Source organism: Paenibacillus doosanensis, from assembly GCF_025060755.1.
Lineage (GTDB): Bacteria > Bacillota > Bacilli > Paenibacillales > NBRC-103111 > Paenibacillus_S > Paenibacillus_S doosanensis.
Genome location: NZ_JANYUY010000026.1, coordinates 1 through 104,631 on the forward strand (window position 1 = coordinate 1; position 104,631 = coordinate 104,631).

The window sequence follows — 104,631 nt, forward strand, 5'->3', positions numbered from 1 at the left end:
TATAATTTAAGAAAGCTTCATTCTGCCAAATATCCCAAACCATCCACGGTGTATAAACGGGAGAGGTCTGCCCAAAAACGTAAAAAAGCGGCGTAACTCCCACAAAGGCAAAGAAAGACACAGTGATCATACTCAAATCGTGATGAAAAATCATTTGAAAACCGAGTCTTACTCCGAAGGGACCTACAAAAGTAACTCCGTCGGACAGACTCTTAGAAGCCCGGTGAAAAACGAGCGTAGGGGCCATTTGAATCTGGAAAAGCGTAAGCGTTCGCCTTTGAAAACGGATTCTCTCCGCAGAAAAACGAGAAAATAATCCAAAGAATCCGTTTTCAACAGCGATTGGAGGATCAAATGGACGCCGCAGCGGACTTTTTCACCACACTTTTAGAGATTTCTAGAAAAAGAGGGCTTCCTATGAAACATGGGATTAAGCCCTCTTTTCCATACGATCTTAACAGCAATGGGAAAGATCAAATGGGTGCTGCAGCGAACTTTTTCACCATTTTTCTAGGCCGATCGGTCGGTTGTTTTGCGGGAACCGGCTCTATATACTTTGGATTAGGGCACGGCAGCATTCCAGCCGCCCGCAAATAGCGAATACTGCAGGTGAAGGAGTATGAAATATATTCAAGCGGTCGGAGTGGAAGAGGGAGAGCGGTACTATTTTGAAACCGACGGACAAGGTACGGCTTACCGGCAAATCACCGTCTTTGACGGGAACCGGTATCGGGTATCCGCTGCTCCGGATTTCTTTTTGACCGATCAGGAAGTTGAAATGATGGAGGGAGACTGCGAAATTCCCAAAGAGCAGTTTGAACGTCTGTGGCTTCAGGCGACCGAGCCTTACCGGGCGGACTGGCAGCGGGTCAAACGGCAATATTCGCCGGGGGACTTTGTTTCGGGCGTTATAGCGATGTTTTACCCGCACGGGACAATTATCCGCTTAAGCGGGGAGCAAGCCTATGCCGTTACCGGGGATGCCGGGTTGAGGGAAAGGACGCCTCCGCAATATTTGTACCCGGGTTATCGTATCGAGGGAGTCGTCGCCGGCTATGACGAGGAGCATCTCTGGCTCGTGCTCGAAGGCTGTGTCATTACGGGGGAGAACGTTTAGAAGCGCGGTGACAAACGGGAAGGAGAGATGATAGCGAGTGGAACACTTATCGACCGCAGGGCACGCTGAATCGCGGCCCGTTTAAAAGCCTGGTGAAAAACGAGCGTAGGGGCCATTTGAATCTGGAAAAGCGTAAGCGTTCGCCTTTGAAAACGGATTCTCTCCACAGAAAAATGAAAAAACAATCCGAAGAATCCGTTTTCAACAGCGATTGGAGGATCAAATGGACGCCGCAGCGGACTTTTTCACCACCCTTTTAAAAGCCAGGGGAAAAAGCGGACGAAGCAGCGAGAGCAATCTGTACAAGCGAAGCGTTCGCCTTTGTTCCCGGATTTCAACCGTTTCACGGGCTTAACCATTCAAGAAATCCGGGAACAAGAGCGATCGGAAGATGCTTTTGCATGTACAGTCGGTGAAGATCAAGGAAGGAGAAGTGTGCGATGGATGGTATGCTGGAAACGATAGATCAAATTCCATGGAGGAGGCTGACGACCGCGTACGGGCGAGGCACGGACATTCCCCGTTTGATTAGGAATCGGCAATACAAAGAGCTGGCCGGGTTGATCGAGCATCAGAGCACATTGTGGCAAGCAACGCCGTGGGCGCTTCTTATGCTGCTACGCGAGCTTGCCGGGCGGAAACCGGAAGAGGTTGACGCAGACGAAATCGAGCTGTACTTAAGCGTAACCTCCGCTTTCGCCGGTAGAAATTTGGGAGCGGAGCAGCCGCCCGGAACGATGGGCAGTCTGCTGGACGAAGCCTGCCTATGGCCGGTGGATGAAGAGGAAGACGAGCTGCTGTGGGAGGACGAGGAACCGCGTGGGTATGATCCGGATCATTTTTTCGGATATTATTATTTTAGCTACGCGCTGCTGAAGCGGGCGGAGCCGATGTTTGCCTCGATTAAGGACAATAACGCGCGGCTTGCTCCCGCTGTGCAGGAGCTGCTGCAGCTTCTTGCCGAAGAAGAAGGGTGACTTCATGGAGTGCGTCATATTGATCGGAATGCAAGCTGCAGCCTCCCAGCAGAGAAGAAGGCTTCGACGAAATTTATTCCGTCAAGACCCGTCCCGGGCTTGATTTCATCTGCGGATTGCGAACGCATAGCGGGCATCGCCCTGCGGCCATGTTCCCACCACTTCATAAATATACGTTCCCGGCTCGCGGGGCAGTAAGAGGCGGTTTCCGGAAACGGCCGCCGGCGCGGCAGTCTTGTTCTCCCATGTATACGCGGCGACGCGTTCCGGCTTCGACTCGGCTTCGAACTCGATCAGAAGCTCATCGCCGACAAGCTCGACGGCTGAAGTTTCGCTGTTGACCAGTTTATACGGCGGAGGCGCGTCGGCGATCGTGTTGTTCCAATGGTATGATCCCAAAATGAACGGAATTCTCTGCTCGCCGACCATGCCGTACGCTTGAGGCGGGGCCGACGCAGGAAGACTTTTATCCGCCGGCTTCGCGCAGGCCGCTGCGATACCAAAAATCAGAATGATCGTCATCATCGTCATCCATCGTTTCATATCGGCTTACTGGGCTCCTTCCATCGCTTTATATATCGGACCGGATTCTACGATGCCGATCATCAGCTTGGCAATCTCCGTGAACTTCTTATTGTCGGCGCTATCGCATTCGGACCATTGAAACTGCCGCTCCCCTCCGTTGATCCTTACCTTCAGCTCATATTTCGGCTGCGTGCCGCAAGCGGCAAACGACGGTTCCGTCAAATAACTCGCAAGCACCAGCTTCTTGTAAATCTGTTGGTTTTCCTCCCGGTTCAGCTGAAAATCGCTCACTGCCTGCATTTGCCCGTTATTCAGGTCTTTCACGAGCTTCATGTCAATCGTATCGATTTCATTGGTCAGCTTATCGCCGTATTTCAGATGAAAGGCGAAGTAATCCTGCTTGGACACGTCATAGGAGAGGTGCAGCACATCCCAATCGGGAGCTTCTCCCGAGCAGCCGTGCAGCGAGTATTTCATTTCGGTGTCCGTCTCCGACTTATCCATGGTTTGACAAGTATAAGAGATGATTTTGCCCGATCCGAATTTGTCCTGCGTCGTGTCGTATTCCACATTCATGGCACCGTTCCGGTACTCGATGCGATGGTAGATCGGATCTCCTTCTATCGTATAATGCGAGATGACGACGGACGCGTCTTGCCGCCGCTGCATCTGATCCATAAAAGCATCGAGCCTCTCAAGATGCTTCACGCTTCCGTGAATATTAATGACATCGGCATTATGGACCGGGTCCGTTGCGATCCCAGGGGAAGGCGTGATCAACGCGTTACCGGAGCAGTTTACCGTTAATAAGCCCAGGGAGATAATGGCGGCAACCAGTTTTGAAATGAGCATGGCGAGATGAAGCCTCCTTTATTTTCTATAATCATTCAAACGAGATGCGCTGGCTTTTTGTTCCATGCAAGGACGGCGGGCAGACCCGTAACCGATAAAAATTTTTTCGATCACATGGCCGATGAAGGCTTCCTTCATAAGGGAAGCCCGGTAACCGGGGAGAGGCCTTGTCCGGTAAGGAGCAGGTACAAATGCCGGTTTTACTAAAAGGAAAGTTTACGCTTATAATAGACACATCGACAAATACAGACAAAAAGGAGGGCAGCCCTTTTGAAAACAAGCCTCAGCCGGTCCCGCCTGTTCAAGCAGATCTTTTTGTCGCATGTGCTCATATTCGCGATTCCGTTCATCATTTTGAGCGCTGTCGTTTATTACAATGCGGTGGTCAAGTTCAAAAGCGAAATCGAGTCGTCCAATATGTACAAGCTCAACCAGGTCATGAACTCGTTTGACTTGGTCGCCAAAGGGCTGGACAATACGGCGTCTCGGTTATCGATCGATCCGAAGCTGACGCCGTTCATGGTGAAGAACGGCACATACAAAGAAATCGAAGCGATCGAGGAGCTTGCCAAATATAAGGCGAACAACGCGATCGTCGAGGAGCTGGCGTTATATTTCCACGGCGACTCGCAGCTTTATACGTCGATCGGACTGAACTCGCTCGATACGTTTACGCAGCGTACGTACCAATTCGCGGATATGGACTCGGCGGATCTTGCGAAGCAGATGAACGAGCTGCTGCTGCCGCGAATTCAGCGGGTGGACACCCGCCTATCCGGAAGCGACGGCGAGCAGACGCTGCTCGCCTTCATGTATCCGATCCCGCGCAATAGCCAGTCGCCTTACGGAACGATCGTTTTCCTTGTGCGCGAACGGGTGCTGGCCGATCTGGTCGGGCCGATTTTGGGCGATTTTAATGGAAGTGTTTACATTTCCGACGCGCAAAACAATATCATCGTGTCCAGCAACCGCGAATCGAAGCTGGCCGAGCCGGATGCGAAGCAGTTTCTCGCGCAAAACGGCGAGCAGGGCATTCACGATGTTTCGTTTCAGGGAGAGCCCTATTCGCTTATGAGCATGAAGTCCGAGATCACCGGCTGGTCTTACGTTGCAGCGATGCCGACCAGACAGTTTCTCGGCCGCGTTCTTGAGATGCGGACGTTTATTTTGCTTGTATGTCTCGCAGTCATCGTGGTCGGCATCGTTATCGCCATGCTGCTGTCGTCGCGCCAGTATCGGCCGATCCGCAGCATTGCGGATCAGGTCCGCTCGATGCAGGGCGGTAAAGCCGCAGCGGAAGGGCGCAAAGTGAGCGAGCTCGATCTGATCCGCGATTCGGTCCGGGCGACCGAACATTTGAAGGAGCAGATCGATCAGCAGCGGCCGATTATCCGCGAGCAGTTTTTCGTCAAGCTGCTGGCCGGAGCGTTCCAGAGCCGGCAGGAGCTTGACGCCTTTATTGCCCGGGAAAAGTTTGCGTTCGCGGGAGCGACATGGTTCGTGGCCGTCGCCTCTGTAGGAGGGGGAGAATATATATCCACACAAAGCCGGGAGGAACTGCTCGGAGTGCTGTCCACCGCAGCTTTGCCGCACGCGGAGCGATACGGGGTCGAGATGATCCAGGACAACGCGATCGTCATTCTCTTCGGCACGGAGACGGGCTGCGACTGCACCCGCGATTACCGGGAGAAGGCCGTTCAGGATATAGCGGACCTGTTCGAGCAGTGCAGCGGCATTCGTCCGACGATCGGAGTCGGCAATCCGGTAACGGAGCTGCTCTATGTCAACCGGTCGTATATCGAGGCGTCGGCGGCGATCGAATACAGCGTTCGGGGGCGAAGGGGCGACATTATTTTCTTCGACCAAATTTCGCAGCTTCAGGAAAGCAGCGACTGGTATTCCGTGGAGGAGCAGATCCGGCTTGTGCAGAGCATGAAGCAGGGAAACAAGGAGGCGGCGAAAGAGTCGCTGCAAGCTCTGCTCGGCGATTTGAAGGGCAAGGAAGTGTCGCTGTTCTATTTGCGATGCATGTGCTTCGATCTAATCAATACGTTTTTGCGGACGATGAAGGAGCTGCAGTTGACGATCCAGCCGGAGCACCGGCAAATGCTCACCGAATTTACGTCGCTCGAACAGCTAGGCCAAGGAATGCACGGCTTGATCGGCGATATTTGCGACCATGCGAACGCCAGCAAGGAAAATAAAAACAGCGAGCTCGGACGCGATATTTTGGCATATATCGGCGACAACTTCAAGCTGTACGATCTGAATCTGGAGAAAATATCGGATCATTTTCAAATGTCGTTGTCGTACTTCAGCCGTTTCATGAAGGAGCAGACCGGCTATACGTTTACCGAGTACGTCACCCATCTGAGGATGGAGGAAGTGAAGCGCCTCCTGCGGACTACGGATATGGCGATCAAAGATATTATCGCCAGCGTCGGCTATTCGGACGTGCCTAACTTTATGCGCAAATTCAAAAATTCGGAAGGGATTACGCTCGGACAATACCGCAAGCTTCATACGTAAGCTGCGGCACCCAATCGTCCAAGCGCGATCCGGTACTCAATTGCAGAAGTCGGCCTCCGCAGTTGCAATCTGCCGAGGGAGGTCCGATTCCGACAATTTAACGAATGACCTGTCTCAGGGGCCGTTCCAAACGGGAGCGCGGGCCGGGGCAGGTCTCTTTTTTACGGATTTTTTTTGTCAACAAAAAACAACAATTGCCGCAAGAAATACATATCGGAGCCTCGGATGCCTAGAGCCGTGCGGGATTGTCAAATACGACAAGTCCAAAACACGAACAACAAATTTACGAAAGCGCTAACACGAGATAACATAAACCCCATAAACCGCAAGTTGCTAGGGGGGGACGAAAGTCTATGACATTCAAGACGGGGGTGGCGGCTCCGGAGCTATCGAAACAAGCGGAGCGGCGAAGAGGATGGAAGTCGATACGCAAAAATTGGGAGCTATACTTGTTCGTTTTGCCGACGATGGCGTATTTTATTATTTTCCACTATTTTCCGATGTACGGCGTGCAGATCGCCTTTCGCGACTATACGCCCAGCCTCGGCATATGGGGCAGTCCGTGGGTCGGGCTGGAGCATTTGAAGCGGTTTTTCGATTCCTACTATTTTTGGACGCTGATCAAAAACACGATCGGCATCAGCCTGTACGAGCTGGTCGTCGGATTTCCCGTGCCGATCCTGCTGGCGCTGGCGCTGAACGAACTGCGCGACGGGGCATTTAAAAAATGGGTGCAAACCGTAACCTATGCGCCTCACTTCATCTCGGTCGTCGTTATGGCCGGTATGATCATCGCCTTCGCATCGCCGGGAACAGGGCTCATCAACTTGGCGATCAAGGCGTTCGGCGGAGAGCCCGTGCCGTTCCTGACCGAGCCGGGATGGTTCAAGTCGGTATTCGTCTTATCCGGCGTATGGCAAAGTATGGGCTGGGGAACGATCATTTATTTGGCCGCTTTGGCCGGTGTCGATCCGCAGCAGCATGAGGCGGCGATGATTGACGGCGCTACGCGGCTTCAACGGGTATGGCACGTCAATTTGCCGAGCATCGTACCGACCATGGTCATTTTGCTCATTCTCAACGTAGGCAACTTCATGTCCGTCGGCTTTGAGAAAGTATTTTTGCTGCAAAACCCGCTCAACCTGGAATCGTCCGACGTTATTTCCACTTACGTATACCGAAGCGGTCTCGTGCAAGGACAGTTCAGCTTCTCGGCGGCGATCGGCTTGTTCAACTCGGTCATCAACTTCATTTTGCTGCTCACGGTCAACCGGATTGCCAAAAGGTTGAACGAAACAAGCTTGTGGTAAGGGAAGGTGGTCAACCATGAATAGAGAAGCTTTGTCCGACCGGATATTCGGCGGCGTCAACAAACTGTTTTTGTTCGTCGTTTTCATTATCGTCCTGTATCCGATCGTTTATGTAATCAGCGCCTCCATCAGCGATCCGGTCTATGTCAATCAGGGCGAAATGTGGCTGTTTCCGAAAGGGATCACATTCGAAGGCTACCAGCGGGTGTTTCAAAATCCGGAAATTTGGAGCGGGTACCGCAATACGATTATGTACACGGTGCTCGGCACGTTGATCAACCTGTTGTTTACGCTTCCAGGGGCATACGCCCTGTCGCGCAAAGATTTGAAGGGGCGCGGCGTCATGATGGGACTGATCGTCTTTACGATGTTTTTCGGCGGCGGTCTGATCCCGACGTTTTTGCTCGTCAGCAATCTCGGCATGCTGAATACGGTTTGGGCGCTGATCATCCCGAATGCGGTCGCCGTTTACAATTTGATTATATGCCGCACCTTTTTCCAGATGAATATTCCGCAAGAACTGCAGGAGTCGGCCGAAATTGACGGGTGCTCGAATACGATGCTGTTTGTGAAAATCGTGCTGCCGCTATCCGCGCCCATCATCGCGGTCATGGCGCTGTATTACGGCGTCACCCACTGGAACAGCTACTTCAGCGCGATCATTTACTTGAAGGACAGAAGCCTGTACCCGCTGCAGCTCATCTTGCGCGAAATTCTCGTCCAGAACCAGATGAGCGACACGATGATGATGACCGGGGACGATATGGAAGCGATGGCGAAGCAGGCGAGAATCGCCGACATTATCAAGTATGCGGTCATGATCGTATCGAGCTTGCCGATTATTATCGTGTACCCGTTCATGCAGCGGTTTTTCATGAAAGGCGTGTTAATCGGTTCCGTCAAAGGCTAATGGGAACGGTTCACATAGACAAAGAATGATCTTATGAAATCATTTCGCCAAAAAGGGAAGGGGAAAACGAAGATGAAGAAATGGCTTCAAGTAAGCATGGTTACCGCAGTAAGCGGCGCCGTCCTGCTATCCGGCTGCTCCGGCAAATCGGCCGAGGCTCCGAAAACGGAAGGCAATGAAGCGCCGAAAAATTTCAATGCCGAAAATTATCCGATCGTCAACGACAAGATTACGCTGAACATGATGGGGGCGAAAGCGGCGATTCACGGACCTTGGAACGAAATGGCGCTGTTCAAGGAAATGGAGAAAATGACGAACATCCATTTCGAGTTCAACACGCCTCCGGCCGCGAATTACCAGGAAGCGAAAAACCTTGCTTTTGCCAGCCGCCAGCTGCCAGACGTTTTCTTCAATGCCGGACTGACTCCCGACGACGAAGTGACTTATGGAAGCCAGGGTTACCTGATTCCCCTCGAAGGACTGATCGACAAGTATGCGCCGAACTTCAAGAAGCGGATGGAAGCGAACCCGGATATTAAAAAATCGATTACGGCGATGGACGGGCACATCTATTCGCTGCCGCTGATCATCGACCAGCCGCGCGCCTTCGTGCCGAACCGGTTCTGGATCAACGGCGACTGGATGGAGAGCCTCGGCATCAAGAAGGTGCCTGAAACGACCGACGAGCTGTACGAGCTGCTCAAAGCGTTCAAGACCGGCGACCCGAACAAAAACGGCAAAGCCGACGAAATTCCGATGTCCAACGTCAAGCTGAACAACTTCGACGGCGTGCTGCTTCCGGCATTCGGTCTGCTTGGCCGCGAGGTAGAGGTGAAGGAAGGCAAAGTCCGCTACAATCCGGTTCAGCCGCAATATAAAGAATATTTGGCTTATTTGAACAAGCTGTTCTCGGAAAAGCTGCTCGACAATGAAATGTTCGTGCAAACGTCGCAGCAAATGGCCGCCAAAGGCAATAGCAACCAGCTCGGCGTATTCGCCGGCTCGGCTCCGGACCTCGTGCTGAAAGTGGCAAAACCGGAAGACAACCTGAAGCACCCGATGCTCGGGCCGCTCACAAGCCCGGTCAACAGCGAAAAGCTCGCATTGCGCGCATCGAATATTCGCCGCGGCACATTCGCGATCACGAACCAGAACAAATACCCGGAGGCAACAATTCGCTGGGTCGACTACTTGTATTCGGATGAAGGAAGCCGCCTCGGATTCCTCGGCAACAGCTACAAATGGCTCGACGACGCCAAAACGAAATGGACGTTCGTGGCCCCGGACGGCGTGAATGCGGAAGAATATCGCGGCAAGCTGACTCCGGACGTAGGCGGACAATTGCCGCTTATCAAGGAAAGAGATTTCGATTCGAAGCGCGATAACGGCAAGGCGCCGGACTATAACAAAATGGTGCTCGAGAAGCTCGATCCTTACGCAAAACGCGATTATCCGGACGTATACTTCAGCAACGAAGAGCAGAAGCGTCTGAACGTCGTCAAAACCGACATCAAAACGTACGTCGACCAAATGGAAGCGAAATTTATCGTCGGTCAAGAATCGCTGACAAAATGGGACGACTACGTGAATACGATTAAGAAAATGGGCCTCGACGAAATGCTGAAAATTTATCAGGACGCTTACGACCGCTGGAACCAAAACAAATAATCGTATAAAGGTGTGATCGCTGTGACGAAACCGAATGTCGTTATCATTTATTGCGACGATCTGGGGTATGGAGATTTGGGATGCTACGGGTCCGATGTCATTCGGACCCCCCATCTGGACGCGCTCGCGCAGGACGGGGTGCGATTTACCGACTGGTACTCCAATTCGCCCGTCTGCTCGCCGTCCCGGGCCGCCCTGCTCACCGGACTGTATCCGGCCAAAGCCGGGGTCAGCCATATTCTCGGCGGCAAGCGCGGAACCGGCGGGCTGAAGAAGGAAACGAAGACGCTTGCCGAGCGGCTGAAGGGGGCCGGCTACAGGACCGCCTTGTACGGCAAATGGCATCTCGGGTCCGCGGACGACGCCAAGCCGAACGCGCGCGGGTTCGACGATTACTTCGGCTTCCATGCCGGCTGTATCGATTACTACTCGCACATTTTTTACTGGGGCGTACCGAATGTGAACCCGGTGCACGATTTGTGGAGCAACCGCGAAGAGGTTTGGCGCGACGGCGAGTATATGACTCATATTATCACGGACAAGTCGGTCGATTTCATCGAACGGGGCAGCGAGCAGCCGTTCTTCCTGTACGCGGCCTACAACGCGCCGCACTATCCGATGCACGCTCCGGAAAAATATATGAAGCGCTATAGTCATTTGCCGACCGACCGCAAGCTGATGGCGGCGATGATCTCCGCCGTCGACGACGGCGTGGGCGACATCGTTGCGGCGCTGAAGCGGGCGGGCGTGTACGACAACACGATTATTTTCTTCTCCAGCGACAACGGGCCTTCATCGGAATCGCGCAACTTCCTGGACGGCACGGAGGATGTTTATTACGGCGGCAGCGCCGGCATTTTCCGCGGTCACAAGGCGTCCTTGTTCGAGGGCGGCATTCGCGAGCCGGCGATCCTCGTCTATCCGAAGGCGATACCGTCCGCTCAAGTATGCGGCGAAGCGGGTATGATGGCCGACATCCTGCCGACCGTGCTCGAATTTGCCGGACTTCCGGCGCCGGCGGCCGGCGAAATCGACGGCACCAGCGTTGTAAAGATGGCGACCGAAGGAGCAGCCACGCCGCATGGGCAAATATTTTGGGAGTACGGCAGCCAGCTTGCCGTGCGTGAAGGCAAATGGAAGCTTGTGCTGGGAGGCAAGCTCGATTTCAACCGGACGCAGCCGGACGAGATTCACTTGTCCGATCTGGAGGCCGATCCCGGCGAGCGTGTCAATCTGAAGGACCAGTATCCCGATATCGCTAGCCGCCTGGAGCAGGACGTTCGCCGGTGGTATGCGGAGCTAGGACAACAGGCGTGAGCCTGAGCCGTTTCGCCGGCGAAAATCGCCCGGCGACAAAAAAAGAGGGGGCCTCTCCTCTCTTTTCTGCTTCAAAGCGGACAAGGAAACAGAGGATCAATCAGGATACAAGGGAGGATACACACAAGTGAAAACGGCCCACATTATATCGCATACCCACTGGGACAGAGAATGGTATTTGCCGTTCGAGACGCACCGCCATCTGCTCGTCAAGCTGATGGATACGCTGATGGATACGCTGGAGCGCGATCCGGAGTTCAGAAGCTTCCACCTGGACGGACAGACGATCATATTGGACGACTATCTTGCCATACGGCCCGACCGGAAGGAACGGCTCGCCCGGCACATTGCCGAAGGGCGGATCGTCATCGGACCGTGGTATGTGCTTCAGGACGAATTTTTGACGAGCAGCGAGGCGAACGTCCGCAATTTGCAATACGGACACCGCGATGCGGCCAAGTACGGAGCGATTTGCAAAATCGGTTATTTCCCCGATTCGTTCGGCAATATGGGGCAAGCCCCGCAGCTGCTGCTTCAGGCCGGAATCGATACGGTCGTATTCGGCCGCGGCGTGACGCCGACCGGGTTCAACAATACGGTCGGAGAACCGGGCGAGTACGAGTCGCCATATTCGGAAATGATGTGGCAATCCCCGGACGGGTCCGGCGTGCTCGGCATTTTGTTCGCGAACTGGTATTGCAACGGCATGGAAGTGCCGACCGATCCGGAAGCGGCGAAAGCGTATTGGGATGCGAAGCTCAGCGGCGCAGGCAAGTACGCTTCCACGCCGCATTTGCTGTTCATGAACGGCTGCGACCATCAGCCGGTGCAAACCGATTTGTCCGAAGCGATCCGTACGGCGGAAAAACTGTACCCCGACGTGAGCTTCGTGCACTCGAATTTCGAGGACTACGTGAAGGCGGTCAAGGAATCTTTGCCTGCCGATCTGTCCGTCATTCGCGGGGAGCTGCGGAGCCAGCGGACGGCAGGCTGGTATACGCTCGTCAATACGGCATCGTCGCGCATTTATTTGAAGCAGATGAACCATCGCGTCCAGACGCTGCTTGAGAAGGTCGCGGAGCCGCTGGCGGCGTTCGCTTCCTCGCTCGGCCACCCGTACCCGGGCCATTGGCTGGAATACGGATGGAAGACGCTGATGCAAAATCATCCGCACGACAGCATATGCGGCTGCAGCGTAGACGAAGTACATCGCGAGATGGTCACCCGCTTCGAGAAAAGCGGCCAAGTGGCGGAAAATATCGTGGGAGACAGCTTACAGGCGATCGTCTCGCATGTGGATACGTCCAAGTTCGCCGAGTACGGCGACGGCGGGGCTCACCCGTTCGTCGTGTTCAATACGTCCGGCTGGGTACGGTCGGGCACCGTTTCCGTCGAGCTTACGATCGAGCGGAAATATTTCACCGCCGGAGCGCCGGAGCAGATCGCGCGCGAGCTGAAGGCGAAGCCGCTTCCCGCCGGTTCGCTCGTCGACGACCGGGGCGCGGCCGTTTCTCATACGCTCGAAGATTTGGGCGTGCAGTTCGGTTACGATTTGCCGGAAGACCGGTTTCGCCAGCCTTATATGGGACGCAAAATCCGGCTCACATTCCACGCAAGCGGCGTGCCGTCGCTCGGATACCGATCGTTCGCATGGGTAACGGGCGTCTCCGCCGCCGTCGCATCCGGCAGCGGCTGCCAGCCGGTGGCTGCAAGCGGCCGCGTGCTGGAAAACCGGTATTTGAAAGTGGAGATCGAGAACGACGGCTCGCTGACCGTAACGGAGAAGACGAGCGGCCTCGTGTTTGCCGGACTCGGCATCCTTGAGGATACGGGAGACGTCGGCAACGAATATATTTACAAGCAAACCGCCGACGGCGCGACGGTAACGACGAAAGGGCAAGCGGCGGACATTCGCTTGATCGAGGATGCCGGTTACAGGGCTTCGTTCGAGATCGTGCACAGGATGGATATTCCGGTTTCGGCCGACGAGCGGCTGCAGACGGAAATCGAAGAAATGACGCCTTTCACGATGCGGGAAGCGGGCCGCAGCCAAGAGACGGTGCGGATGGACATTCGCGTGACGGTCCGGCTCGAAGCGGAAGGACGCGGGGTGCTCGTCAGCGCGGCGTTCGATAACAAAGCGAAGGATCATAGGCTGCGGATGCTCGTTCCGACGGACGCGGTTACAGCCGTTCACCGGGCCGACTCGATTTTCGAGGTGGCGCAGCGGGATACCGAGCCTGCGGCGGAATGGAACAATCCGAGCAACTGCCAGCATCAGCATGCTTTTGCCGGCGTATACGACGATGCGCGCGGCATGACCGTGGCGAATCACGGCCTTCAGGAGTATGAGGTGCTCCGCGACGGACGTTCGACGATTGCCGTCACGCTGCTGCGTTCTACGGCCGAGCTGGGCGACTGGGGGGTATTCCCTACGCCGGAGGCGCAATGCTTGAGGGCTTGTACGGCCGAGCTGTGCCTTATCCCTCACGCCGGAGGCGGGGAGGAGCATGCGTACGCCGCCTATGAGGAAGCGTACCGGTACCAGATTCCGTGGCAAACGGTTCAAACCGAAGCTGCCGCCGGAACGCTGCCATCCGTACATTCATTTTTCGAATGGAGCGGCAAGGCGATGGCATTCTCCAGCTTGAAGCTGAGCGAAGAGTCGGGAGACTGGATGGTTCGCTGGTTCAATATGTCCGGAGGCGAGAGTAGTTTGAGGTGCCGGGCGTCCGGGGCCAATGGATTTTACAAGAGCGGCGTGCTTGAGGATCGCCGCGAGGCGATCGAAGAAGGCGGTTCGGAAGCGAGCCTTGCCGTTCGAGGCAGCGAAATCGTCACTTTGGGCGTCAGCATCGCTTGAGTCAACCGTACTAAGCAGAGTCAACCGTACTAAGCAGGAATCCTTGGCCATCAGGCCAAGCCGTTTGCACAAACGCACAAAGGAGACTATGACGATGCAACTCCCACACGCAGTCGAGAAGCTGTTTGAAGCAGCGGATCGCAAGCTGGCGCACCATCCGAAGCTGCTGCACATGTTCAAGCAATGCTATGTGAATACGCTCGAAACGACGACGAAGCGGATGCCGGACGGTACGACGTTCGTATTTACAGGCGATATCCCGGCCATGTGGCTGCGCGACTCGAGCGCGCAGGTCCGCCACTACGTGCCGCTGGCCAAAGACGACGAGACGCTGCAGAGCTTGATCGAAGGGCTGCTGCGCCGCCAGTTTTATTATATCGGCATCGATCCTTATGCCAATGCGTTTAACGAGGAGGCGAACGATCGCCGTTACGAGGAAGATTTGACGGAGCTGAACCCGTGGGTTTGGGAGCGCAAATACGAAATCGATTCGCTCTGTTACCCGATCGAGCTCGCCTATGCGTACTGGAAAGCGACGGGAAGAAAGCAAGCGCTGGACGAGTCGTTCCGCACGGCGGCCCGCTCCATTATCCGGCTGTGGGTCACGGAGCAGCGCCACTTTGAGCAGTCGACTTACCGGTTTACCCGCCTCACCGGTCCGAAATCGGACACGCTGCGCAATGGCGGTATGGGCATGCCGGTCCAGTATACGGGCATGACGTGGTCCGGCTTTCGTCCGAGCGACGATGCGTGCACGTTCGGCTATTTGATTCCGTCCAACATGTTCGCGGCCGTCGCGCTCGGCCATGTGGCGGAAATTGCCGAAGCCGTGTTTCAGGACAACTATTTGAAACGGGACGCGCTTACGCTGAAGGAAGAGATCGAATACGGCATCGAAACGTACGGAACCGTGCTGCATCCGGTCTTCGGCAAAATATACGCGTACGAGACGGACGGCTGCGGCAACCATAATCTGATGGACGACGCCAATGTGCCGAGTCTATTGTCGATCCCTTATCTCGGATACAAGGATAAGGACGACGAGATCGTGCGGAATACGCGGCGGTTTATTTTGAGCGAGCATAATCCGTACTACTACGAGGGCGGCAAGGCGAAAGGAATCGGCAGCCCGCATACGCCCCGCCGCTATATATGGCATATCGCCTTGTCGATGCAGGCGCTGACGTCTGACGATCCGGACGAGATGTGGTCGCTCATCGAAACATGTCTGGCAACCGACGCGGATACCGGTTATATGCACGAAGGCTTCGACGTGGACGATCCCGCCAGGTTTACGCGGTCGTGGTTCGCCTGGGCGAACAGCCTGTTCGCCGAATGCGTATACCATTGGATGAAGCGGGAGCGCCAGTGAGCCTTGCTGGCCAGGGCGCCCGCTGACACATAAAGAACTATCATTTTGGGAGGTAGATGATCGTATGACGCAGCAACAAGCCGGGAAAGAGCGGCGCAGACCGAATATATTGTTTATCCAGACCGACCAGCAGCGGGTCGATACGCTGAAAAGCTACGGCGGCGCCGTGTGCCGGACGCCGCATTTGAACCGCTTGGCGGAAGAAAGCGTCGTATTCTCGAACGCCTATGCGAGCTGCCCGGTATGTACGCCGGCCCGGGCGTCCATGCAAACCGGACTGTATCCGTTCAAGCACGGGATGCAGACGAACAGCTACGGCATGGGCAGCATGGTGCAGGAGCTGCCCGACACCCCGCGGCTGCTCAGCCGGCAATTGGAGCGGCAATCGTACAGCATCGGCTACACCGGCAAATGGCATCTCGGCTTCGGACCCGAGATGGGACAATGGCTGCGGGGCAACCTCGCACATGTCCGCTTTACCGATATTGCCGGAGGCTTCAAGTCGCTCCCGACCGACGTCGGCTACGAGGGCGACGATTTTGCCGGACACGGCGGCGGAGGGATGACGTACCCGCAGTTCCGTCAATATTTGCAGGACAACGGCCTGACATGGCAGGAGGAAAACAAAATAACCGGCCATTTCGAATGGCATTACGCCTCCGAGCTGACGTCCCCGATCGAGTCGACGGTCGAATATTTCTTGACGGAGCGCGCGATTCATTATATCGACGAGTTTCGCCGGAGAGACAAACCGTTCTTCTTCTCGCTCAACTTCTGGGGGCCGCACGAGCCTTATGTCGCGCCGACGCGTTTTCTGGACATGTATCGGGACGCGGAGCTGGAGCCGTGGCCGAACTTCTACGACGACGGGGCCGACAAACCGTCGATTCACCAAATCAAGAGAGGCAATACGAAGGAATGGGCCGACTTCGTCCCGTATATTAAACATTACTATGCGTTTATGAGCAGCATCGACGAGCAGATCGGCAGGCTGATCGCGTACTTGAAAAAGCACGATCTATACGATAACACGGTCATTATTTTCACCGCCGATCACGGCGAATCGCTCGGCATTCACGGAGGATTGTGCGACAAGTCGTTTTTCATGTACGAGGAAACTTGCCGCATCCCGCTTATCGTCAAGCCGGCCGCGGGGTTGGAGTCCGCAGTCTCGCGCACGGAGCCGAGCTTTGTCGGTACTTGCGACATTCACGCCACCATTCTTGATCTGGCGGGAGCCGGTGCGCCGCCTGAAGGAACGGACGGCCGTTCGTTCGCTCCGATGCTGGCCGGCGAAGCCGTGCAAGATTGGCCGGACTGCATCGTTACGGAGGGGGCCGGTCTTGAGGCGGCCATGTTCACCCAGCGCATGCTGCGCAAGGGGCATTACAAGTACGTGTTCAACTGCGGCGATCGGGACGAGCTTTACGATTTGTCCATCGATCCGCATGAGATGACGAACCTGATCGGCGATGCGCGTTACGCAGGCGCGTTGGCGGAAATGCGGCAATCGCTCGCCGACTGGATGGTGCTGCACGATGACGGCCTGCTGAGACAGTACAAGAGGCTGAGAATGGAATAAGATTTTCCCGAGGAGCGAGGCGATGCTTCGCAGGGGATACGCGAAGGAGATGGAATATGAACCGCATGATCGTTTTTTACGACCCGCAGTTCCCGATCGGCTCCGATCGGCCGGATGCCGCGCAAGTGGAACGTCTGGCCGCTTCGGCGGCGATCGCGGACGGCGAGCGGCTGGCCGAGCTGCTGCGGTCGGTGCAGGGCGGCTGCTTCGTCAATCTGCACGCGCCGTACTTCCCGAAGGACGCCTGGCCAGCGATACTGGAATATTTACAGCGGGGCGGCGGACTGATAAGCGCCGGAGGCGCCCCGTTCCGGATTCCGGTGTACCGGAGCGAAGACGGCTGGACCTGCGAATCGGAGCAGACGGCTTATCACCGGCAGCTGCTTATTCATGAAGCGATGCCGGTCGACCCGGCTCCGATCGGAGGCTTGGCCGCGCACGACGACATTCCGTTGCTTGCGCCCTATACCGGGCTGCTTACCGTGGAGCCGACATACAGCCTGATCATGCACGCAACGCGCTCCAGCGACATTCCGCATGAAAGCGGCTCTGCCGGGCCGATGGACGTACGCCTGTATCCGCTCGTCAAAGGCATATCCGCGGACAAGCGGGAAGTGGCTGCGCCTGTCGTCCTGATCGAGCACGCGAAGGGGATGTTCGCCGGAGCCCGCTGGCTGTTCGTCAATCAGCGGCTCACCTCGCTGTTCTGGTCGAAGGACGGAGAGGCCGCTGTTCTCGCTCTGGCGGATTTCTGCTCCCGCGGCGTCACCGAGATGTGGCTGCTGCCGCTCTATGCTTCGTACGATCCGGGGGACCGGGCAAAGTTCCGCTTCCAGCTTCAACAAATGGGCGGTGCGGCGTGGGAGGACGGGGCCGTCGAGACGAATCGCAGCTGGAGCTGCACGCTCAAGTTCGGCAAACAGACGGCGGACGGAAGCGAGCCGGAGTGGACGCATACGTTTGCGATCGCGGGCAGCAAGGAGCTGACCCTACTTCCCGTTACCGTACCCGACGAGCTGGAAGCGGGCTTGTATACGGCACAGCTCACGGCCGTCTCCGACAAGGGCGAAGTCCGCCTGCTGCGCCAAGCGGTATGGGGCTTCGATCGCGAGCTGCTCGCCCGGGGAGAGGCGCTCACTTGCGATCGCGACTATTTCCGCAAAAACGGCAAGCCGCTGCCGATCGTCGGCATGACGTACATGACCTCCGACGTGGCGCGCAAATTCATTTTTATTCCGAACGTATCCGTATGGGATCGGGATATGGCCGAGATGAAGCGGGCGGGGATCAATATGATTCGGACCGGCATCTGGACCGGCTACCGTCATGTCATGTACGAGGACGGCCATCCGTCGGAAGCGGCGCTTCGTGCGATCGACGCCTTCATTCTGACCTGCAAGCGGCATGAGCTTGAGGTGACGTTCAACTTTTTCGCGTTTACTCCGGAGCAGTGGGAAGGCTCGAATCCGTACCTCGATCCGCGCAGCGTGGAAGCGCAGAAACGGTTTATCGCGGCGATCGTGTCGAGGCACCGTGAAACGGCGAACGTGCATTGGGATTTGATCAACGAGCCGTCGATGTTCGATCCGAAGCGTATTTTCGAAGGGCCGCGCAGCAGCCGGGACCGCTTCGAGAAGAAGGCTTATATCGACTGGCTGAAAGCCCGCTACGGTTCAATTCGCGAGCTGCAGGAGAAGTGGGGGTATACGCCCGCGGAGCTGCCGAACTTCGAAGCCGTTTCGCCGCCGGAGCCGGGCGAAATCAACTTCGATATTCAAGATATGCATTCCGGGAAAAAAGGGACGCGCTGGCTCGATTACTCGCTGTTCGGCATGGACATGCTGAACCGGTGGGCGGCAGCGCTCAGCGAAACGATCCGTACGATTGCGCCGGGCCAGCTCATTACGGTCGGCCAGGACGAAGCGCTCGGAGCGCAGCGGCCGTCTCCGCTGCTGTACGAGAGCGCGGTCGACTATACGACGAACCATTCGTGGTGGCTTATGGATCAGCTCGTATGGGACGGCATTTTCGCGAAGACGCCGCGCAAGCCGAATTTGATCCAGGAAACGGGCATCATGTACGTAGAAACGCCGGACGGACGGGCGAAACGGTCGGAGACGGAGCTGCGCAGCATTTTGGAGCGCAAATACGCCTACGCGTTCTCAACCGGCGGCGCCGGAGCGGTGCAGTGGCTGTGGCATACGAATATGTATATGAATAATGTCAACGAATCGAATATCGGGGCGCTGCGGGCGGACGGCACCCAAAAGCCGGAGGCGGACGTATCTTACGATTTCGGCAAGTTTATGGGGAGCATCGGCCATTTGTTCGAGGACCGCGCGTTGGAGGACGTCGCCGTCGTTTTCCCGTATTCGAACGATTTGTCGAACCGCCGGCTGGCCGTAGAAGCGACAAGCGCCTTGACGCGCGTGCTCTGCTACGAGCTGAACGTCCATTTCCGCGCCATGAGCGAATACGAGCTGAGCGCGCTGGCGGATCACCCGCCGAAGCTTATCGTCGTGCCGAGCGCCCACAACTTCAGCGGCCAGGCTCTGGAGCTGCTGCTCGGCCACGTTCGAGACCATGGGGGCACGCTGCTGCTGACCGGTCCGGCCGGGCTTGACGAGCATTGGCGGCCTATAGAGCGGCTGACGGATCAGCTCGGGCCAAGGCGGCTTACGAACGTGCTGCGTGAGGAAGAGCTCATGATCGGCGGCCAGGCGCTGCCGCTCTCGTTCGGCGCGCGGAAAATAGCGCAGCTGTGGAAGGAAGTACGGGAGGCGGACGGAGACGAGCCGTACGGTCTGACGGAGGCGCGGATCGGAGAAGGGCAGCTGCTGTGGACGGGCTTGCCTGTCGAGCTGAACGACAGGGCGGAGTCGGTACGGGCGCTGTACGCGCACGTGCTCGCCGAGTGCGGCGTGACGACCGAGCTTGACTGGGAACAAGGCGGCGATCTGCCTGGCATATACGGACGCAAGCTGGCGTTTCGGGACGGTTCATTGTTCGTGTTCGTTTCGGAATACGCAAGAAACGCCGCCATCCGGGTGAAAGATCCGGTTACCGGACGCACATACGAGTTCTTGCTGCAGAGCGAACGGTCGGTGCTGTTCGCCGCAGACAGGGAGGGCAAGCTTGTAGCTGTATACCGGCCGGATGAAGTGGCCGTTGAAGTGCGATAGGGGATACAGACGACCATATGGCTTCCGCCGAATCCGTTCGGCGGGAGCCTTTTATCCCTTTTGGAACGGCAACTGACGGCTGGAACGGTTACAAACCGCTGAAGAATGCCGAAAGTTACGGATTAGACATGATAGCTTCCCGTAGGCGGGTTGATGACCCATTCCAGCAGTGTGATCTTGTCCTCCAATTGAGCGATCTCGCCGGTAATGCGGCGGATTGCGGCTTCATCCTCGGGCGAGGTCCGCTTGATTTCCGCCAGACGCTCTTCCGATGACTGTTTTTGCATTTGCAGCTCGATCATTTTTCGCTTGATTTGACTTTCGGTTCTCATTGCCTCTCTACCGTCCTTATAATGGGTTTGCTTGAAGCTGTTTTTATTTGCCGATACCGTAAGGATTAACGATGACCGAGCCGTTCAGCAGGTCGAATTCGTATTCGAAGCGGTCGGCCGGTATGGGATTGACGATAACATATTTTCGGTTAAACTGCATCATGCCGGTAATCGATACGGCCAGCAGGAGCATAACGACAAGCAGCCGGGTTCTTTTCAGAAATAGCTTCCTCATAAGCACATCAGCCTTTCGTTGTTTGGTTCGGACGGTTCTTTCATTGTAAGCGTCGACTGTCAATGGAATATTGATTGGGTATGTTTATTATGTAAAAATAGATGACGCCCTTTTCGATAAATGATAAAGTGAATACGTAGAAATCCTCGCGTCCACAGGTAATCCCCCTTGATTTTCAATGGTTTTTTGTTGTTCTTATACAACGTTTTATTTTGGGGCATATTTTAAACGGGGAGAATCAGAGACAAAGGATGGGATAGGGCAATGGTTCGAAAACATAAGAAAATGACGTTTGCAGACTTTTTGAAAAAATTTATTTTCATTTCAATAGGAGCGGTCATGATGGCCGTCGCTCTGGAAATATTCCTCGTACCGAACGATGTCATCGACGGCGGCATTACGGGGATTTCCATCGTATTATCGAAAGTAACGGCAGTTCCCTTAGGTCTTTTCATCTTTTTCATTAACGTGCCCTTCCTCATTATCGGCTACAAACAAATCGGCAAGACGTTCGCCATAACCACCCTGTACGCCATCGCACTCATGTCCGTAGTCACCGCGCTGCTGCATCACGTGGAACCCTTTACCAATGAAAAAATATTGGCCGTTTTATTCGGAGGCTTGATTCTCGGTCTCGGGGTCGGTCTGGTGCTCCGATTCGGCGGGTCGCTGGACGGAACGGAAATCGTCGCGATCTTGCTGTCCAAACGGTTCAGGCTTCCCGTCGGGCAAATCATTATGTTCATCAACGTCTTCATCTTTATAATTGCCGGTTTCGTCTTCGGCTGGGATTCCGCGATGTATTCGATCTTTACTTATTACATAGCCTCGAAGGTCATGGATATCGTCGTGCAAGGCTTGGACGAGTCCAAATCGGTTACGATCATCTCCTCGGAATACGAGGAAATTTCACAAGCGATTATGAGCCGTCTAGGCAGAAATACGACATACATATACGCCAAAGGCGGTTATTCCAAAGAGGATACGCAAATGATCTATTGCGTCGTCACCAGGCTGGAACTCTCCAAGCTCAAAAGCATCGTGCAGGAAATCGACGAGAAAGCGTTTATCTCGATTCAGCAAGTTTCCGATGTGCTGGGCGGCAATTTCGACAAAAACAGCATTCATTAGCAAGCTTTGTTCGTCATCGTCCGCTGACCTGACAGGCCGGCGGTTTTTTTATGGAAACTTAATGATAACTTCATGATATTTGGCAAATATTAAGGAATTATTAAGATTTATCGGTTATAATGGGGGATCAGTATCAAGAATATGTTGGATGGGGTGACGGCTTGAATTACGGCATTTTTCAACTGATTAATAATGCGGCCGGCAGCTGGGGTTGGCTTGACGGAATGATGGTTTTTTTCGCCCGCGATTTAGTGTATGTCATGATAGCGGTATTGGCCGTACTGTGGATTACCGGGAAAGCGGCCAATCAGAGGATGGTGTTCTACTCTTGCTTGTCCGTGGTGATAGCCATTGTCGCCGCAGGCTGGATCATCTCGCCGATCGTGGATCATCCGAGACCTTTTGTCGATCATGAGGTGCATCAACTGGTGTCCCATGACGCCGATCCGTCGTTCCCGAGCGACCATGCGACGTTTGCGTTTGCGCTCGCTTTCCCGATATGGTTCTTGAAGCGCCGCACGGGCGGCCTTCTGCTGATCCTCGCCTGCTTGATCGGAATTGCGCGCGTGTATGTCGGCGTTCATTATCCGGCGGATATTGCGGGCGGACTCGTGCTTGGCCTGCTAATCAGCATGCTGGTCGTCAAATATAGAAGATGGGCCGAGCCGGCGGCCAATTTCTGCATCGGCGTATATGGCAAGCTGACGGCCCGTCTAAGTTTTATCCCGCGGCCTACAGATTCCGGTACAACGGGCAAACGATCCTCCTTGTAGAGGAGTCGGCGGCGGCGCTGCGAACCTGAATAACCTGAGTGCTTCCATAAAGCTCTCAGGTTATTTGTTTTAATTTTGCTCCGGAGCCAGCTTCAACGGCATGCCGGTTACGGCATCGCATACTTCGTCGTGATCGACGAGCTTATAAGCAAGAACGGCGCGCTTGGGTCCCGTTAGACAATCGGAGGCTTTCAGCATATACTGCAGGCTTAGTTGAAAGCAGCCTCGCAGCTGCTCCCAAGCCTCGGCGGCTGTAATTCTGGGGGGAAGAAGGCCGGCGGTATCTATCCGCTCCTTGCCGGATTGAAACAGCTTCAACGCGTCCATGACGTTGGTCATTTCCCGGGTTTGGCGGTCGAGGAACAAATTCAATTTGCCGCCGATGATCGGAATGCCGTGACGCAGGCGGTGAATTTCCACCTTGATTTGGCCGCCCTGCATGCCTTCGATCGGGTGATGCCCGTCCTTTCGCAAGAAGGCGAACTGGCAAGGCTCATGGGCGTAGCATTGCTTCAAATAAGATACGGCCAGCTGACGGGCGGCGGCGATTTCCGAATTTTCGAGAAGCGGTGCAAAAGGATGCGGAGCTGTTAAATCCGCCTCTGTAACCGCGTCGTCCAGCTTAAGAACATCGTAATGGGCAGCGGAAAATACCGGTTTGCGATGTATTTGAATAAGCTGATTGTACTCCGGCTCGGGCCGGTCCAGACGGATAAGCTCAGTCACCTCCGCTTTATCGCTATACAGAATCTGCCCGGTTTCGGCGTCGAATATATCCTCCCGGTACATATAATGAGGGTGCGAGGACGGATGGAATAAGGTCAAATAGCAAAGGGACAGCTGATTTTCGCCGATCATCTGCCGGAATTGCTGCGCAGGTTTGGCCTGCCGGGGATCGGTAAACGAACATTCGTCCCATACGCAGAAGAGGTGGAGCAGCTCGAACCGGCTGTTAAGCTCGATATGGAAAGCCTGATGAGCGGCAAAGGAAATTCCTGCGTGCTGTCTTGCATATTCGAGCTTATAGCGATTTTTGCCGATCGCCTGTTTTTTCCTCAGCTGCAGTTCCTCTGGGGCAATCGGCAGCTGAAGCTTGTCAATCCATTCGATAACATGGGGATAGACGGCATTATACATCTCCGAATGAAGCTCCGTTCGCTGCTCCCGTTCCTCGCTTCGGCGATCATGTCTGTAATAAGCGGCCAGCCTTCCCGTCAGAGCGTCCAGCTCGGCCCGGATCGTATGCCGGTTGACCAGTCCTTCCTCGTCCAGCTCGGGTTCGCCGATTCGGTTCCATTCCAATTCAATCTTGTAAAAAGGTTGTTCTTGCGGCGACGAGTTGCGGTAAATTCCGCCGGTTGTCAATTCATGCGTCGCGGGAATCCCGATACGCTGCTCAATGATGGTTATGCCGTCTTGAACCGTAAGCAGCTTCATGAACGTTCACCTCCTTACAAATCATTAGTATGTACTACGCTGAAGGAGGGGGTTCGTTGCAGCTTCTTCCTGATTTGGGACGTTATTTCCGCGGATGTACGGCAGGCGGAAGCCGGATGCGTCGGCTGCGGAAGCGAATATTTACCCGTTCGAGCTGCAGGGGCGGGAAGCGTACGAAGCGCTGCTGGACGCAATTCGATCGCTGGTTCGCCGGAAATCCGATGAAGCGCAGCTTCGCGGCGGCTTGATCCGGTATCGCTGCTGCGGGCTCGTCTCGCCTGCGAGCCATTTGCCGCTGCCGGCCATCGGACAGTGCAACGGAGAACTGCTCGTCGATCTGGAAGTTACGGAGCCGCTGACTTAAGGGCACAGGTTCCGGCAAATGCTCACGAAGCATCTAATCGCCGGAGCGTACGCCTAGATCCCGTCCCAGTTGCAAAAGGCAAAGCCGCTATTCGCAAGTGGAGTAGCGGCTTTGACGCTTGTCTGGGCGTTTAAGGCTTGAACTGGCGGGATTGCCCGCGCGGGATGCTCAGCGTCTGCCAATGATTGCTCGCCAAATGCTTGGAGAGGAACACGATCTGGCCGACATGATAACCGTAATGGGATACTTGCCGCTGAATTGCCTTCACGACCGTATGCGCTTCGCCCCGGATCGTTACGTTCCGCGTCGTATCGCCGGGGGTCAGTCCCTCCAGCGCTCGGAACAGCGTACACCAGCCTTCCTCCCAAAGCTCCAGCAGCTTCTCGCGGCCGAGCCCCTTGGCTTCGAACTCGCCGTCTCTGTCGCGGCTTGGCTTTTCGCCGTCGGCGGTTAAGAAATCCGTCCAGCGCGACAGCATATTGCCGTGCATATGCAGGATCATAATTTCCAGCGAGTTGGATTCATCGTCGAGCGTTACGTGAAATTGCTCTTCGCCCAGCTGAGCCATCGCGCGGTCAGCCAGTTTTTTCATGCTGTGAAACGCCTGAATGCTCTCTTCCAAAAACAATGCGGATACCGAAGCTGCGGATTCCATATTCTTCCTCCTCATTCTCATCGTGTCACCCTTTTACGATAAGGGATCGTACGCAAAAAGTACATTCGAATGTTTTTATCGACGTCGATACACTTTTTATTCATCGGGAGAATAACCGACGTTTTCGAGGAGGCATCAGCTTCGCCTTAACTTTGCATCAAAGCCGCATCACAAGTCTTCGTTCATCGTATAATAATTCAGCATTACCGTAGTAATGCCGAGCGCGATATAGATGATATACTCTGCCAAGCCGGACAAATAGGCGAACGGAAAAATGACGAACCAGATTCCCGACAGCATCGACAGCCAGTTGAACCAGGAGTTCCAGCCCGGCTTCTTCAAATAAAAGGCGAACAAGGACGCAATAAACTGAATCGATCCGAAGACGACACTGGTTACGACAGCGCTTTCATGAGCGAATTGAATCCAATGCGGAGCAAAAACAAACAAGAGACCAATCAATGCAGCGAGCAAATTTTTAACCGCCATTTGATTACACCTCCCGAATGATGAAAAACGTTGAAGCGGCGCGCACCGGCTTGGCAACCCGCTTTTGTCGAGCCAGCGGCGGGAGGAAGCCTTATCATATGTATATGCAAGCGGTTTCAAAACGTTCGGGATTTTGCAAAAAAGAGGCTGCATAAAAGGAAAAACCTCCGATGCATGGCGCACCGGAGGCTGTGGCATACTACGTTATAAAAATTAGTTGGCGATAAATTCTTGAACCCATTCGCCGTTATAATAAGCAACGCCGATTTTCGTATAATTCGGGCTCAAAATATTCTCGCGATGCCCTTGGCTGTTCATCCAAGAGTTCATCACTTCTTGCGGATCGCGTTGACCTTTGGCAATGTTTTCGCCGGCGTAAGAGTAGCTGATGCCGAATTGCTTCATCATGTCGAACGGAGAACCGTAAGTCGGCGAGTTATGATCAAAGTAATTGTTCGTGTACATGTCTTTAGCTTTGACAAGAGCCATATTGGACAAGGAGCTGTCTTCCGTCAAGGCGCTCAGCCCGGCTTTTGCGCGTTCTTGGTTGACCAGGTTGATCACTTGCGCGGCATAGTCGGATTGCGAGCTGTTAGCCGTTCCTTGATCCGAGCCTGCGCTTCCGTTGTTATTCGTAGTGCCAGTGCCTGTATCTGCAGTACCGCTTCCGTTATCGGAAGTGTCCGTACCGTTATCTACAGTACCAGTTCCGTTATCGGAAGTGTCCGTACCGTTATCTACAGTGCCTGCGCCATTGCCTGTGCTGCCATTGTCGCATCCCCATCCGGGATTCGTTGTTTGAGCTGGAACTTGCTTCCACATGCCTGCCCACATATTGCCGTTGCTGTTACTGCCCGGCTTGAATACTTGCCAATTGCCTTGTTGGCCGTTCAGCAAGGAATTCAGGTCAATTCCGCTGCCTTGCTGTCCTTTAAGCAAGGAATTCAGATCAACGCCGTACTTTTGCGTCAAAGCGTTCAATGCATCGTTACCTGTAACCGTATTCGCTGGAGCAGCGGAAGCGGCGCTAACGCCGATAATTGGACTAAGGGCAAGTACACCTGTCAATAACACTTTTTGAAAACGATTCAAGAAAAATCTCTCCTTTTCGCGGCCTACGAGGTTAGCTGACGGATTCGGGTCAAAGAGCAATCACCCTGCCGCAAGAAGCGGCTTCACCCCATGGAATGGGTCCCCCGTGCTTTATATAGAAGCTTCGGCCTTTATAGTTTTTTTGAAACTTGTGCTCGTTGTTGCCCGACTCTAGTATCGGATCCCGGTGGGCTGTCCTTGAGCTATTACATTGTAGCACGTGTCCTGTCCGATTTCATGGGACAAAGTCTTCCAGCGGCGTTAAATCCGATATGTGAGCTAAAGATTATTGTGGATATCGGCACTCGTTGCTATGATAAACCCGTCAATGCAACGACATCCGGTCATACCCGGTAATTTTAAGGCAGGAGGAAATTGAAGTGAATCATACTGTGCACTCAGATGCAGCTTACGAGAGCAATCCGCCGTTCGACATGCCCGAGATTGAGCTTCCGAATATACCGGAATACAACGTTATAATTACCGATTTCGGGGCACGCGGCGATGGAATTACGAAAAATACGGAGGCTATCGCGAAGGCGATCGAGGCTTGCGCCGCAGCGGGCGGAGGAACGGTCGTTATTCCGTCCGGCGTCTGGCTGACCGGTCCCATCGTATTCAAAAGCCGCATTCGTTTACATACAGAGCCCGGCGCGGTCATTCGCTTTAGCAGCGACTATGCCGATTATCCGTTAATCGAATCGAATTTCGAAGGGCTTCCCGCCGTTCGCTGCATGTCCCCGCTGTTCGCCGAGCGGCTGGAGGATATCGCGATTACCGGCGGCGGTATTTTCGACGGAGCCGGGGATGCTTGGCGCCCGGTGAAAAAGTTCAAAATGACCGAGCTGCAATGGGGGAAATTAACCGCCTCGGGCGGCGTCGTCGATGCCGACGGCGAAATCTGGTGGCCTTCCGAGGCGGCGATGAACGGAGCCGCAACCGTTAACCGGCTGCGCAAGCAAAGCACGGCGGCGCTGGCTGACTACGAGCCGGTCAAAGCTTACTTGCGTCCGGTTCTGCTCAGCTTCCGCGAGTGCAGGCGCGTATTGCTGGACGGGCCCACCTTCCAGAACTCGCCGGGCTGGTGCCTGCATCATTGGGTGAGCGAGCATATTACGATTCGCGGCGTTACCGTGCGCAATCCGTGGTATTCCCAGAACGGAGACGGGCTGGATCTTGAATCATGCCGATATGCACAGGTGACGGATTCGGTATTCGATGTCGGAGACGACGCGATCTGCATCAAATCGGGCAAAGACGAAGCGGGACGCAAACTGGGCAAGCCTTGCGAATACGTCGTCGTCCGTCATTGCACCGTCTACCACGGCCACGGCGGCTTCGTAATCGGCAGCGAGATGTCGGGCGGCGTGCGCCATATGCTCGTATCGGATTGCTCGTTCGTCGGCACCGACGTCGGCTTGCGCTTCAAGAGCACCCGCGGCCGGGGAGGCGTCGTCGAGCAGGTGTATATCCGCAATATCCGAATGAAGGATATCGCGCGCGAAGCGATCACCTTCAATATGTATTACGAGGTGAAGGCCGATACGGACGCGGCGGCGGAAGTGAACGAAGGAACGCCCCGGTTCCGCGACATCTTCATTGAAGACGCCGTATGCGCGGGCGCCGAGACGGGCATTCAGCTCAAGGGCTTGCCGGAGATGCCGATTCGCGGCATTCATCTGCAGCGGGTTTGCATCGAGGCGCAGCGGGCGATCGAGTGCTCGAACGCGGAGAACATCTCGATGAGCGAGGTTACCGTCGTGCCGAAAGAGGAGGGACCTGTGGCGCGTATCCACAACAGCCGCGACATCTTGATAGAGAAGCTATCTTGCCCCGCGCGGCAGGAAGTATTGCTGCATGCGACCGGCGAACGCACTGCGGGCATCGACTTGCGGGCGGTATCCGCCGGAGCGCCGGCGGCCGTCATACTCGGCGAGGAAGTGACGGCCGGCGCGGTAAAACTGCAGCAGTCCTGCCATCTTCCTTCTGCTATGATGGGAGGGAAGAGTGCTGAAAGCGGCGTCAAGCCGTATAATTGCGCCAAAGGAGCTGACGCGCATGACATGGAAGACTGGAGAAATCTATATGGGCACGATATTGCTGGAGCAAAACCGCTGGACGGCGGATAAGGAGCCTTCTTACCGGGTCAGCGATTGGCTCCCGCGTTGGCGGCGGGACGGGTTTGACGGCGTTGAGCTGTGGGAGAATCATGCCGCCCGCTGCGAAGAGCAGGAGCTTGCTCGGCTGGAGCGATCCGAGCTGCCTATCGCCGTCTACAATTCCTACATATCGTTCGCCGACGGCGCGGAGGAGCAGCGGGCGGAAGCGGCCCGGCTGATCCGCCGGCTCGGAGCGCGGGCGGTGAAGTTTAACTTCGGCCGGGAGCCGGAGAAGCTGCAGACATATATCCGCAACTGGAACGAGTGGACGCGGCTCTTGCCGGCAGACTGCCGCCTGCTATGCGAATGCCATCCGGGCACGGTGATGGAGGAGCCGCAGGCGGCCGCAGCGGCGCTTTTGGCGATGGACCGCTGTGAGGCGATCGTGCATCCGTTTCACAGTCTCGGCCCGCTGGCCGATTGGTTTCGCCGCCTGGGTTCGTCGATTACCCACGCTCATGTGCAGTACCGATTGTCGGGCCAGACGTTTCAACGGCTGAACCGCAATCCCGCCCATATCGCCGGCATCCTTAAGGAGATGAGAGAAGCCGGCTTCCGCGGCTCGTTCACTCTCGAATTTGCCGAAGGAACCGGGCAGGGAGAGCAGCGGGAACAGCTGTACGAGGCGGCTCTGGACGATCTGAGTCTGCTCCGGCAGCAGCTGGAGCCGTAAGTCGATTTAAGCCGGCGTCAATCGGCCGTTTCTGTCCCTTGCGGGACGGGAACGGCTATTTGGCGCTGCCCCGGAACAAAAAGTTCCCGAATTTCATGTCGAAATTGACTTGCAAAGGTAGGATTCGACACAGGCTAAGAGTATAATAAAAAGGCCGGACGGCTAAGTTCGAGCTACATATAGGGTCCGTTCGGACCCGCTATTTAAGGGAGGGGCCGATGAGGGCGTCGCTGCGAGTGCGAATCAGTGTGTTGTTTTTACTAATAACGAGTATTTCACTGACTCTGGTAGGGACCAGCAATTACCGTGCGGCCAAGCTGACCATCCTCCAATCGCTTAAAGACAATGCCAGGGCCAAAGTGCAGACCCAGGCGCAGGATCTTTCGACATGGATTTCGACAAGGCTGGCCGAAGTCAAGGTGATCAGCCATACCGACTTGATCCGTTACGGAACGGATAACGAGCGGCTGGAATATTTATTAAGGGAGCGGAATCGGTCGTCGGGCAATTTTGCCTCCTTCGGCATTAGCGATACGCGGGGCATTCTGAAGCAGATCGACGGCTCCGTCACGCCGATTGCCGGGGAAGCGGGGTTCAGCGATGCGCTGCAGGGCGACGATGTCGTATCGAATCCTATGCCCGGCCAGACGCCAGGCAAGCTGATGATTACGATGCGAGTTCCGATTTTCGACAATGAATACCGGATTAAGGAAGTATTGAATGCGGATTTGGCGGCGGACCGGGTGTTGGGCAGGTTTACCGACTTTATGGTCGGACCTTCGGATGTCACTGTGCTGTTCGAACGGGACGGAACGATTATTTATCATCCCGATCACGACAAAATTCTGCGCTCGAATGTGCTCGATTCCGATTCCCCTTTTCAGCCGATCGTTCCCGAGCTTGCCCGCAAACGGTACGGCTTCGTAGAAACCACAGTAAAGGGAGAGCCTTACTTGCTCTTTTATTCCGAGGTACCCGGAACGAAGTGGTATATGGCGGTGCAGGTTTCATACCGATCGTTCGAGAAGCCGCTGCAATCGCTATTTTGGCGCACCGTGCTTACGGTTGTCGTGACGGAGCTGCTGCTGGGCATCATTATGTTTATCTTATTGAATAAAGTAGTGAATCAGATCAGGCAAATTTTGAACGTGACCGAGAATGTGGCGGGCGGCAACCTCAAGGTTTCGCCGATATTATTTCGCTCGGGGGATGAGATCGGGGCTCTCGCTCAGTCGGTCAACGGTATGGTCGACAATCTGAGAAACGCGTTTGAACGGCTCAATGCGATCATTAATCAGAACGATTACGCCATAGTCGTCATTAACACCGATTATAAAGTGACTTATTTCAATCGAACGGCGGAAAAAATTCTCGGCTACGAGGCGGAAGAAATCGTTTATAAAGAAAGGATGTTTCTTTGGCACGACGAGCGGGAAATCGCCGAAAGATCCGAACGATTGTCCAAAGAGCTGGGCGTTCCGGTAAAGCCGGATATTTCCGTATTTTTGACCCGGTCGGTGCATCATGTTTCGGAGGAATACGAATGGACCTACATTCATAAGGACGGCACCCGCTTTCCCGTCAATTTGAATGTCAGCCCGATGCGCGACCAGAACGGTTATGTCACGGGATATGTCGGCATAGCGCATGACATTCGCTTGTACAAGCAGACGGAGGAAGCCCGTAACCGCTTGTTAAGCATTTTGGACGCGGCCAAAGATTTAATCGCTTCCATAGACGTCACGGGGAAAATTTTTTACATGAATCCGGCCGGGATGGATCTGCTTTGCATCGATCGGCTGGATGAGCGCACGGAATGGGCCAAGCTGTACCTCGACAGCGCGACGTTCCAGTATTATGTCAAGGGATTGGACCGGGTCCGTGAAAAAGGATACTGGGAAACCGAATCATTCCTTCTGACGACCGCAGGCAGGAAGGTGCCGATGTCGCTTGTTCTCGTTACCCATAGGGATAAGGCCGGGCGGGTGATCTACTATTCCGTCATTGCGCGGGATATATCGGAGCAGAAGCGGATTCAGTCGGAGGTTCTTCTGGCCAAGCATGAAGCGGATGAAGCGAACGAAGCGAAAAGCTTGTTCCTCGCCCGCATGAGCCACGAGATCAGGACGCCGCTCAACGGAATTATCGGCTTTGCCCAACTGATGCTGCGGACGGAGATGAGCGCCACGCAGAAGGAATACTGCAGCAAAATGTTGGCCTCGTCCAACACTTTACTGCGCTTGCTGAACGATATTTTGGATTTCGCCAAGGTAGAGGCGGGCAAGCTGGAGCTGGAGAAGGTCAGCTTCAACATGAATGAAATCGTGCGGAACGTATCGGATATGATGAGCGTGTTTCTCGGCAAATCGCCGATCGATATTATTGTCGATACGCCCGAGGAACTGCCTGACGCCCTCATCGGCGATCCGCTGCGCCTCGAACAGGTGCTGCTCAATTTGTGCAGCAATGCGATCAAGTTTACATCCGAGGGCTTCATTATTGTAAAATTAACGATTGCGGGCCAAACTGCGGGGAACATTTGGATCGAGTTTATGGTCGAGGACACCGGCATCGGGATCAACAAGCGGCATTTGCAAAAGCTGTTCCGTCCGTTCACCCAGGCCGACGGCTCGACGAGCCGGAAATACGGGGGTACGGGACTCGGTCTTGTCATCTCGCAAAGCTTAATCGAGATGATGGGCGGGTCGCTGGCCGTCAGCAGCGTGGAGGGGAAGGGCAGCCGCTTCTCCTTCGCAATCCCGTTCGCGCTGGCCGCGCACGCCAGGGCGGAGAAGCTGAGGGTGCCGGCAGGCGGCGCCATACGCCGCGCGCTGGTCGTGGAAGACAACGCGGTCATCCGCGGCAAGCTTTGCGAGTTTCTCCGCTCGTATTCGCTGGAAGTGCATGCCGTAGATTCCTGGCTCGAAGGCTGCGCGCTGCTGCAAGCGCAGCAGCCGGACAATCGCTTCCATCTGGTGCTTCTGGATATGGAAGCGGAGGATATGTACGGTCCCGAGACGTGGCTCGAATGCAGAGCGGCGGCGCTGGAGAAGGGCTCGCTTACGATCGCGATGACGACGGTTTACGGTCGCGAGGAGATGCTGGGGATGCCGCATGACAAGCGGCCGGACACGATGATTGTGAAGCCGGTGAGCCGGCTGGGGCTGTTCCAGGCGGTTCGCGCCGTGCTGGAGAAGCTGGAGCTCCCCGCGGCCGCGCCGCCTCCGGCGATTGCCGCACCGGCCCAAGTCCGGGCGGAATGCAGAGGGCGGATTCTGCTCGCCGAAGATAACCTGCTGAATCAGCAGGTGGCTACGGAGCTGCTTGAGAGCGAGGGCTACTCCGTTACGGTCGCCCGTAACGGCAGGGAAGCGCTGGATTACGCGCAAGCGGCCGAGTGGGACCTGGTTTTGATGGATATTCATATGCCGGAAATGGACGGCTATGAGGCGACGAGACGGCTGCGGGCCGAGCGCCGGTACGATAAGCTGCCGATCGTCGCGCTGACGGCTACTGGGCTCGTTAAGGAGCGGGAGCTGTGCTTGGAATTGGGGATGAACGATATACTGACGAAGCCGGTCGATTTCGACGAGCTGATCCGGGTGATGAAGACATGGGCGGATAAGCCGGCGCGGCCGCAGCAGCGCCGCCATTCTCCTGCCGCGGGAGCGCAGCCGCCGATGTTCGACCGGCTGAGCGGCATCGATCTGGAGCGGGTGCTACAACGATTAAACGGCAAAATACCGATTTTGCTGCATATTTTATCTCATTTCCAAAAGGAATACCGGGGTTTTGCCGATAAACTGTATGAGCAGCTTGCCCAGGGGCAGTGGGATGCGGTCCGGCGGAGCATTCATACGTTGAAGGGAGTTGCGGGCAACTTGGCGGCGGACGGCTTGTTCGCAGCGGCCTCCAAATTCGAAGCGAAGCTGGAAAGCGGCGGACCCAAGGAGCCGGGAGAGCTGAAACGGGAGCTGCAGACGCTTGACCGGGAGTTGAAGTCGATCTTGCAATCGCTGGATTCAAACGGGAACCGCTTGAACGAATGGACGCAAAATGTAAGGAAAGTTTGAGGAACCATTTGCCATTTTGGAATTAGGACGATTTCTATTTAAGTTGCTGAAGGTGGGCGCTGATGCACAAAGTATTCATAATTGAAGATGACACGATTATCGGGGACATGCTTTCGATGTACTTGTCGGAGGAGGGATACGCGGTTCAACGCACGGAGAGCGGAAGAGAAGCGCTCGCTATATTGGAACACTACAATCCGGACATTGTCTTGCTGGACATCGTGCTGCCGGATGTTAGCGGAATCCAGTTGTGCGGGGAGCTGCGCAAGCGGTCGACGGTGCCCATTCTCGTCATTTCGATGAAAACCGACGTGATGGACAGAGTCAACGCGCTGCACGCCGGGGCGGACGATTATTTGTGCAAGCCGTTCAGCATGCGCGAGCTGTCGGCCAAAATAGCGGCTATGATTCGAAGAACCTATTATAACCGCCAGATGAGAGCTTTGGAACCGGAGAATGTTCCTGCCGTCAGCAGAATTTTTCTCAATTTTGACAAAAGATCGCTATATGTGAACGGACAGCAAGTGGATACGACGTTCTCCGAATTTGAAATTATGAAGCTGTTCATAGCCAATCCGGGCAAGGTGTACAGCCGGGAAGAACTGATCAATGCGGTGCGGGGGTTCGACTCGTTCGTGAATGACAGAGCTATCGACGTACATATCGGAAATTTGCGCAAAAAAATCGAGGAGGATTCCAAACAGCCTAAGTACATCAAGACGGTCTGGGGGGTAGGATATAAATTTATGAATATCTGACATGCTTTTCGCTAACATTCATCCATAAACTTTTTTTACAATTTTCGCGCATAATTAGACAAGGAGTGGATGATATTGCCATAATATACGGCTCTTTGTCATTTTATGCAGAACAGTATAGGCGGGTCGTAACGTATTGGAGGTTCAAGCAAAGCGATGTTGGAAAGAGCGTCATTGAAGTATGAAGTAAACTATTTGGAATATGTAAGAAAAACGATGAACATTTTTGCCGAGCGTAACCGGTTAACTAGGCGGGAGGCCGAAATTGCCGCATTGCTGCTGCTCTACGGTTATTCCAATCAAGAGCTGGCCGATCATTGCACGATTTCCGTCAAAACCGTCAAAAATCATTTGGACAACATGATGAAGAAGCTCGGCATTCATTCTACCCGCAAGCTGTATTCGATGCTCCTGCAGACGTTGTGCTGCGATTCCGGAATGCCTGCCGACCCAAAGCGGTTTTACGAACGGTTGAGCGGATAACAGCCTGTCCGATGCTTCAGAACAGCATGAATCAAACAATGAGCCTCACGGAGCCAAAGGGGGGGGGACGAAGTGATCCCGGTCGAATTGGATACGTTAAAAGAAATTTCAGGCAACGCTTCGATCTTTTTATCGTTTATCTTCTTGTTTCATTGGATCTATCCCTTGATCTTCAAGCTTCCGCCGGTATGGCTGCGGGTCATATGGGGCTTGTTGTTCGGCTTGACGGGGATTGCGGTGATGCAGCTGCCGATAACCGTTGCGGACGGAATTATCATCGACTTCCGGGCTGTGCTCGTTGCGATGGCGGGAGCGTTCGGAGGCGGCATTACAGGATGGATCGCCATGCTTTTTGTCGGGGGTTACCGGTTTTACTTGGGGGGTACAGGCATGCCTGTCGGAATAGGCACGACAGTGACGGCTTTGGCGATCGGGCTGCTCGTGCACCGCGTCGGCGCCAAATTCCGCAGCCAATCGCTCGTTTACGCCGTATTCGGCCTGCTTGTCGCCGTTCAGGAGATGCTGTGGTTTACGGCGCTGCCGCGGTCTATCGCGTTCATGATGATCAGCCGGTATTCGCTGCCAACTTTGCTTTTATTCCCGCTGTTCATGCTGCTGATCCGTTATTTTTTCGCCGATGAAATCCATAAAAAGGAAACGGAAGTCCGGCTCGTCGAGAGCGAAGAAAAATACCGCACGCTTGTCGAAAATTCCAACGATTCGATATTCAGCTGCGATTTGCGGGGGATGCTCTTATCGGCTAACCGGAGATTTATGAACGATTTCGGCATTGCGTCCGGCCAGCCCGAGGGGCAATGGCTGTTCAACCTGTTCGGCTTCAAGGATAACTTGGCCGCTTGGCAGGAGCTGCTGACGGAAACGGTGTACAGCAAAAAGACGGTGTCCTTCGAAAAGGAAATGAGCCATGCGGACGGCAGCGCAAGAATCTATGTGACGACGCTGTCCCCCGTCATCGGAATGGATCAGCAGGTCAAATCGATCACCGGAACTTGCTACGATATTACACGAATCCGCAACTCGGAGCGGCATATTATGCAGCTGTCGCTGTACGATACGCTGACGGATTTGCCGAACCGCAAGCTGTTGATGGAGAAGCTGAGTCAAGCGATCGCCGCTTCGCAGGAGCAGGAGACGATGGTCGCGGTCGTCGTCATCGATCTGGACAACTTCAAGCTGATTAACGATACGCGGGGTTACGCATTCGGGGATGAATTGCTGAACCGGGTCGGGCTGCAGCTGCGGCGGTATTTGACGCCGAAGGACACGCTGGCGCGGATCGGCGAGGATGAATTCGTCCTGCTGTTCGAACATATAGAGCAGCTCCAGCCGCTGATGGCGCGCATACAATCGATCCAGGACGGATTTCGTTATCCGCAGGCCATCGGCTCCGAGCAAATTCACTTGAAGCTAAGCATGGGGATCGCTTTATATCCGTCCGACGGGGAAACGTGCGAAGAGCTGATCAAGAATGCGGACACGGCGATGTATAAAGTCAAGGAGCTGGGTAAAAATCATTACCGGTTCTACAATACCGAAATGCGGGAAGCGTTGATCAAGAGAAGCAGGCTGGAGGAGGCGCTGCGCAAAGCGCTGATTCATAACGAGCTGATCTTGCAGTTTCAGCCGCAGCTGGATTTGCGTTCCGGACGCATTCGAGGATTTGAAGCGCTAATCCGCTGGGTGCATCCGGAGATGGGGACGATTTCGCCGAACGATTTTATCCCGGTAGCGGAGGAGAGCGGAGTTATCGTTCCGATCGGGGAATGGGTAATCCGCACCGCGTGCGAGCGGAACAAATCGATACAAAATATCGGCTATCCGCAATCGATCATTTCCGTGAACATCTCGGCTATCCAGCTGCAGCGGCCAGACTTTGCGGAGATGGTGATCGGCATCCTGAATGAGACGCAGCTTGCGCCGCATGATCTGGAGCTCGAAATAACGGAGAGCATTCTGATGGAATCGTTCCAAGCGGCCATAGGCAATTTGGAGACGCTGCGCGATTACGGCGTGCTGATCGCACTCGACGATTTTGGCACCGGTTATTCATCGCTCAGCTATTTGAAGAGGCTCCCTATCGGAGCATTAAAGATCGATAAATCGTTCGTACAGGATATTACGAATGAATCCGTAGAGGATTCGCTCGTGGAATCGATCGTCAGTCTCGTTCACCGGATGGGAATTCAGGTCATCGCCGAAGGGGTGGAATCGCAGGAACAGCTCGATTGCTTGCGGGCCTGGGGCTGCGAGTACGCTCAAGGCTATTTGATCAGCAAACCGCTGTACGAGCTGGAAATACGCCAAATGGCGGCTGAGGAAGACGCGGCGCGGCGAAGCGCAATGTAGAAGCCCTGCGTTGACGGTCACGGCCCGGGACTTTTCCGTTAAGGAAAAGCTCCGGGCTTTCTGTCGTCGATAAGCAAGATACGTGGAAAACGAGCGCGATTGCGCAATAAACGTCCTGCAATGCGGCAGCCGGGTGCAGTACAATGGAAGCAGAAACCTTCTCTTGTTAAGGCAGCTGATTACGGCAAACGCTTAGGAGGATGGAAGATGACGGCATTTGGATGGTGCATGGGCATTGAGCAGGCGGAGGAGCTCCGGGCTGCGGGGTACGATTATATCGAATGCGCGCTGGCGCCGCTGATGAAGCAGCCGCCAGAGCAAATAAAGAAAGCGTTGCCAAGTTATATGGACAGCGTCATTCCGGTAAGAGCGTGGAATGTGTTGTTTCCGGGAGAACTGCGGCTCGTAGGTCCTGACGCCGACGAAGAAAGCATCCGCGGCTATGTAGCGAGAGCCGTTGATACGATGAATCGCGCGGGCTCCTCGGTCGCCGTCTTCGGAAGCGGCCGTGCCCGTCACGTGCCGGAAGGCTGGGAGCGGGCGCGCGCGGAGGAGCAGCTGCTGAAGCTGCTCGGATGGTTCGCCGACGAATGCGAGGGGACGGGGCTTACGATCGCTATCGAGCCTTTAAATACCAAGGAGTCGAACATCATTAACAGCGTCGCCGAAGGCGTTCAGTATGCGAGATTGGTGAATCGGGCGCCGATCAGAGTGCTGGCCGATTTTTATCATATGGATGAAGAGCGGGAAGCGCTGGAGACGCTGGAGGAAAACCGTGAATGGCTTGCGCATATTCATGTGGCCGATACGGGGAGACTGTCGCCGGGAACGGGACAGTATCCGTACGAAGCGTTCGTGGAGCGGCTGAAGGCCGCGGGATATGACGGCGGCGTGTCGGTGGAATGCACGGTGCATGACCGCGCCCAGGAGCTCCCGGCCTCCTTGCGCTTTCTGAAAAGCCGGTGGGGATTGTAGCGGGCGAAAGGACGCGTCGTTACGGCGCAAAGTAAGCCCCCGGTCCATTGGGCTCGGGGGCTTATAAGGCGTGAAAAGCGGGAGAGGCCGTTATTTGCGCTGCTTGGGGGTTAGCTCCAGGTCCTTCAGTCTATACTTGCGATCCCATAGGAATTCCATGTCGTATTCGGTCGTATCGTTCTTGATGAAGCGATACATACAGGCGCAGAAACCGCCTATAATACCGGCCAAAGCGACCATCCAGAGAAAAAGCTCAGCCCATTGCACAGGTGCCATGCACTCATCCCCTTCTATGCGTTCATACCTCATTTTATGAGGGAGGGGAGAGGAAGATACCGGTATGGGACAGGCCTACTTCCCGTTCTTTGTCTGCTGCCCGGCCTCGTATTCCTTGGCGTATTCCTCCAAAGACGTAATATGGCCGTGCGGATGCGGAGTTTGCTTGCGGATCTTGTCCGCATTTTCGCGCCGCGCTTTCGATTTGCTCATAGCTTCAACCTCCTTTTGGCATTTTGCAGGTGCCCCTTCCTAGCTGAAAGATCAGACGGGGATCGCAGCGATTTTTTTATCGCCTTTCTATGTTGGCATGGCGGCTTTGGATTTATGCTAACTGGCGAGTGGAAAACCCCTATCGGTCGAAGACCGTGCATAAACACCGCACTGATAAGAGCTTCCGGGAGAAAAAAGCGTTGTCAAACTATGGAAGATGGTCTATAGTTAATATATATGCAAAACTCAGTTTTATAATATAAAACAACTTGAATGATAACAACTACGACGAAGGAGTCTGGCATATGCCTATCATACAATCGCTGGACCGGGCGCTCAAAATTCTCGATTTGTTCGACGAGCATGACACGGAGCTGAAAATTACCGAGATCAGCCGCCGGATGGAGCTGCATAAAAGCACGGTGCACTCTTTGCTCAAAACGCTGCAGGAGCATGCGTATATCGAACAAAACGCCGAAACGGGCAAATACCGGCTCGGTATGAAGCTGCTGGAGAGAGGGCATTTGCTGCTGCAAAGCCTGGACATTCGCACAATAGCCCGCAAGCAGCTTTTGCAGCTGGCGGCCGAGACGGGGCAAACGGCGCATCTGGTTATACTGGAGGGCAAAGAAGGCGTATATATCGACAAGGTAGAGGGACCGCGGGCGGTAATCCGCTACTCGCGCATCGGCAGAAGAATTCCGCTGCATTGCAGTTCCGTAGGTAAAGCGCTTGCAGCCTTCATGCCGCAGGCCAGACTTGCGAAGCTGCTGCATCATTATGAATATACCTCGCACACGCCGAGAACTATCACGGACGAAGCTTCCTTCGTCGAGGAGCTGGCGCGGGTGCGGAGCCAAGGATACGCTCTCGACAATCAGGAGAACGAGCCAGGAGTGCGCTGTTTGGCTGTGCCCGTGTACGATCACCATGGTCAAGCGGCCGCGGCAGTCAGCATTTCGACGCTCGTATCGAGCGTGGACGACCGCGAGCTCGAATCGCTGATACCGGTGCTTAAGCGCGCCGGAGAGGACATCTCGAAGCAGCTGGGTCACGGTCTGGTGAAAATGTAAAAGCAAGCCGTTTCGCGAGGAAACGAATATTTCGGACGATCTAACGTTCCGTCCTTTGCCTGGCCGGCTGAATAGCGGCACGGCCTATAGCGATTCGCAAGGTTATGGCAGTGCCGGTTGGCAGCCAGGCAGGGAAGAACGGACGTTTTTCGTATACATTTATCAAAACTGTGTTTTATATTATAAAACAAATTGGAGGCGAATTCATGAGAATCATTCGTTATTTGCAGCAGGGCGAGCCCATTCTGGCAGCCGTTACCGAGGAGCAGGCGGTTCACCCGCTGGAGCAGCGGGAGCTGTTCGAGCTGGTGGAGAAGGCGGACGCCGAGGGGATGTCCGTAAGCGGCTGGCTCAGCCGGGAAATTGAGCGGCGGCCCGCTATTGCCGATCGTATGCAAGCGCTCACACTGCTCGCTCCGATAGCGGCTCCGGAAGTTTGGGCGGCCGGAGTCACGTATGAGCGAAGCAAGGAAGCGCGCAATTACGAAGCGACAGGCGGGCGGCTGGATGCTACGACGTTTTACGATAAAGTGTACGAAGCGGAGCGTCCGGAAATTTTCTTCAAATCAACGGCCGCCCGCACCGTCGGACCGGGCGGCACGGTATGCTTGCGCAGCGATTCGTCGTGGCAAATCCCGGAACCGGAGCTCGGCCTCGTCATCGACCGGCGCGGCCGGATTATCGGCTATACGGTCGGCAACGACATGAGCTGCCGGGATATTGAGGGCGAGAACCCGCTGTATTTGCCGCAGGCCAAAATGTGGCGCAGATCCTGCTCCATCGGCCCGGCGATCCGGCTTGCCGATACGGTCGACGATCCTTACGCGCTCGATATCGTCTGCCGGATTTACCGCGGCGATCGGCTGGCCGTAGAGGGCTCGGCGAGCACGGGCCAGCTGAAGCGGCGCTTTGACGAGCTGGTCGGGTTTCTGCTGCGCGACAACGAGATATGGGACGGAACGGTGCTGCTTACGGGCACCTGCATCGTGCCGCCGAATGAATTTACTCTGCTTGACGGGGACCGGATCGAAATTGAAATCAGCGGCATCGGGACGCTGGTGAATTATGTTCAAACTGTGGAAAGGGTGATGGACAATGACGGAAACAGCCAATCGTACGTTTCTTAACTATATAGGAGGGCAATGGAAAGCCTCGATATCCGGCGAGACGGTGCCGAGCATCAATCCGGCGAACCGTCTGGAGACGGTCGGGCTTGTTCAGCAATCCGTGCGCGAAGATCTCGACGAGGCGGCGGCTGCCGCCCGGGGAGCGGCGAAGGCATGGAGCAGACTGTCCGGCGCGGCGCGGGGAGAGTTCTTATACAAGGCGGCGAACGCGCTGGAGCGGCGTCTGGACGAAGTGGCGACGGTGATGACCCGGGAAATGGGCAAGACGCTGCCCGAAGCGAAGGGAGAGACGGCGCGCGGCGTAGCGATTCTCCGCTATTACGCCGGAGAGGGGATGCGCAAGGTGGGCGATGTAATTCCGTCCAGCGACAGCGACGCGCTGATGTTCACGACGCGGGCTCCTCTCGGCGTCGTCGGCGTCATTACGCCGTGGAATTTCCCTGTGGCGATTCCGGTGTGGAAGATGGCCCCCGCGCTCATCTACGGCAATACGGTCGTATTTAAGCCCGCTCAGGAGACGGCGGTCACGGCGGCGCTCGTGATCGAATGCTTCGAGGAGGCGGGACTTCCGGCCGGCGTCGTCAATATGGTGACGGGACGCGGGACGGTGATCGGGCAAGCGATCATCGATCATCCGCACATCCAGGGCATCACCTTTACCGGCTCCGATCAGGTAGGCAAGCAGGTAGGGATGGGCGCCTTGAAGCGGGGCGCGAAATACCAGCTGGAGATGGGCGGCAAAAATCCGGTCATCGTCGCCGCCGACGCCGATCTCGATCTGGCCGTAGAGGCGACGATCAGCGGAGGGCTGCGCTCCACCGGGCAGAAATGTACGGCGACCAGCCGGGTCATCGTGCAGAGCGCCGTCTACGAGGAATTCAAGCGCAAGCTGCTGGAGAAAGTAGGGCAAATTCGCGTCGGCAGCGGCTTGGAGGAAGGGATTTGGATGGGCCCTTGCGCCAGCAGAGCGCAGCTCGATACCGTGCTCGGATATATTGAGAAGGGCAAGCAGGAAGGGGCGAAGCTGCTGTGCGGAGGGGGCGTGCCGGGCGGCGAGGAGCTGCGGCAGGGCTTCTATGTAGAGCCGACGGTATTCGATGGGGTCAGCCGGGAGATGACGATCGCCCGCGAAGAAATCTTCGGCCCCGTGCTGGCGCTGATGAAGGTCGATACGCTGGAGGAGGCGCTGGAGACGGCCAACGACGCCGAGTTCGGTCTGAGCGCTTCGATCTTTACGCGCGACATCGGAAGCATGCTTGCCTTTATCCGCGAGATGGATGCGGGCTTAGTGCGGATCAACGCCGAGTCGGCAGGAGTCGAGCTGCAAGCTCCGTTCGGGGGGATGAAACAGTCCAGCTCTCATTCGCGCGAGCAGGGGCAGGCGGCGATTGAGTTTTTCACAGCAATTAAGACCGTGTTCGTCAAAGGGTAAAAAGGACACTAAGCGAAAGAAGCCGGAGGGAAAACGATGGGCGGACAAGAGCCGAAACGAACGATTACGATGCACAGCGAAATCAATCCTTACCGCGACAATGTGCAGGCCAAAGCGAACGAGCCGATTACGGTCGCCGGGCTGCTGGATCGCGCCAAAAGCCTGCTCGGTCCCGCATATGAAGGTCCCAAGCCGGACTGGACGCAGGATGAAATATACGACCGGCTGGAGGCGAACGCGCCGCGGGTTGCGATCATCGGCGGATCGCCGGATCATCCGGCGCATATTCTCGACCTGGAGACGATCGCCCGGGCGGCCGTTCGAATATGGCAGAACGGGGGCGTGCCGTTCTGCTTCAGCACGCCGGTGCTTTGCGACGGCACGGCCCAAAGCACGAGCGGCATGTCTTATTCGCTGCAGAGCCGCAACGCGATCGCCGAGATGGTCGTCAGCCAGATGGAGGCGCATATTTATCACGCCGCCTTCGTCATTCAAGGCTGCGATAAGCAGCCGCTCGGCGTGCTCAGCGGTCTGGCGCATCTGGACCGGGTGCGCAGGCTGCGCGGCGAATCGCCGGTGGCGGCGACCTTCGCCCCGACGCATGTGCTGAAGGGCGGGACGATCCCGGACGACCTCAGGGACGAGCTGCTGCAGATCGCGGCAGCCGCGGAGTCGGCCGGATTCGCCGATATGGCGGACGACATTCGGGACGCCTTGTCGTATATTCTTCAATGCACTTCGAATACGGCGTTCCAAGGTGTGCTGGCCAGGGCCGTCGAGCAAGGGCTGATTACCGCCGGGCAGCATAAATCGTTCGAGAAGCGGCTTGCCGTCTCCACCTGCGACGCCAAGGGCGGCATCTGCGCCTTCCACGGCACGGGCAACAGCTCGCGCGACGTGATGGCCGGCTTCGGCTTCGTCCATCCCGCCCTGGAGCTGCTCGTCGAGCCGCCCGGACAGCAGCAGGTCAATCAAGGCGTCGACGGCTTGTTCGCCATATTGAACCGCCCCGAATGCGGCGCGGCGGAGCTGGTGAAGGCGAATATCGGCAATGCGCTCCGCATTCACAGCGCGGCCGGAGGCTCGACGAACCTGATGATGCATATCGTCGGCGCGATGATTTACGCCGGTTACGACTTCTCTATCTGGGACGTCGAGCGCATATTGCAGGAGCATCCTGTTCCCGATTTGTTCGATTACAGCTTGACCGAGGGCAGAGACATTTACGTTTTGGCGCAGCAGTGCTGCTCGGGTCAGATTCGCGGGATGGAGACGCTGTTTTACGAGCTGCAAAATAACGGGGTGCCGATGGATGCGGATGCCATGACCGTCACCGGCCGCACATGGCGGGAGCGCCTCGCCGACCGGACCGGCCTGAGCGCCGACGGCGTGACGGAGTCGCGCATTATTTTGAGCAAGCCGCGGCGCAGCTTCAGCGGCGTCGACGTGCTGCGGAGCGGATTTTTCGAAAGCGCGGTCGTGAAGGTGAGCGGCATGCCGACCAAGCAGCTCGATCATTTCGACGATAAGCTGGCGTTCGTGCTGTATTTTGAGAACGAGGAAGCGGCGAACGCGCAGCTGCTCGATGTGCGGCTGCTGGAGAAGCTGCGCGCCGAGCGCGCTTTCGCCCTGCCGCTGATGCGGCGGATGTGGGAGCACAACGCGCCGGAGTCGCTGGATTCCGCGCCGCCGCAGGATGCGGGCTACGACGCCTGGTGGGACGCGATGATCGAGCGCGAGGTCATGCGGGTGGCCGTCGTCATCTCCGGCCAAGGGCCCGCCGCCTTCGGCATGCCGGAGATGTTCACGCCGATGCAGCATATTAACGCCAACCGGCAGCTGAAGCGGCTGGCCACGCTGATCAGCGACGGCCGCTACTCGGGCGTGACCTACGGAGCGGCCATCGGCCACGTGACGCCCGAGGCGAGCGCGGGCGGCGGGATCTTGTACCTGCAGCAGGGCGACGTGCTGCAGCTGCGCTTTCGCGCGAAGCGCATCGAGCTGCTCGATGCGCAAGAGCTCGCAGCCGGCCGCATCGCGGAGCATGCGGGCCTGCTGCAGGAGCAGCGCGCCGCCCTCGGCGCGGCGCGGCTGGAGCGGCTGCGCGCGCGGCGTCGCCGCGTCGCCGCAAGCAACCGCATGGGCGGCTGTACCGACGCCGCCCGCGGAGTCGTGCCCGCCTCCGTTATGGAGGAGGCGGAGCTGCCCTGGCGCTAAGAGTTTGTCCGATGGGAGTTACGCGGTGCATCGGATAAACTCCTAGACGGCCTGCGGCCGTCCGCCGCCGCATAAACAAAAAATGGAACCGTCGCTGTGATGCAGCTCGCGGTTCCATTTGCGTTTATGCTTGTGATGCAATTTATCTTTGCTCTCCGTCCAGGTGGGCGTCTTTCTTTCCACGGGAACGACGCTTCCCCAAGTCAATCGATTCATCTGCGGGTCGATTCCGCCTTCGCGTATGCTGCGCATGCGCCGCTTCTTCGCTTTGCTCTGTGCCATTAAACAGGCCTCCTTTAACATTGTCGATCCCGCCGTTCCTTCCATCATGGCTCGGAATGAGCGATGGGGCCGGTCGGCAGTCTCTTCTTAATTATACCGAAAAACATAGCGCCGCGATAGTATGACAGTTTTGAAACAAAATGCAAAATCGGTTGTTTTCGACAGAGCGGAATGTTAGATTAGAGAAAGCATGATACCGATTCGGGAGTGAACCCTTTGTCATACGATTTCTATTACTGGTCTATTATGAGCGCCGCTTTCATCGCAACGAACCTCGTCGGCGTGCTGCTTATGCTCAAGACGAAAAAAATGCTCCTCTCCTTTCTCGTTTCCCTCTTCGTCGATTTGGCGATTTTCGTACCGGCTTGCCTGTGGTGGGCCTCTTTATTCGAAGGCTTCTCGCTGATGTTCGGACTGTTCGGCTATGGCATCGCTTTTGTGAACACCGAAATTTTGCTTGCCTTCGCTCTGTTTGTCATGAAAAAAAAAGCTGCGGCCGATGAAGCCTAGGAACGAAGCAGTAACATAATTGTAATCTGTTTTTCACCTTGTCTTAATGTTGGGCGGCTTTAATAAGTATCGACCCCCTTTTTAATATAAAAAACTTTGAGGCCTGCGATCCGAGCGATCAGCGGGCCTATTTTCTTTCTATGCGGAACAAATCCCCCAACAGTGACGTGATGCTCTGAAGCTTATTCCAGCCTAAGCTGGATCGGCGTCTAACCATTCCTCTGGGATATGGGTAGACATTACTTTCGGGGGAGCCCCCGGATATCCACAGAATATTGCTGCGCATCATTTCCTAAACAACAAAAAAGACTCCACTTCTCTTAGCGAGAAATGGAGCCCTTTTCATGATTAGAACGATGCCGCTGCGTTAGCCGCTTGTTTAACGCCTTCGGCGATGATGGATTCGGCTTTGTCAGGGAATTGGTTATGTCCTTCGGCAACGACCGTAGTGACGTCTTGAATGCCCATGAAGCCCATGATCGTTTTGACATAGTTCAAGGACATTTCAACAGCCGCTGCAGGTCCTTCGGAATATACGCCGCCGCGCGCGTTCAGCAGAGCGACTTTTTTGTTAGGCTGCAAGCCTTGAGGGCCGTTGGCAGTGTAAGCGAAAGTTTTGCCGGCTTGAACGATGTAGAACAAATAAGTCAGCAGCTGCGCAGGAATCGTGAAGTTCCACAATGGGAAAGCGAACACGACTTTGTCGGCGGCAAGGAATTGCTCTAAGTATTTGTTGACGTTAGCCGCTTTTTGTTCTTCAACGGACGTCAGCTCGAAGCCTTTGCCCAATTTGAACAAGCCTGTCAGCGTATCGACGTCGTAGTAAGGAAGCTCTTCGGCGAACAGATCGAGCTCGGTTACGGAATCTTGCGGGTGAGTTTCTTTATAGGAAGCGAGAAAAGAATCATACAATTTCACTGTAGCGGATTGGTCTGCAGGGCGGCCGTTAGCTTTTACGAAAAGAACGTTAGACATGAATAATTCCTCCTTGAATAAAATGAGTGATTTATTTTTGCAAAGACAAGTCAATTCGGATGTAAGCAAAGCGCCGTAAAAGAAATTAACTTACTTTACGTAAGTATAATAGTTTAATTACTTACTTTTGTCAAGCGGCTACGCAAAAATGTTTTCTCCATTTCTGAAAAAAAGAAAGAGGGCCGGAACGTAAGCGTTCCGCCCTCCTGCAATCGTCCGCCGCTGCCCGCCTGCCGCGGGTCCAAGGAGCATCAGGATGTTTTCTTCTTCGCCTGCTTGCCGCCGCCGGGCGCCTTGGCTGCCGCTTCGAACGCGTGAAAACGCTGTTCGCGGGCATCCCAGCGAAAATTGGCAATAAAAAAGCCGGCAATTCCCATCACCGCGATGCGGATGTAGATCCATGATGCCGTCACCGTATGCTGCGTAAACCATTCCATTGCCGTAAACAGCAGCGTCAGCGACAAGCCCCAGGCCAGCACCCCGAAATACATCACGTACTTGCCTTTCCCCATGGTTCTCGTCTTGCGCCATTTGCCTGCTTGTATTTCGTTCATCGAGCAAATCCCCCCGAATATCTTAACTGTAACCTATGTTCATTCGCTATCTCCGGCGCAAAGTCCTTCTCCGTACGCAAATTGTTCACATCTCCCTTTATTCACCAAAAAGAGAGAAATCATTCCGAGTTCGGCGCCGCGGGCGGCCGGGAGAATAATATGTTACAATGAATGGGAAAAAAAGACACGAAAGGGTACGGTATTATGAGCAAGGTGCTGTTATTTTTCTTATTGACTTGGCTGACGGGAAGTCCCATTGTGGCCATTATCGTGCTGCTGATCGTGTTCTATGCGCTGGAGCGCCGGTTTATCGGTCTGACTCCGAGCGTGACGAAACCGATCCGGCAGTCGAGGCGGTTATCCAAGCTGCGGCAGGAGCTTAGGCTGAGTCCCCACCAGACTTCCGCCAAGCTGGATGCGGCGCGAATATTAATGGAAAAGAAGCGGTACCGCGAAGCTGCGGAGCTGCTGGAGCAAGTGTTCGCGGTGATGGAGGATTCGGCCGAAGTCAGAGCGGAGCTCGGCATATGCCGTCTGAAGCTGGGGGAGCTGCAGGAAGGAGAGCGGCTTATTCTCGAAGCGTTCGAGATGAACCCGCGCGTCAAATACGGAGAGCCTTATTTACGCCTCGCCGAAGCGTGGGCGGACCGGGAACCGGCCAAAGCGATTCATTATCTGGAGACTTTCGGCTCCGTCAACTCCTCTTCCTGCGAAGCCTATTATCGGCTCGGCCGGCTGTACGGCCGTCTGGGAGATAAAGAAAAAGCCCGCGGCGCTTACCGTGAGACGGTCGAGCTGTACCGCGGACTTCCTAAGTATAGACGGCGTTTCGAACGCCGCTGGGCTTTGCTGGCCCGCTATTATAGCATGACGAACGGATAGATCAGTCCACAGCCGCCGCGAGGACGCGGTCCGGATGAAACGGCGTCAAATCGAGCTCCGTGGTGCTGCCGGTTACCAGCTGCATAACGAGCTTTGCGGTCGCGGGCGCGAGCAGAATCCCGTTGCGGAATTGGCCGGTCGCGACGATCAGGCCGGGGGCCTTGGACGGAGCGCCGAGGAACGGCAGACCGTCCCGGGTGCCGGGGCGCAGGCCGGCCCATGTGCCGACGAATTCGGCTTGCGCGAGCTGAGGCAGCAGCTTCGCCGCCTTGGCGTGAAGCGCGCTGACGGCCGAGACGTGGCAGCGTTTGTCGAAGCCGGCCTCTTCCTGCGTCGCGCCGATGAGATACGTTCCGTCCTGCTTGGGAATAATATAGCAGCCTTTCGTAAACACGGTTTTACGGGTGACGGGCGCATCCGTTCTCACAGAAATGCATTGGCCTTTGACCGGAAACATCGGCAGCTCAATGCCCCATGGTGCGGTCAACGCAGGGCTCCATGCTCCGGCGCTAACGATCACATGGTCCGCCAGCAGCTCGCCTTCGGAGGTGCGGACCCCGGCGATGCGCCCGCCGCGTTCGATCAGACCGAATGCCGGCGTCCATTCGCGAATCGTGCAGCCTTGCTTGTAGAGCGCGGCCTGCAATGTCTTGGCCAGGTGGACCGGATGCACCTGATGGTCGTTAGGGAAGTGGAAGCCGCCGCGGATACCGGCGGCCATGGCCGGCTCCAGCGCACGCAAACCGTCCGCTTCCAGCCATTCGGCGTCTTGAATCCAGCCGAGACGGCTGCGCAGCTCGCGCTCGTCGTCTTCATCCCATGCCGTACGAAGAATGCCTTCATTTATATATTGCGGCGATACGCCGCCGCTGATCCGCTGCAATTGCTCCGTCCATTCCCGGTACAGCTGCTGGCTCCACCGGCACAGCTCATAGAAATGTCCGGGATGATGGATCTCCACCTGAGCTCCCAGCATGCCCGCTGCGGCTGTAGACGCTTCTTGAAGCAGAGCTCCCTTATCGATCAGCGTACAGCGGACGCCGGCGCGGAGCAGCTCCGAAGCGATCGCGCAGCCGATGATGCCACCCCCGATAATGATAGCTGAGGTCGTGCTGTTCAATTTAACCCACTCCTAAGATTATGATGAGACCGATCTATCGCTTCGCGGAAACGCCGAATCTGCGCTGCCGGCTCCGCATGGAGCAGTACCGACGACAGGACGGCGACGCCTGCGCAGCCGGTGGACAGCACTTCATCGACATTTCCGGGCTCGATTCCTCCGATGGCAATCACCGGCACGGAGCATGCCTTGACGACGTCCGCGAGAGCCTGAATGCCCCGCGGCGCGAGCCCCGGCTTGGAATTCGAATCGAAAATATGCCCATACAGAACGTAATCGGCGCCCTGCTCTGCGGCTGCGGCCGCTTCTTCGGCCGAATGAACGGAGCAGCCGATCGAGACCGACGGCGGCAGAATGCGGCGGCTTTGGCTTACGCTCAAACTGTTGTAGGCGAGCTGAACGCCGGGCGCTCCAACGGCCAGAGCGGCGTCCAGCCGGTCGTTAATATGTACGGCGCTTTGCGCAAACAACGGCTTCAGCGCGGCGTACCATGCGGTGATTTCACCGGCGCCGCGCTGTTTCTCGCGAATATGGAGCACATCGATCAGCTCCGTCGGACATTGACCGGCAATCTCCGCGACCCGGGCCAGCTCCTGCTGTCCCGTCGTCATGACGTGCAGTGAGTGCTTTCTCATAGCAGCGCTCCTTCCGGTCTTGTTTCTCTCATCATAACGCAGCCCCTTGGTACCGTCAAAGCGTTTGTCCAAGATGTCATAAAAATATCAAATCATAGAAACTTGACGCTAGGAAAGCGGATAGATACACTTATTGAAGAAAGTTTAAGGTTTCGGCACAGATGGGGGAGGAACAGAGATGGACAAAGTGTACAAGGCGCTAACGATTGCGGGCTCCGACAGCGGCGGCGGAGCGGGAATCCAGGCGGATCTGAAAACGTTTCAGATGCTGGAGGTTTACGGTATGTCCGCGATCACCGCGGTCACCGCGCAAAATACGCTCGGCGTTCATGGCATTTACGATATACCGCTCGAAGGCATCGAGAAGCAGCTCGAAGCCGTCTTCGCAGACATCGGCGTCGACGCGGCCAAAACCGGCATGCTGTCGCAGCCCCAAGTGATCGAGCTGGTCGCGGAGCAAATCCGCAAGCATAAGCTCGCCAAGCTCGTCGTCGATCCGGTGATGATCGCCAAGGGCGGGGCGAGCCTGCTTGCGGACAGCGCCCAGCATGCGCTGCGCACGCAGCTTTTGCCATTGGCGGCTGTCGTAACGCCGAACATTCCCGAGGCTGAGGTCATTACCGGTCTGAGCATTGCGTCGGTGGACGGGATGAAGGAAGCGGCGGTCCGTCTAGTGGAGCAGTACGGCGCCGGGGCGGCGGTCGTCAAGGGCGGTCACAGCGCCGGAGAGCCGACGGACGTGCTCTACGACGGGAGCGCGTTTCACTTGCTGACGGCCGAACGCTGCGAGACGCGGCATACGCACGGGACGGGCTGCACGTTTTCGGCCGTCATTACGGCGGAGCTGGCCAAAGGGGCCGGGCTGCTGGAAGCGGTGCAGACGGCCAAACGGTTTATTACGCTGGCGATTCGCGACGAGCTCGGCATCGGCGGAGGTCACGGACCGACGAACCATTGGGCGTATTGGCGCGAGCGGCAGGCGTCGGACAAGCCCGAAAAGGAGCAAACATTTCAATGAGCTACGAGTACTTAATGCAGGCGGTGCTGCTGATTTTTTTATTAATCGTATCCTTTCCGGCGATCATTCTGTGGTCCAAATGGAAGAGGAAGAAACGGAGATAACGGCTTATGTATTACGTCAATCATGAACAAATCAATGTCAGACTGCAATTTTTGCCTGTGCTGTCGGAAGCGTGCGGACAGCTCGTCGCACAGTGGGATCAGGCGGAGCCGTCGGCGCGGCTGCTGCTGCATTTGGCTCAGGAGCGGACGCTTCACCTCGCTATCGAATCGGTGACCGATGTCGGAAGCTTGCTGATCGACGCCTTCATGATGCGCGACGCCAGCAGCTACGAGGATATTATCGACATATTGGCCGGAGAAGGCGTCTTTGACGGTCAAGTCTCCTCGATCCTTAAGCAGCTCGTTGCGCTGCGCAAGCCGCTCGTGCAGGATTATGCCGCATACCCGCGGGAAGCGCTGCACCCGCTGATTCTTGCTTTGCCGGAAGCTTTATCGGCGTTTGCCGAAGCCGTGCCGGCGTTTATTAGCCGCGAGATGGTGTAAGCAAAATTCCTAGAATTGACTGTGCTAGGATTTTTGATACATTTTAGTTTATTAATTTACTTATGGTCGTATTTCGTATACAATAACTATATAAGTAGTAGCTTTTATACGACGTCGACCGACTTAGTTAGAGCGTGCTTCAGGTGTATACTTAAGGGAAGGGCGGTGAGACCGGATGAACCAGGAGCAGGATGTGTCCACACGCAAAGTCATACTGACGATGTTGAAGACAAGCGGAGCCTTAACCGTGAGCGAGATGGCGAAGCAGCTGGGTATTACGGAGATGGCCGTGCGGAGACATTTGAATACAATGGAGCGGGACGGTCTGATCGAGGCGAAGCTGGTACGACAGGCTATGGGCAGGCCGACCAACCTGTACTCCTTGACGGAGAACGCCGATGATCTCTTTCCGAAGAAGTACCATCATCTGACGCTGGATTTGTTAAGCGAGCTGGTAGCCGAAGCCGGTCCGGATAAGGTAGACTTGCTGTTTGAGAGGCGCAAGGAACGGCTGATCAGCCGTTACGAAGAGCAGATTGCGGGCAAGGCTTTGCCTGAGCGGGTCAAGGCATTGGCGGAGATCCAGAATGCCAACGGATATATGGTAGACTGGCAGGCTACGGAAGACGGACAATATGTCATTAATGAGCATAACTGTCCGATTTCGCAGGTAGCCAACCAATACAATCATGCTTGCCAGTGTGAATTGATGATGTTTGAGAATTTGCTTGGCGCCGATGTGAAGCGGGTCGAATGCTTGGTCAAAGGCGGCAACAAATGCTCGTATGTGATACAGCAGAAACAATAAACCATCTCAGCGCGAAGATATTCTTCGTCGTCGGGATGTTTTTTTTTAACCTATTCTCAAACCTTGCCATGCTGCCTAACGACAGAACCGTCGGCCTGCTCGAAATGCTCCGTGTACTCGACGCAGTCAATTTCGCAGCCGGGACCGATGCTGACGAAGCTGCCGCGGACGATCGCGGCCTTCGTATATTCGAGGTAGATCCGGTCTCCTTCGATAATATCTGCGGCAAGATGATCTTGGGCAGCCGAAGCTTTGGAGTGAAACAGCCGGTGCAGATTGTAGGCCAATCCCGTCCGCTTCACGTTGATGGAGCTTCCGCCGATTTCGCGGGCGCGGCACGGACCGAACAGGCGGATGTCGATATGGTCTGCATTGAGCAGGCCGCCGATCGTGAAGAAGCCTTTGGCGACGAACGTTTCCGCTTCGCAGTCCTGCTGAACCAGCGCTTCGCCTCCGATGTACAAACGATCGCCTGTCAGCGTCCCTCCGATATCGGAGCGGCCGTGAAGCTTCAGCTGCCGTACGGACATGTCCCCGCCGATATCGAGCGTGCCGTAAATATGCGCCTCATCCGTCTCGGCGCTGCCCACCACGACGGAGGTGCCGAAGATGCGGAAGCGCCGCGCTTTGACATTGCCTTCCATCCGGCTCGTTCCGTATACTTTGAAATCCACGCAGTCCAGATTCCCGATAATTTGCCCTTCTCCGGTAATTTTCACATCGTCGTACGCGCCGCCGGACGCGCTTCCCGTGCCGGCAAGCACCAGCTTATGTCGTATTGCGTTCGCCATCGGACAACCCTCCGTCAGTTTAATTTCATTTTTAACTCTTCGATACAGGCGGCAAGATTCAAGCGGGTGACGACCCGAATGCCGGATTCGAAGTATACTTCGCCCGGGGCCGAGCACAATAAAAAGCTGGATACGCCCATTTTGCGAATAAAAATCAGCTCACCGCCATTGCCCCCCAGCTTCGGATAATGGTCGCCCAGCACCTGAAGCAGAATGCTTCCTTCATCCAGACTCATTTCTCCGGTTTGAAGCATCTTCTCTAAGATATACAATTGCAATATGCGGTCAAAAGCGAAAATTTCCATATCGCCTTGATATTTTATAAAAAAATCAAGGCTCATCTTCGAAACAATGTTACGGTCGATAATTTCCTGCTTCCATAGCGAGGTTTCCGCCGCTTGAGGAGAAAGCAGCTCCGCAAGCTCGTCCAGAGATAAATCGTCTTTCATATTTTTAATTTTATCGATGCGGGAGAGAATTTTATTTTTTGGGAAAAACGTCTCCTGACCGGTAAAGGTAGATTTGCGGATGAACCATTCTTCGGGGATCAAGTTTTTCCGCTTCCATCGGTATAGTTGGCCGTAAGACAGGCCGGTCAGCTCCAGCAGTTCTTTTTTGGAGATGATGTCTTGCTCCATGCGGTAGCACCTCCCAGTAAAGAAAGTGTAACATAACATTGTTACGTTGTAAATAAACGAGTTCCCCGGATTGGATATGAAAAAAACGCCCGATCGCCGGAAAACTGGTTTCGCGGCGGTTCGGACGTGCGAATGACTGTTCGAAGCTATCGCAGAATGACATCGCCGCTCCGGCTGCGTTACCGCTGCAGATTCGGCTAATTGCGGGAGCTGCGGGCGCCGGCCGCGAGCCGCGCCGCTTTATCGCGCACCCAGGAGTAGTTGCCGGCCGCGATTTCCTTCAGATTGACGAGCGAGCCCCCGATCCCGACGGCATGACAGCCGATACGCAAAAACTCGCCGATATTCTCTTCATTGACGCCCCCGACGGCTACCATAGGGATGTGGCTTAGCGGGCCTTGCAGCTCCTTCAAATACCCGATGCCCAGACTTGCTCCGGGGAAAATTTTGACGGCCGACGCCCCGGTTTTCCAGGCTCTGACGATTTCGCTCGGCGTCATCGCTCCCGGATAGATCGGCGCTCCCTGTTCTGCGGCATAGCGGATCACTTCCTCATCCGTGTTCGGCGTCACCAGATACGACGCTCCGGCCGCCAATGCCGCTCTTGCATCGTCCATATCGAGCACGGTTCCAGCGCCTATGTACATTTGCTCTCCGAATTGCCGCTGAAGCAGCTCGATCATGTCCGCGGCTCCGGGAGTGTTCAGCGTAATCTCCATCACCTTCACTCCGCCGTCCAGCAGCGCCTGAGCGAGGCCGATGACATGCTGCTTCTCGACTCCGCGCACAATGGCTATAATTTTGGTTTCTTCAATGAGCTGCAACCCTTGTTCCCGTTTCATTACCGAATCCACCTCATTCTCATGTTCTAAATCCAAATCTATTATGCCATTGTTTCGAAAGATTGGGAACCGCTTGTAGCCGCTGCGAAAAAGATGACTTCCGCGGACGAATTGCTTACAATGAAATCAAAGGAGTGGAGTGCGGTATGAACGAGGAGCAGACGCGCCGAAACACGGTGATCGGCTATGAAATTTAACGGGATGACGGTCAGGGAGATGCTGAATCTCCCTATTTTAAAGGACGCCAGGCTGATCAGCGGCGCCGGGGGCTTGGACCGGATCGTACGCTATATCGATATTATGGAAATTCCCGATATCGAAGGCTGGCTGAGGGAAGGGGAATTGATTTTAACGACGGGGTACTCGATCCGGCACGATCCCGGCTTGCTGACGAAGCTGGTCGAGCACTTGGCCAAGGCCGGGGCGGCCGGCGTGGCGCTCAAACCGGAGCGGTTCATCCACTACATTCCGCAGGCGATGATCGATATGGGCAACCGCCATAATATTCCTATCATTCAGCTGCCCGACGGCATTCCTTATGTGGACATCACCTATCCCGTCATGGAGCTTATATTGGACAAGCAGGGCGCTCTGCTCCGAAGATCGGAGGAAATCTACAAGACGCTGACGAGTCTTGTACTCAATAATAGCGGGATTCAGGCGGTGGCGGACAATGTGGCCGAGCTCCTGAGATCGCCGATTCGGGTCGTGAACAGGGCCGGGGACGTTCTTGTCGCTTCCCCGCCCGGCAGTCAGGAGCAGGAGCAGCCGCCGGCTTCGGACGCGCGGCAGTGGGATATTACCGTCGACAAGCAGACGGCCGGGAAGCTGATCGTCGAGAAGCAGCAGCTGGACGCACTGGAGCTCGTCTGTATCGAGCAGGCGCGCCTGGTGTTCGCGCTGGAATTAATGCGCAGAAAAATCGCCGACGATACGGAGACTAGGTTGAGGGGCAATTTCTTTGAAGAACTGCTGATGGGCTTGCCGCTATCCATTCAGGATGTGGAGAATAAGGGCAGGCAGCTGGGGCTGGCGCCCGAATGGACCTGGGAAATCGCAATGATCGAAGGCGAACGGTCGTATTTCGAGGAGCATGCCGCTTTTATGGGCAAGATCAACGAGCTGATTTCGCGCGAATCGCGAAACCGGCAGGTCCGCTCCCACGTATTAAGACAAGGAGACCGCCTCCTGCTGCTGCTCTCGTCCCCTCGGACAGACGATCGGGAATGGTCGGAATCGATCAAACGGTTCGTCCGCTCCTGGAGCCATGTGCGCACCGGCTTCGGCACGAAATACCCGTTATGGGAAATTCAGCGCAGCTACGTGGAAGCGAAGAAAGCGGTCATGATAGGCTCGAGGCTCGATAAAATCCAGCGGTTTTTCCGTTATGACGAAGTGGAATTATTTAGCCTCTTGCTGGATTCGTCGGATTATGTTAACTTTGATTCTTTGGTTGAGAAGCATCTGGGCAAGCTCCTGGAGTACGACCAGGAGAACGGAACCGACTTGATGGTCACTCTGTATCATTATTTGGCCGAGGGCGGCAGCTTGATCGAGGCGGCCAACCGGCTGTACATTCACCGCAATTCCGTCAAATACCGTCTCGACCGGATTAAAGATATCGCGGATATCGATTTGGACGGCATGCAGAAGCGGCTGACGTATTATTTATGCACTGCATTCCATTTATTGAAGAATAAGGGTTAAAACCTAAGGCCTATTGTGCTCAGAGCACAATAGGCCTTTGTTACTTTTGGTAGACGCGTACATTGTTGAATCATATTGTAGCCCTTTACAATTTTAATATGGCAAAGGATTCAGATTATTCAGGGAAGGGATGAGCGATATGATAGGTTTAATCCGGGTATTTACTACGGAAAATCAGAGCATTATTGAAGAGCACGGCAATGTCATTTCCAGATTGTACGGTCTTCCGGTCATGAGCAAGTGCATTCCCGATCAACCGCTAGGCATTTTCAATGATGAGACGGAACAGATCGCGATTCCTAAGATCGTCGAACTGGGCAAGCAAATGGAGAAGGACGGCTGTAAGCTGCTTCTTATCAGCTGCGCCGCCGATCCTGCTATCGAACAGCTGCGCAAAAACGTGTCCATTCCGGTCGTCGGAGCGGGCAGCGCCGCCGCATTGACGGCCCTGGCTCTCGGAGAGCCTGTAGGCGTCATGGGGATTACCGAGTGCATTCCTGCAGTCATGGAAAACTTGCTTGGGGATTCGTTAGTTCAATACATCAGGCCCGAAGATGTGACGAATACCACCGATTTGCTCACTCAGGCAGGGCGGGATAAAGCGCTGGAAGCGGCCAGATCCTTGCTCTCCCAAGGAACCAAGGTGATCGTGTTCGCATGCACAGGCTTCTCCACCATCGGCTTCGCCGACGTGCTGCGCAAAGAACTGCGCGTGCCTGTGATCGACGCGGTGGAAGCGGAAGGCTTGTATGCTTCCAACTTCTATAAACAGCTAGAAGCCGAACCGGCATCGTTCTAAGCTGTCCGGACTTCTTGTGACCAGATCTTACGTACTTCTCGTTCTATGCGTGTTCATCTGGGCTTTGAACTACATTTCGAGACAGTACTTGCTGCGGGAATTTTCTCCGCTTCTGCTTTCGGCGCTGAGCTTGACGCTGGTATCCTGCGTTTTTCTGATCGGAGCGCTGTTTACCCGTTCGCTTGTGAAAGTAACCCGCAACGAAATTATGTTTCTGCTGCTGTCGGCCGTCATCGGGCTCATCGCGAACCAGATATTTTTGTTCCAGGGCTTGAAGTATACGACAGCGACCAACGCTTCTCTCATCTTTACCTTGTCTCCGTTAATAACGGCGGGACTGTCGGCCGCGTTCCTGAAGGAGAAGGTTACTTGGCGAATGATTGCCGGCTGCGTCACGGCGCTGGCGGGTCTGTGCCTCGCGCTCAATACGAACGGCTTGGTCTTCCATGCGGGGGACTTGCTGTTGTTCGGGGCCACGTTTACCTTCTCCTGCAACTTAATCTTCACCCGGTTTCTGTCAAGGCGTCTGTCGCCGTTCATTATTACGGTGTACAGCTTCGGCTTAAGCGCGCTGTTCTTCGACCCGTTCGTGCTCGCCTTCTCCGGCGCCGGCATCGAATGGAATCATTCCTGGAGCACATGGGGCTTGCTGCTTGTCTCCGTACTTGTGGCTCAAGGGCTGACGGGCGTCATGTGGAACAAGGGGATGCAGACGGTCGGCGCCGCCAAAGCTTCCATCGTGCTGAATTTGCAGCCGCTGATGACGATGATGCTGGAATTGTTGCTTTTCCGTCACTCCGTTTCTTTTCAGCAAGTATTCGGGATATCTCTGGTGTTCATAGGAGTTCTCTTCGCAACGCTTCAGCTCGGGTATGTCCAGACAAAGAAAAAGAGCAGGATGGACAAGAATAACAATAATTGTGAAATAAATTGTAAATAGTATGGAGAGAATCATCTGTATACGATCAAGGGGGATTATCCATGGACAATGAAAAGAAGCACCCTAGTATATTCGAACCGTTCGCGCTTATTCTAAACATCGTAACGGCTGTCATCGGGGCGATCATCGGGATGCAAATCGTTACGACGTTGGGCGTGACTCCGAACACCGCAATTATCGGCGCTCTCGTAGCGATGCTGATCGCCCGCATTCCGATCACAATATTCAATAAGTATAAATCCGTTCACCGGCAAAACCTGGTGCAGACGTCCATCTCCTCCGCTACGTTCGGGGCGGCGAACAGTCTGCTGATTCCGATCGGGATACCGTTCGCGATGGGAGTTACCGATCTGGTCGTCCCTATGCTGATCGGCGCGGCGCTCGCCATGTTCGTGGATGCGGCTATCCTGTACAAGCTGTTCGACTCCAAGCTGTTCCCGGCATCCGGGACATGGGCTCCGGGGGTGGCGACGGCCGAATCGATCAAGGCGGGCGATAAGGGCGGCAAACGCGCCGGTCTGCTGGGAATCGGGACGGCAATCGGTTTGATCGGTTCTTACTTTAATATTTCGATGTCCGCCTTCGGTGTAGCCTTCATCGGCAACATTTGGGCGCTGACGATGTTCGGGATCGGTCTTATGATCCGCCAGTATTCGGTTCCCTGGTTTCATGTTGACGTGAACCAGCTGTATATCGCCCACGGCGTCATGATCGGCGCAGGGATCGTCGCTTTGATTCAAGCGGGTATGCTGATTTTCAGCAGACAGAACAAATCGGTCAAGAAGGAGAAGGCGAGCGAAAGCGGCATTGTTGCCTCCTCCGAGATTGATGAAAGCAAATTGACTCGAACGGTAGGCGAAGCTAGACGTACGCTCAGTCTCGGATTTATAGCCTACCTGATCATCGCTCTGCTGATTGCCATAATCGGCGGCCTGATCACACACATGTCCGTCGGCATGCTGCTCGGCTTTATGGTTTTTGCCGCGTTCGCCGCGTTCGTCCACGAGCTGATCGTAGGGATCGCCGCGATGCACTCCGGCTGGTTCCCGGCGTTCGCCGTCGCGTTCATTACGCTGCTGTTCGGTATGATGATCGGTTTTCCTCCGGTCGCCCTCGCGCTGCTGGCGGGCTTCAGCGCCGCTACCGGTCCGGCGTTCGCCGACATGGGTTACGACCTTAAGACGGGCTATATTCTCCGCGGCAACGGCGAGAACAAAGAATATGAGCTCGAAGGAAGAAAGCATCAGTACATTACGGGGATGATCGCCTTCGGCGTCGCTCTGCTGACGGTGCTGGTCACTTACAAAGGCTATTTCGCGCAAAATCTTGTACCGCCGATCGATAAAGTATATGTGTCGACCATTAAGGCGGGAGCTTCTCCGGAAGTGGCCAAGCAGCTGTTGATCTGGGCTATTCCCGGCGCTATCGTGCAATTGATCGGCGGACCTAGCCGCCAGATCGGCGTCTTGTTCGCAACCGGCTTGCTTATCGCCACTCCGAACGCCTGCTGGGCCGTTCTCGTCGGTATCGCCATTCGTATTATCGTGTTGAAAGTGAAAGGCAAAGAAGCGGAAACTCCAATGAGCATCTTGGCTGCGGGCTTCATTGCCGGGGATGCGCTGTACAGCTTCTTTAACTCCGTGTTTAAAATGAAAAAGTGAGGCGAAGCTTGATGTCGATATTGAAATTGGATGAAAAAATGGTGGAATACGCGGTTTACGGCGGCGCCGTTCTCGGCGGAGGAGGAGGGGGCTGGATTGAAGACGGCCTCCAGATCGGCCGCCTGGCTCTCGAAATCGGACAGCCCAGCTTGTATTCCATCGATGAATTCGCAGACGAGGACTTATTCGTTACCGTGTCTATGGTAGGAGCTCCGGCCGCCAAGGATCAATTCGTCAAGCCGATTCATTACGGCAAAGCGTTGGACATCTTGACGCAGAAGATCGGCAAAACCGTCAATGCGCTCCATACGAACGAGAACGGAGCGGGGACGACCGTCAACGGCTGGTTTCAATCGGCTATCACGGGAATTCCGCTTGTGGACTTCGCTTGTAACGGACGGGCTCATCCGACGGGCGCGATGGGCTCGCTGAACCTCTCCGAGGTGGAAGGCTACATCTCCCATCAAGCCGGCGTCGGCGGCAAGGGAGACAACTACATCGAAATCAGCATCTCAGGCTCGCTTGAAAAAGCCGCTTCGATGATCCGCAAAGCTTCCGTTGAAGCCGGCGGTCTGGTTGCCGTCGCACGCAATCCGGTCACATGCGCTTATGCCAAAGCCAACGGCGCCGCCGGAGCGATCACTCAGGCGATCGAGGTCGGCGAGGCACTGCTTGCCCGCCAAGGCGAAGCGGCCATTGAATCCGTCGTCTCCAAGCTGGGCGGCCAAGTCGTTACGATGGGTACGGTTACCGATTTCACCCTGGAGACGACAGGCGGCTTCGACGTCGGCACGGTCCGGATCAATGACGAGCATGAGATGACGTTCTGGAACGAGTATATGACGATTGAAAAGGACGGAGAGCGGTTTGCTACCTTCCCGGACCTGATCATGACGCTGGATGCCAAAACGGCCAGACCGATCGTTACGGCAGCGATTCAAAAAGGCCAGCAGCTCGCCGTTATCGCGGTGCCGAAGGCAAAATTGCTGCTCAGCAGCACGATGAGCAACACCAAGCTGCTCAAGCCGATTGAGGACATTATTCATAAATCGATTATTTCTTATCTCGGATAAAGACAAACAGAATGAATTCGGATGGAGGAAAAGGACATGACATTAAAACAAACCTTACTCGCGCTTGACGTAATGGATAGCGGCTATGTAACCGGAGAGAAAGTCAAGGAATTATTCAATGAATATAAGGATGTATCGGTAACGGTAACCGTCGTAAAAGGGGATAAAGGCAGCACCGATTTCATTAAAATCGTCGTTCCCGGAACGAACGGCAAGAGCAAAGGCGGCGACGCGCCGACCTTCGGGATTATCGGACGTTTGGGCGGCATCGGAGCGCGTCCTACGCGGATCGGTCTCGTATCCGACGCCGACGGTGCGGTAGCCGCCGTCGCTTCGGCGCTGAAGCTGGCCGAAATGCAGACCAGAGGCGACTCTTTGAAAGGCGACGTTATCATCACGACGCATATTTGTCCGGATGCTCCGACGCGTCCGCACGAGCCTGTCGATTTCATGGATTCTCCGGTCGACATTTTGACGATGAACCAGCATGAAATCGTGCCGGAGATGGAAGCGATTCTGTCCATCGATACGACCAAAGGCAACCGCGTCATTAATCATAAAGGCATCGCCATCTCGCCTACGGTCAAAGAAGGCTATATTTTGCGCATGAGCGAAGACTTGCTGCGGATTATGGAAATGACGACAGGCCAACTGCCTGTGACGTTCCCGATAACGATGCAGGATATTACGCCTTACGGCAATGACCTGTATCATATCAATTCGATTCTTCAACCGGCGGTAGCCACCGATGCTCCGGTTGTCGGCGTAGCCGTTACGGCCCAATCGGCCGTGCCGGGCTGCGGCACCGGCGCAAGCCACGAGATCGACATCGCTTCGGCGGTACGCTTCTCGGTCGAAGTAGCCAAGGAAGTAACGAACGGCACGTGCGAGTTCTATAACAAAGCGGAATTCGATCGCATCTTGAGCTTGTACGGCTCGATGAAAGTGCTGCAAACATCGGGAAAACAGTAATTTCTTTTCATATACTTGCACATTAGGGGAACTCGGGTTCCCCCTTTATTTTCATTCAGGGAGGCGATTCGGATGGAGAAGCTGGGAATGATTACGATCGGCCAGGCGCCGAGAACCGACGTTGCGCCGATTATCGAGAAATATTTGGAAGGCCGCGCCGAGCTCGTTCAAGTCGGTGTGCTGGACGGGATGACCAAGGCATATATTGAAGAGAATCTGTTTCCCGAAGAGGGAGATTACGTACTGACCTCCCGTCTGACGACCGGGGATTCGGTGGTGATGTCGCGGAAAAAAATTCAGCCGATTTTGCAAAACAAAATCAATGAGCTGGAGCAAAGCGGCATTAGGCAAATACTGCTTCTTTGCACGGGGGTATTTCCGGGACTTACGACAGCGACTTCCTATTTGATCGAACCGGATCATATTATTCCGCCTACCGTCAAAGCGATGGTCGGCTCCCGCCGTCTGGGCGTGATCGTACCTTTAATCGAGCAGAAGGAAAATTTGAAACCGAAATATTCTCCGCTCGGACTCGATCCGCTGTTCTCCGTCGCTTCGCCGTATATTAATAATCTGGACAATTTCCGGCAAGCGGCGACCGAGCTGAAGGATACCGTCGATATTATCGTGCTGGACTGCATGGGATACACCGAGGAAGCGAGAGAGCTTGTCGCGAAGACTTCCGGACTGCCGGTTGTATTGTCCAATGCGATTATGGCAAAATTAGTATCGGAAATGATCTGAAATTGCGGAAATCACTCAATCACTGAAATCGCAAAGGGATGACAAACGATGAATGCGAAGTTAACGGAAATCAGTAAAAATGTGCTGCAAAACTGCCTCGGCCTGAAGGAAGGCGAGACGTTCCTGGTCGTTGCGGACGATGTGAAGAAGGAGCTGGCCGAGTCGCTGTATGAAGCGGGCAAGCAGCTTGGCGCCGAAGCGATGCTCGTCGTGATGAAGGAACGGGCCAAATCGGGCGAAGAGCCTCCGGCGCCCATAGCCAAGGCGATGGCGGAGTCGGATGTGGTCGTCTGCGTGACCAAGCATTCCTTGACGCATACGCAGGCGCGCAAGCAAGCGGCCGCCGCGGGAACCAGACTCGCTACAATGCCGGGCATCACCGAGGATATGTTCCTGGAGGGCGCTATCAGCGCCGACTATGTCCAGGTCAAAGCGCTGACGGAGAAAGTAACGGACATGCTGACGAAGGGCGAGAAGGTTAGAATCGAAAAGGACGGCCGCAGTCTGTCGTTCTCGATTGCCGGAAGAAACGGCGTTCCGAGCACGGGCATGTACCTGAACCCGGGCGAATCCGGCAACCTGCCGTCGGGCGAAGCCTATATTGCGCCGGTGGAAGGGCTCGCTGAAGGCCAGATCGTCATCGACGGGTCGGTAGCCGGAATCGGCAAGCTGCAGACGCCTCTCTTGGTCACTGTAGCCGGAGGACGGATTACGCAGGCCGAAGGAGCGGACGCGGAGCGGCTGCTGCAAATTCTCGGCGACGGCGACGGCAGACAGCTCGGCGAATTCGGCATCGGCACCAATGATAAAGCCCGCATCACGGGCGTCGTGCTGGAGGATGAGAAAGTATACGGCACGATCCATGTCGCGTTCGGCAGCAACAATACGTTCGGCGGAACGATCGCCGCAGGCGTCCATATTGACGGAGTCGTTACCAAACCGAATGTATATATCGATGACCGGCTCATTATGGAGAACGGGCGGTTTGTTGAATAAAAGTATCAGGGATTGAAGACAAGACAAGGCTGATGGCTGCCCGCGTGCGGTCGTCAGCCTTTTTTCGTTGTGTACATGCGGAAGGAGAAGCTTCATAATAATGACGCGGCGTTTAGAGGAGATGTGAAGGGGAAGGCAAAGCGGTAGGGCTACAGCGTACTCAGGTCCAAGCTCAGCCATTCGTTGTTGCCGTCCCGCGAAAGAAACCAGACTTGGACGAATTTGCCCCGCGGTTTGTAGATGAGATGCTTGACGGCCAAAATATCCGACATGCCAAATGCCGGCGAAGCGTTGCGGATAAGGAGGGATATCGGATAGTCGGAGGCATACGTATCGATCTTGCTCTCTTTAATTCGAATCCGGTTATTCAATTCCTTTACGAGCATCTCGACGACTTCGTTGCTGTGCGTATTCGTCTGGGAGCGGCCCAGCAGCATTTTCGCTTCTTCCGAATCATAAAATAAATGGGTAATCTCTACGCCCATCAGCCGCTGACGGGAATCTTGAATGACGGCGTCGGGACGCTCCCGCTGGTACAGGAGGCGAAGCTTGTTATCGTGATTCCGGTTGTAAATATCGATCCAGATTTTGACGGCGGCGCGTTCCAAGTCCCGTTTTTCCTGATTGTTGGTTGTCATAAGCTCCTCCGAAAAATACAGCGTCGTAGATTCGCCTGAAGAGGAGGAGCGAGGCCCCCTCTTATGCGAATTATTACTATATTATGCGATGACTACATGATTCAATTCTAATTTGAGTGTAGTCAAATATGCAAGCTCCGGAAGCTCTAATTTTTCGGATAATTCGCGAAATCTTCTGTATATCGTGCGCAGGATCACCGAATCCATCTCCTGAATCATGCTCTCATGCGCAATATAATCGTTTAACGTTGCTTTAATCAAATAGCCGTTATCCTTCAGATTGGACCTTCGCTGATCGGCGATGTACTGATTTTGCAGGAGCGCCCTCTTATACATTTGAACGGTGCGGGGGCTGACGCCCTGTCTTCTTTTTATTCCATACGAATCCGTGATGGTCAAAGTGCGGCTCTCCAGGTCGAGCGAGTCGGCTTTCAAATAGACAATTTCGTGCACCTCGATTCCTTCAAGCAGCAAGCGGACAACGATGGCATCTTGAGCATTGATGCACTGACTTTCAGCAAGCAACAGTGTCTCGTAAGTCAAAACATTCACCAGTTCCAAACAACCCTTTCGTTATGAAAATAGTTTGTCGTGTATCTAGGACAGCAATAAAAATTGTATATGATTATGCAAATTTATGAAAGAATGTAAAATAAGAGGTTTTATCGTTCGGTGTCGAATGGCAAAAGTTTTTTCAGACATAAACTTTCAGCAACCGATAAAAGCGAAAAAGGGCTGGGAAAATGCTCGTCCATAGCGAATAAAGCGCTGACAAACTACAGCAGGGGGAGAAGTAAGCGTTTCGATACCGGTGCAGTGGGAGAAGGGGATGTCCGAACGGCTCCGGTAAAGAGCGGCAAGCTTGCCGCAGCGGTCATCTACGGCTCCAAATGCCCGTAAAGGGCTGTCGAAGAAGGGCAAAAGGCTGCGATAGAGCTCATAGAATTTAAAAAATGTCGAGGGATGAAATCACCTTCGTCCGCCCTGATTCGCGGCCGACAGCCTGTTTTTTTTTCAAGAATCAGTGTCAAAATGAAGGTCAGCTACTTATAATGTACTATTCCATAGGCATTCGTCTAGGAAAGCTGCCGCTTGGAAGGAGGTGTCGGAGCGTGATGTGGCAAATCAGCATTAGCTTGGCTTCCTTGGCTTTTGTCGTGCTGGCCGGCTATTTGATCTTCCTGCTGAAGGAATCCCGCCAGGCGATGCGGCAGGCGCAAGATACGCTAAACCGCATGCAGGAGAAGCTGGAACTGACGGCGGAGGAATCCGTCCGTACGATACGCCTTTCCAGGGAAGTGCTGGAGGATGTACAGAGGAGGATGAAGGCGACCGACGGGTTTGTGGATGCGATGGAGCGAACAGGGGAAGCGGCCAGCAGTCTCTCCCGTTCGGTGCAGCTGGTGTCCCGCACGTTGTCGGATACAGTTCTGGAGGCCAGGGAAACGCTACATACCCGGCAGGATACGGTGAAGGACCTTATAGAGCTGACGACGACCGGAATCCAGCTGTGGCAAAGGTGGCAAGCGCAGAAACCCTCCAAGACGGGCACGCCTGACGAATGATCAAGATTGAAGGAGATGAACAGGATGGCAGCTGATAAAAAAGGAAAAGACTTGCTGGTCGGAGCTGTAGTAGGTACGGTGCTGGGAGCGGTGACCGCCCTATTGCTGGCTCCCAAATCGGGGCGCGAGCTGAGAGCGGATTTGGCGGAAGGCGTTCATACCGTCACGGAAAAAACGCAGCAAGTGGCAGGGACGGTAGCGGATAAATCCAAGCAGCTGGCAGGCACCTTGTCCGAAAAGACGCAGCTGATCGGCAACCAAACTTCCGAATGGGCAGGCAAAGTGAAGGAAAAGGCGCTTTCCTGGAAAAACGGCAAGGCCGACGAAGCGGCCGAAGTGCCTGTGGCGGCAACGGTGATCGAGGGCGAAGAGCAGCAGCAATAAGCCGCTGACCGATCCAAGCGTACCAGCATCCGGTTTAAGCCGCGAGACGTTCCCGAGGATAGAGGGGGGAACACCCATAAGCTGGGGCGCATTGCAGCAGTCATATAAGCGTTCTACGGGCGCACGGTTCCGGGCATCCGCTTTGCAGCCTATAAAGGCCCCTTCTATGCGAAGGGGCCTGTTAGGATTATATGCGTCACCACTTGGACGGGTCGATCTTGCTCGGGTCGAGCCCTTCCCAAATGTTCTTGATCGTCACCGCTTGCGGATTGTCGAAGACGAGCCAAGCCGTAGGCAAATAGCGTTCGCCGTATTCGCTGGCCGGCTTGTTAATGATCTCGTTGTTATGCACCAGTACCGTAGACGACCCTCCGTCCAAGTTGGCGGCAGTAATCGCGCCGTGCTCTAGGAAAATGTTTTGAATATCGTACAAGGTCGCCCCGATGCTGTGTCCGGGCTGTCTGCCGTCGATAATGGCGAACATGATCGTGCCGTCTTCCTTCTGGGCCATGCAGGTGCGGGGAGCGATTCCCCAACCGTCCGCCTGGTTCTTGATTTGTCCGACGCCGTTGACGATGAAGCGCGGGGCGAAGGTGACCGCTTCCTGCACGCCCATCTGCAGCAGCTCCGTTGGCTTGTACTTGCCGGCGATCATCCGGCCGTCCTTATCGATGCCGACGATATGGTTCGGCGTGTTCATGCCGCCGTCGTTATAATAGATCTTGCCTCCGGAGATGACCAGCCCCGTAGGCTGGAAGCCGTTCCCCATCCATTCGGGATCGACGAAGCCTCCGGCATTGACTCCGGCTACCGCCCCAAGCCGTTTGACCATCGAAGAAACTTTCTCGCCTTTGCCGACTTTTCCGGGGACTGCAATTCGCAAGCTTTTGGGATCGTTGACGATCAGCAGCTTGCCCTTGAAGTTTTTGCCCTCGATAGGTTCGATCTCCACGAGCGGTTTTTTCTCTGCGGCTTTGACCGGGGTCGTCTCCGGCGTATTCAGATGAACCAGACGCTCATCCTTTACTTCCGTATAAGTATCGAACTGCTTCCAATAGCGGTCGACGCGTTTCGTCAGCTCCGTCTCGCCGATCAGATAGGCGGCCCAATGGCGATGCTGTGTCGAAATCAACGTATCCGCCATCAAATAGCGGAGGTTGGTTCCCGATTCGGTAAGGAAGAACCATAAACTGAATGCCGTTCCGAACATCATGAGAATGGAGAGCGTATAGAAGAATAGAGTCACTAGAGCGGAAGTTCGTTTTTTCTTTTTTTTCGAGGCGCGGGGAAGCGGCTTTTTGACCGTCACTTTGGTCTGGGCCGTCTTCGTGCTGCTCGATAGATTAGCTGGCATGGTTTCGTTCCCTTCAAAAATTTGGATTGCTATACTTATAAACGTAAAAAAGAGGAAAAAGTTTCAGTTATCCACTGTACTTTTTCCTCTATTTGGTTAAAAATAACTGTTTATTCTGCCGGATCATCTCTTCAAATTCTTGAGCCGATACCGGCTTTCTGAACACATAGCCTTGAATTTCATCGCAGCCCTGGGCTAGCAGAAATTCCAATTGCTCCCTCGTCTCGACGCCTTCGGCGAGCGACGTAATCTTCAACTGGCGGGACATGGCGATCAGAGCCGTCACAATAGCCGCGTTATCCTCGTCGGACGTGACGTCGCGGATGAACGATTGGTCGATCTTAAGCGTATGCACACGGAATCTTTTTAAATAGCTGAGCGATGAGTAACCGGTACCGAAATCGTCGATAGAGATGCGAACGCCGAGACTCTTCAGCTTATCCATCGTTTCCATCACATGCGGGCCGCTGTTCATCGCGACTCCCTCGGTAATTTCCAGACAAAGCAACCCGGGGTCCAGCCCGCTCTCCTGCAGCGTTTCTTCAATGACGGATACGAACTGCGGCTGATGGAATTGAATGGCCGATATATTCACGGACACACAGAGCGGATCGTAGCCTTGCTCCAACCATGCTTTATTCTGAAGACAAGCCTGCTTCAAGATCCAGTTTCCCATCGGAACGATGAGGCCGGTCTCTTCGGCAAGCGGAATGAATTCAGCCGGCGATATCATGCCCCATTCGGGATGCTGCCATCGAACCAGGGACTCCATGCCGCGTATCGTACCGGTTTTCAAATCGACTAACGGCTGATAGAGCAGCCGGAATTCGCCGCGCTCCAGCGCCTTGCGGAGATGGATTTCCAGATTGAGCTTGTGCAAGGACCGTTTGTTCATATCCGGGTGATAATAGTGATATGAATTCCCACCTTTCTCTTTGGAGCGGTACATGGCATTATCGGCATTCTTCAGCAAAGTTTCGGCATCGGTGCCGTCATCGGGATATAGACTGATTCCAATGCTGGCCGTGACGAACAATTCGTGGTCTTCTATCAGGAAAGGCTCTTTCAGCAGCAGCTTGATTGTTTCGGCAAATTGGGCCGCCTCTCGCATATGCGCATTCCCGGACAGCAGGACCATAAACTCATCCCCGCCGAAGCGGGCGGCTACATCATGATTGTTAACGTAGCTTTGCAGCCTGTGAGCCAAGCCTACCAGCAGTTGATCCCCGATGTGATGGCCGAGCGTATCGTTAATTACCTTAAACCGATCCAGATCAAAAAACAGAATAGCCAACCTTCCTCCGTGACGGCTGGCTTCATCCAGACAAGCCTTGAGACGATCGTCAAAATATAAACGGTTCGGCAAATGAGTTAACGAATCGTGATAAGCCATATGCGCGATCTTCTCCTCGGCGCGCTTCCGTTCATTCATGGCACGAATCGTCGCGTACGAGCGCAGAAACTGATCGTTTCGGGTTTCGCTAATAATACGTGCAAACAATTCATCATGATGTAAGGGATTATGGTCGGCGTAGGAGGGGTCTGCAGTCCTAAGCAACTGCGTTACGTTCTCGATGTGTTCTTTGTGGATGCGCGCGGCTGAAGCGGTTTTGGGATGCTTGCTGTCGGAGGCTCCTAGATATACGATCCCTTTCTTGGGATCATAGTCTGCGACATGGTTCATATTGACTATATTTGCGCTATCCAGAAGCCGAAAACCATCCTCGAACAGCCATTCTTCCAAATTATCGAAGGAAAAATCAAGATAATAGTGTTGATCCTTGGTGTGTATGATAATTTCCCGATCGCGAATCTTGTCGATTTTGACTACACTGCTCGAATCTATAATGATGACTTCCGACCCTCTCTTCCCGTCACGAGTCACGGGGATTTTTTGCATAGGTCTCAGCTCCATAAGAGAAGGATAGATAATAGGCTGCCAAACTCTCGTTTGACAGCCGACAGAATCAGCTTATTTATTTTTCTTGAGAAGCTCCATTGGCGTTTCTGGGCGGTGGCCAATATACGAGTTTGTAGTTACAAAAACTGAAGCAAGAATCATTAAAACAGTGTTGGCAATGATTGCAATTTTAGTTTTCATTTTGAAATTCTCCCTTCAAAGTGATCTCTCGTTCTATAAGAAAATTCAGTGGTCAACAAAGCTTGACAAAAAAAAGCTGCTGTCATAACTGTAGATTGAAAAAAAAGATTAGCTAAAACTATTAAAACAGCTATTAATTTAAGGAGAGGATAGTATTTAGGATTTATTTTACTAATATGCTCAATACCGTTTGGTGCTGTTTTTAATAAGATAAGAGCCGAGAAAATATCAATAATACTACAATAAAATGAGTAATTAAAAGAAATATGAGCTGCTGATATTATAATAAAAATAGTAAGCAAACAACATGATAAGGAAGACGACATGTGTAGACCGCCCGAAAAATATCTTAAGGCAATAAACGAAACTATAGCCATCAAAGCTTCGATAAAGTGGTCTGTCAATACGCAGAAAACAATTGCAGTTGTAAATGCAATGAATGAATTTATAAGTAGGGACAATGCATATTTTAAAGCTATTTCAGAACCAGCTTGCGAGTAATTATTTCTTATTGACCTAGCAATGTTTTCAGCTGAGCGATCAATAAAATTCATTTTTTTGACAACCTTTCACGTCTTTTAGCCCATAGTCTTTTATTATGCTGATAGGCAAGGTAAACCCCTATTAGAAAAATAAATCCAATTATTATAGGTAAAATGATATGGACTGCAGATTTCTTAAAAGCTATCTGTTCAATTTCAATGGCCACTATTCCAATTATTAGTAATCCAGATAAATAAAAATTATATCCTTTTAAAGCATCATTCGAAGTTGTGTGAAAACCTAATTTGTATTTTTGTAAAGGGAAAATCAAAAGGAGCAGTATCAGGGTTACAGTTGATTCGAAGCAAATAAATTGTACCGTTGAATTTATTAAACCTTGTTCATTAAACACTGAAAAATTAGAACCGATTGCAATGACTAAACCTTCAATAGTTACTACTGCTAGTGTGCCTATAATACATACTAAAAATGAGAATATTAATGGAAGGTTGAAAAAAAGTGTTATGAGTACTATTTGAATGACTATTACTGGAAGAACACCAAATTGTACCTGCTCCAAAAATTCCCTAATATAAATCGATATTACTGACATTATTACTGCAATAATAAATACTTTATGTAGTGAATAACGAAAGTAAATGCGAAATAATGAGAGACAAAATAACATAGCCGCTGAAAATTCTATTGAAGAAAATAAGATTTTAATTAATGACTGCATTTAAAATACCTCATTATGCAAAGTATTTGGATTTCTTTGCTCCAAGAAATATAAGTCCAATGTAGTTAGTTTAATACACTATTCTTAACTTAACAAGTAGAAAAATGTCGAATTTAAAGCGCTTTCTAGTGTATTATTCCTACCTTAACCCTTTATTGTCCTGACCAGTAAAGAAATGTAATTCAAACTTCCATGAACTAGGATAGATGAGGCTAAAGTCCCGCTTTGTTTATAAATGAAACAAAGCGATATTCCGGATAAGAAGTAAGCCAACCCTCTTTCTGGACTTAAATGTCCTACCGCAAAAATTAGCGATGAGACGATTGCGCCAATCCAAAAGCCGAATTTTTTCTCAAGAAGCCCGAAAATAATTTTTCTATAAACTATTTCTTCAATTATAGGGGCTATGACAATCGCGTAGAACGGCATAATTAAGTAACCGCTTATTAAGTCATCCGTCAAAATATTCGGGGTTTCAAATAAGAACGATGTTACGGCATGGGCAAAAATGCAATACTTCAAACCATGAAACGATATTGTATAGAGTTTTGGATTTTTTAATATACCATTAAAATCCACGGCCAGGAGTTCTTTTCGAAACAACCATAAAATAGCTATACAGCTTAAAATGGAGGCAAAGGATACGGTATATTTATTCAGAAAAAATAAGATCGGCCCAGGACCTACAAAAAGATAAAAAATCAGTAGAGTGAAGATGTGTTTTCTTTCCAATTATGACTTCCCCTTCGGTGTATTATATCACTCGGCCATTTCTTTTTCGTATGCAAAGTTCACGATCGTTATTAAGATAAATAAAGATACGGTAAGCAGTAACAAATATGCTTTGTCGAAGTACATGACGATAGCACTTACTGAACACATGGCTATATACCCGAGAAGAAGGGCTAATCTCATGTTTTTAGGAATAACTGTCCTTTGCTTTCGCGCTTTAAAAGGATCAATGAATGAAAAACCGATTCTTGTTTGAATTAGGATACAAGAGAGGATGACATTGATTATGCAAAGCATCAAGCCTTGAAGTATGTAGTCATTTTTCGTTAGCTCTATGAATTGGATGAAATCAAATTTAGTGATAAATAGATTGAAGATATTTTCGATCATCATATTAGTTCCGAAAGCTATAAATACAATTAGGACGGAATATAACGGTCTGAATTTATACAAAAGATATAGGCAAATAAAGAAGCAGCATGGCTGAACTGTCGAAATAAGGAATACGACTTTGTACGATTGAAGCAAGTGTGAGACTTGAGAAAGTAAGAATGAACTAATGACTATAGACCTGATATGCTGCCTCGGCTTAATACGAAATATGCTGAGGCCTAATATCTGTACCGAGGTCCAATAACATAAGTGTAATAATATAAGAGTAGTCTGTTCCATTTAATTTACCTTATATGGGGATTTGTGAGAAGGTTGCCATGTCAATCCTACTTTCGAGTTCTGCAAAATTCCTGCCGTATTAATAATATAATTTATTTTATCAAAAAGTAAATGTGTTCCTGTGTGACAAATATCACTTAAGCTATTCACTAAAGAATTAGTTTATATTTAGTCTGTCAACTCTTTTTCGTATAAGAAGTTCATTACTCCAATTAATATAAAAAAAGTAAGAGTAACACATACTATAACGAATTTTTCGAAAAAATATATAGAAAGACTAGTGAAAGCTAGTAAAACACAGCCGGTTAAAACCATAATAATTATTTTTTTGGGATATAAACTACTCTTAGAGTTGAGGGGGTGAGAAGAGATAAAGGAGAAGCCTAGCCTTAATTTTTGTAATAATAATGCTACTCCACAATTAATTAAAGTTAAAATAAGACCTTGAATAGCATAATCATTCTGATATATCTTTACAAATTCTATGTAATTAAAATTGGCTAAGAATAGATTAAATGCAGACTCTATTACTAAATTAAAACCAAAAGTTACTACTGCAACAATGAACGAATGAATAATCTTTAGCTTATAAAAAAAGAAGATGCATGTCATAAGACAGATAGGCTGGATAAAAGCCAATAAAAATTCCGCTTTATATGTTTGTAGCAATATTGAAGTTTGAGTTAGTAGCAAGGTACTCAAAATAATTTGACGAATATGATGTCGCGGTTTGATTCTAAATAAAACCATACTAATTAAAAGAACAGAAGGCCAGTAAGTTATATATACCAAAATGAGTATTAATTGTGGCATCGGTTTAATTCCTTTCTAGCATCAGCCGTTTCTTTCATATAAGTGAAATGCAGATTACTTCCAGTAAATAATGTTATAAATATGAATAACATAATGACTTTCTCCAGAAACATGATGGAGAAGCTAGTGAAGCTGTAAAAAGCCAATGGTAATCATTCAATAAATTGCTAGATATTGAACGGGCCTAGTATAGCGGATAGCAGAGATAAATGAGAAGACAATTCGGAATTTATTGAGCAAATAGGACAAAATGAATTTTTCACAAATTCATCATAATTAAACATTGGAATAATTAGTAGGTGATAAATCTTTTGCTAGTCCGCTAACTCTTTTTCATGAGATAAGTTCACGATACCGATTAATACGAAGAAAGTAATAGAAATAATCAACATGATCAATTTGGCAAAAAAGTAAATAGAGAAGCTAGTAAATGTCATGATAATACATCCGGCCACCGTTGTGAAAATTAACTTTCTTGGAAACGCCTCTACTTTAAAATTTGTACGGTTGGATGAAATGAAGGAGAAGCCAACTCTCAGCTTATGTAATAGAAAGGCTAAAACGTAATTTGTGAATGCTAAAATAAATCCTTGAATCATGTAGTCATTTCGGGAAATTTCAACAAATTTTATGTAGTCAAAATTAGCTAGAAAGAAGTTTAAGGTCGATTCTAGAACAACGTTAAAACAAAAAGTAATTGCTGCAATCAGCAGAGAGTGTGCGAATCTTAACCTAAAGAAAAAGACAATGCACATTAGAAGACAGATCGGGTGAATCAATGACATGAGAAATTCAGCTTTAAATGACTGTAGAAGAACGGAGCATTGCGTCATCACTAAGGTACTAAGCACGATCTGTCGGGTGTAGTAACGTATTTTGAATCTGAACGAGGTAAGACAAAGTAAAAGCGCTGAAGGCCAGTAAAACAAATAAATCAATATCATATTCAAATGCTGCATACCTCACTCTCCTTAGACTCGATCATAAATTCATCATAATTAAAACATTGAAATAATTAGTTCCATGTGATTTTTCTTTTGTACAAACTGGGACATGTTCTTTTTTATTGGTGTGGTGCCATAGAAATTTTATTCATAAAATAACAAAAAACCATTCGGCTATCAGTTGGAACGTATCGCCAAAGGATTTTATCTTTTGCTAGTCCGCTAACTCTTTTTCATGAGACAAGTTCACGATAACAATTAATATAAAAAAAGTAACAGAGATAAACAACATGATCAATTTGGTAAAAAAGAAAATAGAGAAGCTGGTGAACGCCATTATGGTACATCCCGCCAAAGTCATGAGTACTAGCTTTTTAGGGAAGACATCCATTCTATGATACATGGTGTTCGACGAAATAAAGGAGAAGCCAATTCTAAGCCTATGTAATATTAAGGCTAAGATACAATTGATGGACACTAAAAAAAATCCTTGAATCATATAATCGTTTCGGGAAATTTCAACAAATTTTATGTAGTCGAAATTAGCTAAAAGTAAATTAAAGGCCGCTTCCAAAACTACATTAAAACAAAATATAGTTGCTGTAATTAAAAGTGAATGTACAAGTCGTAGTTTATAAATAAAGAAAATGCACATAAGAAGACATAGCGGATGTATTAATGTTGTAAGAAATTCCGCATTAAACGTTTGTAATAGCACAGAACATTGGGTCATTACTAACGTACTCAGAATCAGTTGGCGAATATAGTAACGAAACTTGATTCTAAACAAGGCATGGCCAAGGGTTAATACTGAAGCCCAAAAAAATAAATAAATCAAAATCAAATTCAAATGCTGCATACCTTACTCTCCTTAAACTCAATCAGCCGTTTCCCTCATGTAGGAGAAATGCAGAATACTGCCAATCGTAAATAAAGTAATAAAGATGGAAAGCATAATGATTTTCTCCAGAAACATAATGGAGAAGCTGGTAAAGCCGATAAGCAGGAAGCCGGCCAGAATCATCCAATAAAACTTAACAGGGTATCGAGCTTGTCTATGAAATCGATTCGCTGAAATAAACGAAAACCCGATTCGTAATTTGCTCAACAAATAGGCCAGGCAGCAATTGATCAAGCATAGCAAAATGGCCGGAAGTACGGATACACTTTTGGACATTTGGACAAAGGCGTCGTAATTGAACTTGGAGAGCATCAGCGTCATAGGGGATTCAATGACAATATTGAAACCAAACCCGATAACAACCATGAGCAGCGCTTGGATCATACGCAGCCGGAAAAAGAGACAAAGACATAAAAACATGCAAATAGGCTGCACGATCGAAAGCAAATAAATAAAGCCGAAGCTTTGAATCAAAATAGACACTTGAGCCAGCATGATCGTGCTAAAAATGATTTGGCCTATGTAATTGCGGGGCTTGCAGCGAAATAGCGTTAAAGCCAGCACCAGCACGGAGGGCCAGTAAACGAGGTATATTACAACAAGTTTGAACTGTTCCATAAAACTCCCTCCATCGACAAGAAACGGGACATATTTACAATATATACAATATACCTACACTGCGATCTATACGTCAATCAACTATTCGGATACTTCTTTCAAATAAGCGAGATGAAATAAAACGGCGAGCAAAAAGAATGTGATCCCGTAGGCGCTCATAATCCATTTGTTCCATATGTATAGAGATAGGCTCGTCGAAGTAAGCGAAAGCGTACCTATAGCTAGGGCGGCTTTCGTCAATGTGGACATAGATGACATTCTCGTACGCTGTGCCGGGACGGCAAAAGAAAAGCCCCAACGGAATCGGCGCAACAGATAGACAGCCAAAAAGCTGAGAGACGAGACGCCAAAGCCTTGAATGAAATATTGTTCCCTATAGATAATAAGGAACTCGCTGTAATTAAAACCGGACAAAATCCAATTAAATATAATTTCAAAAGCGAGCGCCATTATGTAGGTCAGGAGTACCATAACAACGGCATGAATCCACTGAAGCCTGAAGAATAGCCAGACGCAAATAAAGAAGAAGATCGGCTGCACGGTAGTTACGAGAAAAGCCAATTGAAACTTTTGAATAACATAAGATACTTGAGATAACAAGACTATAGATATGGCCGATTGGGGCATATATTTGGTCATTTTCAACCTGAACAGCGCTAAGCCAAGACAAAGCAGGGAAGTCCAGGTCATTGCAAATAAAATCAGTTCGGCCAGCTGCCGCATTATTTGCTCAACTCCTAATCCGCAACTTCTTTCTGATACGCCATCCGCAGGACGACTATAAACGCAGACGAAAAATCAGCCTATAGCACAGAATCGCACAAATAGGCTGAACGGTGGCAACGAGATAAATTTTATCGTATTGGCGGATGAGGACTGATATATATGTCAATAAAAGCGCCGATAAGACCAACTGCACTGCGTAAGGCCGAAGAGGGAACCGAAACAAGACGAATCCCAACGACAACAAGCACAGCCAGGCCGCAAAATAATAAAGTCCGAGTTGAAACCAAGGCATTAACGTCAGTCCTTCTGGATTGTTAAGTGTAGTAGGATGCTAACCTTTGACAAAAGACGGGTTCATATTGCTGGTTTTGCCGAAAGAGAATTCCAGACTGGTTTGGTTGTTGTTGGCAATCTTGCGAAGAATGAGATCGTGGTACTTACGCTGTCGCAGGGCGGACATGGATACGAAGATCCCTTCTCCCTTAAGATCGAAATACAGCTTGCCGTTACGATCGTCGTATTTGCGGATCTGTTGAAAGTTGGCGTAGATGTCGGCGTCGACTTTCCTGAATTCATGCTCGTCCAACATATCAAGAAACTCGCTGAAATCTCGCAGAGACTCGATGCTGCGCGTTACCTTGGAGTTTTGATTGCAATATATAATTTCTTTCATGCCCACTTCAATATAGAAAACGTAGTTTAAATCTATTTGTATGTTCGGTGTTGGAGTTCCGGCGATGTCTTGCTCCATAAGATGCCCGGCTTTAATCATCAGTTCGGTATAAGGATAATCGTATGCCGCGGATAATTTTTTCAGGGTATCGGGTGATGGAGTGATTTTCTCATTGGTGGAGCGGTTTTTCTCCAGCTCCAGATCGCGAATGTAGGCATGCGACAGGCCGCTTTTCTTGGCTGCCTCTCTAAGCGACATAGTCCCTCGCAAGCCTTCTAAAAATTTACCAAATTCAGGGATGGGATGTCCCACTGTAATCACCTCTCTTATCGTTATTTTAAAGGACAAATTCGGTAAAGGAAATAGCAAAAGAAAAAAATATGTGACATAAGAGGAATCTTCCTAAAAAATAATTAATAAAATAAAGTAATTCTTGACGGCATGTAGTATAAATACTACATTTAATATAGGGACAGAGAGACTACATCATGAAGGGGGATCATGAAGATGAGAGATAAGATCATGAACCGTTGGAGCACTTATGAACCCTTTTATGTTGAATTTAACGGATATAAAATCGCGGACATCGTCATTACCAGCCATGCCCTGTCCCGGTGGTCGGAACGAGTGGAAAGCGATCAAGGCGGGATTGAGCATATTTGTGCTTTTCTATGGGACGCCTTGAAATTCGCACGGGTTCAGCCTTATTACGAGAATGAAAAGGACGTTTACTTGATTGACCAGGACTTGGTCATGGTCGCCGAATTTATGACTATCAAGGAAGAGACGGATATCGCCGGAAATCCTCTACATAAAATGGTCGTGGTTACTTTCCTGGGGAAAATATCGGAGGATATCCAGCTCAGGGATTTGAAAGCGTATTATTCGTGGCTGCGTCATTCCCGGCGAATGACGCTTGTCAAGCACGGCCGAAAGCGCAAATGAAGACAATGAATAAGGTTGAACAGGAAGAAGCATGCGGGGAACCCGTCATGCTTTTTTTTGTTGCCGGGAAAGGAGCAGCCGCTGCATAATTTAGGCCCGGATGCGGGGAAATTAGAGAGAGATAGGAAGGAGGATCTAAGGATGGCACGCGACTTACCTCTTAGCAACGGGAATGTGCTGGTGAATTTCGACACCCATTATAATTTGCGGGATATTTATTTCCCTTATGTAGGTCAGGAAAATCAGGCGGCAGACCATCTGTCCCATTTCGGCGTGTGGACGCCGGAAGATTTTTTCTGGATTGATCATCAAGATTTCAAAAAAAGCGCCTCCTATTTGAACGACTCGATGGTGACCCAGGTGGCAGGCGAACACGCGCGGCTAGGGCTGAAGATGACGCTGCGCGACGGAGTGGATGTGCAGGAGAATGTGTTCGTGCGCAAGGTGCAGCTGGAGAACAAATGGGACCGCGAGCGGACGGTCAAGCTGTACTTCCATCTGGACTTGCATTTATACGGCAACGGGGTTGGCGACACGGTCTATTACGATCCGGATCTGGGTTCGCTTGTTTTCTATAAAGGCCACCGCTACATGTCGCTGTCCTGCTGCGGCGGGCCCGACAGTAAGAAAGCCGGCTGCACGAGCTACGCGATCGGCCAGAAGGAAATGAACGGACTAGAAGGAACCTGGAGAGATGCGGAGGACGGCCAGCTCGGACGCAATCCGATTGCGCAGGGCTCGGTCGACGGCACGATCGAGCTGGAAGTGAAGCTGCCTGCCCGCGGATCGGCGGAGGCGTGGTTCTGGATTTGCTTCGCGAGGAGTCCTCAGGAAATCGCCAGGACGGAGAAGAGCGTCAGGGAAACGGGGCCTCAGGCTATGCTGCAGAGGACCTACATTTATTGGCTTCACTGGCTGGCGCGGGACCGTCACGATTTGAGCCTGATCGATAAGGATATGGCGTCTTTTTACAAAAGAAGTCTGCTTGTCGTACGCACGAATATGGATAACCGCGGAGCAATCGTAGCGGCCAACGATTCGGATATATTGAAGTTCGCCCGCGACACGTATTCGTATATGTGGCCGCGCGACGGGGCGTTGATCGCCCATGCTTTGGACCGCTCCGGGTATGTATCGCTGACGAGCAAGTTTTTTCAATTTTGCCGGCGGGCGATTACTCCGGAAGGATATTTGCAGCACAAATATAACCCGGACGGTTCGGCGGGCTCCAGCTGGCATCCGTGGATCAATCCGGCCGGGGAGAAGCAGCTGCCGATTCAAGAGGATGAAACGGCGCTGGTGCTGTTTGCGATGTGGCATCATCATCAGCTGGGCAAGACGCTGGACGACGCCCGCGAGGATTACGATCAATTCGTCGTTCCGGCGGCCGGGTTTCTAGCCAGCTACAAGGATGCGTCGGGGCTTCCGCTGCCTTCCTACGATCTGTGGGAGGAGCGTTACGGCGTTCATGCATTTACCGTAGCGAGCGTATATGCCGGGCTGCTGGCGGCCAGCAAATTCGCCGAGCATTTCCGGGACAAGGCGCGGATGATGTATTACCGCGATGCGGCTCAAGCGGTCAAATCGGCCGTCGAGAAGCATATGTACTCCGAGCAGGAGAAACGGTTCATCAGGTCGCTGTATTGGAATCGCGACAAGAATACGTACGAGCCGGATTTGACGCTCGATGCCAGCTTGTATGCGCTGTTCGACTTTGAAATGTTCGCCGCGGACGATCCGCGCATTACGGCGACGATGAAGGCGATTCGGCAGCAGCTGTGGATTCAGACCGAAGTCGGCGGCATCGGCCGCTATACGAACGATTATTATCATCAAGTGACCAAAGATATCGGCAAGGTGCCGGGTAACCCTTGGTTCATATGCACGCTCTGGTATGCCGAATGGGTCATCGCCGTCGCCAAGAAGGAATCCGAGCTGAAGGAAGCCGCGGAGATGATCCGCTGGACGATGAAGCACGCGCTGCCGACCGGAATTTTGGCGGAGCAGGTGCATCCGTTTACGGGCGCGCCGCTATCGGTCTCTCCTCTGACATGGTCCCATGCTTCCTTTGTCAAGGTCGTACAGGAGTATATGTCCAAGCTGAAGCAGCTGAAAAATAAAGGCCGCGGCAAGGAAGATATTAGCGACGCGAAGCTGCTGCAGACGACGGGAGGCCCGCGATGATGAAGACGGTGAGATTGACGGGCTTGCAGGCGGCGACGGCAGCTCCAGGCGGGCTCCCGGGACAAGGACAAGGAAAGCGCGATCCGGCCGGGGAAGGGCCTGAGGTCAAGACAAAGGCTGCCGAAACCGTCAAGCTGGAGCTGACCGAGACCGAGCGTCCGCAGCTCAAGTATCCGTCGGAGGTGCTGGTGCGAGTATTATGCGTCGGCCTCGACGGCACCGACCGGGAGCTGATGACCGAAAAGTACGGCGTACCCCCGGAAGGGAAAGACGCGCTCACGATCGGCCACGAATCGCTCGGCGTTGTCGTGGAGGCCGGGGAGGCTTCGGGACTTGCGGCGGGCGATCTCGTATGCGCGCTGGTGCGCAGACCGTGCAATGACCCGGAATGCGTCAACTGCCGCAGCGGGCATTCCGACTTCTGCGAAACCGGTCATTATGTGGAGCGGGGCATTAAGGGCCGCGACGGTTATTTGAGCGAATATTATGCGGAGGATGCGAGGTACTTGGTCAAGGTGCCGCCGGCTTGTCTGGACTACGGCGTGCTGACCGAGCCGCAAAGCATCGTCGAGAAAGTATGGGACCAGGTGCAGCGCATCCAGCAGCGGCTGATCTGGCAGCCCAAGACGGTGCTGGTGCTCGGCTCCGGGCCGCTCGGCCTGCTGGCGGCCCTGACGAGCCGGTGTCTCGGACTCGACACCGTCGTCTGGTCCAAGTCGCCGGCGGATAGTCCGGCGGCGGAGCTCGTTCGCGCCTGCGGGGCCGAGTTCCGGCAGGCGGATGAGGCCGGCGACGCAGGCAGCGGCGGCACAGGAAGCGCTGAGACGCTCAGCGGCTTCCTGCAGCGGCGCGGCAAGCGCGTCGACATGATCTACGAATGCACGGGCTACAGCCCGCTCGCATTCGAAGCGATGACGGCGCTCGGACCCGGCGGCGTGCTCGCGCTGCTCGGCGTGACGCCGGGAGGCCGCAGCTTGCAGGTGCCGGCGGATGCGATCAATCAGGAGCTGGTGCTGGAAAATAAATGCGTGCTCGGCTCGGTCAACGCCTCGCGTAAAGATTTCGAAACCGGACTGTACCGGCTACAGCAGATGGAGGAGAAGTTTCCCGGCCTTCTCGGCCGGATAATGAGCGACAGGCTGACGATGGAGCAGGTGCCGGGGCTCGACTTTTCGAAAATTGCCGTTAAAGCCGTCGTGGATGTGGTGCCGCAGCCGCAATGGCGGGACATGCTCTCTCAGAGCTCATCGCCGGTGGAGTACAGTTTTTCAGTATGAGGCGCGCGGCAGGTTAACATACAGCGAGACCTTCTTTCCTATACATGGAAAGAAGGTCTCGTTTTTTCACGCGTATTTCATTGACTGCAATCGTACGGATTCGTCGTTTGATCCTGGCGGTATTCGGACGGAGAGCGTCCGTACCATTTCTTGAATTGCTTGGAGAAGTATAGCGGATCGCCGAAGCCGACGGAAGAAGCGACCTGCTCAACGGTCAAAGCTTCATGGAGCAGCAGCTTGGCCCGTTCCATGCGGATTTTCAGCAGGAAATTCATAGGGGCCATTCCGGTATGCTGCTTGAACATTTTCGATAGATGGGTGCGATGGTAACCGAGCGTCTGGGCCATCGATTCGATCGAAATCGGCTGATGATACTGCAGCGTCAGCCAGCGGATCGCCTGCTCCACCTGCTGCTGGATGCCGGGGGCCTCCTTCTTCGGAATGGCCTCCACTATTAAATCCTCGGCATATTCCGCGAGAACGAGTCTCATATAGCCTTGGGACTGCATATCCGCATGAGGCGGGCGCTTGTGCAGCGTCCGTTCGATTTGATGGTACAAGGCGGTCATTCTGCGATGCTGCTTCGTCGAAGCGACCGGATGATGCTGGGAGATGCCGAGACCGCTCAAATATTCGTCGGCCCTCGGACCCTTGAACCCGATCCACCGGTAGCACCACGGGTCGGCCTCGTCCGATTCGTAGCTGACGAGCTCTCCCGGGAAGATGAAGAAGCTGTCGCCCCGCTCCAAATCGTAATCGATCCCCATGCAGCGAAACGTGCCGCGGCCTGAGACGACATAATGAACAAGATGATAATCGAGCACCTGGGGGCCGACCCGGTGCCGCGGCTTCGTCTGGGAATGGCCGCTGAACAGAACGGCCAATTCTCCTTTGCCTGGCTGCGAATTGAACGCTACGGAATGGTAGGATTCCTTCATATGGAACACCTCGTCATCTTTTGTTATGATGATAGAAGGAAAAAATGAGTTCAAGATTATAGGAGCGAACGACTGCGAATGAATCGATGGATGAAAGATAACGCACTACATCTGTCTTGGGTTGTAGCGCTGACAGCTACGCTCGGAAGCTTGTATTTCTCGGAAATTATGCATTTTTTGCCCTGCAAGCTCTGCTGGTATCAGCGCATTCTGATGTATCCTCTCGTGATTATACTCGGCATAGCGGCGGTGCGCAAGGATGTGCGGCATTATGTGTACGTCCTGCCTCTGAGCGTATGGGGGGCGGGCATCTCGCTCTATCATTACTTGATGCAGAAGACTTCATGGTTCAAGGACGGGGCGACGGCGTGCGGTCCGGTTCCGTGCGACGTCGATTATATCGATTGGTTCGGCTTTGTTACGATCCCTCTGCTGGCGCTGACGGCGTTCGTGCTGATCACGGTGTTGATGATCCTGCTGATGCTGGCGGTGCGGTCGAATCCGCAAACGTAACGAACTACATTTCTCCATGCAAAAGTGGTTTGTCTCCATATGCATCCAGCCTGCCCGGGAGTATAGTCTAAGTAAGCAATGAGAATTCATTCAAGGAACCGGGAGGCTGGAATTTATGTCCAAAATTACTTTTCTGGGAGCTGGAAGCACCGTATTTGCCAAGAACGTGCTGGGAGATTGCATGATGACGCCGTCCTTGCAGGGCTTTGAGCTCGCGTTGTTCGACATCGATCTGGAGCGTCTGAAAGATTCGGAGAACATGCTGAATAACCTGAAGCAATCGGCAGGCAGCAGCTGCGTCGTGAAAGCGTATACCGACCGCAAGGAGGCTTTGCGCGGGGCCAAGTATGTCGTGAACGCCATTCAGGTGGGCGGCTACGATCCGTGTACGATTACGGATTTTGAAATTCCGAAGAAATACGGCTTGCGCCAGACGATTGCCGATACGGTCGGCATCGGCGGCATTTTCCGCAATCTGCGCACGATTCCGGTCATGCTGGATTTCGCCAAGGACATTCAGGAGGTATGCCCGGACGCCTGGTTCTTGAATTACACGAACCCGATGGCGGTGCTGACCAATGCGATGAATACGTACGGCGGCGTCAAGACGGTCGGCTTGTGCCACAGCGTGCAGGGCTGCGTGTCCCATCTGTTCAAGAACCTCGAGATGGAATCCGAGGGCGTGCAGTGGAAAATCGCCGGCATCAACCATATGGCCTGGCTGCTGGAGGTAACCAAGGACGGCGTCGATCTGTATCCGGAAATTAAGCGGCGCGCCCGGGAAAAGCAGCGGGAGAAGCATAGCGATATGGTACGCTATGAGCTGATGTTCCGCTTCGGTTACTATGTCACCGAATCCTCGGAGCATAACGCCGAATACCATCCGTATTTTATCAAGAAAAACTATCCCGAGCTGGTCGACCGGTATAACATCCCTCTCGACGAATATCCCCGCCGCTGCGTTCGGCAGATCGAGAGATGGAGAACGATGCGCGAGGAGCTCGTTAACAACAAAAATCTGGAGCATAAGCGTTCCAAGGAATACGCTTCCTATATGTTCGACGCGATGGAGACGAACAATCCGTTCAAAATCGGCGGCAACGTCATGAACACGGGGCTCATTACGAATTTGCCGAAGGAAGCTTGCGTCGAGGTGTCCTGCCTGGTCGATGCGAGCGGCGTCACTCCGACATATGTCGGCGATCTGCCGCCGCAGCTGGCGGCGCTCAACCGCACCAATATCAATACGCAGCTGCTCACCCTGGAGGCGGCGGTCACCGGCAAGAAGGAGCATATTTACCACGCGGCGATGCTCGATCCGCATACGGCGGCGGAGCTGTCCATGGACGATATTGTCGCGATGTGCGACGATCTGATCGAAGCTCACGGCAGTTGGCTTCCCAAATTCGTCTAAATAACGATTCGGCTCCCCAAGGCGATAATCCGCCTTCGGGGAGCTTTTGTTATCTCGGGAGCTGCTTCTTGGAGGAATAAAACAGGCGCGCGGAAAGCTTGCATAAAGGGCGAATTCGAGGCTGGCGCGTGTGCGTTCGCTTGGTACCTTTCTGCTTCTACCATCATACTCTATTAGAGGTCATGCAGCGTTTCATAATCCTCAGTCAAAGGAAGCGAAAACTTGTGCAGCAAGCGATAGCGATTTTGGATTCAGGAGTAGGCGGCCTGACGGTTGTGAAAGAGGTTGTGCGTCAGCTCCCGCAGGAGAACATCATTTATTTCGGGGACACGGACCGGACCCCGTATGGCCCGAGAGACCCGCAAGAAGTCGTGCAATTTACTCACCAAATCGTCGATTTTTTGTTGCAATTTCAACCGAAGATGGTAGTTATCGCCTGCAACACAGCAACAGCGGTTGCTTTGGATGAGATCCGCGCCCGGCTTACGATTCCGGTGGTCGGGGTTATTCATCCGGGTGCGCGCGCTGCTATCAGAACGACGCGCAGCGGGGTGATCGGGGTCATCGGAACGGAAGGCACGATCCGGAGCAACGCCTACGAGCAGGCGCTGCGCCAGATCGCTCCGCAAACCCAGGTGTTCAGCGAAGCGTGTCCGCAGTTTGCTCCTCTGGTAGAGAAAGGGCAATTTTATACGGAACAGACCCGGGCGATCGTCTATCAGTCGCTCCAGGGGCTGAAGAACCGGCCGATGGACTGCCTGATACTGGGCTGTACCCATTATCCGTTTTTGGCGGACGCGATTTCCGATGTAATGGGTCCTGAGGTTACGTTGATCAGCTCGGCGGAAGAGACGGCAAGGGAAATCAGCGCCGTATTGGATCATCAGGGGATGCTGGCCGGTACCGACTCGACTCCGGTCCGTCAATTTTTTTGCAGCGGCGACCCGGTTATGTTCAAGCAGATTGCCCAATCTTGGCTGAACGAGCAGATTACGGTGACGCCTGTCGTTTGGCCGATCCCCCATATTATTTGAGAGCGGCGGCAAGCTAACAAGACTTTAGGACGATTCCTTCCCGAATCGTCCGTTTCGTATGGCGGGGCTTCCACGGCCGGAGCATGAATTCGGTACACGCGCGTATATATACATATGGCATCGCATAGCCGGACGAAGGCGGAAGGAGCGAATACAATGGCATTTTTGGTGCGGGAGCGGGACGGAAGCTACGGATACGGAGAAATGCTAAAGGATATGAACCGTCTGCAAGAGCGGTATCCTTTCATACAAGTGGATAGCATTGGCCGCAGTGTGATGGGGCGGCCGATTCCCGCGCTGCGAATTGGTATGGGTAGAAAGGAAATCCATTGCAACGGCGCTTTTCACGCCAATGAATGGATTACGACGATGCTGCTGATGCAGTTTGCCGAAGAATACGCCGGCGCCTGCTCCAGGCAAGCCGCGTTCGGAAGCTTCCCGGCGGAGGAACTGTTCGGACAGACGTCGCTGTGGCTGGTGCCGATGGTCAATCCGGACGGAGTAGAGCTTGTGCATCGCGGCGCGGCTCCGGAGCATCCGTATTACCGGCAGCTGCTCGCCTGGAACGGGGGCTCGGAGGACTTCAGCGGCTGGAAGGCCAACATTCGCGGCGTCGATCTGAACGACCAGTTTCCCGCTCATTGGGAGGCGGAGAGGGAGCGCAGAGCGGTGGCTGGCCCTGGGCCGCGGGATTACGGGGGAGTCAGGCCGCTAAGCGAGCCGGAAGCGGCGGCGATGGCGGAGTTTACGCGGCGGCATCGGTTCGAGCTGGTGCTGGCGTTTCATACGCAGGGCAAGGAAATTTACTGGAATTACCGCAATTTGGAGCCGCGGGCGTCGGAGGCGATTGCGCTGCGGCTGGAGAGAAGCAGCGGCTACAAGGCGGTGAAGCTCGGCGACAGCGACGCAGGGTACAAGGATTGGTTCATCCAGCAGTTCGGGCGGCCGGGCTTTACGATTGAAGCGGGCATCGGGGTCAATCCGCTGCCGCTCGACCAGTTCCCCGACATGTACGAGGCGACGGCCCAAGTGATGACGGAGGCGCTGGCCTGCTTAGCGGAACCGCAATGGGAACAGGACCGGGACCGCGAGTAGACACGATAGCGCGCGTTCGCGGCTCAAGGGCTTCTACTAAGCTAGGGCGGGCGATGCCTGCGGCAGCGACGCAAACCGCCCCTCGTCTGCCGTCCGTCGCTGCCGATCTCAGTAATTTCCAGTCGATGAATCTTGTTGACTTCCCTGCTCATCAGTAGTATATTGGATGTGTAACCGGTTACCCTTTTTCAGTTTGGAGTGAGAGTATGGCATCCATTAAAGACGTTGCCAAGATGGCGGGCGTTTCCGTGGCCACGGTGTCCAGAGTATTGAACGACAAAGGATATGTCGGACAACATTCTAGAGAAAAAGTCGAGAAAGCGATTAAAGAATTGAATTACAAACCGAATGAAATAGCGCGAAGTCTGTTCAAGAAGCATTCGAACACGATAGGCTTAATCGTGCCCGATATTATGAATCCGTATTTTCCCGAGTTGGCGAGAGCCGTCGAGGATACGGCCAGTAAATTGGGATACAACGTTATTTTGTGCAATTCGGATGAAAATAAAGAGAAGGAACAAGCCTATTTGGACGTATTGAAGCAAAATTACGTCAACGGCATTATCGTTTCTTCCAATACGCTGACGGCCGAACAGATTGAAGCGCTGAATATTCCAATCGTAAGCATTGACCGTGAAATCAGCAAAGGCCTGCCTACGATTGTCGTAGAGAACAAGAAGGGCGCGAAGGCAGCGACGCATTTTTTGAAAAGCAAGGGGCGCAAGCGAATCGGCCATATTAGAGGCACCGCCGGGGTCGTCAACGCCGAAGAACGGTGCGGTGGCTACAGGGAAGCGGTGGCCGAAGAGCCGTGGTTTACCGAAAGCTATATAGTGAACGGCAATTACGACATGGAATCTTCCATTGACGCGACTCGCGAGCTGCTAGGCAGGCATCCCGACATCGACGGCATTTTTGCGGCCAACGATATGATGGCCATCGGCGCCATTAAAGCCGCTTACCAGCTAGGTAAAAAGGTACCCGAAGAACTTGCCGTCATCGGTTTTGACGGAATTGTGCTCTCCTCCGTCATGATTCCTGAGCTGACGACGGTTGCGCAGCCTATCTATGAAATGGGAGAGCTCGCAACTACAGTCCTCGTTAATTTAATGGAGCAGCAGCCGATGGAGAAGACCTACTACACGTTGGAAGTTGAACTTATAGAGAGAAGAACAACCTAAGGAGCATACTGGTATGGAGCGGAAACCTAAAATAACTGTTGTTGGAAGCATTAACATGGATTTGGTAACCATTACTTCCCGATTGCCGAAATTGGGAGAAACGGTGTTCGGCGATCGGTTTCAAATGAACCCCGGAGGCAAAGGGGCGAATCAAGCGGTAGCTTCAGCCAGACTTGGAGCGCATGTTCGGATGATCGGCCGCGTCGGCAGCGACAGCTTCGGCAAGGACATCTTGCGACATCTTCAACAAGAAGGTGTCGATATAAGCAATGTGGAACCGGTTACAGATCAATCAACGGCAACCGCTACGATTACGGTTTCGGATCAAGAGAACAGTATAATTGTCGTACCCGCAGCGAATAATGATGTAACGGCTGCATTCGTTGAAAGCAAACGGGGTGTTATCGCAGACAGCGATATTGTGATTCTTCAGCTGGAGATTCCGCTTGAGGCCGTGAAGAAGGCGGCGGAAATTGCCAAGGCAAACGGGGTAACCGTCATTCTGAATCCGGCGCCGATTCAAGAGCTCCCTTCGGAATGGGTTCCATATATCGATTATTTTACCCCTAACGAGCATGAACAAACGATGCTGAAAAAATCGATCGGCGCGGAGCGGCTGGACGGCAAGCTGATCGTAACTAAAGGAAGCCAAGGCGTGTTTATTCACGACGGCGGCAGCGAAATGAATATTCCCGCTTATTCGATCGATGTTGTCGATACGACGGGAGCCGGAGACGCCTTCAACGGTGGCTTGGCGGTAGCATTAAGCCGGGGGCTGAGCTTGCAGGAGGCATGCCGATTCGGCAACGCCGTAGCCGCTCTCTCGACGACAAAGCTTGGAGCCCAGACGGGAATGCCGACCATGGCCGAAGTCGAAGCTTTTATAAAGAAACAGGCGCAATAGGACGGCAAACGCCAGTCCGCATGCAATGAGATCGCTTACTTAATGCTTATTGAATTCAGGGAGGAACGAAGAAAATGACCAAGAGACCTATTATTATCGATACCGACCCGGGGATTGACGATGCAGTCGCACTCGCTATCGCGCTGTACAGCGACCAATTGGACGTTCGTTTGATTACTACAGTGGCAGGCAATGTAAGCCTGGATAAGGTGACCTTTAACGCGCTGCGGTTGATGAAATTTTTCAATAAGGATGTTCCTGTTGCCGCGGGTGCGCGCATACCGCTAATTAAGGAGCCGATCGACGCGAGCGATATCCACGGCCCGACGGGAATGGACGGCTACGATTTCGAACAACCGGACGAAGGTCAGCTGCTGCAAGAGCATGCCGTCAACGCGATGCGCCGCGTCATTATGGACAGCGAGGCGCCGGTCACAATCGTTCCGATCGGCCCGCTGACGAATATCGCCCTCTTGCTCCATATGTATCCGGAAGTGAAGGAACGTATCGCCGAAATCGTATTGATGGGCGGATCTACCGGCCGGGGCAATGCGGGAGTGATGGCGGAATTCAATATTTACGCCGATCCGGAAGCGGCCAAAATCGTCTTCCAAAGCGGACTGCCTCTTGTGATGGTAGGACTCGACGTCGGCCTGAAGGCGCTTGTTTACCCTGAAGACAGCGAGAAGTTAAAGGTCATGAACAAGACCGGGCATATGATGTATCAGTTATTCCAGAAGTATAGAGGCGGAAGCATGAAAACCGGACTGAAGATGTACGACAGCTGCGCCGTTGCTTATTTGCTGCGTCCTGACATGTTCGAAGTGGCGGAAACGTTCGTCGATGTGGAGCTGAACGGATCGCTAACTAGCGGATGTACCGTCGTCGATTTGAAAAACTATTTGAAGCAGCCGGCCAACGCCAAAGTTTGTGTGGATATAGACCCGCATCTCTTCAAGCAATGGTTCATGGAAAGCCTGCAAAAATGTAATTAAGCGCAGCCAGAGGAATCGGGAGGAAAACAACCATGTCCAATCTAGTTATGTATGCTTCTGCTATTATTGCCGTGCTCATCGTTATCGTAATGCTGATCAAAAAAATGGATATCAAAATTACGCTGTTTTTGATGGGCTCGATTCTTATTTTGCTCAGTATCTTTATGGGGCAAAAGATCGATTTGAAAGATTTTGCGACGACAGGCTCGGTATGGCTGGACCCGCTGCAGGTGATCGTCGTCCAGTTTAAGCAGACGCTGTCCGCCGCAGGCTTCATCGTTCTGCTGTTGGGCGGGTACACGGCTTATATGTCCTCGATCGGCGCTAACGAAGTCACCGTCAGCGTCTTGTCGAAGCCGATCGCCAAAATCAAATCCGTCTATGTGCTCGTTCCGGTCGTATTTCTGATCGGAAACCTATTGTCGCTCGTCATTCCGAGCGCTTCGAATCTCGCAATCATTTTGCTCGCTACGTTGTTCCCGATTTTGAGAAAAGCAGGCATGTCCGCTTTGACGGCAGGCGCGGTGATCGCGACTTCGGCGACGATCGTGCCGACTCCGCTCGGAAGCGACAATGTGGCGATCGCCCAGGAGCTGGCCAAGCATGCAGCGTTCGCCAATATTTCCGTGTCGGATTACGTGTTTAAATACCATGCCGTCGTTTCCATTCCTACGCTGCTGCTGATCGCGATCGTGCACTTTTTGTGGCAGAAGAGAATGGACAAGAAAGCCAACCGGCAGGCGCAAGCCGGACAAGAACCCGAAGTTATCGAAACGGGCAAAGAAACTGTCGTCAGCGGAGGCGCTTTATATAAGACGGTTTACGCGATTTTGCCGGTCTTCCCGATCATTTTGCTGCTTGGCTCTTACGCCGTGCAGATGACGACGGGCAAATCGATCAATATTAGCGTCGAGGTGGCTACTCTCGTTTCATTAGTATTTGCCATTGTGTGCGAATTAATTAGACATCGGAGCGGCAAAAGCGTCCTGGAGAAGACGGAATCGTTCTTTAAAGGGATGGGCGGCGCTATTCCGATCGTCGCGCTGCTGGTAGCGGCTTCCGTGTTTGTAACCGGTTTAAAGTCGATCGGTCTGGTCGGAGAGCTTCAAGACTCCATGCAGCGTATTCAAGGTAATGGGCTGGACTTCATTCTGCCGCTGATTCTGGTCGCTTTGACCGCGCTGATCGTTATTTTGAGCGGAAGCGGCACCGCGCTTATTTTCGCCATGGTACCGTTGATCGTACCGCTCGCGGAAGCGGCGGGAATCAGTCCGATCGCCATCTCTGTACCGCTTGGGTTGTCGGGCAATCTGTTCCGCGCGGTTTCGCCTGTAGCTGCGGTTACGCTAATCGTTGCCGGAACGATTAAGGTCGATCCGATCGCGATTGTCAAAAGAACCTCGGTTCCGATGATCGTCGGCGTTATCTTTATGTTCCTGCTATCCATGATTGTCTTTCTGTAAATTTTTGTAAATAAAAAAGCGGCTTCTCTCCGTTCGGAGGGCGGCTGCTTTTTGTTTTAACATAAAAATAACGTTATACTATAGGAAAAGGGTCTGCAAACCGCCTAGCCTCGAAGGAGGGATACCTGATGTGGAAACGGTTGTTATCGTTTCGTTACTGGGGTCATGTGTTTCGGCGCATCGGCCCGCTGCTCGCTTCCCCCAAGGTGCCTGTGCGGGAAAAGCTGCTGTTCGCCGTCCCCGTGCTGGTTTATTGGGTCATGCCGGACCTGATGCCTTGGATGCCGGTAGACGACATTGCCGTTACGCTTTTCTTGATGAATATATTTACCGACCGGGCGGAGCGTAAATATTTGGCCCGTTGACGCCGAGAGGGCGCGAACCTTGAATGGTTTGCGCTCTATTTTTGCTGCCTCCGCAAGATATTTCCGCCTACGCAGTGGATTCAGCTCCCTCAGAGGATAGATATAACATCAACCGTTTGGTAAAATATTGGGAATGGGGGCGATGAGATGTCGAGGGAAAAGAATGAAGCGGGGCGTGGAAATGATGAAATCGGAGGCGTTCTCCGCAAGCTTGAACGGGATGAGCTCGTCGAACTGCTATCCACAGGCAAGTCGGGTTCGGAGCTGAACACGCTATTGCTGGAAGTTTTTCGGGAGCGGAGTGCCAGTAGATCGCCGGGTGAGCTTTTGCGTAGTTATAAAGAAAATCGGTTCGTGAAGCCGGCAGCTGTCGATCCCATCGCATTGAAGCAATTGGAACTCGAACTGCTTAGAATCGCGCAGAGCCATAAGTATACGCCAATCCAGCTGTCGCCTGTAGCTCCGCTCGGCTCGTGCTCGGTCGTTGCTCCGGCCGATCAGAACAAAATTATTTCAGCGCTGCGGGGAACAGAGGTTGTCGCGGACGTGACCAATGTAATCGCCCTTCATATTGCGGACGGCGTCAAGTCGGGCGACCTGCAAAATCATTCCGACCCGGTGCGTTTCTCCTCGACGCATCGGCATGTAAGGGCGCAGAAATTTCCGAATCTGCCTGGCATGCTGGCCCATTTCAGCCTTTATGCGATGGTTACTTCCGGGAAGGACATCGGCTCATACGGATTCGAGAAGCAGGCAATCTGGGAACATATTGCGGTGTACAGGCAGATTTTTCGGTCGCAGTATCAAGCAGAAATCGAAATAATCATTAATGCGCGAGGCGGGTACACCGACAGCGAAGGGCTACTTGAACGGATCATTCGGCACATCGGGGAGCAGGCGCCTGATCTGACGGTTAAAGTCAATGCAGCTTCTTCTGAAAATGCCTACTACAAAGGACTGCAGTTTACGATCAAAACAACGATTGGCGGACGCGAGTACAATATTGGCGATGGCGGATTTGTGGATTGGACTCAGCAGCTGCTCGAAAACAAAAAGGAACGCATGCTGATCAGTGCTATCGGACTCGACCGTCTGCTGATGCCCTAAGATACGATACTTCGTTAACCGCATTCGCGGCTATTTCTCCCGTTCTCTCCCTGCTTAATGCTCCACCCTTATTTTTCCACGGAATCATAAAATCAAGGCTAATCTCCAAACGACAAAGGAGATGACAATAATGCCATCTCCCCGTCACAAATCTAGTACATATGTGGTCTTACGCTGATTCATTAGATGCGAAGGTTGAGTTATGTAATGATAAGATCCGCTTATTCGGCTTACTCGCCTTCGGGCCAGTGAATCCACTGTTGCAGGTAGCCCTGCTCGTACAGCGCCTTGATCGTAATGATGAGAACCGGGGAGAGAATCAGCCCGGCCACGCCGAACAAGGACAACGAAATGATCATGAAAGACAGCATCGTGAACGCCGAGACGCCGAGCGAATCCCCCGTAATTTTGGGCTCCATAATCTGCCTCACCAGAATCACCACGATTAACAGCGCGGCCAGCCATATGGCGAGCACCGTCTGGCCTACGACGAACAAATAGATGATCCATGGAATGAACAAGGTCGAGACGCCGAGCAGCGGCAGCACATCGAATATGGCGGACAGCAGGGCGATAGAGAATGAATTTTTTACGCCCAGAATCATCAGCGCCACAAAAATGACGATGAACGTCAGGCTAATTAGCTTCGCCTGCGCTTTGACATAGCCGACGATGCCCTTCAGCACGTTGTCCTTCAGGAAAGTGAAGGCCGCCTTGAACGTTTTGGGGGTATGGTCCCGCGCCGCTTTTTTCCACGATTCGATCTCGATGCTAAGGAAGTAAGCCAGGATGATAGCGATGACGAAATTGACGACAAAGGTCGAGAAGCTGGTCAGCATCGTAAACATGCCGGTCAGCAGCTGCCCCGCCCATGTGGTCAGCTTCTGCGTAATTTCCGTGGAATACTCGGTAATTTTCTGCACAACATCGTCGGGCAGCGCAGGCATCGTCTCCAGACGGTCGTGCAGAAACTGCGTTTTCAGCACGATTTGGTTTTGCAGTATGGCCGAATATTCGGGCAGCTTGTCCTTCAGGTTGAGCAGCTGGCTTGTGAAGATGACGCCGGCCCCTGTGATGACCCCGAGGATGACAAGAATAAAGACGATGGTGGAGATGGCCGAGGCTATGCTCTTGGCGAGTCCTTTGCTCCGCAGGAAGCGAGCCAGCGGCTCGATGATCCAATAAACGATAAACGCGAGAAAAATTGGCGTGGCGATGCCGTACAAATAGCTGAACAACAACATGAACAAATAAACGGTCAGCAGCAGCAGCGCAATGTCAAATACGGTTCTCCAATACTTCTGGTAAAACGCTATCATGCATACACCTCGTCAAGGGAAAATTAGGACCACTTGGCGGCCCAAAGTTTCATCGCTTTCAAAATCGGGTGAAGATCATGTCCCTTGGGCGTTAACGTATATTCTACGGTGACGGGTACGGTGGGGTAAGCGGTTCGCTCCAGCACGCCTTCTTCCTCCAGGTGGCGCAGCGTTTCGGTCAGCGATTTGGGACTGATCGATTTGATTCGCTTTTGCAGCTCGCCGAAGCGTTTGGTTCCGTCGAACAATTCCCGAAGGACGAGGAACGACCATTTGCCGCCTATTGCATCCAGCGTTTTTTCGATGGAGCATTCGATGTGAGTGGGTTGTTTAGGGATGTAGTTGCTCGAAACGGCCTTGTTGGCTTGGCTTTCAGGTACAGACATGACGAACCATCCTTTCCCTTACATATATTAATTACCATGAGGTAAGCAAGTATCCAAAGTGCATTAACGCGACGATGGCCCCGCTACTATCCCCCGTTATTATCCATAGTAATGAAGAAACTGTAAAATAGCAAGCTTCCCGCGGCGCAGGCTTCGCAGAGAAGCCTTCCGCGGGGTTCGACGACCGACCGCCGACCGCCGCGCAGCGCCGCAACGCGCGCCGAGCGCTGCGCATGGGGACGGTAGATGCAGGCTGGGCCTGCCGGAGAGCCGGCATTAGGGAGCTGACCTTAGCTACCCGGCGTTACCATCGTTACCGGCGTCCAGGCTTAGCATCTGCTCCTTGGCGAAGGCAAGGAACTGTCCGGCCGACGGAGACAGCTCTTCGCCGGAACGGCGGCAGACCGCGATGGGGTTGGCAAGCCGAACCCCGTCGACCTGCACTCGCGCGACGGCGCCCTGCCGGATATATTCGCTTACCTCCAGCGCGGACAGGAGGTTCGCTCCGTAGCCGGCCATCACGGCGCGGATCGTTTCATTCGGGCCGTTGAACTGGAGTCCGACGCGCGGGGGCGCGAGATTGTGAAGACGGCAGAGCGCCAGCAGCTTCTCCCGGGTCGAGCTGCCTTCCTCGCGGACGATGAACGGCTCCTTCATCATCTCGGCGAGGGAGACGAGGGCTCCGGCCAGCCGGTGTCCTGCGGGAACGACGAACCATAGCTCGTCCTCGAGCAGTTCCTCCCGCGTTACGCCCGCCGGCGCTTCCTTGCTGCCGCCGATCACGGCCAGATCGGCTTCGTAATGCAGCAGCTTCTCATAGGCGCTGCGCGAGTTCGCCGTCGTGAGCGTCAGTTCGATGCGCTCATGAAGCTGCTTGAAGGCGGCCATCCATCCCGGCAGCAAATGGTTAGCCGGGAGGTAGGTCGCCGCAATCCGCAGCTTGCCTTGGACGCCCTGCCGGTAATCGGCTATTCTGGCGTCCATTTCCTGCTCCAGCGCGAACAGCTTGGCGGCGCAGCCATGCAGCATCTCGCCGGCCTCGGTGAGCCGGATGCCCCTGCCCTGGGAGGCGAGCAGGGCTACGCCCAGCTCCTGCTCCAGATTGCGGATTTGCGCGGTGACGGCGGGCTGGCTAATATGCAGCGCTTCCGCAGCCCGCGTCACACTGCCCCGGCTGGCCGCCTCGTAAAAAAGCTTCAAGGCGTGCAAATTCATAGGATCGCCTCCTTGATTTCAATTCATAAATTAATTTTATATAAACTAAGATTACATATATTAGATTTATGCTTGAATCTCCTTTATTGTAATTCGTAAGCGATAGAAACTCAATTCGTATTGGAGGCTGGCTTACGATGACATTCGAATGTGTAGATTGCGGCAAAGTATTATCGTCGGAGCAGGTGAACAACCCGTTTTTATGTCCGTGCGGAGGGCTTCTGGACATGGCGCATGATTTCCGGGGCATGGACGCCGAGCGGCTGAAGCAATTATTCGACCGCAGGCTGGCGGAGAGAATGACTCCTTATGCCGGCGGTGTATGGAGATATAAGGAGCTGATTGCTCCGGAGCTGCCGGAATCCTTTATCACGACGAAGTATGAGGGCAACACCGGCCTGTACGATTCGGCGCCGACGGCAGCCTATGCGGGAGTGCGCCGGCTGCTGCTCAAGGCGCAGAGCGAGAATCCGAGCGGCTCGTTCAAGGATAACGGCATGACCGTGGCCGTCTCGCACGGGCGCTCGCTCGGCTATACGAAATTTACGTGCACCTCCACCGGCAATACGTCCTCTTCGCTGGCGATGTATGCCGCGCTGGCCGGCTGCTCGTCCTACGTGCTGCTGCCGGACAGAGATATATCGATGAATAAGGTGCTGCAGACGCTGGCATACGGCGCGAGCCTGCTCTCTTTTCGCGGCACTTATGATGACGGTATCCGCTTCAGCGAAGAGCATAGCGAGGCGCTGGGGCTGTATGTCTGCAATTCGATCAATCCCTTTCGGATCGAAGGGCAGAAAAGCATTATTTTCGAAACGGCGCACCAGCTCGGCTGGAAGCTGCCCGACTGGATCGTCCTGCCCGGCGGGGCGCTCAGCAACGCGACCGCGCTGGGTAAAGGCTTGCGAGAGCTGAAGCAGCTCGGCTTTATCGATAAGCTGCCGCGGGTGGCCGTCGTTCAGGCGGAAGGAGCGAGTCCCTTCCACCGGATGGTCGCCGCGGAGGCGGCCCAGCTTGTCGCGGAGCCGCAGCCTCGCACCAGAGCGAGCGCGCTGAACATCGGCAACCCGCCCAGCTGGAAAAAGGCGCTGCGCTATACGATCCGGCCGACCGGCGGCGTCACGGTCTCCGTCTCTGACCGGGAGATTATGGACGCCAAGGCTGTTATCGACCGCAGCGGCATCGGCTGCGAGCCTGCCTCCGCCGCATCGGTAGCGGGGCTGAAGAAGCTGGTCGGCGAGGGGACCGTCGGCGCCGACGAAACGGTCGTATGCCTGTTGACCGGCCATCTTCTCAAAGATACGGATGCGGTTCGGGAGTATCACCTGGATTCCGGGACGCGAGGGGCCTTTGCCAATGCTATCCATTCGGCGGAGCTTCAGCCGGAAGCGGTGCGCAAGCTGGTCTCGGAGTGCTGAAGAAAACCGCTTCAGCGGGTTGCTTTCCCGGACAGGTTTCTTTACAATAAGGAGAAAACCAACAGTGGGAGATGTCATATAGATGAACTGCAAAATTTCGCGCAACGCCGCAAAAATGCTTTTGGCTGAATTGGAGAAAGAAGAAAACAAGGATCTGAAGCTTCGCGTATACATTACGCACAGCCATGGCGACCACGCCCACTACGGGATGAGTCTCGATACGCCTACGGACAAGGATGAAGTAGTCAGCACGGACAAAAACATCGACGTCATTTTGCAGAAGGACGAGCCGCTGCTCGACGGCGTGCGCATCGATTATTTCTACACACCGGAAGAAGGCTTTGCGGTAACCAATCCTAGCAAGGGGAACCACGGCGACCACTAAGCCGCCTGCGGTTACGAAAGGATCTGGTTTTGGGCAATGGCTAACGATATACGCGTTTGCGATAAATGCAAGCATATGAAAATGAAAACCGCCGTATCGAAGCTTCAGAAGCTGGCCCCCGACGCCGACATTAAAGTGGGATGCAAATCCTACTGCGGGCCTTGTTCGCGGTTCGCCTTTATTTTTATTAACGGGCGTTATGTGACGGGAGCTACGGAGGACGAAGCGATCGAGAAGGCGAAGAAATACGTGAAGAAAGTATCCGGATAGGCCGCTGTGCTTGCAAGTTGAGGCGGAATGCCGCGGGCGGGCGGGAATCCCCCAATCCCGTTGAACAAGAGGCTGCACGCCATGCATACAATGACCGGACATGTAAGAAGCGTTTAGTCTGCGGACTAAACGCTTTTTTTGTTGTTTAAGAAATGATGCGCAGCCATATCCTGTGGAAATCCGTGGGCTCCCCCGAAAGGAATGCCTACCCATAGAACGATCCCAGAGGAATGGTTAGACGCCGATCCAGCTTAGGCTGGATGCGGACGGAATAAGCTTCAGAGCATCACGTCACTTTTGGGGGATTTGTTCACAGTTTTATAAATTTCGGGGCTCCCCGCAAAGTACCTGAATCAGCTTCGTGGGGCTATTTACGGGAACGGCAGGACCCAGCGATATAAAGATCCCGGGGGGGTCTAACCCAATCTCGAATAAGGCAAATTTAAAAGCGCAGGGGCTTTATCGGGAAAATCGGTAAGGCCTAAGCGGAAGCTGTATTCTTTGATCTGAAAATGAAGCTGACAATGTTCATCGCTTTCATAAGGGATGCCTTTTGCAGTTAAATTGGTTTTGACCTTTTCAATAAAATCGAGACTGCTTATCCCAAAGCTTACGTTCATCGTCGGCGGTAAGGCGGTCATGGCAATAGGAATCCATTTTCGCTGCTTCGAAGCAATAACCGCATGCGCCGTCCCCCCGATTGCAAAGGTAAAATTATCATATACTTTGGCGAGGCTGAAATTAAAAAGTTCGACTAACAACGCTCTAAAGTCGGCCACACTGTCCACCGGGAACCCGACCTCTCTGAGATACAATATTTTCAGCTCTCCGCAAGGAGTCAGTATTCCTTCTGTAATGTAATTATGAGCAATGATTTCCAATAAATTGCCGTCGCCATCTCGAAAGTAAACATTCAGCCCGGTTTCAAAATCGTCAATGATCCTGCCGTTCGGCCATTTTAGAAGGGTAACATTCCCCGTACGTTGCAGCCAGTCGACTACGTTGTTAAAGTCAGAGTAAGGGACCTCGAATGCAAAATGGGCCGGAGCCAACGGTTCAGCAGCCTCCTTAAAAGATAATGTAAAGTATTCGGCCGGTTGGAGAAGGATCTCATGGTCGGACTCGTAAACGACAGGGAAGCGCAGCTGTTCGTGATAAAATTGTTTAACGCCTCGAATCGAAACCGTTTGTAATTGAAGCTGGGAGAAGTGAGTTATCATGGAAGGTGCACTCCTTTCCGGAATTAAATGGGTGAGATGATTGTAACCAATAAAAGGATATAGGTCTAATATATAATAGTATTCTGTTTATAGGTTATAACTATATATCAATCGTTTCACAGGTTGCTTTACCATTTTTTAAAATTCCGATGACATTCCGCAAACGTTCCTCTCTTATGCTGAAAGAGGATACAGTCGTTATTTCACTGGGGGGAACGAATCGATGAAACATGGGATGAAAAAAAGAAAATGGATGATCGCGACACTTGCGCTTTGCGCGTTGGCGGGCGCGTCGTCGGTTCAGGCGGCGCAGTCGCAGCTGGAGGCGCAAGCCGTGAAATTCAATGTGTTTTCGAACGGACAAGCCGTTTCGATGGATAAGGAGCCTGTCGTGATCGACGGCAGCACGTATGTGCCGCTGCGCGCGATCGGCGAGGCGCTCGGCAAGCAGGTGGAATGGAACGAATGGACTCAATCGATCCGTCTGAAAGACCAGCCGAAGGTTGCCGCAGTGCATGAATGGAAAAATCCGCCCGAGCTGACAGGAAGCATCAAGGAAGGGGGATTCTCGGGACTGCTGCATATGCCCGGCGATCCGGAGGACGTCTTCTACACGCTGGCAGACCGCGGGCCGAACGGCGAATTCGGCAAGGACAAGCTTCGCACCTTCCCGGACGACACGTACGTTCCGAGAATGTACAAGATCAAGGCGGCCAACGGCACGATCGAGATGCTGGAGACGATCAAGCTGCATTTGCCCGACGGCAGAAAAGACGTATATACCGGTACGTCCGATGTCACAGGCATGCCGAATTTACAAGAAGGCGACGAGGTGCCTTACGACGGTACCGGAACGAAGAAGCTGGGCTATGACCCGGACGGCTTGGACCTTGAAGGCATCGCCTACAGCCCGAGCGACGACACATTCTGGCTGTCCGACGAATACCGCCCTTCGATTTTGCAGGTGAAGCGGGACGGAACGATCTTGGGCCGTTATGTGCCGCAAGGGGCCAAGGACAAGCTGCTGGCTGCCGGAGCGCAGACGGATATTTACGATATTTTGCCTGCGGCTTACAACAACCGCATCGCCAACCGCGGCTTCGAGGGCGTGACGATTTCTCCGGACGGCCGGTATTTGTACACCTCGATTCAAAGCCCGATGGCCGTTCCCGATCAGAAAACCGGGGAAAAATCGCGCAACCTGCGCATTCTCAAGATGGATTTGAGCAGCAAAACGGTCGTCGGAGAATACTTGTATATTGCCGAGGACGCCTCGATGTTCCGGAATGTGAAGCAAAAAGATATTGTCATCAGCGACTTGTCGGCGTTAAGCCAAGATACGGTGCTGGTTGACGAGCGCGATAAAAACGCCGGCGACGAAGCGCAGCTGAAGCGAATTTATAAAGCGGACTTTTCCAAAGCGACGAATCTGTTAGGAACTGCCGACAGCGAGCAAGCGGAGGCGCTGAGCATCGAGCAGCTGAAGGCGAAGGGCATCGCGCCTGTGAGCAAGGAATTGGTCGTAGATGTAGCCAAGCTCGGTTATCCGCATGAGAAGCTGGAAGGGCTCGCTGTCGTCAACGAACATACGATCGCGGTTGTCAACGACAATGATTTCGGCGTGGACGGCTACGACGAGCAAGGCCAGCTGCAGGTCAATCAGAATCCGACGCAAATGTATGTTATCACGGTGAACGAGGAATTAAAGTAAAACGGCTAATCGCCGAAATCTCCTTGCCAGTAGGCAGGGAGTTTTTTTGCCGTAGAACAAGTCTTTGATATTAACTGCCGCCGAACGGAGCGCGGACATCTGGTAGACAGTGTCCGATATACATTATCTCCCAAGCTGTAGGAGTTTGTCCGAAGGAGTACGTGGTTCATCGGACAGACTCCTAGGTCCATTGTCCGCGAGATATCCTGCTTGCGGATTATGACGGCAGCCGCCGTTTGCGACCGGAGCCTATGTTGCGTTTGCGGGAAAATAGTTTGATCGTCGCGGCATTACGAGCCAGAAATGAGTCTAAAGTCCATGTAGACAGGCGAAAAATAGTCAATTAGCAACATGCATTCCGCTATGCGTATCTTATATGCTATTGTTGTCGTATTTTGTTACACGAATTGACAAATTTCGAACTCGATAATGGCAAAGCAGGCGAAAGCCTGTGACGCAAAGCTATAGGGGCTATCGAACGGATCGGTCCGTTCTGCCAGCCAGCTGCCGAAGGATCGGTGATACGCATATGCAGCGGACTCCCGCCGAGGCTACGAGGAGTCTTTTCGATGTTTGTGGGATACGTCATTCAAGTAATGCGGAGGGTTGAAAGACGATGTCTAACGAAGAGCGGGAGTTTATGACGAAGGAAGTTTTTTTTACGGTTATCGAAGGGAAGATGATCGGCGTTTATTTATCGAGCGAAGGCCCGAAAATGTTTATGAATCAGGAAGTGTTCGACCTGCGTTACCCATGCTGGGACGTGGAGATGGTCATGGGGAAAAACAGCCATTTGCTGAGCTTTTACTGGTACGGCGAAGTGAAGTTCTCGTTTCGCTGCGGCTTTGTCAATGATTTGTTCTTGAGCCTGTACGATTATTTGAGCTGTAGATTGGAAACGAGAAGACTGGCTTAAGCGGCGGGCAATCGAGCCGGGAGCCGGGTGCGGCGACAATGAGGGATGGGCTGCGGAGCGTTTTTATTTGCCCGTACGTGACACCAAGCGGGAGGCGTAAGCATACTATGCTTATCAAGAACGACCTGGGCATTCGCCCAGCGTTGCCACCATTGCTGCGAAGGCGGGCTCGGAAGGAGCGAAGCCGCCTGAAGGAGGAAAGCTCCGTGGAACCATCTGCTTACGTATCGTCCGCTTCATTCGAGCATCCGTTCTGGCTGCAGGTTTGCGGCGATCACGCCCGCTTTATCAGAGATGCGCTCGCTCCTTCTGAAGAAGAAGAGATCGGCCGGGCCGTTTGTTTCATCCGCACGTTCGACGCGTTGCTTAACGATTCGCGACGTCCGCTGAACGGAGCTTCATGGGTTCAGCTGAGCGAGGCGGCTTTCCGGCGGGTGCAGGAGCTGCGGGCCTTTAAGCTGCATCTGCTGGAGCGGTCGCTTGACGGCCGCGTGGTCATTTCGCTTCCGCCTACGTTCATAAATCATATGGTTAACGAGGCGGAGGAATATATCCGGGTGCTCGCCTTTCTGAGAATCGGGGAGCCGGCCCCGGTGTTTGACGAAATCCATCATCACTTGGTATGGCTTGCCGATGCGGCGGGCCATGCCGGCTCCATAGCGGCCGACCTGGATATGACGGAACGGCGTCTGCTCGAGCTGAGCCGCACGTTCGAAACGCATTTCACGGACTTTTATTTGAAGGCGATCGAAGTTGCGGGATACATGCGGACCAGGCTGAAGCAGTTCCCGGCCCTGGCGCGCTTCCAGAAGGAAGTGGAGCTGGAGATGGCGCTGTTCCGGGAGTTTCTGAGGGAGCTGGAGGAGCTGGCGCTCTCGAAGGAAGTGCTGGGAACGCTCAGCCCCTTGATGCCCGACCATATGGCGCGGGAAGAATGCTACTATCTGATTAAGCTGGCGAGCCTCTCTAATACCCGCCCGCCGAATTGCGATCCGGCGAAGCCCAGGGTGGAAGGCTAGAGCTTGTCAGCTCTGACGCAGCTGCGCCGTCAACCGCCGCCGGATATTTGCGGGGACTGCGGCTGATTACAAACGAATAAGCGTGCTTTGCTGCATATGGGATGCGGCAGGGGACGCTTTTTTTGTTTAGGAAATGATGCGCAGCAATTTCCTGTCGATATTCGGGTTCTCCCCCGAAAGTAAAGTCTACCCATAGAACGATCCCAGAGGAAGGGTTAGACACCGATCCCGCTTAGGCTGGATGCGGACGGAATAAGCTTCAGAGCATCACGTCACTTTTGGGGGATTTGTTCATGCTGCGCTCTGTCCCAGTGCGGGCAAAGCGGCAGGGCGCAGCATGAAGCGATTCCTGCTAACGGGCGCCGTGGCCCAAGCGCATGAGGGCGGATTAGCGCAGATGCCGACGCGAGAGGAGGGGCAACGGCAAACAGTTGGAGCCGCTGCTAGGACTGAAGGCACAGCTCCAGCATCGTCTGCGCCGCGAAAGACAGCGGAACGTCCTTCAAAGTGACGATGCCGATATGACGAGGCGGTATAGCCGGCTCCAACCGCAGCTCGAACAGCTCTCCGGAAGCCAGCTCCTCGGCGGCGAACTGCCCGGTGACGCAGGAGATGCCGAGCCCGGTCTTGGCGAATTGGATAAGCAGATCGAGACTGCCCAGCTCGAATTCCGGGGTAATGCGAACCTGATGAGCCTGAAAATAGCGGTCCGCATATTTGCGCATGCTGCTGTCTCTCTCCAGCAAGATGATCGGGTAGGCCGCCAGCTCCGCCGGGGTCATCGTTTGCCCCTGCAAATGGCTGTATCTGGCCCCGGCGACAAAAATATCGTGGAGCGGCTTCCACCGGCGGATGCTGAGCTGCGCGTCGTCGACGGGAAGATTGACGATGCCGAAATCGATGGCGCCTTCCTTAAGCAGCTTGATCGTCTCCTGCGAGGTGCGGTTCGTGACATGCAGCTTCACGTCCGGGTACTCCTTGTGAAACGCTTCCAGATAAGGCAGCAGCACATGCTTGCACAGCGTATCGTTAGCTCCGATATGAACGACCCCGCTCAGCAACTGATGCATTTCGGTCAGTCTGTGCTCCGCCTCTGCGATCAGCTGGAACGCTTGCCCGATGTAACGGAGCAGCACTTCCCCTTCGACGGTTAGCTTCGCGCCCCGCGAAGTGCGAAAAAACAACGGCCCGCCAAGCTTCTCCTCGAGCTGTCTGATCGAATGGCTGACGGCGGGCTGCGTAATGAACAGCGCTTCCGCCGCCCGGGAGAAGCTTCCCGCCTTCGCGACCGCCAGGAACACGCGGTATAAATCGAGGTTATAATCCATGATATAATCTCCAGTTATATTAGATATACATATTATTCATTATATTTATATCTTATCACAGAATATAATGACAAGGTAAGTTCATTCGGCTGCCGAAACGCGTTTGTACGACGGACGGAGTATGTACGCCGGTCCTCGTTCATGTTCGGATAGCCTTTAATCATCCGGAATAAGGGAGCGATGCATGTGAAAGGTTCGGTTACGGCTGTAGTAGGGGCCAATTGGGGAGACGAAGGAAAAGGCAAGGTTACGGATTTGCTGGCTGCGCAGGCGGATGTCGTCGTGCGGTTTCAAGGGGGGAACAACGCGGGGCATACGATTATTAACGATTACGGCAAATTCGTGCTGCATATGCTGCCGTCCGGCGTATTTCACCGCCGGATCGTCAATGTCATCGGACCGGGAACGGCGCTGAATGTCCGCGGACTGCTGGAGGAATACGAGAAATTGCAGGCGCGGAACGTGCCGGAGCCGATCTTGCGCATCTCGGAGCGCAGTCAAGTGGTGCTGCCTTATCATGAGCTGTTCGACTCGCTCGAGGAAGAGCGGCTCGGCAGCCGGCAGTTCGGATCGACCCGGTCCGGGATCGCGCCGTTTTATGCGGATAAATATTTGAAGATCGGCATTCAGGTCGCCGATTTGTACGACCGCTCCACGCTTCTGGCGAAGCTTGGCCATGCCCTGGAGAGCAAAAATGTGCTGCTGGAGCATCTGTACGGGCAAGAGCCGCTGCAAGCCGAACCGCTGGCCGAGCGGCTGCTGCAGGACGGGGAGGCGATACGCCCGCTCGTTTGCGATACGACAGAACTGCTGCATGAGGCGCTGCAGGAAGGGAAGACGATTTTGGTCGAAGGCCAGCTGGGCGCGCTGCGGGACCCGGATCACGGCATTTATCCGTACTCGACCTCCTCGTCTACGCTCGCCGGATACGCCGCCGTCGGAGCGGGAGTTCCGCCTCATGCCATCCGGCGCATTATTGCCGTAGCCAAGGCGTACTCCAGCTGCGTCGGAGCCGGGCCGTTCGTTACCGAGCTGCACGGGCCGGAAGGAGACGAGCTGCGCCGGCGGGGAGGAGACGGGGGCGAGTTCGGCTCCAAGACCGGGCGACCGCGCCGGGTCGGCTGGTTCGACGCCGTCGCCACGAGGTACGGCTGCATGGCGCAGGGAGCTACCGAGGTCACTTTGTCGCTGCTTGACGTGCTCGGGTATTTGGACCGCATTCCGGTATGCACCGCCTATGAGGTGGACGGCCAGAGGACGGAGCGGTTTCCCGCCGGGGCGCTTCTGGAGAAGGCCGTGCCCGTATACGAGTATTTGCCCGGCTGGAAATGCGATATTACCGGCATTACGGAATACGATAAGCTGCCGGAGCCTGCGAAGCGTTACATCGATTTCCTGGAGCGGCGAATCGGCGTGCCGATCCGGTCGATCTCTACCGGCCCGCGCCGGGAGCATTTTATCGAGCGGCGTTAGAAGTGTGGTGAAAAAGTCCCTGTTATTACAAAATGAAGCCGTCAAAGTTACCAAAAAAAACGGAACCCTGAGCATGTAGTGGAGCAAAGATACTGGGGACAGCCTGTTATCTTGGCGAGGACGGTGCAGGAAAGTGCACCAGCCCGTGGCCTTCTGGCTTTGAATCGGCACAGTCGCTTT

At 53.4% G+C, this 104,631-nt stretch carries 96 protein-coding genes and 2 riboswitches; of the genes, 61 read left to right on the forward strand and 35 right to left on the reverse strand.

From position 1 onward, the window contains the following. Positions 1-354 precede the first annotated feature (354 nt). From N0M98_RS18600 to N0M98_RS18610, 3 genes are all read left to right on the forward strand, one after another. Complete coding sequence (locus N0M98_RS18600) at positions 355-597, forward strand: hypothetical protein (protein ID WP_259618796.1); 243 nt, start codon at positions 355-357, stop codon at positions 595-597. Between the two features lie 22 nt (positions 598-619). After that, positions 620-1,117, forward strand: a complete 498-nt coding sequence (locus N0M98_RS18605) for a hypothetical protein (RefSeq protein WP_249865043.1) — start codon at positions 620-622, stop codon at positions 1,115-1,117. Between the two features lie 440 nt (positions 1,118-1,557). Next, a complete protein-coding gene (locus N0M98_RS18610; RefSeq protein ID WP_249865042.1) occupies positions 1,558-2,094 on the forward strand; it encodes a hypothetical protein in 537 nt (178 codons plus the stop codon). 105 nt (positions 2,095-2,199) lie between these two features. Here N0M98_RS18610 and N0M98_RS18615 read toward each other — a convergent pair whose 3' ends face one another. After that, positions 2,200-2,637 (reverse strand): hypothetical protein, encoded by a 438-nt coding sequence (locus tag N0M98_RS18615; protein ID WP_249865041.1) that lies wholly within the window; start codon positions 2,635-2,637, stop codon positions 2,200-2,202. A 6-nt stretch (positions 2,638-2,643) separates the two neighbouring features. Next, complete coding sequence (locus N0M98_RS18620) at positions 2,644-3,471, reverse strand: DUF4362 domain-containing protein (protein ID WP_259618797.1); 828 nt, start codon at positions 3,469-3,471, stop codon at positions 2,644-2,646. A gap of 270 nt (positions 3,472-3,741) precedes the next feature. Between N0M98_RS18620 and N0M98_RS18625 the strand changes: the two genes are divergently transcribed. From N0M98_RS18625 to N0M98_RS18665, 9 genes are all read left to right on the forward strand, one after another. Continuing rightward, on the forward strand, positions 3,742-6,000 hold the full coding sequence (locus N0M98_RS18625; RefSeq protein WP_259618798.1) for a helix-turn-helix domain-containing protein: 2,259 nt from the start codon (positions 3,742-3,744) through the stop codon (positions 5,998-6,000). A gap of 353 nt (positions 6,001-6,353) precedes the next feature. Beyond that, entirely contained in the window at positions 6,354-7,310 is a 957-nt protein-coding gene (locus N0M98_RS18630) for an ABC transporter permease (protein WP_259618799.1), read from the forward strand. Between the two features lie 16 nt (positions 7,311-7,326). Next, on the forward strand, positions 7,327-8,220 hold the full coding sequence (locus tag N0M98_RS18635) for a carbohydrate ABC transporter permease (protein WP_259618800.1): 894 nt from the start codon (positions 7,327-7,329) through the stop codon (positions 8,218-8,220). A gap of 72 nt (positions 8,221-8,292) precedes the next feature. Further along, positions 8,293-9,888: an extracellular solute-binding protein gene (locus N0M98_RS18640; RefSeq protein WP_259618801.1), complete on the forward strand. Its 1,596-nt coding sequence runs from the start codon at positions 8,293-8,295 to the stop codon at positions 9,886-9,888. Between the two features lie 21 nt (positions 9,889-9,909). Beyond that, positions 9,910-11,205: a sulfatase-like hydrolase/transferase gene (locus N0M98_RS18645; RefSeq protein ID WP_249865034.1), complete on the forward strand. Its 1,296-nt coding sequence runs from the start codon at positions 9,910-9,912 to the stop codon at positions 11,203-11,205. Positions 11,206-11,332: 127 nt separating this feature from the next. Beyond that, positions 11,333-14,068: an alpha-mannosidase gene (locus N0M98_RS18650; RefSeq protein WP_259618802.1), complete on the forward strand. Its 2,736-nt coding sequence runs from the start codon at positions 11,333-11,335 to the stop codon at positions 14,066-14,068. 94 nt (positions 14,069-14,162) lie between these two features. After that, positions 14,163-15,440 (forward strand): glycoside hydrolase family 125 protein, encoded by a 1,278-nt coding sequence (locus N0M98_RS18655; RefSeq protein WP_259618803.1) that lies wholly within the window; start codon positions 14,163-14,165, stop codon positions 15,438-15,440. A 64-nt stretch (positions 15,441-15,504) separates the two neighbouring features. Beyond that, positions 15,505-17,022, forward strand: a complete 1,518-nt coding sequence (locus tag N0M98_RS18660) for a sulfatase family protein (RefSeq protein WP_259618804.1) — start codon at positions 15,505-15,507, stop codon at positions 17,020-17,022. Between the two features lie 56 nt (positions 17,023-17,078). Further along, a complete protein-coding gene (locus N0M98_RS18665) occupies positions 17,079-20,204 on the forward strand; it encodes an alpha-amylase family protein (RefSeq protein WP_259618805.1) in 3,126 nt (1,041 codons plus the stop codon). A gap of 122 nt (positions 20,205-20,326) precedes the next feature. On the opposite strand, the gene N0M98_RS18670 is transcribed toward N0M98_RS18665, so the two are convergent. After that, positions 20,327-20,536 (reverse strand): hypothetical protein, encoded by a 210-nt coding sequence (locus N0M98_RS18670; protein ID WP_259618806.1) that lies wholly within the window; start codon positions 20,534-20,536, stop codon positions 20,327-20,329. Positions 20,537-20,579: 43 nt separating this feature from the next. Beyond that, on the reverse strand, positions 20,580-20,771 hold the full coding sequence (locus N0M98_RS18675; RefSeq protein WP_249865028.1) for a hypothetical protein: 192 nt from the start codon (positions 20,769-20,771) through the stop codon (positions 20,580-20,582). A 264-nt stretch (positions 20,772-21,035) separates the two neighbouring features. Here N0M98_RS18675 and N0M98_RS18680 point away from each other — a divergent pair, with 264 nt between their 5' ends. Then, complete coding sequence (locus N0M98_RS18680) at positions 21,036-21,902, forward strand: YitT family protein (protein WP_249865027.1); 867 nt, start codon at positions 21,036-21,038, stop codon at positions 21,900-21,902. Between the two features lie 161 nt (positions 21,903-22,063). After that, positions 22,064-22,675, forward strand: coding sequence for an undecaprenyl-diphosphatase (locus N0M98_RS18685; RefSeq protein WP_259618807.1), 612 nt, complete (start codon positions 22,064-22,066; stop codon positions 22,673-22,675). A gap of 69 nt (positions 22,676-22,744) precedes the next feature. Here the strand turns inward: N0M98_RS18685 and N0M98_RS18690 are convergent, their stop codons facing one another. Continuing rightward, positions 22,745-24,112, reverse strand: coding sequence for a hypothetical protein (locus tag N0M98_RS18690; RefSeq protein ID WP_259618808.1), 1,368 nt, complete (start codon positions 24,110-24,112; stop codon positions 22,745-22,747). A 94-nt stretch (positions 24,113-24,206) separates the two neighbouring features. Between N0M98_RS18690 and N0M98_RS18695 the strand changes: the two genes are divergently transcribed. Then, positions 24,207-24,476 carry a hypothetical protein gene (locus N0M98_RS18695; RefSeq protein ID WP_259618809.1) on the forward strand — a complete coding sequence of 90 codons (270 nt, stop codon included), beginning with the start codon at positions 24,207-24,209 and terminating at the stop codon, positions 24,474-24,476. A 130-nt stretch (positions 24,477-24,606) separates the two neighbouring features. Here N0M98_RS18695 and N0M98_RS18700 read toward each other — a convergent pair whose 3' ends face one another. The 3 genes from N0M98_RS18700 to N0M98_RS18710 form a co-directional block, all read right to left on the reverse strand. Then, positions 24,607-25,131, reverse strand: a complete 525-nt coding sequence (locus N0M98_RS18700) for a DUF1572 family protein (RefSeq protein WP_249865023.1) — start codon at positions 25,129-25,131, stop codon at positions 24,607-24,609. 168 nt (positions 25,132-25,299) lie between these two features. Then, positions 25,300-25,620, reverse strand: coding sequence for an SPW repeat domain-containing protein (locus N0M98_RS18705; RefSeq protein ID WP_249865022.1), 321 nt, complete (start codon positions 25,618-25,620; stop codon positions 25,300-25,302). 213 nt (positions 25,621-25,833) lie between these two features. Beyond that, positions 25,834-26,712: a CAP domain-containing protein gene (locus N0M98_RS18710; RefSeq protein ID WP_259618810.1), complete on the reverse strand. Its 879-nt coding sequence runs from the start codon at positions 26,710-26,712 to the stop codon at positions 25,834-25,836. A 5-nt stretch (positions 26,713-26,717) separates the two neighbouring features. After that, positions 26,718-26,852, reverse strand: a riboswitch (cyclic di-AMP (ydaO/yuaA leader). A gap of 240 nt (positions 26,853-27,092) precedes the next feature. On the opposite strand from N0M98_RS18710, the gene N0M98_RS18715 reads away from it, so the two are divergent. The 7 genes from N0M98_RS18715 to N0M98_RS18745 all read left to right on the forward strand — a co-directional run bounded on the left by N0M98_RS18715 (position 27,093) and on the right by N0M98_RS18745 (position 38,200). Beyond that, positions 27,093-28,841, forward strand: coding sequence for a glycoside hydrolase family 28 protein (locus tag N0M98_RS18715; protein WP_259618811.1), 1,749 nt, complete (start codon positions 27,093-27,095; stop codon positions 28,839-28,841). After that, positions 28,771-29,544: a sugar phosphate isomerase/epimerase family protein gene (locus N0M98_RS18720; RefSeq protein WP_259618812.1), complete on the forward strand. Its 774-nt coding sequence runs from the start codon at positions 28,771-28,773 to the stop codon at positions 29,542-29,544. Before N0M98_RS18715 ends, N0M98_RS18720 begins: the two co-directional genes overlap by 71 nt. 218 nt (positions 29,545-29,762) lie before the next feature. Then, positions 29,763-33,617, forward strand: a complete 3,855-nt coding sequence (locus N0M98_RS18725; protein ID WP_259618813.1) for a response regulator — start codon at positions 29,763-29,765, stop codon at positions 33,615-33,617. 62 nt (positions 33,618-33,679) lie between these two features. Further along, positions 33,680-34,375, forward strand: coding sequence for a response regulator transcription factor (locus N0M98_RS18730; RefSeq protein ID WP_249865017.1), 696 nt, complete (start codon positions 33,680-33,682; stop codon positions 34,373-34,375). Between the two features lie 156 nt (positions 34,376-34,531). Continuing rightward, positions 34,532-34,858 carry a helix-turn-helix transcriptional regulator gene (locus N0M98_RS18735; RefSeq protein ID WP_249865016.1) on the forward strand — a complete coding sequence of 109 codons (327 nt, stop codon included), beginning with the start codon at positions 34,532-34,534 and terminating at the stop codon, positions 34,856-34,858. A 72-nt stretch (positions 34,859-34,930) separates the two neighbouring features. Beyond that, on the forward strand, positions 34,931-37,225 hold the full coding sequence (locus N0M98_RS18740; RefSeq protein ID WP_259618814.1) for a putative bifunctional diguanylate cyclase/phosphodiesterase: 2,295 nt from the start codon (positions 34,931-34,933) through the stop codon (positions 37,223-37,225). A gap of 207 nt (positions 37,226-37,432) precedes the next feature. Next, positions 37,433-38,200, forward strand: coding sequence for a sugar phosphate isomerase/epimerase family protein (locus N0M98_RS18745; RefSeq protein ID WP_259618815.1), 768 nt, complete (start codon positions 37,433-37,435; stop codon positions 38,198-38,200). A gap of 90 nt (positions 38,201-38,290) precedes the next feature. On the opposite strand, the gene N0M98_RS18750 is transcribed toward N0M98_RS18745, so the two are convergent. Further along, positions 38,291-38,476: a hypothetical protein gene (locus tag N0M98_RS18750; protein ID WP_259618816.1), complete on the reverse strand. Its 186-nt coding sequence runs from the start codon at positions 38,474-38,476 to the stop codon at positions 38,291-38,293. A gap of 75 nt (positions 38,477-38,551) precedes the next feature. After that, the gene (locus tag N0M98_RS18755; RefSeq protein ID WP_249865012.1) at positions 38,552-38,689 is read right to left on the reverse strand and encodes a DUF6254 family protein; all 138 of its coding nucleotides are present in this window, start codon (positions 38,687-38,689) and stop codon (positions 38,552-38,554) included. Between the two features lie 305 nt (positions 38,690-38,994). Here N0M98_RS18755 and N0M98_RS18760 point away from each other — a divergent pair, with 305 nt between their 5' ends. The 4 genes from N0M98_RS18760 (at position 38,995) to N0M98_RS18775 (ending at position 44,538) form a co-directional block, all read left to right on the forward strand. Further along, positions 38,995-39,762, forward strand: coding sequence for an IclR family transcriptional regulator (locus N0M98_RS18760; protein WP_259618817.1), 768 nt, complete (start codon positions 38,995-38,997; stop codon positions 39,760-39,762). A gap of 206 nt (positions 39,763-39,968) precedes the next feature. Beyond that, entirely contained in the window at positions 39,969-40,889 is a 921-nt protein-coding gene (locus N0M98_RS18765) for a fumarylacetoacetate hydrolase family protein (RefSeq protein WP_259618818.1), read from the forward strand. After that, on the forward strand, positions 40,858-42,321 hold the full coding sequence (gene gucD, locus N0M98_RS18770; protein WP_259618819.1) for an alpha-ketoglutaric semialdehyde dehydrogenase GucD: 1,464 nt from the start codon (positions 40,858-40,860) through the stop codon (positions 42,319-42,321). The genes N0M98_RS18765 and gucD overlap by 32 nt, the downstream gene beginning before the upstream one ends. A 36-nt stretch (positions 42,322-42,357) precedes the next feature. Further along, on the forward strand, positions 42,358-44,538 hold the full coding sequence (locus tag N0M98_RS18775) for a dihydroxy-acid dehydratase domain-containing protein (RefSeq protein WP_259618820.1): 2,181 nt from the start codon (positions 42,358-42,360) through the stop codon (positions 44,536-44,538). A 42-nt stretch (positions 44,539-44,580) separates the two neighbouring features. On the opposite strand, the gene brfA is transcribed toward N0M98_RS18775, so the two are convergent. Further along, positions 44,581-44,820 (reverse strand): ribosome rescue factor BrfA, encoded by a 240-nt coding sequence (gene brfA, locus N0M98_RS18780; protein ID WP_249865007.1) that lies wholly within the window; start codon positions 44,818-44,820, stop codon positions 44,581-44,583. Between the two features lie 216 nt (positions 44,821-45,036). On the opposite strand from brfA, the gene N0M98_RS18785 reads away from it, so the two are divergent. Further along, positions 45,037-45,330, forward strand: coding sequence for a hypothetical protein (locus N0M98_RS18785; RefSeq protein ID WP_249865006.1), 294 nt, complete (start codon positions 45,037-45,039; stop codon positions 45,328-45,330). Between the two features lie 348 nt (positions 45,331-45,678). Here the strand turns inward: N0M98_RS18785 and N0M98_RS18790 are convergent, their stop codons facing one another. Both N0M98_RS18790 and N0M98_RS18795 read right to left on the reverse strand, forming a co-directional pair. Further along, entirely contained in the window at positions 45,679-46,305 is a 627-nt protein-coding gene (locus tag N0M98_RS18790) for an FMN-dependent NADH-azoreductase (protein WP_249865005.1), read from the reverse strand. A 251-nt stretch (positions 46,306-46,556) separates the two neighbouring features. Then, positions 46,557-46,859, reverse strand: coding sequence for a hypothetical protein (locus N0M98_RS18795; protein ID WP_259618821.1), 303 nt, complete (start codon positions 46,857-46,859; stop codon positions 46,557-46,559). Positions 46,860-47,063: 204 nt separating this feature from the next. Here N0M98_RS18795 and N0M98_RS18800 point away from each other — a divergent pair, with 204 nt between their 5' ends. Next, positions 47,064-47,741, forward strand: coding sequence for a tetratricopeptide repeat protein (locus tag N0M98_RS18800; protein ID WP_249866257.1), 678 nt, complete (start codon positions 47,064-47,066; stop codon positions 47,739-47,741). 1 nt (position 47,742) lies between these two features. Here the strand turns inward: N0M98_RS18800 and thiO are convergent, their stop codons facing one another. Beyond that, on the reverse strand, positions 47,743-48,861 hold the full coding sequence (gene thiO / locus N0M98_RS18805; protein ID WP_259618822.1) for a glycine oxidase ThiO: 1,119 nt from the start codon (positions 48,859-48,861) through the stop codon (positions 47,743-47,745). Beyond that, positions 48,858-49,496, reverse strand: coding sequence for a thiamine phosphate synthase (locus N0M98_RS18810; RefSeq protein WP_249865002.1), 639 nt, complete (start codon positions 49,494-49,496; stop codon positions 48,858-48,860). Before N0M98_RS18810 ends, thiO begins: the two co-directional genes overlap by 4 nt. A 178-nt stretch (positions 49,497-49,674) precedes the next feature. Here N0M98_RS18810 and thiD point away from each other — a divergent pair, with 178 nt between their 5' ends. The 3 genes from thiD (at position 49,675) to N0M98_RS18825 (ending at position 51,870) form a co-directional block, all read left to right on the forward strand. After that, positions 49,675-50,514, forward strand: a complete 840-nt coding sequence (gene thiD / locus N0M98_RS18815) for a bifunctional hydroxymethylpyrimidine kinase/phosphomethylpyrimidine kinase (RefSeq protein WP_249865001.1) — start codon at positions 49,675-49,677, stop codon at positions 50,512-50,514. A 110-nt stretch (positions 50,515-50,624) separates the two neighbouring features. Then, entirely contained in the window at positions 50,625-51,062 is a 438-nt protein-coding gene (locus tag N0M98_RS18820) for a DUF86 domain-containing protein (RefSeq protein WP_249865000.1), read from the forward strand. A gap of 175 nt (positions 51,063-51,237) precedes the next feature. Then, positions 51,238-51,870 carry a helix-turn-helix transcriptional regulator gene (locus N0M98_RS18825; protein WP_259618823.1) on the forward strand — a complete coding sequence of 211 codons (633 nt, stop codon included), beginning with the start codon at positions 51,238-51,240 and terminating at the stop codon, positions 51,868-51,870. A 56-nt stretch (positions 51,871-51,926) separates the two neighbouring features. Here the strand turns inward: N0M98_RS18825 and N0M98_RS18830 are convergent, their stop codons facing one another. From N0M98_RS18830 to N0M98_RS18840, 3 genes are all read right to left on the reverse strand, one after another. Then, positions 51,927-52,661 (reverse strand): bactofilin family protein, encoded by a 735-nt coding sequence (locus N0M98_RS18830; protein ID WP_249864998.1) that lies wholly within the window; start codon positions 52,659-52,661, stop codon positions 51,927-51,929. A gap of 14 nt (positions 52,662-52,675) precedes the next feature. Further along, positions 52,676-53,299 carry a YhbD family protein gene (locus N0M98_RS18835; RefSeq protein WP_249864997.1) on the reverse strand — a complete coding sequence of 208 codons (624 nt, stop codon included), beginning with the start codon at positions 53,297-53,299 and terminating at the stop codon, positions 52,676-52,678. 197 nt (positions 53,300-53,496) lie between these two features. Then, positions 53,497-54,141 carry a bifunctional 4-hydroxy-2-oxoglutarate aldolase/2-dehydro-3-deoxy-phosphogluconate aldolase gene (locus tag N0M98_RS18840; RefSeq protein WP_259618824.1) on the reverse strand — a complete coding sequence of 215 codons (645 nt, stop codon included), beginning with the start codon at positions 54,139-54,141 and terminating at the stop codon, positions 53,497-53,499. A gap of 186 nt (positions 54,142-54,327) precedes the next feature. Here N0M98_RS18840 and N0M98_RS18845 point away from each other — a divergent pair, with 186 nt between their 5' ends. The 8 genes from N0M98_RS18845 to N0M98_RS18880 all read left to right on the forward strand — a co-directional run bounded on the left by N0M98_RS18845 (position 54,328) and on the right by N0M98_RS18880 (position 63,033). Beyond that, the gene (locus tag N0M98_RS18845) at positions 54,328-55,848 is read left to right on the forward strand and encodes a PucR family transcriptional regulator (protein WP_259618825.1); all 1,521 of its coding nucleotides are present in this window, start codon (positions 54,328-54,330) and stop codon (positions 55,846-55,848) included. A gap of 139 nt (positions 55,849-55,987) precedes the next feature. Continuing rightward, positions 55,988-56,647, forward strand: coding sequence for an aspartate/glutamate racemase family protein (locus tag N0M98_RS18850; protein WP_259618826.1), 660 nt, complete (start codon positions 55,988-55,990; stop codon positions 56,645-56,647). A gap of 16 nt (positions 56,648-56,663) precedes the next feature. Further along, positions 56,664-57,587, forward strand: a complete 924-nt coding sequence (locus N0M98_RS18855; protein ID WP_259618827.1) for a DMT family transporter — start codon at positions 56,664-56,666, stop codon at positions 57,585-57,587. Positions 57,588-57,628: 41 nt separating this feature from the next. Further along, positions 57,629-59,248, forward strand: a complete 1,620-nt coding sequence (locus tag N0M98_RS18860) for an OPT/YSL family transporter (protein WP_259618828.1) — start codon at positions 57,629-57,631, stop codon at positions 59,246-59,248. Positions 59,249-59,259: 11 nt separating this feature from the next. Then, entirely contained in the window at positions 59,260-60,321 is a 1,062-nt protein-coding gene (locus N0M98_RS18865) for an S-methyl thiohydantoin desulfurase family protein (protein WP_259618829.1), read from the forward strand. A 36-nt stretch (positions 60,322-60,357) separates the two neighbouring features. Further along, the gene (locus tag N0M98_RS18870; protein WP_249864990.1) at positions 60,358-61,293 is read left to right on the forward strand and encodes a DUF1177 domain-containing protein; all 936 of its coding nucleotides are present in this window, start codon (positions 60,358-60,360) and stop codon (positions 61,291-61,293) included. A 72-nt stretch (positions 61,294-61,365) separates the two neighbouring features. Then, the gene (locus tag N0M98_RS18875) at positions 61,366-62,037 is read left to right on the forward strand and encodes an AroM family protein (protein WP_259618830.1); all 672 of its coding nucleotides are present in this window, start codon (positions 61,366-61,368) and stop codon (positions 62,035-62,037) included. A gap of 48 nt (positions 62,038-62,085) precedes the next feature. Beyond that, positions 62,086-63,033: an aminopeptidase gene (locus N0M98_RS18880; protein WP_259618831.1), complete on the forward strand. Its 948-nt coding sequence runs from the start codon at positions 62,086-62,088 to the stop codon at positions 63,031-63,033. Positions 63,034-63,182: 149 nt separating this feature from the next. Here N0M98_RS18880 and N0M98_RS18885 read toward each other — a convergent pair whose 3' ends face one another. Then, on the reverse strand, positions 63,183-63,671 hold the full coding sequence (locus N0M98_RS18885) for a hypothetical protein (protein ID WP_249864987.1): 489 nt from the start codon (positions 63,669-63,671) through the stop codon (positions 63,183-63,185). Between the two features lie 81 nt (positions 63,672-63,752). Further along, complete coding sequence (locus N0M98_RS18890) at positions 63,753-64,223, reverse strand: phage lytic cycle repressor MrpR family protein (RefSeq protein WP_510823380.1); 471 nt, start codon at positions 64,221-64,223, stop codon at positions 63,753-63,755. A 563-nt stretch (positions 64,224-64,786) separates the two neighbouring features. Between N0M98_RS18890 and N0M98_RS18895 the strand changes: the two genes are divergently transcribed. Together N0M98_RS18895 and N0M98_RS18900 are read left to right on the forward strand one after the other, a co-directional pair. Beyond that, complete coding sequence (locus N0M98_RS18895; protein ID WP_249866256.1) at positions 64,787-65,236, forward strand: DUF948 domain-containing protein; 450 nt, start codon at positions 64,787-64,789, stop codon at positions 65,234-65,236. A gap of 24 nt (positions 65,237-65,260) precedes the next feature. Further along, entirely contained in the window at positions 65,261-65,620 is a 360-nt protein-coding gene (locus N0M98_RS18900) for a YtxH domain-containing protein (protein WP_259618833.1), read from the forward strand. Between the two features lie 196 nt (positions 65,621-65,816). Here the strand turns inward: N0M98_RS18900 and N0M98_RS18905 are convergent, their stop codons facing one another. From N0M98_RS18905 to N0M98_RS18945, 9 genes are all read right to left on the reverse strand, one after another. Further along, positions 65,817-66,974 (reverse strand): phosphodiester glycosidase family protein, encoded by a 1,158-nt coding sequence (locus N0M98_RS18905; protein ID WP_375295502.1) that lies wholly within the window; start codon positions 66,972-66,974, stop codon positions 65,817-65,819. Positions 66,975-67,062: 88 nt separating this feature from the next. Next, positions 67,063-68,874, reverse strand: coding sequence for an EAL domain-containing protein (locus N0M98_RS18910; RefSeq protein WP_259618834.1), 1,812 nt, complete (start codon positions 68,872-68,874; stop codon positions 67,063-67,065). A gap of 72 nt (positions 68,875-68,946) precedes the next feature. Beyond that, positions 68,947-69,075: an AgrD family cyclic lactone autoinducer peptide gene (locus N0M98_RS18915; protein WP_249864983.1), complete on the reverse strand. Its 129-nt coding sequence runs from the start codon at positions 69,073-69,075 to the stop codon at positions 68,947-68,949. Further along, positions 69,072-69,629 carry an accessory gene regulator B family protein gene (locus tag N0M98_RS18920; protein WP_249864982.1) on the reverse strand — a complete coding sequence of 186 codons (558 nt, stop codon included), beginning with the start codon at positions 69,627-69,629 and terminating at the stop codon, positions 69,072-69,074. Before N0M98_RS18920 ends, N0M98_RS18915 begins: the two co-directional genes overlap by 4 nt. Further along, a complete protein-coding gene (locus N0M98_RS18925) occupies positions 69,626-70,297 on the reverse strand; it encodes a hypothetical protein (protein WP_249864981.1) in 672 nt (223 codons plus the stop codon). The genes N0M98_RS18920 and N0M98_RS18925 overlap by 4 nt, the downstream gene beginning before the upstream one ends. Before the next feature lie 144 nt (positions 70,298-70,441). Beyond that, the gene (locus tag N0M98_RS18930) at positions 70,442-71,029 is read right to left on the reverse strand and encodes a CPBP family intramembrane glutamic endopeptidase (RefSeq protein WP_259618835.1); all 588 of its coding nucleotides are present in this window, start codon (positions 71,027-71,029) and stop codon (positions 70,442-70,444) included. 3,306 nt (positions 71,030-74,335) lie between these two features. Further along, complete coding sequence (locus N0M98_RS18935; RefSeq protein WP_259618836.1) at positions 74,336-74,977, reverse strand: hypothetical protein; 642 nt, start codon at positions 74,975-74,977, stop codon at positions 74,336-74,338. Between the two features lie 81 nt (positions 74,978-75,058). Beyond that, the gene (locus tag N0M98_RS18940) at positions 75,059-75,700 is read right to left on the reverse strand and encodes a hypothetical protein (RefSeq protein ID WP_259618837.1); all 642 of its coding nucleotides are present in this window, start codon (positions 75,698-75,700) and stop codon (positions 75,059-75,061) included. Positions 75,701-76,034: 334 nt separating this feature from the next. Beyond that, on the reverse strand, positions 76,035-76,688 hold the full coding sequence (locus N0M98_RS18945; protein WP_249864976.1) for a helix-turn-helix domain-containing protein: 654 nt from the start codon (positions 76,686-76,688) through the stop codon (positions 76,035-76,037). Between the two features lie 195 nt (positions 76,689-76,883). Here N0M98_RS18945 and N0M98_RS18950 point away from each other — a divergent pair, with 195 nt between their 5' ends. The 3 genes from N0M98_RS18950 (at position 76,884) to N0M98_RS18960 (ending at position 80,782) form a co-directional block, all read left to right on the forward strand. Beyond that, positions 76,884-77,321: a hypothetical protein gene (locus N0M98_RS18950; RefSeq protein WP_249864975.1), complete on the forward strand. Its 438-nt coding sequence runs from the start codon at positions 76,884-76,886 to the stop codon at positions 77,319-77,321. 141 nt (positions 77,322-77,462) lie between these two features. Then, the gene (locus tag N0M98_RS18955) at positions 77,463-79,505 is read left to right on the forward strand and encodes a glycoside hydrolase family 15 protein (protein WP_249864974.1); all 2,043 of its coding nucleotides are present in this window, start codon (positions 77,463-77,465) and stop codon (positions 79,503-79,505) included. After that, positions 79,502-80,782 (forward strand): glucose 1-dehydrogenase, encoded by a 1,281-nt coding sequence (locus tag N0M98_RS18960; RefSeq protein WP_259618838.1) that lies wholly within the window; start codon positions 79,502-79,504, stop codon positions 80,780-80,782. The genes N0M98_RS18955 and N0M98_RS18960 overlap by 4 nt, the downstream gene beginning before the upstream one ends. A 77-nt stretch (positions 80,783-80,859) precedes the next feature. Here the strand turns inward: N0M98_RS18960 and N0M98_RS18965 are convergent, their stop codons facing one another. Then, entirely contained in the window at positions 80,860-81,720 is an 861-nt protein-coding gene (locus tag N0M98_RS18965; protein WP_259618839.1) for an AraC family transcriptional regulator, read from the reverse strand. Between the two features lie 78 nt (positions 81,721-81,798). Here N0M98_RS18965 and N0M98_RS18970 point away from each other — a divergent pair, with 78 nt between their 5' ends. The 10 genes from N0M98_RS18970 to N0M98_RS19015 all read left to right on the forward strand — a co-directional run bounded on the left by N0M98_RS18970 (position 81,799) and on the right by N0M98_RS19015 (position 91,791). After that, positions 81,799-82,233: a disulfide oxidoreductase gene (locus tag N0M98_RS18970; RefSeq protein ID WP_249864971.1), complete on the forward strand. Its 435-nt coding sequence runs from the start codon at positions 81,799-81,801 to the stop codon at positions 82,231-82,233. Positions 82,234-82,348: 115 nt separating this feature from the next. After that, positions 82,349-83,647, forward strand: coding sequence for an alpha-glucosidase/alpha-galactosidase (locus tag N0M98_RS18975; RefSeq protein WP_249864970.1), 1,299 nt, complete (start codon positions 82,349-82,351; stop codon positions 83,645-83,647). A gap of 224 nt (positions 83,648-83,871) precedes the next feature. Further along, the gene (gene racE, locus N0M98_RS18980) at positions 83,872-84,681 is read left to right on the forward strand and encodes a glutamate racemase (RefSeq protein ID WP_259618840.1); all 810 of its coding nucleotides are present in this window, start codon (positions 83,872-83,874) and stop codon (positions 84,679-84,681) included. Between the two features lie 156 nt (positions 84,682-84,837). Continuing rightward, entirely contained in the window at positions 84,838-85,776 is a 939-nt protein-coding gene (locus N0M98_RS18985; protein WP_259618841.1) for a M14 family metallopeptidase, read from the forward strand. Positions 85,777-85,982: 206 nt separating this feature from the next. Then, the gene (locus N0M98_RS18990; protein ID WP_249864967.1) at positions 85,983-86,957 is read left to right on the forward strand and encodes a LacI family DNA-binding transcriptional regulator; all 975 of its coding nucleotides are present in this window, start codon (positions 85,983-85,985) and stop codon (positions 86,955-86,957) included. A gap of 13 nt (positions 86,958-86,970) precedes the next feature. Further along, positions 86,971-87,861 (forward strand): ribokinase, encoded by an 891-nt coding sequence (gene rbsK, locus N0M98_RS18995; RefSeq protein WP_259618842.1) that lies wholly within the window; start codon positions 86,971-86,973, stop codon positions 87,859-87,861. Between the two features lie 74 nt (positions 87,862-87,935). Continuing rightward, positions 87,936-88,856 carry a ribonucleoside hydrolase RihC gene (rihC, locus tag N0M98_RS19000; protein ID WP_259618843.1) on the forward strand — a complete coding sequence of 307 codons (921 nt, stop codon included), beginning with the start codon at positions 87,936-87,938 and terminating at the stop codon, positions 88,854-88,856. Between the two features lie 32 nt (positions 88,857-88,888). Beyond that, positions 88,889-90,319: a C4-dicarboxylate transporter DcuC gene (gene dcuC / locus N0M98_RS19005; RefSeq protein WP_259618844.1), complete on the forward strand. Its 1,431-nt coding sequence runs from the start codon at positions 88,889-88,891 to the stop codon at positions 90,317-90,319. 128 nt (positions 90,320-90,447) lie between these two features. Further along, positions 90,448-90,684, forward strand: coding sequence for a hypothetical protein (locus tag N0M98_RS19010; RefSeq protein WP_259618845.1), 237 nt, complete (start codon positions 90,448-90,450; stop codon positions 90,682-90,684). Positions 90,685-90,831: 147 nt separating this feature from the next. Continuing rightward, complete coding sequence (locus tag N0M98_RS19015; RefSeq protein ID WP_259618846.1) at positions 90,832-91,791, forward strand: hypothetical protein; 960 nt, start codon at positions 90,832-90,834, stop codon at positions 91,789-91,791. Between the two features lie 230 nt (positions 91,792-92,021). Here the strand turns inward: N0M98_RS19015 and ytvI are convergent, their stop codons facing one another. From ytvI to N0M98_RS19030, 3 genes are all read right to left on the reverse strand, one after another. After that, the gene (gene ytvI, locus N0M98_RS19020) at positions 92,022-93,110 is read right to left on the reverse strand and encodes a sporulation integral membrane protein YtvI (protein ID WP_249864961.1); all 1,089 of its coding nucleotides are present in this window, start codon (positions 93,108-93,110) and stop codon (positions 92,022-92,024) included. Positions 93,111-93,133: 23 nt separating this feature from the next. Then, complete coding sequence (locus N0M98_RS19025; protein WP_249864960.1) at positions 93,134-93,496, reverse strand: winged helix-turn-helix transcriptional regulator; 363 nt, start codon at positions 93,494-93,496, stop codon at positions 93,134-93,136. 294 nt (positions 93,497-93,790) lie between these two features. After that, positions 93,791-94,711, reverse strand: coding sequence for a LysR substrate-binding domain-containing protein (locus N0M98_RS19030; protein WP_259618847.1), 921 nt, complete (start codon positions 94,709-94,711; stop codon positions 93,791-93,793). A gap of 137 nt (positions 94,712-94,848) precedes the next feature. Between N0M98_RS19030 and thrC the strand changes: the two genes are divergently transcribed. The 3 genes from thrC (at position 94,849) to N0M98_RS19045 (ending at position 96,784) form a co-directional block, all read left to right on the forward strand. Then, entirely contained in the window at positions 94,849-96,129 is a 1,281-nt protein-coding gene (gene thrC / locus N0M98_RS19035; RefSeq protein ID WP_259618848.1) for a threonine synthase, read from the forward strand. An 82-nt stretch (positions 96,130-96,211) separates the two neighbouring features. After that, positions 96,212-96,514, forward strand: coding sequence for an iron-sulfur cluster assembly accessory protein (locus N0M98_RS19040; protein ID WP_249864957.1), 303 nt, complete (start codon positions 96,212-96,214; stop codon positions 96,512-96,514). Between the two features lie 36 nt (positions 96,515-96,550). Next, on the forward strand, positions 96,551-96,784 hold the full coding sequence (locus N0M98_RS19045; RefSeq protein WP_249864956.1) for a YuzB family protein: 234 nt from the start codon (positions 96,551-96,553) through the stop codon (positions 96,782-96,784). 416 nt (positions 96,785-97,200) lie between these two features. Here N0M98_RS19045 and N0M98_RS19050 read toward each other — a convergent pair whose 3' ends face one another. After that, positions 97,201-98,004, reverse strand: a complete 804-nt coding sequence (locus tag N0M98_RS19050; protein WP_259618849.1) for a VOC family protein — start codon at positions 98,002-98,004, stop codon at positions 97,201-97,203. Positions 98,005-98,227: 223 nt separating this feature from the next. Here N0M98_RS19050 and N0M98_RS19055 point away from each other — a divergent pair, with 223 nt between their 5' ends. The 3 genes from N0M98_RS19055 to N0M98_RS19065 all read left to right on the forward strand — a co-directional run bounded on the left by N0M98_RS19055 (position 98,228) and on the right by N0M98_RS19065 (position 101,650). Then, on the forward strand, positions 98,228-99,715 hold the full coding sequence (locus N0M98_RS19055) for an esterase-like activity of phytase family protein (RefSeq protein WP_259618850.1): 1,488 nt from the start codon (positions 98,228-98,230) through the stop codon (positions 99,713-99,715). A 421-nt stretch (positions 99,716-100,136) separates the two neighbouring features. Continuing rightward, positions 100,137-100,227: riboswitch (cyclic di-GMP riboswitch) on the forward strand. Positions 100,228-100,331: 104 nt separating this feature from the next. Then, entirely contained in the window at positions 100,332-100,631 is a 300-nt protein-coding gene (locus N0M98_RS19060) for a hypothetical protein (RefSeq protein ID WP_259618851.1), read from the forward strand. 206 nt (positions 100,632-100,837) lie between these two features. After that, positions 100,838-101,650: a DUF2935 domain-containing protein gene (locus N0M98_RS19065; protein WP_249864952.1), complete on the forward strand. Its 813-nt coding sequence runs from the start codon at positions 100,838-100,840 to the stop codon at positions 101,648-101,650. A 443-nt stretch (positions 101,651-102,093) separates the two neighbouring features. Here N0M98_RS19065 and N0M98_RS19070 read toward each other — a convergent pair whose 3' ends face one another. Further along, positions 102,094-102,978 carry a LysR family transcriptional regulator gene (locus tag N0M98_RS19070; protein WP_259618852.1) on the reverse strand — a complete coding sequence of 295 codons (885 nt, stop codon included), beginning with the start codon at positions 102,976-102,978 and terminating at the stop codon, positions 102,094-102,096. 186 nt (positions 102,979-103,164) lie between these two features. On the opposite strand from N0M98_RS19070, the gene N0M98_RS19075 reads away from it, so the two are divergent. Further along, entirely contained in the window at positions 103,165-104,451 is a 1,287-nt protein-coding gene (locus tag N0M98_RS19075; RefSeq protein WP_259618853.1) for an adenylosuccinate synthase, read from the forward strand. The last annotated feature ends 180 nt before the right edge of the window (positions 104,452-104,631 follow it).

Bases quoted from the DNA above. Each gene is read 5' to 3' on its own strand.
- N0M98_RS18600 (WP_259618796.1), top strand. From the start codon at position 355: ATGGACGCCGCAGCGGACTTTTTCACCACACTTTTAGAGATTTCTAGA.
- N0M98_RS18605 (WP_249865043.1), top strand. From the start codon at position 620: ATGAAATATATTCAAGCGGTCGGAGTGGAAGAGGGAGAGCGGTACTAT.
- N0M98_RS18610 (WP_249865042.1), top strand. From the start codon at position 1,558: ATGGATGGTATGCTGGAAACGATAGATCAAATTCCATGGAGGAGGCTG.
- N0M98_RS18615 (WP_249865041.1), bottom strand. From the start codon at position 2,637: ATGAAACGATGGATGACGATGATGACGATCATTCTGATTTTTGGTATC.
- N0M98_RS18620 (WP_259618797.1), bottom strand. From the start codon at position 3,471: ATGCTCATTTCAAAACTGGTTGCCGCCATTATCTCCCTGGGCTTATTA.
- N0M98_RS18630 (WP_259618799.1), top strand. From the start codon at position 6,354: ATGACATTCAAGACGGGGGTGGCGGCTCCGGAGCTATCGAAACAAGCG.
- N0M98_RS18635 (WP_259618800.1), top strand. From the start codon at position 7,327: ATGAATAGAGAAGCTTTGTCCGACCGGATATTCGGCGGCGTCAACAAA.
- N0M98_RS18640 (WP_259618801.1), top strand. From the start codon at position 8,293: ATGAAGAAATGGCTTCAAGTAAGCATGGTTACCGCAGTAAGCGGCGCC.
- N0M98_RS18655 (WP_259618803.1), top strand. From the start codon at position 14,163: ATGCAACTCCCACACGCAGTCGAGAAGCTGTTTGAAGCAGCGGATCGC.
- N0M98_RS18660 (WP_259618804.1), top strand. From the start codon at position 15,505: ATGACGCAGCAACAAGCCGGGAAAGAGCGGCGCAGACCGAATATATTG.
- N0M98_RS18665 (WP_259618805.1), top strand. From the start codon at position 17,079: ATGAACCGCATGATCGTTTTTTACGACCCGCAGTTCCCGATCGGCTCC.
- N0M98_RS18670 (WP_259618806.1), bottom strand. From the start codon at position 20,536: ATGAGAACCGAAAGTCAAATCAAGCGAAAAATGATCGAGCTGCAAATG.
- N0M98_RS18675 (WP_249865028.1), bottom strand. From the start codon at position 20,771: ATGAGGAAGCTATTTCTGAAAAGAACCCGGCTGCTTGTCGTTATGCTC.
- N0M98_RS18680 (WP_249865027.1), top strand. From the start codon at position 21,036: ATGGTTCGAAAACATAAGAAAATGACGTTTGCAGACTTTTTGAAAAAA.
- N0M98_RS18690 (WP_259618808.1), bottom strand. From the start codon at position 24,112: ATGAAGCTGCTTACGGTTCAAGACGGCATAACCATCATTGAGCAGCGT.
- N0M98_RS18695 (WP_259618809.1), top strand. From the start codon at position 24,207: ATGTACGGCAGGCGGAAGCCGGATGCGTCGGCTGCGGAAGCGAATATT.
- N0M98_RS18700 (WP_249865023.1), bottom strand. From the start codon at position 25,131: ATGGAATCCGCAGCTTCGGTATCCGCATTGTTTTTGGAAGAGAGCATT.
- N0M98_RS18705 (WP_249865022.1), bottom strand. From the start codon at position 25,620: ATGGCGGTTAAAAATTTGCTCGCTGCATTGATTGGTCTCTTGTTTGTT.
- N0M98_RS18720 (WP_259618812.1), top strand. From the start codon at position 28,771: ATGACATGGAAGACTGGAGAAATCTATATGGGCACGATATTGCTGGAG.
- N0M98_RS18725 (WP_259618813.1), top strand. From the start codon at position 29,763: ATGAGGGCGTCGCTGCGAGTGCGAATCAGTGTGTTGTTTTTACTAATA.
- N0M98_RS18730 (WP_249865017.1), top strand. From the start codon at position 33,680: ATGCACAAAGTATTCATAATTGAAGATGACACGATTATCGGGGACATG.
- N0M98_RS18735 (WP_249865016.1), top strand. From the start codon at position 34,532: ATGTTGGAAAGAGCGTCATTGAAGTATGAAGTAAACTATTTGGAATAT.
- N0M98_RS18745 (WP_259618815.1), top strand. From the start codon at position 37,433: ATGACGGCATTTGGATGGTGCATGGGCATTGAGCAGGCGGAGGAGCTC.
- N0M98_RS18750 (WP_259618816.1), bottom strand. From the start codon at position 38,476: ATGGCACCTGTGCAATGGGCTGAGCTTTTTCTCTGGATGGTCGCTTTG.
- N0M98_RS18755 (WP_249865012.1), bottom strand. From the start codon at position 38,689: ATGAGCAAATCGAAAGCGCGGCGCGAAAATGCGGACAAGATCCGCAAG.
- N0M98_RS18760 (WP_259618817.1), top strand. From the start codon at position 38,995: ATGCCTATCATACAATCGCTGGACCGGGCGCTCAAAATTCTCGATTTG.
- N0M98_RS18765 (WP_259618818.1), top strand. From the start codon at position 39,969: ATGAGAATCATTCGTTATTTGCAGCAGGGCGAGCCCATTCTGGCAGCC.
- gucD (WP_259618819.1), top strand. From the start codon at position 40,858: ATGACGGAAACAGCCAATCGTACGTTTCTTAACTATATAGGAGGGCAA.
- N0M98_RS18775 (WP_259618820.1), top strand. From the start codon at position 42,358: ATGGGCGGACAAGAGCCGAAACGAACGATTACGATGCACAGCGAAATC.
- brfA (WP_249865007.1), bottom strand. From the start codon at position 44,820: ATGGCACAGAGCAAAGCGAAGAAGCGGCGCATGCGCAGCATACGCGAA.
- N0M98_RS18790 (WP_249865005.1), bottom strand. From the start codon at position 46,305: ATGTCTAACGTTCTTTTCGTAAAAGCTAACGGCCGCCCTGCAGACCAA.
- N0M98_RS18795 (WP_259618821.1), bottom strand. From the start codon at position 46,859: ATGAACGAAATACAAGCAGGCAAATGGCGCAAGACGAGAACCATGGGG.
- N0M98_RS18800 (WP_249866257.1), top strand. From the start codon at position 47,064: ATGAGCAAGGTGCTGTTATTTTTCTTATTGACTTGGCTGACGGGAAGT.
- N0M98_RS18810 (WP_249865002.1), bottom strand. From the start codon at position 49,496: ATGAGAAAGCACTCACTGCACGTCATGACGACGGGACAGCAGGAGCTG.
- thiD (WP_249865001.1), top strand. From the start codon at position 49,675: ATGGACAAAGTGTACAAGGCGCTAACGATTGCGGGCTCCGACAGCGGC.
- N0M98_RS18820 (WP_249865000.1), top strand. From the start codon at position 50,625: ATGTATTACGTCAATCATGAACAAATCAATGTCAGACTGCAATTTTTG.
- N0M98_RS18825 (WP_259618823.1), top strand. From the start codon at position 51,238: ATGAACCAGGAGCAGGATGTGTCCACACGCAAAGTCATACTGACGATG.
- N0M98_RS18830 (WP_249864998.1), bottom strand. From the start codon at position 52,661: ATGGCGAACGCAATACGACATAAGCTGGTGCTTGCCGGCACGGGAAGC.
- N0M98_RS18835 (WP_249864997.1), bottom strand. From the start codon at position 53,299: ATGGAGCAAGACATCATCTCCAAAAAAGAACTGCTGGAGCTGACCGGC.
- N0M98_RS18840 (WP_259618824.1), bottom strand. From the start codon at position 54,141: ATGAAACGGGAACAAGGGTTGCAGCTCATTGAAGAAACCAAAATTATA.
- N0M98_RS18845 (WP_259618825.1), top strand. From the start codon at position 54,328: ATGAAATTTAACGGGATGACGGTCAGGGAGATGCTGAATCTCCCTATT.
- N0M98_RS18850 (WP_259618826.1), top strand. From the start codon at position 55,988: ATGATAGGTTTAATCCGGGTATTTACTACGGAAAATCAGAGCATTATT.
- N0M98_RS18860 (WP_259618828.1), top strand. From the start codon at position 57,629: ATGGACAATGAAAAGAAGCACCCTAGTATATTCGAACCGTTCGCGCTT.
- N0M98_RS18865 (WP_259618829.1), top strand. From the start codon at position 59,260: ATGTCGATATTGAAATTGGATGAAAAAATGGTGGAATACGCGGTTTAC.
- N0M98_RS18870 (WP_249864990.1), top strand. From the start codon at position 60,358: ATGACATTAAAACAAACCTTACTCGCGCTTGACGTAATGGATAGCGGC.
- N0M98_RS18875 (WP_259618830.1), top strand. From the start codon at position 61,366: ATGGAGAAGCTGGGAATGATTACGATCGGCCAGGCGCCGAGAACCGAC.
- N0M98_RS18880 (WP_259618831.1), top strand. From the start codon at position 62,086: ATGAATGCGAAGTTAACGGAAATCAGTAAAAATGTGCTGCAAAACTGC.
- N0M98_RS18885 (WP_249864987.1), bottom strand. From the start codon at position 63,671: ATGACAACCAACAATCAGGAAAAACGGGACTTGGAACGCGCCGCCGTC.
- N0M98_RS18895 (WP_249866256.1), top strand. From the start codon at position 64,787: ATGTGGCAAATCAGCATTAGCTTGGCTTCCTTGGCTTTTGTCGTGCTG.
- N0M98_RS18900 (WP_259618833.1), top strand. From the start codon at position 65,261: ATGGCAGCTGATAAAAAAGGAAAAGACTTGCTGGTCGGAGCTGTAGTA.
- N0M98_RS18905 (WP_375295502.1), bottom strand. From the start codon at position 66,974: ATGCCAGCTAATCTATCGAGCAGCACGAAGACGGCCCAGACCAAAGTG.
- N0M98_RS18910 (WP_259618834.1), bottom strand. From the start codon at position 68,874: ATGCAAAAAATCCCCGTGACTCGTGACGGGAAGAGAGGGTCGGAAGTC.
- N0M98_RS18915 (WP_249864983.1), bottom strand. From the start codon at position 69,075: ATGAAAACTAAAATTGCAATCATTGCCAACACTGTTTTAATGATTCTT.
- N0M98_RS18920 (WP_249864982.1), bottom strand. From the start codon at position 69,629: ATGAATTTTATTGATCGCTCAGCTGAAAACATTGCTAGGTCAATAAGA.
- N0M98_RS18925 (WP_249864981.1), bottom strand. From the start codon at position 70,297: ATGCAGTCATTAATTAAAATCTTATTTTCTTCAATAGAATTTTCAGCG.
- N0M98_RS18935 (WP_259618836.1), bottom strand. From the start codon at position 74,977: ATGGAACAGTTCAAACTTGTTGTAATATACCTCGTTTACTGGCCCTCC.
- N0M98_RS18940 (WP_259618837.1), bottom strand. From the start codon at position 75,700: ATGCGGCAGCTGGCCGAACTGATTTTATTTGCAATGACCTGGACTTCC.
- N0M98_RS18950 (WP_249864975.1), top strand. From the start codon at position 76,884: ATGAGAGATAAGATCATGAACCGTTGGAGCACTTATGAACCCTTTTAT.
- N0M98_RS18955 (WP_249864974.1), top strand. From the start codon at position 77,463: ATGGCACGCGACTTACCTCTTAGCAACGGGAATGTGCTGGTGAATTTC.
- N0M98_RS18960 (WP_259618838.1), top strand. From the start codon at position 79,502: ATGATGAAGACGGTGAGATTGACGGGCTTGCAGGCGGCGACGGCAGCT.
- N0M98_RS18965 (WP_259618839.1), bottom strand. From the start codon at position 81,720: ATGAAGGAATCCTACCATTCCGTAGCGTTCAATTCGCAGCCAGGCAAA.
- N0M98_RS18970 (WP_249864971.1), top strand. From the start codon at position 81,799: ATGAATCGATGGATGAAAGATAACGCACTACATCTGTCTTGGGTTGTA.
- N0M98_RS18975 (WP_249864970.1), top strand. From the start codon at position 82,349: ATGTCCAAAATTACTTTTCTGGGAGCTGGAAGCACCGTATTTGCCAAG.
- N0M98_RS18985 (WP_259618841.1), top strand. From the start codon at position 84,838: ATGGCATTTTTGGTGCGGGAGCGGGACGGAAGCTACGGATACGGAGAA.
- N0M98_RS18990 (WP_249864967.1), top strand. From the start codon at position 85,983: ATGGCATCCATTAAAGACGTTGCCAAGATGGCGGGCGTTTCCGTGGCC.
- rbsK (WP_259618842.1), top strand. From the start codon at position 86,971: ATGGAGCGGAAACCTAAAATAACTGTTGTTGGAAGCATTAACATGGAT.
- rihC (WP_259618843.1), top strand. From the start codon at position 87,936: ATGACCAAGAGACCTATTATTATCGATACCGACCCGGGGATTGACGAT.
- dcuC (WP_259618844.1), top strand. From the start codon at position 88,889: ATGTCCAATCTAGTTATGTATGCTTCTGCTATTATTGCCGTGCTCATC.
- N0M98_RS19010 (WP_259618845.1), top strand. From the start codon at position 90,448: ATGTGGAAACGGTTGTTATCGTTTCGTTACTGGGGTCATGTGTTTCGG.
- N0M98_RS19015 (WP_259618846.1), top strand. From the start codon at position 90,832: ATGTCGAGGGAAAAGAATGAAGCGGGGCGTGGAAATGATGAAATCGGA.
- ytvI (WP_249864961.1), bottom strand. From the start codon at position 93,110: ATGATAGCGTTTTACCAGAAGTATTGGAGAACCGTATTTGACATTGCG.
- N0M98_RS19025 (WP_249864960.1), bottom strand. From the start codon at position 93,496: ATGTCTGTACCTGAAAGCCAAGCCAACAAGGCCGTTTCGAGCAACTAC.
- N0M98_RS19030 (WP_259618847.1), bottom strand. From the start codon at position 94,711: ATGAATTTGCACGCCTTGAAGCTTTTTTACGAGGCGGCCAGCCGGGGC.
- thrC (WP_259618848.1), top strand. From the start codon at position 94,849: ATGACATTCGAATGTGTAGATTGCGGCAAAGTATTATCGTCGGAGCAG.
- N0M98_RS19040 (WP_249864957.1), top strand. From the start codon at position 96,212: ATGAACTGCAAAATTTCGCGCAACGCCGCAAAAATGCTTTTGGCTGAA.
- N0M98_RS19045 (WP_249864956.1), top strand. From the start codon at position 96,551: ATGGCTAACGATATACGCGTTTGCGATAAATGCAAGCATATGAAAATG.
- N0M98_RS19050 (WP_259618849.1), bottom strand. From the start codon at position 98,004: ATGATAACTCACTTCTCCCAGCTTCAATTACAAACGGTTTCGATTCGA.
- N0M98_RS19055 (WP_259618850.1), top strand. From the start codon at position 98,228: ATGAAACATGGGATGAAAAAAAGAAAATGGATGATCGCGACACTTGCG.
- N0M98_RS19060 (WP_259618851.1), top strand. From the start codon at position 100,332: ATGTCTAACGAAGAGCGGGAGTTTATGACGAAGGAAGTTTTTTTTACG.
- N0M98_RS19070 (WP_259618852.1), bottom strand. From the start codon at position 102,978: ATGGATTATAACCTCGATTTATACCGCGTGTTCCTGGCGGTCGCGAAG.